Raw genomic sequence first — 115,343 nt, forward strand, 5'->3', positions numbered from 1 at the left:
CATATAAACACATCCTTATCTTATCTATATTTTAATGTGTTCGGTCTTTCGTGTCTACAATATTATACTAGCATCAAGTGCAAGGAAAAAATTCCTCCGTTCCTACGGAATTTTAGATGTAAATCTTTGTACTCAATTGAATTTTTGTATTATGTTTTTGTATATTTTAGATTTATCTGACGTGAGGAAGATAAACCAACCTTCACTCTACTCTTTACTCTACCTTCTACCTGCACCCCAAAGTTTTAGGAACAATAAAAATATGGTATTTTACAAGTGAATTTTTCACAAATGCGTCTTTATTTTTAGTTACTTCGTTTACTTCTTTCAAATTTTTAGCGGCAAAAAATATAGTTCCACCTTTTCTATTATATACTCCTCCACCTATCATATATTTCTGTGAAGGAATACTGCTATTTCTAATTTTAGTTTTTAATCCTTTTTTCTCAACTTCAGAATTTTTATTTTCATCTTTGCATTTGTAACTTAATCTAACAAATATATTGTTTTCATCCATATAAATTCCTCCATATTGCATACAAAATTTACAGAGTTGTAATGTTTTGTTGCATACAAATTTCAAGTTTCAGGTGTTTTATCTTTAGCAAAACAACCACTAATTTACTTGTTTACATATTAAAAGAACAAATGTTCCCTATATTTGTATTATAGTGAACATTTGTTCGATAGTCAATATGTTTTTATATTATTTTTCTTCCTTTATTAGAAAAAAAGCAAAGTGAAAGCATTCCCGGCCCAACATGTGAACCTATTACAGGCCCAACATGATTTATAATTACTTCTTTAACTTTAAGTTCATCTTTAATAATATCTCTTAAGTATTCAGCATCTGTTAGGCAGTCCCCATGGCTTATTCCGACTACCATATTTTCAAAATCATTTCCCCTTTCCTTAAGTTTATCTACTAAGAACCTAATAGCCTTTTTTCTTCCTCTAATATTAACAACATTTATAAGCTCACCATTTTCATCCATAAAAATTATAGGCTTTATACTAAGTAAGGTTCCAACAACAGCTTTAGACATAGAAAGTCTTCCTCCTCTTTTCAGATGAAATAAACTTTCTACCATAAACCAATGATTCATATTATTGCAATTTTCTTTTGCCCAATTTATTATATCCTCTCCAGTTTTACCGTCCTCTAAAGCTCTCCATGCATAGTAGTTTACTAAACCTTCGCCAATACTTGCACATTTAGTATCAAATATTTTTATACTCACATTAGGATATTCATCTAAAATTTGCATTTTTGCTATTTGTGCACTATCAAATGTACCACTTATAGCAGAATCAAATGCCAGATATACAACCTCTTTACCTTTTTCAATGATTTCCTTAAATTTCTCATGAAACCTATATGAATTTATTTGGGATGTAGATGGTTTTTCACCACTCCTCATTGCATTATAAAATTCCTCGTATTTAAGTGTTTTTCCAAAGTCATCTTCATATTCATTGCCTTTAAAATGACACATAAGTCCAATGGTTTCAATATTACTTTTTTCAATAAATTCTAAAGGTAGGTCACAACTTGAATCAATTAAAAGCACTGTCTCCATAAAACATTCTCCCTTAAATTAATAAATAACTTAAATATAATATCATAAATCACATTATAGCATATTAAAATATAATTATAAGTTAAATATTCTTGAATATACATAAAATACTTATATCATTTTCACAAAATTTGATTTATACTATTGTTAGTTATTATGGACAATTTGTTTATACATATAAAGACAAACCACCTTGAAGCTTGAAATTTATTTGTACCAAATACCGTCTTACGTGCATTATGCCGCAAATGAATTTTATTAGCTGAACTGGTTTATCTATAATTGGAGGGTGCTAACTATGGATTCAAAAGACGTAATGAAATATATAGAAAGTGAATATTACATAATAAACACTATAAATTGTGAGGTTTGCGGTGGTGACTACAGAGCAATTGGACAAGGCGTAGCTTTTATAGACAACGAACCTTATGATATATGCGAATGTGAATGTTCAAGCTGCGGGCACAAAAAAACTTTCGAGTTTCCTGCTCCTTTTTTAATTGATACATGTGATAAGTCTAAAAGTAATTCTCTAAATTAACTTTTTATAACAAAATAAAAAACACTATTTAATGTCATTTTTATCAGCTTTTATTTTAAGTTAAATCTAAGGGGGATTGACCCTCTTACCTTCAACGCGCTTCTAATTAAGTTATTCTAATGACACAAATAGCAAGATAATCCTTTTATTCTAACTAAAGCATTAAATCAGAAAATTCCAAATTAACCTTTTCTTCACTGCTGAGTTTAATTATATTTTCTTGATGTTTATTTTGAAACTTTCTTGAATTAAGTACGGGAAGCGTAATGACAAATTCACTTCCTTGTCCAGGCTTACTATGTACGGTTATCCAGCCATTATGAAGGTTAACAATCATCTTAACTATTAAAAGTCCTATTCCGCTTCCTTCTCTTTTTCTAGTAAAGGTCCTATCAAGCTGAACAAATCTTTCAAAGATTATTTTTTGTTTGCTTTCTGGAATTCCTATTCCATTATCCTTAACGGAAATTACTATATTTCTATCATCATCATGCACATTCACTTTAATCTCTCCGTGCTTGTCCGTAAATTTTATTGCATTTGATAATAAATTTAGTATAACCTTTTGAATTCCATCCTTATCAACTAACATTATTTTTTCCTCAATATCTGTATCAAATACTATGTTCTTACCCTTATCATTAATGAATGCAGCAGCAGCCATAGTCACATCTTCTACAATACTTACTATATTTTCTCGTGTAAAATTTAATTTACTTATGCCATCTTCTATTTCATTTACATCCATAAAATTATTTACAATTCTTAAAAGCCTGTAGCTATTTTGCTTAATCATAGAATAATACTTTTTATAAACTCTACATTGCTCTTCTAAATCCTTACATTCATCATAAAGCCCTATAACTTGAAGTGCGCTTAAAATTACGTTTAATGGAGTTCTAAGCTCATGAGATATGGTACCCATAAATTCACTTTTAGATTTGCTATACTTAACTATACTATCTTTTGCATCACTATTACGTGCTATGACCAATATAGCATTCTGATCTTCATATATAAATGGAATTCTAAGTATATTTACATTAAATACCTTATTATCGCATTTTCTTTTTATACTATTGTTGGTTATTATGTTTTCACCTTCATAAACTAATCTTTTAACATTATATTTTTTAGATTGTATATCTTTTGGTGAAATTTCCAAAAATGAATTAAAATCCTTTCCTATTACATCATCGATTTGATTACTTCCTATAAGCTCCATAGCCATTTTATTTAAATATAAAAGTTTATTATCTTGATGTATAAAAACAGCATCAGTTATATTCTCAAATATTTTTATATAATTGTTTTCATTATCATACATCTTCTTTTCTGCAATTTTATTTTTAGTTATATCATTTTTTATGATAATAATAACTTTTTCACCATTCTGAAATGCCATCGGAATTTCTATAACAAATAAAAATACCTGTTTGTTATTGTTAATAACACTTTCTTCATAAAAATAGGACTTGCTGTTTGTCCATGCATTTCTTTTGTATTTACTGCATATACTTTCTTTAATGTACTTATTTTCCACAGATAGCTCTTTATCAGTTTTACCAGCGTAATTATTATTTAAATTATAAAATTTTTCTGCATAACGGTTTGCACAAATCCATCTTCCATTTGCATCTTTTAATATAATTATAGCTGGTATGCTATCTATTAGAGCATCAATTTCTTCTCCCGTAATAAAAAAATCAACCCCAGCTAATAAACTTTTGTTTTGAATTAAGCTTTTTTCATATTTATAAAAAAATTCATCTATAGATACTATACAATCATTTAAAATTTTTTTATCCTCTATATTATTTATTAAGTAAACTCTATATCCATTCTCAAAGCATTTTATAATGTCATATGCTTTTTCCATAAAGTTATCTTTATTATATACTTTTGAAATGCATAATATTACATTCTGAGTCATAACTTGAAAATTTTCATCGCATAAATTAAATATACAATCATTAGCAGCTTTAACACATACTTTTAAAAACATTTTGTCCCTAAAAGTAACGTCAACTCCATATCTAATCATAAATGTAATAATTTCATTACAAATCTCATTTTCTTTACCTTCCAGAAATTCTCTCAATGAGCTTCTCATAAATTTCACTTTCCCTTGTCCTTTTAGTTTAAATCAATAAATATTATCTTACTATTCATAGTAAAATACAATAACAAAAGTGTCTCAATTTTTGACAATATTTTTAATATTTAAATAACATAAAATAACGATTTAGAACTTTACTTGGCTAAGGAGATGCTATTACTATATCAGCTTTGTAATCTATTATTGAAATATGTCGAAAATTTATTTATAGTCAATGCTAAAATTTAATGTTTATCTAATTCTAAAAAGCATTAAATATTGTTATAATAAATATATAATTTTAAAAGTGGTGATAACATGGATTTAAGTATTTTATCTAAGGAAAATAGAAATAACTTTATAAATTCTAATAAATCCTTTATAAAAAAAATAATAACAGAAATGCAAAAGGACAAATCTAAAGAAATTAGCGAAGAAGACCTTAGTATAGGAATATTTGCATTTAATAACGCTTGCAATTCCTATGTTGATTCAATGGGTAATTTTTTTAATTACTCAAAAGTAATAATAAAAAATCATGTTTTAGAATATCTGTGGAAAATTAGTAATACACCACGATTATACTTTTCTAATGATACTCCTGAAGCTTTTACCGAAGTGACTGAAGTTGAGAAAAAAGCCGAAAATAAAATTTATGCTAAAGAGGTTTTAATACTTAATAAAATATTAAAGCCTTACAATTTAACGTATATAAGTATAATAAAAAACTGTTCGTATAATAAAAAAATTAAGGATGATATTTTAAATATAGCTTTTCTATGCAGCCGTGAAGTGTTCATTTTGAATTTAATGGAAGAAGAAAAAGATATACCAATTCAAAAGGTAGCTCTATTAACCAAGTATAAAGTTGAATTTATCGAAAGATGGAAAAATTATATTCTTGCATTAATAATTATCTTTTCAAATAAAGATTTACTATATTTGAAAGCTTATTTAAATATCAATATTGGTGATAAAAAATGAAAGTTACAGGAATAGTTTTAGAAATAAAAAATAAAACTGCCTTTATTTACACTAATGAAGGTGAGTTCAGAGAAGTTAAGATAGATTCTGAAATGCCATCTATAGGGCAAGAATATACTGGAAAATCAAAAGGTATCCATCTAATAAAAGGGCAAATGCACCCATTTAGGAATGCGATTTTTATGTTTATACTTACTATTTTAATAAGCCTAGTTTGTTTTACATATGTATATTTTTCTACTACCTCAACAATAATAGTTGATATTGGTTCATCATTTGAATTAAGTTGTAATAGATGGAGCACAGTTACAGAAGGCTCTTCTATTGACAATAAACTCAGTATCCTTTTAAAAAAAATAAGTTTTAAAAACCGAAATGCAGATGAAGCTTTAGTAAATATTATAAATCAATGTAAGACAAGCCATTATGTAAAAAAAGATAAATCTATACTTCTTTACATTCATGGAGACAATGTGAATTTACCAAAGCTAAAAAAGTTTGCTGATAATAATTCACTCAAACTAATTATAAATTCAAATGGAGGAAACTTAAAATAGCTGATGTATTTTAATAAACGAATAACACTCATCATATTCTTCTAAAAACAAGAAAAACATGGTGAGTGTTATAACTTTCTATTGATGCATATTGCACAGCCAATAAAATCATATCTTATCTTCTAAAATGCTTTCATATCATGAATCACATGGGCTGCCGCCAAACCACCATTTATTTAATAAATGTCTTATAAGCACCTTTTAGCATGTCTATAGGGTGAACTAATTGAGGATAATTAGGGTTAGTTATTCTACTCTTAAAGTCACCTAAATTAAACTGTGGAAATATATATATTCTGTTGACTGCATAAACACCCTTATTAATATTTGCCCATTTCCCACTTGTAGTGAAGGCCATAATATATCCTGACTTTTGGCTTGCTTCAACAGTATCCTTATTAAAATATCCATATGGATATGCAATAAATCTAACTGCTTTATTACATATTCCCTCAAGCTTGTTTTGGGAATCTCTTAATGTTTTAAACTGATCTTTATAAGATAACTTATCTAATTTAGCGTGATTAGTAGTATGACTTTCTATGCTTATTCCATTATCACTCATTGTCTTCAATTCATTTGACTTTAGGTATAATGTCCCTTTATCTAAATAATCTGTTATAATAAACATAACCGCATTAAATTTATATTTTTTTAAAACCGGATATGCGTTTTTATACTGATTTTCATATCCATCATCAAAGGTTATAAGTACAGACTTTTTAAGCACAGGCTTATCCTTAACTATAAAATCATAAAATTCATCTGCTGAAAGAGTATGATATCCATTATCTTTTAAATATTTCATTTCCTCTTCAAACTGCCCTTTTGAAACTTCCATTATATTGCCACTACTGGCATCTGGTATAGAATGATACATCAAAACAGGTATACTTTCATTGTTGTGTATGAAATTTTTCGATGTGCTTGTACCATTATAACTTTTTAATATCAATGCGTCTTTGCTGTATACTATCCTTTTATAGCTTTTATAATAATTTGCTATAAATAATCCACAAATCAACACTATAATAACAATAACTGCTACTAATGCATTTCTCTTAGTTTTTTTGCGCATTTTGTCCTCCATAAATAACTAATTATAAACATTATCCACAACCTTGTGGACAATTCTGTTGATAACTAGTTTTCTAATCTTGCTTTAACAATAAGCCTGTGAGTAGCTACTCTTATAGGTGTACATGTAATTAAAGTCATAGTAGCATCACTTGACGGATTTAACACCTGTACTTGGCTAGGTAATACAACTTCTGTTTTATATACTTTGTATTTAAAGTCTCCTTTTACCGTTTTAACAGTTATTTCATCCCCTATGTTAATCTCATTTAATCTATTAAAATATTCTCCAAAGACATAACTTCTATGTCCAGCTACACAAAAATTTCCTTTTTGTCCAGGAAGTGCAGTATCTTTAAAATGACCAACAGCATACTTTAAAGTTTTTAGGTCTGCCCCTTCTCCTATTACAACTTTTAAGTTTATTTTAGGAATTATAAGTATCCCTACTCCTTCAATATCGTCATTGCTTGTACTATTTTTTAAATTACTGTTGCTCCTATGCTCCCTGTAATTTTTTATTTTATCTTCATATCTTACTAACATATCATGCTGCTTATGTGATACAAAAAACTTAATAGAGATTGCTCCAAGTATTAAAATTATACCTAAAGTTATTAACGCTATACCTACAATTTTAAATTTTTTAACCATAATTTTAAATCACACCTCAAATATATTATATCACCATTTAAATTTTTACTATATACCAAAAAATTATTTTCCTATATTTAAATAATTATATTAACAATTTACAACATATGTGATATACTGTAATTGTAATAAATGAAAACGATATCTTATCTTGAAAGGTTGGTGTTATATATGAAAAGCAATGTAATCTATGTTGATTTTTCTAAAAAATGCAAAGTGCATAAATCCAATTTAATTCTTACTAACCTTGCAAAATTTATAAAAAAGTTATTTAAAATAAATTCAAAATCAAATGTTTATTCTACGACAATATCTTCTAAAAAAAGTAAACGTATACTTTAGACATAAAGTGGCAATCTTAGCACCACTTCATATTTCTTGAAGTGGTTTATCCTTTATAATTTAATTTTTTTATCATAAAAGTATTTATTTTTTTCAAAAATACATTTATAATATAAGAAGTTACATATTTAGAAATTCATTTTACACTCTCCATAAAATAATTACAATATATCAACTAAAATAAAAAACCGGTTTTTTCCGGTTTTTTATTTTAAAAAATCGTATATTAAAGGAGTGCAATAATATGAGAATAGGAACTGGATACGATGTACATAAATTAGTGGAAGGAAGAAAGCTTATACTTGGCGGTGTTGAAATTCCATATAGTAAAGGACTACTTGGTCACTCTGATGCTGATGTTCTAATACATTCCATAATGGATAGTCTACTAGGTGCAGCAGCTTTAGGTGATATAGGAAAACATTTTCCTGATACTTCTGAAGAATATAAAGGAATCTCAAGCATCAAACTTCTTGAAGAAGTAAAAAAAATAATTGAAGAAGAAGGCTACAAAATCGGCAATATAGATTCTACAATTATAGCCCAAAAGCCTAAATTATCTAATTATATAGAACAAATGAGAAAAAACATTGCTAAAGCACTAGGGATAGATGTAAAATATATAAGTATAAAGGCAACTACTGAAGAGGGGCTGGGCTTTACAGGGAAAGAAGAAGGTATTTCAAGTCAAAGTGTGTGCCTAATTTTTTAGTAGAAGTCTATACAAAATATATTTTTTAGTAATATAATGCAAAATTTACTTAATAGTACATATAGGCGGTGATATTTATTGGGAAATGATAATAGCAGCTTAAAAAAGAGAATATTGCTAATTACAACTCTACCATTACTAGTTTTAGTATCTATTGAAGGAACTTTAATTTACCTAAAGTGCTATAGTGTATTAAAATCATCTTTATCTTCTTCAGAGCTTGCACAAAAGTCTTCTTCAATTGGTGTATTTATTTTTGTAGCTATTCTATTAACTTTACTTTTAAATGTAATTTTAACACAGTTATTCTTTAAAGGTCTATCGAATAAAATTGCAACTTTAAGGGAACAGTTGAAAAAAGTTGGGGATGGCGATTTATCTATTAGTGACATTAGTACAAGCTCTAGCGATGAATTGGGAGTTATACATCAAAACTTTAGCAAAATTATAAATAAGGTAGGATATCTAGTAAATAACGTAAAATCTTCTTCTACTACAGTTTTAGAAACTTCCTCTGCCTTAGAAAAATTAGCTTTAGAAGCAGATACCTCTGCAAACGATATTGCTTCAGCAATAGACTCCATAAGTAACTCTTCTGAAATACAGTCCAAAAATTCTGAAGAGTGCGCTAACAGAGCAAATTCTCTCTCTGATAAAATAAATAGAGTACTTACTGGTACTGAAGTTATGAATTCAGAAGCAGAAACCTTTAATGTTCTTATTGATAAGGGACTCCAAACAGTCAATCTCCTTACAAAGAAATCTTCTGACGCTTTAGAATCTACTGCAAAAGTAAATGAAATTGTCCTGAAGGTTCATGACAATTCTCAAAACATTGGCAATATAACTAAAACAGTTTCCCAAATAGCGGAACAAACTAATCTTTTAGCGCTAAACGCAGCCATAGAAGCAGCCCGCGCTGGTGAAGCTGGAAGAGGTTTTTCTGTTGTTGCTGACGAGGTTCGAAAATTAGCCGAACAAGTTACTGAATCAATAGTTGAAATTGAAACCCTTATAAATGAAATTCAACTTCATTCTAATGAAGCCGTTGAAGCTATGTCTGATGCTTCTGAAATCGTTAAATCTGAAAATGCAGCATCAACTGATACCAAGAAAATATTTAGCGATATTTCAGACGTAGTATTTGAAATGAGTGCGGTTGTTGATGAGATAAAAAATGCTAATCAAGAAATGGATATTGAAAAAAATAATCTTGTTGATTTGATTACTCAGATCTCATCTCAAAGTCAAGAAACTTCAGCTTCAGTACAAGAAGTCGCAGCTAATGCAGATGAACAAATAAAATCTATGGGTAATGTAGCTAATTACTCAAAAACTTTAAAAGAGCTTTCAGAAAAACTCGAAAACGAAATTCTAGCATTTAAACCGCAAAATTTAAAAAATGAGCTATAACATAAAACGAAGAAATCATATGATTTCTTCGTTTTTATTTATCTAATTAAACTAAAATAATCCTCTAAAGTTTCTTGTTAGCAAAGCTGCTCAATTCTTCAGATAAACTCATAACTTCTTCAACACTCGCATTAGTTTCTTGTATAGCGGCTGATTGCTGCTGCGTAGTGTTAAGTGTATCATCAGCGGCTTGTAATGTAGTATTTACAGAATTTTGTATGTTTTTAGTAAGAGTACTTATCTTATTTGCAGTCTCCTTAGAATTTTGTGAGAGCTTACGTATTTCTGTAGCAACAACACCAAAACCTTTTCCAGCTTCCCCTGCACGTGCTGCTTCTATAGCTGCATTTAGTCCAAGCATCTTAGTTTGATCTGCAATGCTCTTTATATATCCTAAAACATTGTTTATTTCATCTGAAATATCTTTTATATTTAAAATTTCCTTATTTAGATGTTCTTGATTATGAGTAACTTCTACTGACGATGCAGCTATTTCCTCCATAGCCGCAGATATCTGTGCAAAATTATCTGACAATACACCAGTCATATGCTTTATTTTCAGCTGCTCATACCCAATTTGGCATAAAGTATTAGCTACAGTAAATAATATGCTTGCTGATGCTCTAACTCTAGATTCAGCTTCTATATGAATATCATTAGCCGCTTTTTTATATGCATCCTCGTTTACACCAAGTTCATTGGCAGTTTTTATAACCTTATTCTCATCGGGCTTAGAAAAAGTAACTTGTCCTCCAAGAATTGTTGCAATATGCTTTCCCGCAATTGTTATAGGTGCCGCGAAATCAACTAGCCCAGCATGACATGTGTATATATATGGCTTTCCAGTTCTAGTTGCTTCCATACCACCTTTTAAATGCGATTCAGCACAACGCCTTCTACCCTCATCACTTGATTGAGTAAGAGCAGCACAAAAATTTGTGTATCTAGTCGGTTTAGTTATTGGCTTTCCATCCATATCAACAGTTATGCTTGCTATTTCCATACTTTCACCAAAATCATCTTGAAATTTTTGCAAGAAATCTAAATCGATTAAATCTTGGAGTTTTACATTATCAATCTCAAATGAACCATCTGACATTACATCATCTCCTATGTATAATATAAAAATTCTAAATTATAATTGCCCGTAAGCAAATAAATTTACACTATTTTTAATTCTTTTTATAATAATATAATATCATAGTTTAAAATAATTGTCTATTTATAGAATTACTTTTATATTCAAGTAAATTATGACGTAATCTATAATTTAACCATTTATCCTTAAATATGATTTTTTATCACTTAAAAATACTATATATAATCTAAATGTCGAATTGTTTTTATTGACTTTATATACTTAAATTGTTAAAATTAACTTGTAAGTTAAGTCGAATTATGTTGATAAGGAGTTATATTCAATACAATAAGATTGAAGATTGCGCCTACAATATTTACATTATAAAATCACAATTCCTTATTAAAATAATAACCCTACTCCCCTTATACCACATGTTTCCCCATGTGGTATTTCTTCATTTTACTTTTTTCATTTTTCTCATAGCCTTTAATTTCATGTTACTGCATTTTTTGTAGCTCAAATTATTAAATTTAGAATATTCCATAAGAGTAACACCCTTATAAAATACTGAAACTATTAGTTTTCTTTCTTCATCACTCAATATCTTTAATCTTGCTTCTATGAGTTCCTTAACTATATAATCTTCTTCTAGTGAATTCTCACTACTAAATATTCCGGAGTTTTCTCCACTAACTTCTAAATAATTATTTAAGCTACTTTCCATCCAGCACTTTGCAACCTTTCTTATTTCCATATTCAATTCATTTTTTATTGTTATAATAGCATATGGAAAAAAGTGTTTGCCACTGTCTAACTTAAAACATTTTATAGATTTCAGTAAAGCAATATTAGCAACACTTATAATATCTTCTAAAGCATAATTTTTAAGATAAATACTATGCGAACATTTAATTATAAACGGCTTTAGTTTTTCAATAATAAGCCATACAGCATCGCCATCACCATTTTTAGCCTCTTTGCACAGCTTATCGAATTCAATTATATTTTCCTTCAAGAGATAACCTTATCTCCTGCAGCTTGAGTATATATTTAAATCTTTAGATATATATTTTAATATCTTGCTTTCAGTTCTTCTTAGTCTCTTCACACATGTGTAATAATTTATTTTATTTCTTCTAGAATAATCAGCAATTGAAAGCTCTTTAAAATAACAAGCTTTTACTATATCCTTTTCATTATCGTTTAATTTATCTATAATCTTCATAATTATTTTCTTTATTTCTGACATTTCAATACTTTTTATATATTCTTCCTCAAAATCCTTCTCCTTATCTAACAAAAATATATTGTCTGTATATGAATCTATACTTAAGTTTTTATTGTAATTAATATTCTTTCTCATAATTTCATTAAACATATTTCTAATTATAGCTTTAATATACCCATTTAAATTTTTAATTTTATCTGCACGGCATTTTTTTGCAAGCTTTAGTATTTTCAATATAAAAATTTGCCTAAAATCCTCATAATCATATATACCTATAACAAAATTACTATATCTTTTGAAATATAAGTCACATTCAATAAAAACGTTATTTGCATTTGCTTCATCCTCGCAAAAATCTTTCTTAATAAAATCTCTAAGTAAATTATTATCCATAATCTTACCCCCTAAAAATAAATTACATAATTATAGACTGTAAAATTTAAATTTGTGGACATAATTAAGAAATTTTATATTTTTTCCACATCATTTTATAGCTATTCTGCAAATAAGTACATTCACCTTTAAAATATATAATAATTTACATTCTTATTGTACAAATTAAATACAGCTATATATAAATTAAGAGGTGATTTAATTTGACACAAGATTTAAAAAAAATAGTAACGAAGCAGAATACACTCAACATTATGTATACAATTTTAGGGTGCTTTATAACTGCTATAGGTATAAACACGTTTTTAGTTAACGCTCATTTATTAAGTGGTGGTGTATCTGGAATAGCCCTTATACTCCAATATACCCTAAGGTTTCCTGCTGGTATTTCTCTTTTAGTTATTAATATACCTCTTCTTTTACTCAGCTATAAAATAATGGGTAAAAGATTTACAGCAATGACCATGATTGGTACAATAGCCTTTTCTATAGCCATTGATATTACAGCTCCGTTCCAAAGCTTATTAAAGCTTAAGGATAACATACTTTTATGTGTATATGGAGGCGTTTTAAACGGCTTTGGCACTGGATTGGTCCTTAGTAACTACGGTTCTACCGGTGGTCTTGACATATTATCTGCAATCATCAAAAAAAAGCATGAAAACTTTCAATTTGCCACAACTTCCTTTGTCATAAATATGATAATAGTTTCTGTAGGTGCTATTTTCTTTGGGATATACAGTGCTTTATACACTCTTTTTTCAATATACATAGGTTCTCTTGTAATAGACAAAGTTTTAAAAGGTTTTAGCAGACAAAAACTAGTCATGATAATAACCAATGAAGAGAAAAAAATAAGCGATAGCATAATGTTTAATCTAAAAAGAGGTGTAACTTTTTTATATGGAGAAGGTGCGTATACTAGTAAAAAGAGGATGGTAATATACTGCGTTGTAAGTTTACGACAGTTACCACTTTTAAAAAATGTAGTAATGCAAACAGATAAAAATTCATTTATATCTGTAATTGATATATCAGAAGTGCAAGGAGAAGGCTTTAAAGGGAATCTATTCTAGCTAAGTAACAATGCTTCGTAGCGTTAAAAAAGTCCTATAAATCTAAGGTTCAAAAATCATAAAATACTAATAAATTTCAATAACTCGCGAAAAAAATGCTCAGACAATTGAAATATCTAAGTATTTTACAATTTTTGAGCCAAGATTTATTAGGACTTTTTTAAATCGTTCCTTCAGCATTGTTACTTAGCCCCCACGGTAGTTCAAGGAAAAAATTCCTCCGTACCTGCGGAATTTTAGGTACGAATCTTTGTAATCAATTAAATTTCCAGCACACAATATTGCACTTAATTTCTATTGATTAACCATGTTTAAAGCAAGTTTTTTCCAATATAATAAAACACCTAGAACTAATACTCAATGCATTAATTCTAGGCTTATAAATTTATTAACGTTGATACCATATATTGTTTTTTCTATTTTCAAGGGGTAAAATAGTTTTAGGGAATAAAATTTTATTTATTGGACAGATCTCCTATTTTCTTTTCTAATTCAAATACCTTTTTATAAAGAGCTATTTCCCTTTTTATAAGATTTTTTTCGGCAAGAGCAGTCATCAGCTGATCTTGAGCATGAATTACAAGGAAATTAGGTGTTTCATTGTCCATCTGGCCTTGAATAAGCATATTCTGGTAATTATGACCTTCATAGAATTCATCATCTGCTTCATCAAGGCATTTTTCTGCCAATTCAAAATCTCCTTCTTCAGCAGCATCTAGTGCATCATAAGCTTTCCCTCTGGCATTTCCTCCATGTAAAACTAAATTAAATATTATATTTTCTAAAGTTGGCTTTTCTTTCTCTTCCATTTTTATGCCTCCTTAACTGTTTTTTATATTATTCTGTTACTCCATTATCTGCTTGTACTTCTGCAGCTGCTTTCTTTTCATTAGTTACAAGTTGTTTTTCATACATTTTAAAGAATGGCCAATAAATTACTGCAGCTATAATTAAATTTACAAGTTGAAGTGCTGCGCCCTGCCAATAACCACCTGTAGCAATTACTCCACCAAAGAAAACTGGAACGGTAAATGGAGGCTGCATAACAATCTTAGGGACAATATTAGCTGCAAAAGCTATATAGTTTACAGTTACTGCTGCTACTGGAGCAAGTACAAATGGTATAAAGAGTATTGGGTTTAGAACTAGCGGTGCACCAAATATAAGAGGTTCATTTATATTAAAGATTGCAGGTATAAGTTCAACCTTTCCGATGCTTTTAAGCTGCTTTGATGAAGAGAACAAAAACATTATTACAAGTGGCCATGTAAGTCCTGATCCTCCTATATGTGTGAACATATGAAAGAATGGTTCTGTTATTATACCATGTAAAGCTTGATGATGATTAAGTGCCGATGTATTTGCTGCAAGCTGTGCTGTCCAGAAAGGATATGCCACAGAGGATACGACATTCATACCATGAATACCAAGTGACCATAAAAGCATCATTAAGATTATTTCAAGTACCGCTGCTGGATAAGTATTTGAAACAGCAACAAGGGGTTTGAATATATCAAGTACAAGTTGTGGCAGCGTTATGTGGAGATTAGCCCATATTACCCACTCAAGTGCCCATGATGCAGTAATCATTACAAAGAAAGGAACAAGTGCTCTAAAGGTTCTTACAACATAAGGTGGAACTCCTGCTGGCATCTTAATTATAAGTCCCTTTTGCGTAAATAATTTCATTACAGTTGTAGTTACTATACCTAAAATTATTGCTATAAATAATCCCTGTGAACCTAAATAATTAAGTACATCACCAAATTTAACTTTATTAACATCTGTTGCTGGAAAACATACAATGAAGAAACAAACGAGCGATAGCATTCCACATAAGGCCTCATCCATATCCCACCTTGAAGCAAGGCTATAAGCGGTTCCAAATGCAACTGCCATTGCCATTATTCCAAAGCTTAAGTTAAACGCAATATTAATTTGATCTTGAATAGGTTTAATTGCATTAGCCCAAGCATTTATTACCCCCCATCCAAGTGCCGTTGGTGGATTTGCAATAATAAGGAATATCGCACCACTTATAATAAGTGGTAATGTGAATACACAAAAAGCGTCACGGATAGATTGAAGATATATATTTTGTGCGGCTTTAGCCAAAATAGGCATTAGCTTCTCATCCATCCAATTCATGAACTTATTTCCTTCCATAAAATTGACCTCCCTAGGTTTTATTTATATTTTTAAAGGGAGCTATTAGGCTCCTCTTTAAATCAATTTTATACGCTCTTATAGCTTTCCTGATTTTTTAGCTAGTTCAACTATTTGATCTAAAACCTTAGCTCCATCAAGCATTGCAAAAGCCTGCATGTTTACTATTTCAACCGGTATGTCATATTTGCTTGCAGCAGCCTCAACTTCCTTTTTAAGATGTCTTACTTGCGGTTCAAGTAGTGCTACAGAATAATTTTCTGCCTTCTTTTTAAATTCTCCAGTTCCACCTGCATCAACAGTTATGTCTAAATTTCTTTTCTTGGCTTCATCAGTAACAGCCTTTGCAAGAGAACTTGACGTTGCACCCCAACTACATAAAATAATAGCTTTCATTTTAAATTTCCTCCTCTATTTTTAATAAATTTTCTTTTTTTATATTTATTTGAACTTTTGTCTAAGTTTTTTTGATAAAGAACTAGCATTTTTCTAAAATAAAACTGTATTGCAAACATTACAGCAAGAAACACATTTCCAAAAATAAATAGTTTTATTCCTGAAGCAACTTTATTGTTAACAATAAGTTTTATTGAAAGTATGAACCATGGAAGGCTAAGTAAAAATAAAAATGCTTTTATAGGTTTATTAGATACATAAAGTAAATTATTATTCTTCATTTCTAATTAATCACCCTCTCAATCTGATAATAAAGCTTTTTCAAAAGTGCTTCTTCAATGATTCTTCTGCAGCTTTGTGTATTTGAGCTTTCATTGATTCTTTGTATAAAATCTGCCTGTTCTATTATTGCTGTAGATAGATCGCCTATCACCTCTAGGCTTTCTTTTCTACTAGAAGGAGCTATCATTAAAAAAGCTGTGGTTACCTTTTCATTTTTATCCATCAAATTCACCATATTTATAGGCTTCTCAAGCTTTCCAACGACAACCGTTGCCGCCTTTATATCTTCACTTACGCAGTGATATATTGCAAATTTTTTTTTAGGAAGTATTATAGTTGACTGCTTCTCTTTACTTTCTAAAAGAGCTTGTATATTTTTATATCTTAATTCATTAATAAGTCCGTTTTCTTTTACACAGTTTAAAAGTTCTTTTATTATTCCGCCTATTCTCCTTGAAGAAATTTGTGTAAAAAATGTATTCTTTACTATACTATTAACTTCCGAACTATATAAGCTTATAGCTTTTAACTTATCCATGTTACCTTGAAAAATGTTTTCATTATCCTCTTCATTTATAGATATTTTAATATTAAGTTCGCTTTCAAGCTTTTTTATATCGTTTTCATTAAATAGAGAATTAATCACAATAACCTTAACATCATTTCTTTTTATTGGAACTGTTGATATAATGACATCAATATTATTGTTTTTTATCATTTCATCAAGCTGCAATACAGAAGAAACCGCTATTATATTAAGCTCCTGAACTTTCTTAAGCTTTACTGCAAGCATTCTTGATATTCCTATACCATTTGAACATACCAAAAGTGCATTAAATTTAATAAGTTTGCTCTTCATTCTTTCAATAGAAGCCGCAAAATGCATGGTTATATACCCAATTTCATCCTCACTTATATCCTTCTTAAGCTCATTTTGCAGTACTTTGAGTACCCTTTCACTTTTATTGAAGATATCACTATACTGCCTCTTTATATCTAAGATAAGTGGATTTCTTATAATATATCCACATTTAAGCCTATATATTGAATATAAAAGGTGCATACTTAAATCCTTTTTCAATATTAAATCTTTTTTAAGATTCATATTAAAAATTTTTGATGCTTCATCTATTATTTTTTCTACAATAGAATTTAGATAATCTCCATTTAAATTTAAACTTTCGCTTCCTCCTCTAAGTCCTTGAAGATGTACAGCAATATATGCTATTTCTTCATCCGGTATTTTAATTCCAATTTGTTCTTCAATACAATTTGCAATATTCTGTGACAAATTATATTCATTAGAATTTTTAAGCTTCTCAAGGGTGATTGCATCAATATCAATTTTCTCATTTTTCTCCAATCTTTTGATTGCTAATGCAAGGTGTACTATAAGTTCAATATAAAGCCTATCTTCAATTTGATAATTCATCGTTATTTTGACTTTTATAAGTGCTTTCTCAATTATTGAAATTGTTTTGTAATCAATAATATTTAAAAGTCTTATGTTTAATTCATCAACTGAATTGTATGCTTCGTTATGATTTTCATTATAATTTTTCTGCATAAAACCTATTAAATCATCCGTATTATAATTTTTATATAATAAATCTATTATTGCATGTCTTATATTTTTCTCATCTGTTTTTACATAAATACCAACTCCCGGTTTTGATATAAAATCAATATTTTTACTTCTAAGCCATTCCTTTATGTCATTTAAATAATTACTTACTGTTGTATTTGATACTCTAAACTTACTAGCAAAGTATTGAATTTTTATTGGGTCTTTTGATTGTAGAAGTTCTACCAGAATTGCATTTTTGATATTCTTAGCTTTCATTATGGATCTACAGCATGGCAAAGCTAATTTTAAATTTATTATATTTTCATAAGTTCCATCTAAAACCAATCCTTTAGTTGTATTTGATACTCTTATGCTAAATTTTTCAATGTACTTATTGATTTTAGATATCTCTCTATACACAGTTCTTTTTGTTATAAAGTAATCTCTAGAAAATTCATCTATGCTGACCTTCTCATTTGCCGTAAGCCTAATCAGTAAATCTATTTGTCTGGAATTTAAATTTATCATTTTTAAATCACCTATCTATAAATTTAGGATTTAAAATGTTCTTAGTTAAATTTTGCTTACCACCCTTCGATATCTATTATATAGTTGAAAAACCAATTTATACAAGTTAAACATAATCACATATTGTCATAATTGCAGTGACATTTTTTTATGAATTATAGATAAAAAACAAACCCTAAGCTTACACCATAAATATTTTATTTATAGCATAAGCTTAGGATTTAAATTTTCCCAGTAATTTCACTATAGATAAACCATTTCAAGTTTCAGAGTAGTTTATCTTTATATATTAATCTTTAAGGTCTATATTCTTCTGATATGCTTAACACCTTACCATTTGATATTGTAACTTGAAAAGGTTTTTTATATTGATATGCTGATAAACTCGAAAAGCTTATTTCGCTTTTAGCTCCAGAATAAATATCAAATTTATAGATTTTAGCACTATCATCAACTGGTAGTATAAAATCATCACTTATACGAATATCGTCACCATCATCATCAATACTTGGATTTCCATTTTCATCATAATATAAATCCTGAACTTCATTTCCCGTAGTTCTTTCATATTGAACAAGTTCTTCAGCAGATAAACGCTTATAACAATATCCTTTAATAAATTTATTACCGCTCCCATCTGTATAAGCACTTGATATTTCCATTTCTATATCTGCATTCTGATTTTTATAATCCTCGGTTTTAAGATAATCACTTTGAATTTTTGTGCACGGATATTGGCTTGTAATTTTCTGATTTACCGGAACAAATTTCTGTTCATTTTCATTATATTTAAATGTTGTGGTAACATTTGCAACTATATCCGCATGAAATGCACCTGAAATAGCGTGGTTAGTTGTAAAAATCCCTACTCCATCTTCATCCGTGCCATCTTTAATGTTTGGACCAAATCCAACATATAGATCATTATCAGATCCATTATTTACTTGCTCCATCCAAGATGAATCCTTTGATAAATCTATTGTATATGAACTATTATCAGAATGAAGCGTTATTTTAGCAATACGCTTTCCCGACATCTCGTAATCAAAAGGACTGCTGCCTAAATCTAATTCTTTAAGTTCATTATTTTTATCTGAAAATATCATTGGAATTCCATCACAAGAATTTCCTCCAGGATAAAGATTTAATCTTATATCCTGTACTCCATCGCCTGTATAATCATTTAAATATATTCCTGTATTACTTTTTTCAGCCCCCTCTTCAATATATTTATAGTTCTTAAATGCACCAGTTTCCGGGTCTAAAAGAATAAGATAAAGCCTATCATAGTAACCTTCATTTTCACATAATCCTGCTAATATTACATCTTCACTTTTAGAATCACCATCTACATCAGCCTTTTTTATATCTAAAATTTCAAATTTTTCATCACTTTCAGGTGATCTTATACTGTCTCCTATTTTATAATTTACATCATCACTTTTTATTGAAAAATGCATTGTAATTTTATTTTTTACATTTTTGCTTTTTGATGAATGAACATTATTTCCTATATTCAAAGTATACTTTCCACCTGGCGTATACCCATTTGAAGGTGGATTAATTTTTATACTTTTATTATTTCCTTTATCAACCATCAACTGTACAGGCACACTGTTTCCGCTATCATCCCTTACAGTAATATCATTTTTTGTAGCAGCATCAAATCCAACCTCATCACTAAAGTTTATTGTCCAAATTTTGTTTGAAGCTACTATTTGATTATCAGTAAAAGTAACTGCCTTTACCTTAGATGTAAGCAAAAGAAAAAAAACTAAAAATACTGCAGGAAAAATTTTATTTTTCATAAGTACATCCCCCTATTTATGTTTTGTATGGTTTATTTTCTAATGCTTATTATATCATGAATAAACTGCATATTAAATATTGTAAAATTGATATCTTACCAAATTATACATCATATTAATTTTTTTATTTAATCTAATAGAAAACTTTGAAAGTTGAATTAAGCATGAACATATAGTCTTATTTACTTTTCCATTACCGGTATCCAAACTTCGCTTCTATAATCCTTTGCCTGCATATCTCCTGGCAAGTACACCTCAAATTCTGGTCCATCTGCATGCTCATATTTTGTTGCTGGAAACCACTCAGAAAAAATTCTTCTTGTAACTTCTTGCAAAGCATCCGGCATCGGTCCAATACTTTCAAAAACTGCAAAAGAAAGTTTAGGTACTTCTATAACACTATAATTATCAATGCCACAAAGCTTGTCACCTTCAACTACTATGCTGTAATCAAAATCTTGCGTCTCCATATTAAAGTTGCTGCAAACTCCCATAACTCCAAGCTTACCTTGATTTCTTTCAAGTATATCATATTTCCCACTTTTACAAACCTCATCCCAAAACTTAGGTATACCCCTAAAATTATCTCCATTTTTGCTATTAAAACGTCTTGTTATTCCTACAACTTTAAAACTTTCTTTAACTTCAATCTTATAATTCATCTTTTCTTCTCCCTTTACTGTTATTTGAAAAGATATTGGTGGGATAGCCTTAAGATTCTTTCTGTTTTTTCTAGCTTCAGACGGAGAAACTCCATGTAGTCTTTTAAATGCCTTTGCAAAAGCTTCTGGTGTTTCGTAACCATATTTATAGGCTATATCTATTATCTTAAGTTCACTAGAGACAACATCTTTAGCTGATAATGACAATCTCCTTTCCCTTATATAGTCTCCAACTGTAAAGCCAGTTAATATTTTAAATATCCTAAGAAAATGAAATTTTGACATATGTGAAGCTTTTGCAACATCCTCCGAAGCTATATCCTTATCCAAATTTTGCTCAACATAATCCAAAGCATTATTCATATCTGCTATCCAGTTCATTTATCTCTTCCTTTCAAAACAAATTATAAGCTATATAAAAAAAAGTATCCTGTCCTGCATTGCTTAAGAATGACAGACTTTATTTGGCAACTACATGAAGGTTTCATAATGCACCTTTAGAGGTTTTACAAGTAATTTTTAAACATTAAGAGCACAGTGAAAGCTCTTAGCTCTTTAATTCTTTATTATCCTTTATCAAATAAACGATTAAGAATCCTATTAAAATAATCAACGTAACTGCAAGTCCACCTTCTGGTCCCACTAATCCACCATTGATAATGTTAATGCCCGTAAGCTTTGTATCATATATCCCCCTAACTAAATTTCCACTGTTAGGAAGCCCCCACACATTTCCCTCAAAATAATCCCACATTGCATGAAAGCCTATGGGAAGCCATATGTTGATTTCTAATGCCATATATGAAAAAAGTATACCAATCAAAACTACATTAACGAAAAAAAGAGGAGTTACATTTGGATTGCCAAAATGAAGTGCAGAAAATATTACAGAAGATATAATTACAGCCATTAAACTGCCATTTTTCTCATAAATGCTTCTTAGGCAGTATCCTCTGCAAAATATTTCTTCTGCAAATCCAACCATAATAAATAACACTATATCAAGCAGCGTTCCTATAGTAATATGCGGCTTAAATATACTTCCTGCAAAAGAAATATTCCCTGAAGCTAAAAGTATAACAAAAACAGCACTTATACTAGCTACTCCAAATAATAATCCAATTATAAAATCCCCAACTGATTTTCTTTCATGAGTAAAACCCATCTTATTAAGCGATTTTCCTTCTACAACCTTCCACATAAAAATTGGAACTGCAATAAACATTATTTCTTGTGTATACTTGCTAAGAGATGGTGGTAATATTATGCTAAATATAATAGTAGGTATAATAATAATTTCAAAACAAATTAAAATTCTAACACCAGTTTTTAATTTTAAATATTTATCTCGTAAAGTTAACTTTTCTCCCATAAGCTTACTCCCCATAACTTTATATTTTCTATTTCATTATTATACTCGGTTTACCTTCTGTCAACTCTTTAAAAGTAGCAATATTAATAAAATAAGCTATGTCTAAAATGAATGGAAAAATCACCATTTATTTAAAACATAGCCTAAAAATCAAAAAGTTAAGATACACATTTCTAAATTGTCCAATGCCTTACATTAAGGCTTACTTCCCCATTTTGCGCGAAAAAAATCACATCATTACTACCCTTACTTGGATAAATTCTAGAAGTAAAAACCTCTTGTCCATCATTTACGAATATTTCAACAGAAGATTTGTCCATAAATACATTTAGTTTTAACTTGCCAGAAGCCTTTACCTTACACTTCCTAACTCCATCCTTATGAAAACCATCTTTACTTCTATCTAAAACAAGTTTTTCTTCCTCACTATCATAATAAAATAAAGTTTCTTCTTTCTTGTCCTTATTACACCTTAATTTTAACCCAAAACTTTGAACATTTTCATAAAAGAATTCACATAGAAGCTCGTAACTATCTCCTTCTATATTTTTAAGCTGTATCTCTTCATTGTTCAAAATTATTCCGTCATATCCCATTTCATCTTTTCTTAACAGACGCATTTCCTCTACTGGCTTTTGAATTATTTTATTTCCTTTTAATTGAAGTTCTCTAATAATAGTCAAACAATGCAGCCAGTGTTTTTCTATAGTTGGACTATTCTCCTCATCAGGAAGTCCCATCCATCCAATAACAAGTGTTCTTCCTTTGCTATCCTTAGTTACCTGAGGTGCATAAAATTCAAAGCCCCTATCAAACTCAGTAAAATCACTATAACTCATTTTACCTGTATTATAGTCTAACTTTCCAGTTAAATACCCACATTGATATATATTATTATAAAAATCCCCTTCAGCTTTAACCCCCTGTGGACAAAATAAAAGTATATCCTTATTTTTTATACTAAATAAGTTTGGACATTCCCACATATATCCCAAAAAACTTAGTTTCCCTAGATTAGCACCTGCAGCCTCTCCAATTTTGTTCCATGAATATAAATCCTTAGAACTATATATTACTGCAGCTCCCCTTTTTTCTTCTGTCTGGGCTCCAATTATTGCATACCAAAAATCATTATGCTGCCATATCTTAGGATCTCTAAAATGTCTTGTGTAGCCCTCTGGCTGATTACTTATAACTGGATTTTTTTTATCCTTTTCAAAGCTTACCCCATCTAATGTTTTTGCAAGGCACTGATACGTTTCTCTATTTCCAGCTATATCTTTTACATTACCTGTGTATACTAAAACAAGTTCATCATTAACATTTACAGCACTTCCAGAATAACAGCCTTGACTATCATACCAATCAATAGGTGCCAAAGCTGGAGGTAGCCTGTCCCAATTTACTAAATCTTTGCTTTTTACATGTCCCCAGCATACTATTTTATTAGGCTCAGGATAAGCCGGGTTATACTGATAAAATAAATGATACTCTCCTTGAAAATCAATAAAACCATTGGGATCATTCATAAAGCCTACTGGACACATTAAGTGATAGTTTTGTCTATAATAATCATTTTCTACTACTTTTTCATACTTATCTTCATATTTTTTTACTAATTTTAAAAATTCTTTGTTATCCATCTATATCTCAACCTTAACTAGGTCTTCACCATTTTTTATTTCACCAGATTTTTCTGTGCTTACAAATTTCATGTCATCAGAATTAGTTACTATGAGCATTGTTATTGGAGATTTTGCTTTTTCTTTTACTAGTTCAAGATTAAATTGAACTAGCTTTTGTCCTTTTCTAACCTCATCTCCATCCTTTACAAACCCTTCAAAGCCTTCTCCATTCATCTTAACTGTATCTATACCTATATGAATTAAAATTTCCATTCCACTTTTTGTCTTTATAGCAATAGCGTGTTTAGTTTCAAACAAATGTACTATTGTTCCAGTCACTGGAGAAACAACTATGCCATCCTCAGGTTCAACTGCAATTCCTTTTCCAAGAAGTTCATCTGCAAAGGTTTGATCTGGAACCTCCTTAAGCTGAATAACTTTACCGCTAATTGGAGCTGCCAGCATTTCAATTTTATTTGAAGCCTCATCAGCTTTAATATCATTTTTTATTATATCTTCCTCGCTATTCTCCTCATTCTTTTGTTTAATTCCAAGAATACTTCCAATGATAAATGCCGAAGCAAAGGCAAGCACAAGCCCTATTAAGTAATTTGCAATATTTCCTTGCCTAACTATAGCTGCACCTGGTATGCCTGTAACTCCAACAGCTGTCATTCCAACCTTCATAAATACTACATAACCTCCGCCAATTGCACCACCTAAAGCTCCAGCTATAAAAGGCTTTACAAATCTAAGGTTAACTCCGAAAATTGCTGGTTCTGTAATTCCAAGTAAGCATGAAAATGATGCTGGTGCTGCGATTGCTTTTACTTTTTTATCTTTTGTTTTAAAGTAAACCGCAAGTGCTGCTCCACCTTGAGCTATATTTGCCATTGACCATATTGGCAAAAGAAAGTTTACTCCTATTGATTTATTTGTAAGAAGACCTGCTTCTATAGCATGAAAACTATGATGAACTCCTGTTATAACTATGAGAGAATAAAGTCCTCCAAATAATATTCCAGAAAGAAAACCCGCACTGTTGTATAAATGCTGAAGTCCAAAGGAAATTCCATCTCCTATAAGTCTTCCAAATGGACCTATTACTATTAGAGCAAAGAAAGCTGTAACCATCAAGGTTATAAATGGTGTTATTAAAATATCTAACACCTCAGGTACAATTTTTCTTACACCTCTTTCTATATACCCCATAACCCATACAGATATAAGTATTGGAAGCACTGTTCCTTGGTAACCAACCATTCCTATGTGAAGCCCAAAAACATTAATTGTCTGTTTTATTCCGGAGCCTAATGTCCACGCATTTTGAAGATTGGGGTGTATCATTATAGCTCCTAATGCCGCAGCAAGAAAAGGATTTGTATTAAATTGCTTTGCAGCACTAAATGCAATTAATACTGGCAAAAATACAAATGCAGCATTTGAAAACATATCTAAGAGTACATATATTCCACTTTTAGAATCTACCCAATGAAAGGTATTGAACATTCCCAAAAGTCCCATGAGAAGACCGCTTGCAACTATTGCAGGTATTATTGGAACAAATATATTAGATAGCATTCTTGCAAATCTCTCAAAGGGGTTCATATTCTTCATAGCAGCTTGTTTTGTATCACTTAAGCTCGCTTCATTAATTTTAGTTCCTTCAACAAGAGCTCTATACATCTTGTTTACTTTGCCTTGGCCTATTATTATCTGAAATTGACCAGAGCTTGTAAATACTCCTTTAACATCATCTAACTTTTCAATTTTCTTTGCTTGCACTTTCTTTTCGTCTTTTATGACAAGCCTAAGTCTTGTAGCACAATGTGTTGCACTTATTATGTTTTCTTCTCCACCCAAAAGAACTAGTATTTCCTTTGCGGCTTTACTATATTCCATAATCCTTCCTCCATCCATTTTCATTAGATTTTGCTTTAAATAACAATTTTAGTTTATAAAAAAAAACCTAAACTGAATTAAACATACTCTTTAAAGTACATTTAAAGATAAACCACCCTGAAACTTGAAATTTATTTGTACCAAAATGTCGTCTTCTGGGCATTATGGTGCACATGAATTTCAATAGTTGAAGCGGTTTATCTATAATTCAATTTAGGTTTTGCCTGCTATATGTTAAACTTTACAGTAACAATCCCAATATTAACTTTCTTTGTGTCTTAAACTTGACAGTATTCTTTGAATGTGAAGGGTTAAATAAACCAATTCTCCATCATTCACATAATAATCATAATTTTTTTCTATATAAGCTTTAATCTTGATTGTGCATTTATATGCTTCTTTATAATTCTTTTTAACAACTTCTAAAAAATGTTCATCATTATCATCATATGTGTCATTTTTAGAAACCACTCTTTGCGCAAAAAACTTAAGATGTGTTAAAAGCCTATCATAGGAAATATCATTTTCATTAAATTCTATTGAATAAAAATATTTTATTATATTTAAAATTCTTTGAACTATTTCTGTTATGCTTATAGTGTTATTCATATTTTCATTTAAAGAAGCATCTATAAAATGCATAGCAATGAAGCCTGCCTCATCATCATTAAACTTTATTCCAAGTTCTCTCTCAATGTATTCTAAAGCCCACAAACCAATGCTATATTCTTTTTTATAAATTCTTTGTATATCCCAAAGCATATTATTTTTAATTTCAATGCCAAGTTTATACCGCTTAATGGCAAAGGCTAGATGATCTGTCAACGCTATATAAATATGTTCATCAAACTTAGTTTCTAGTTTTCTAGCTGCAAAGCTTATTATTGCTTCTGAAACTTTTAAATATTCCATGGGAGTTTCATGAATAAGCGCTTGAAATTTTTCGTTTTCATTTTCATTTTCAATTACAAACACCTTATCTATCTTGCTCTCATTTATGATATCACCAACCTTTTTTTGAAAGGCAATTCCTTTTCCCATAATAACTTTTTCCAGCTTTGTAGTTTCATCTAATGTTGTAACAGCATTATTGTTCAGTATTTTCTTTATAATCATTTTTATCACTCCGTAAGCAAACTTATAAAAATTGTAACATATTATATACGAAGTTAAAAATCTCAAAAAAGTAAAACCCAAATTAAAACAAACTATATCACATATAATTTACTTTAATTTGGGTTTTGCCTGCTTATCAGTTACAATCCCTTATATTAACTTTACTTATTGATGATAACATTTTCACTATCCAATGTCAACAGTTCATTAAAAAATTTATATTTTCCATTTTATTATTATGCTTAAATTTCCATCAATAAGCTCTGCGTAAATTGAATTTCCCATCTGCTCAACTAATTCCTTAGTTATAGTTAGTCCAAGACCTGTATTATTCCCATTTCTCGTTCTATCCGCCATAAAAAATCTATCAAACAAATGCTCACAATCTTCTTTTTTTAAATCCGGTGCTGCATTTTTAAAACTCATTATAACAAAGTCCCCATGATTTTTTAAACTTATTTTAGTTGATTTCTTCGCATGTCTTATTATATTTAAAGTTAAATTTGAAATTACACGCTTTACAGCATTTTCATCTGCAGTTATTTCCGGAAGCTTTTTATCTATCTCAATAGACGGCTCTATTCCTGCCTTTAAAAAATCATTATAAAAGGAAGCTAATATATCACATAAAACTTTAGACAAATCTATGCTTTCAGCCTTAAATTTATATTCATAAGACTCCAGCCTTGATAGATCATAAAAGTTTTCTATCAACCCCTGAAGATTTTTAGCCCTCTTTTTTACTATTTCAATATATTCTTTTTTTTCGCTGTCAGATAAATTATCATCCTCTATTAACTGCATATATCCTATTATTGAAGTAAGTGGGGTTCTAAGATCATGTGATATATTAGCGATAGACTCTTTCATATCTGAATTCATTTTTTTATATTGTACTTTAGTTTCAATTTTTTCATCTAGGCTTTTATTTATTTCTAATACTAAACTTTTAAGATTTTTAGAAGATGATGACATTAATACCTTTAAATTAGTTTCCGTATTATTAATTTCTTTAAGCATGTTTGCTATGTTACCAATTTCTTTGTTTAAAAAAGTATATAGGGCGACAAATAATATGAGCAAAACTACAATTATAATGATTATTAATATTTCCACTAAATCACCCCATCTTATTGCTACTTAACGTCCTTTTTAGAAAACCATACTACACTTAAACTTAAACATACTACAATATATACTAATCCAACAGCAACAGCCCAAAAAACGTCTCCTTTATTAACCCCGTTATAAGTACTAACTAAACTAATGCAGCCAGTTATTAAAAAATAATTAATTTTAGCAATATTCTTATCTATAATACGTGACAGAAGGTTAATAACTATTGGTAAAATTAGAAATATACCAATGTAACTATAAATAAACGAATTATAACTATTCACAAAAATACTAATAAGCAAGCCTACAGCTATAACTGCAACCCAAAGTAAAATTCCCGCACAATATCTAGTTGCAATTATATTAAAATACGTACTAGGGCTAATCCGATTAGAATAATGCCCAATTCCAAAAATTACTGCGCTGCTTATAAAAAATGTAATCAGTGCAAAAAAGTAGGTTATAAAGGCTAATATAATAATTGCTATAAACTTGCCAAAAACAAGTTTGCTTCTTGACATTCCAAAACTAACAACATTTTTCAATGTTCCATTTTTATATTCCTCGGTATAAATCATATCTACTATCATAACAAGTAATACTATGGGAAACAGCAGTAAATAATCAGTTACAGGTACTGCTATAGCATTTATAAGCGTTACATTATCCTTTGTTCCAACAAGTTTTAATAAAATATTTACCCCCAACGCTAATGCCGCAAGTATACCAGTAAAGAAATAAAAATATTTTCTATTAAAGGTTCTGTAAAGCTCTGCTTTTATATAATTAAGCATTTTTATTGCCCCCAATCAAATTAATGAAATAATCCTCTAGATTAAAGCCCATTTGATACATCCAAAATAATTTTATTCCACGCTCAATAAGCATTTCAGATACAATATCAGGTTCATCTATTTTTTCATATAATCTTATTTCATTACCACTTCTAACTTCATACTTTCTACATCCAAATTCATTTTCAATTACAATAGATGCCTTTTCTGTGTCATTAACTTTGATTGATAGACAGTTTTTACATTTCTCCTTTAATTCTTTAGCAGATATTTGCTCTACAAGTTCCCCCTTATTAATAAAACCATAGTTAGTTGCAAGCTGAGATAATTCTCCTAATATATGGCTTGATATAATTATGGTGGTGTTTTTTTCTCTATTTAATTTAAGTAAAATATCCCTTATTTTCTTAATTCCTTCTGGATCAAGGCCATTAATTGGTTCATCCAGTATAAGCAAATCTGGACTTGCCATTATAGCTAAAGCTAATCCCAAACGCTGCTTCATTCCAAGGGAAAAATTCTTAAACTTTTTATTTCCTGTGTCATTTAGTCCAACAAACTCAAGTGCAAAATCAGTTATATTCTTTTCCACAATACCTCTTTGAATCCTGTAATATTCAAGATTTTTCCTTGCAGATAAATAAGGAAAAAAACAAGGTGTTTCAATTATACTGCCACTTCTCATCCTAGCCTTGCCTAAACCTTCTTTAGAAGTTTCATTGAACAATTCAATTTCTCCACTAGTTGGATTTGAAAGTCCACATATCATTCTAAGTAAAGTAGTTTTACCAGCACCATTTTTTCCAACAAGTCCGTAAATTTCTCCTCTTTTTACTTCAATATTCAAATTATTAGCTGCAATTTGATTTCCATATTGTTTGGTCAAACTTTTAGTTCTTAGCACAACCTCAGACATCTAAATCAACTCCTTTTCTTGTATATTAAGCTACTAAATACAAGAAAGTTTTAAAAAAGTATTAAGAAAGTATTAAATCTAATCTCCAATTTTGAAGCCTATTCCCCAAACTGTATGAATGTATTCTGTATCTGGATCAACTTCTGCTATCTTAGATCTAATTTTACTAATGTGGACATTTATAGTATTATCGTCATCCATATAGTTACCGCCCCAAACAGTTTCAAATAAATTTGACTTTGTAAAAACCTTACTCGGATAACTTAAAAGCATTTCAAGTATTGAAAGTTCCTTTGCAGTTAAATAAATCTCTTTTCCTTTTACCTCAACCTTAAGAGTTTCCTTATTTAATATCAGGTTTTTATATTTTAAAATATTTTGGCTTCCATTTGCCTTAGAAAAGATCATGTATCTTCTAAGCTGGGCTTCAACTCTTGCAAGTACTTCGTTGACATCAAAAGGCTTGGACATAAAATCATCTGCTCCAAGCTTTAGCACATCTATTTTAACATCTTGTCCTATCTTTGCTGATATGACTATAATCGGCATAGTTTTAATTTTTCTTACTTTAGCTATAAGTTCTTCACCAGTTACTCCAGGAAGCATCAAATCAAGTAAAATTAGCTGAAAATCATATCTTTCAAGGCACATTTCAGCTTCTGAACCAGAATATGTACATCTTACATTATAGCCTTCTTTAGTAAGAATTTTTTTTAGCAAATTATTTATATCAACATCATCTTCTGCAATTAAAATATTTATATTTCCTTTCATTTATCATTACCTCTTTGACTGTTTTTTAAATCAAATATTTTTTTATCTATTTCATATGCACCTTCTCCTAAATATAAATCTTTACCAATCTTATTTTTTAACTCTAATATATAATCATAATTATCAGTTATATCTACTGTATATTTAAGAAGTTCAAGAGTATAAATTATATATTCATTGTTTCTCATCATTAAATTTTTTTCATAAAAATTGTACATGTCTAATGCTTGTTCCCTTTTTCCTTCTATAAGTTCCAAATACAAAATAATACTATGTATAAAGTCTAGAAGATAAAACTTGTTGCTTTTATTAAATTTGCTGTCATTTATAATATCATTTTTCTTTAGAATAACATACTGCATAGACTTTACAGTATTATCTGGTAGCTTATCTACAATTCCTTTAACATGATATATAATCATGAATGTATTAAAAAATATTTCTTTTCCAATGTCATTTTGAAAATCCCTATAGGCAATACTTTTTACATTTTCTTTGATTGCAGTAATCAAATACTTGTAATCCTTTAACTTTTCAATGCCTTTATAATTTTGTACCGTCAATATCAACTCATATGCTGCTTCCATTTCATTTTCTTTTATAGTTTTAACTTTTTTTCCTCTTCCATAACGCATAGATATTATTCCAAATATTGTAGACATTATAGCTGTGATTATTAAAAACTCTTTAAAATAACCATCACTTATTTGGTTACATGTAAAAATTAAAACTATAAGTATTACGCTAAATATAAAACTCATAGAAATACTTTCAATGTAAGCCATAACAAATTTTTTTCTTACTGCTTGAAATTCTTCTTCTGAATTAATTTGAGGCAAATCAACTCCAGAAATATTGCCACAAAAATTTTGGTGCCATTTCATTTTAAACCTTACTTTTAACCTACCTTTAGCTTTAAAAAATGTGAATGGTCCAAAGTATATTATGTGCGGGCAAATTCCATTAATTGCCCCAAATAATATGTAACTGAATTCTCTAACTATGATGCACACTGCCAATCCCAAAGGAAAGCATAGAAAAAATATAAATTCTGATATGAAATTCTTGTTAAAAAACCTTATTCCTATAAAAAATAAAATCATACTAGCAAAAATCCATTTAATAAATCTTTTCACTTTTTTATCTCCTTTTACTAAATGTATTTATCTTATTATATTACTATATTTTTGTATAGTTTAACATTAATTTTTATTATAAACTATATTTAAAATAAGCCCTTATGCTAAAATATCTTTATATACTAAAATTAAAAAATGGAGGAATTTTCAATGTACAAATACATATTATTCGACTTAGATGGAACACTTACAAATTCCAAAGAAGGAATAACAAAATCTGTCCAATACTCACTAAACAAATTTGGCATATCAGTTCAAAACTTAGATTCTCTTGAAAAATTCATTGGTCCACCACTAAAAGATTCTTTTATGGAATATTACAATTTTGATGACACCAAAGCTGAAGAAGCGGTAAAATACTACAGAGAATATTTTAGTAAAAAAGGATTATTTGAAAATGAAGTTTATCCTAACATAGAATCCATGCTAACAAGATTAAAAGAAGTAGGATTGCATTTGATTGTTGCTACATCAAAACCAACTGTTTTTTCAGAGAAAATATTAGTTCATTTTAATCTAATTAAATTTTTTGATGCTGTAGTTGGAAGTACACTAGACGGGTCAAGAAGCAAAAAAGCTGATGTAATAAAATTTGCTTTAGAGGAAAATAAAATTAAAGCGAGCGAAGCACTGATGATTGGTGATAGAGAACATGATATTTTAGGTGCAAAGGATAACAACTTAGCTTGCATAGGTGTTACTTATGGCTTTGGTTCTTATAATGAACTCCAAAAAGCTGGGGCCAACTATATTGTAAACACTGTAGATGAAATAGCAGAGAAAATCATTTCACTAAACAAGAGAAATGTGTTTGTTATAGGGGATAGTGTTTCTATACATTAAAGACCTTTCCTAAAGAAAATGATAAAAGATAAATTTAATTATAATAGAAAACGCGGTATGGACCAAGCATTAGTAGATTTAGATAATCATATTGGCTCAAACGCTGGTGACAGTAGAGTTGTATTTAGCTTATTTAAAAGAAGAAGTAAGAAAACTACAAGCTGCATTTATTGCCAGATATTTAAACTGCTTTTTGTTACATATTTTTAATAATTATCATCAAAAATTATTACAAATTTGTACAAAATGGAGGTATAATAAAACTTATAGGATAATAATGGGGTATCGTGCTAGTAATTTTTTAGTTCAATGCTCATTAAACAAAAATAAACTATAAGGATGTGAACCTATGGAAAACAGTGCATTAAAAGACCACGTAAGAAAAGTAAATAAAATACTAATAATTTTATCTTGGATTATTCTTCTTGTAGGATCAGTTGAACTTTTTACAAATTCCAAATTTATGATTGCCTCAAGCTTTGAAATCACAATTGAACTTATAGGTATTATAGTTCCTACCATATTATTTTATTTCAAAAAAAATGGATATTTAATAGCTGGTATAATGTGTTTATCTAAATTTGTTGCTATGTACCTAAATTCACTCATGAAAATGGGACCAACTATGGGAGTCATACACCTAATATATTTATTCATAATTATCTGCTATGCTGCTCTTTATCTTAACGAAAAATTTATTGTAATGGGAGGTATAATATATGATATTTGTGCTATTATATTATATCTTGTTACTAATTTTGCCAAGCTTCCTGATTTTGTTTTAACTTTCGGTATACTAAACATTTGTATGATACTTTTGTTCTTTGTAACAAAATGGGGACATGAATTAATTAAAAATTCCTTTAAGAAAGAAGCACATGCAGAAAAAAATTCTGATAATTTAAAAGATATTCTTAAATCCATTAGTGATAATACTTTGAACCTTCATAACGATATTACTGATAGCATGAATAACCTTGACTTTACCAAAAATTCAAGTGAAGAATTAACAGCTACAGTTCAAGAGGTAGCAAACGGTGTTACAAATCAAGCGCAGAGCATTTCACAGATAAATGAAGCTATCAATGCTGCCGATGACAAACTTAACAAAACTGCTGAATTTTCAAATAAAATGTCAAAGGTATCAAAAGAATCAACAAATATTCTTATTGCCGCATCAGATAAACTGGGCAACGTTAGCAGTCAAATGCAAATAATAGATACCACCGTAAAAACTTCCTTAAACACAATCAGTAATCTTGAAGAAAGCATTGAAAGCATTAACAGTTTCCTAGTAAGCATTACTGAAATTGCCAGCCAAACAAATTTACTTGCCCTCAATGCTTCAATCGAAGCTGCTAGAGCTGGTGAACACGGAAAGGGTTTTGCTGTTGTTGCTGATGAAATTAAAAAACTTGCTGAAGATAGTACAAACACTGTGCAGCTAATAAATAAAATTATTGAAGACGTAAAAGTGAAAGTAGATGATGTCATTTCAGCAGCACAAAATGGAAATGATGCAGTTAAAGTTGGAACACAAATGGGCCATGAAGTTAATGATAGCTTTAATAATATAAAAGCTTCCTTTAAAACAATTGACGATTATATTGAAAAAGAACTGGACATGGTTAATAATACAAAATCTATATTTGAAAAGGTACGTACGGAATCAGAAAATATAGCAAGCATATCAGAAGAAAATTCTGCCGCTACAGAGGAAATGTTTGCAACCTTTGAAAATCAAAATGCATCAATTCAAGATTTATATGAACATATAAAAAAGATACAGATTTCAAGCGAAAACCTAACAAAAATAGGGAAATAACAGTGCTTTGTAACATAAAAAAAGTCCTATAAATCTAAGGCTTAAAAATTGTAAAATACTAAGATACTTCAATAACTCGCTATCGCTCAAACAGATTGAAATATCTAAGCATTTTACAATTTTCGAGCCAAGATTTATTAGGATTTTTTTTAATCGTTCCTTCATCACTGTTATTTCCCTTACGCGGTAATGCAAGGAAAAAATTCCTCCGTACCTACGGAATTTTGGGTGAGAATTTTTATAATCCATTATTTATTTTTCGTATTATAAAAATATAAATAAAATTGGTCCAATAAGTTCTAAGCTTTATCTAAGTAAAAGAGAAGGTAAATCTACCTTCTCTTTTACTCTCCACTCTGTTTTTTAGAAACATTTTTAGTAGCAACAACATTAATGCCTGTACCTAGCACATTTTTTATAATAACATCTCCTATCTTAACAGGAGCAGTCATAGTAACTTTATTAATTTCCTCCATGCATTTCATAGTTATTCCTTTTGGGATTGCTTTTTCGGTTTTTACTGGAACTACGGGTATATCGGAACCATTAACCTTAACTGTTGAAGTTATTATTCTAACAGGATTTGTAACCTCGCCAGCTCCATATTCTGCTCCTCTAGGGCAGCTATTTCCACTTACAGTTAAGCTTTTATCATCAACCTTTAAGTGACAACCTCTTGGACAGCATATGCATATTAATTCTCTTTCCATATTACTCACCATCCTCTAATGATATTGTTACATCATTTTTAATCTTGTTAAGGATTACCTTGCTTAAAATTATTTTTTCCATTTCTGATGGTGCTAAATGTTCTCGCTTAAATTTAGCTATAACTTCCTCTCCACTTCTAACTACTAAGACTTTGTTATGATATATATTGTTCACTCTCATAAATATAGTTAATTTATCTTTAACATCATCTACATCAAGCTTTTGGGGAACTGTATAATTTACATTTTTGCCGTTTATTATATTTACATATTTATCTTTTTTTAGTTCATGCTTAATATATCTCGCCGCTGAAGCACCTGTGCGTTTTGATTCTTCTGTTACAAAATCAACTAAGTCATGGACATGCACTACATTACCACAAGCAAATATTCCATCTACAGATGTCTCCATACTTTCAGTAACACTTAAACCATTTGTTCTTTTATCTAATTCTATTCCCGCTTTAGAGGAAAGCTCATTTTCTGGAATTAGTCCAACTGATAATAACAAGGTATCTACAGCAAATTCCATTTCTGTTCCTTTAATTGGCTTTCTATTTTCATCTACTTTAGCTATTATAACTTTTTCAACTCTTTCTTTTCCTATAATATCTACTACCGTATGCGATAAATATAATGGTATATCGTAATCCTTTAGACATTGAACTATATTTCTATTTAGTCCATTTGAATATGGACACAACTCAACAACTGCTTTAACCTTTGCCCCTTCAAGCGTCATTCTTCTTGCCATTATAAGTCCAATATCTCCTGAACCTAAAATAAGAACTTCCTTGCCGGGCATATATCCTTCTACATTGATATACCTTTGAGCTGCACCTGCAGTAAATACACCAGATGGTCTATCTCCAGGTATATTAATGGCACCTCTTGTCCTTTCCCTACAACCCATTGAAAGAATTATAGCCTTAGCCTGAAGCTCCATATACCCTTCCTCTGAATTTACTGCATAAACCTTTTTATCCTTAGTTATTTCTAATACCATAGTATTAAGCTTAACCTCAATATTAGTGTTTTTAACCATTTCTATAAATCTATCTGCATATTCAGGTCCTGTAAGTTCTTCTTTAAAGGTATGAAGTCCAAAACCATTATGAATACACTGATTTAATATTCCACCTAATTCTCTATCTCTTTCTAAAATCAAAATATTTTTTATTCCGCTATTGTATGCCTCATACGCTGCTGCAAGACCCGCTGGTCCTCCACCAACTACTATTAATTCATAATTCATAGCTATCCCTCACCTTCTACTTAGTTTTCCCCACTAAGATATAAGAACCATCCTTTTCTAACTCCACACTTTCTAAAGGTATATTATATTCTCTTGCAATTATTTCTTGAACTCTTGGACCACAAAAGCCACCTTGACATCTTCCCATACCAGGTCTGCATCTCCTTTTGATTCCATCTAAAGAAAGTACTCCAAAGCCTCTCTTTATTGCAGCAACAATTTCTCCTTCTGTTATACTCTCACATCTGCATATTATTCTTCCGTATTTAGGATCTTCCTTTATTAATTTAGCTTTTTCTTCGGCTGATAATTCCATAAAATGAATTTGTTCTCTCTTTGCTTCAAAGTTTTCTTTTTTGTCTAGCGTGCAGCCAGCTTCACCTAATATTTTAACCACATCTAGAGCAATAGCAGGTGCTGAAGATAACCCTGGTGATTTCATTCCTGCTGCATCAACAAATCCTTTAACTTCATCATTTTCTTCAACTATAAAATCTTCCGTACTTGGATTAGCTCTAAGTCCAGCAAAATTTCTTATAGTTTCTCTAAAGTTAATCTTTTTAGTTGAACGCATAGAAGCTTCTCTTACAGCATCTAAGCCCTTAGCCTCTGTTCCTAAATCCTCCTTATCTTCTATATCCCTAGCATCTGGACCAACTAACAAATTTCCATGAACCGTTGGAGTTACCAAAATTCCTTTTCCTAATTTTGATGGGCATTGAAATATTGTATGACTCACTACTTTTCCTTGACTTTTATCCATCACAAAATACTCACCGCTTCTTGGAGTTATTTTAAAACTTTCTCTGCAAATTAAATTATGAATTTTATCTGCATAAACTCCTGCTGCATTTACAATAAACCTAGCTTCAATAATATCTCCATCCCTAGTGCCAATTTTAAATACATCCTTTTTTTCTATAGAAACAACCTCTTTTTTCAGCTTAATTTCTCCACCATTTTGAACTGCATTTTCAGCAAGTGCAATCGTATATTCAAAAGGTCCCACTATGCCACCAGTTGGAGCATAGAGTGCTCCTTTTATTTCTTCACTAAGGTTTGGCTCCATTTTTAAAACCTCTTCCTTAGCTAAAATTTTTAAATTCTTTACTCCTATTTTAGTTCCATTTTCATAAAGCTTCTTTATTGTTTCCATATCTTCTTCATTAAAAGCTAAAACCAATGATCCATTTCTTTTAAACGGTACGCTTAATTCTCTGCATAAGGCTTCAAACATTTCATTGCCTTTTACGTTGTACTTTGCCATTAAGGTTCCTTCTTTAGGATCATAACCAGCATGGACTATAGCTGAATTTGCTTTGCTTGTTCCCATTGAAACATCCTTTTCTTTTTCTAAAACAACTACCTTTAAATTATATTTAGTTAGCTCTCTGAATATAGAGCACCCAATAACACCAGCTCCAATTATTGCAACATCATACATATTGCATCCTCCTTATTGTGATAAATAAAAAAAGCCAAGCTAAAAACAGATGATAAATCACCTTGTTTTTTTATGCTTGACTCTAAATCTCTAAGCAATTGTATTAAATTATACTTTATATTATACACTGTTTAAACATGCTTGTAAAATAAATAAGCAATTTAAAATAAACTTTTCTAAGCATAGCGTTGAAAATTTATCCTTAACTGTAAACTATCATCTATAAACTATTCACATCTACCTGTAAGCTGTCAACTCTCAATCGTCAACTGTTGCACTCCCAACCTTCTGCTCTTTTAACTGCTTTCTTCCAACCTTCATATAACTTTTCTCTTTTTTCCTTTTGTAAATTAGGGATATAGGTTTGACTTACGTGCCACTTTTTAGCAATTTCATCTTTTGATTTCCAAAAGCCTACAGCAAGCCCCGCCAAATACGCTGCACCAAGAGCTGTTGTCTCAGTTATTATAGGTTTTACAACCTCCGCCCCTATAATATCAGCTTGAAATTGCATTAATAAATTATTTCTACTAGCCCCTCCATCAACTTTAATTCTTGTAAGTTTACACCCTGAATCTTCCTCCATAGCATCTATGATATCTCTAGATTGATATGCAATAGATTCAATTGCCGCCCTAATTATATGGTTCCTATTAGTACCTCTTGTAAGCCCCAAAATAGCTCCTCTTGCATACATATCCCAATATGGAGCACCAAGACCGGTAAATGCTGGAACAATGTAAACACCTCCATTATCATCTACCTTTTTAGCAAAATATTCTGTATCTGCAGCATCATTAACTAATTTTAATTCATCTCTAATCCACTTAATAACAGCCCCACCAGCAAATACGGATCCTTCTAATGCATACTCAACTTTTCCATCTAGTCCAATTGCAATAGTAGTTACCAATCCATTTTTACTTTGAATCATTTTTTCTCCCGTATTCATAAGTAAAAAACAGCCTGTTCCATAAGTATTTTTAACACTGCCTTCTTCAAAGCAAGTTTGACCAAACAAAGCGCACTGTTGATCTCCTGCCATACCTGCTATTGGAACTCTTATGCCACCTGTACCTCCAAGATTTGTATATCCATAAACTTCAGAGGAATTTTTAACCTCTGGCAGCATTGCTTTTGGAATATTAAGCTTTTTTAAAATCTTTTCATCCCACTTTAATTCTTTTATATTATAAAGCATAGTTCTAGATGCATTGGTGTAATCGGTTACGTGAGTTTTACCATTTGTAAGCTTCCACACTAGCCAGGTATCAATTGTGCCAAACAGTAATTCACCTTTTTCAGCTCTTTCCCTTGCGCCCTTCACATTGTCTAATATCCATTTTATTTTTGTAGCTGAAAAATATGCATCTAAAAGCAGCCCTGTATTTTCTTTTATATATTCTGCAAACTCTTTATCTTTCTTTAATTCTTCAACTATAGCTGCTGTTCTTCTGCACTGCCATACAATAGCATTATATACAGGCTCTCCAGTATTCTTATCCCAAACAATTGTTGTCTCCCTTTGATTAGTAATACCTATTGCTGCTACATTTTCTTGAGTTATATTTGCTTTTGCCATTACCTCCTGCAAAACACCATACTGACTTGCCCAGATTTCTAAAGGATCATGTTCAACCCACCCTCTATTTGGATAAATTTGAGTGAATTCTTTCTGACTAATCTCCAATATATTCTGTTCCTTGTCAAATATTATTGCTCTTGAACTTGTAGTCCCCTGGTCTAAGGCTATTATATATTTTTCCATATACCGCGCCACCTTCCTTCTCTTACTCTACATATTCCAAATCTCTTTCTTGGTTGTAGATACACATGCTGCCCCTGAACTCAAAGCTTGCATTACCTCTTCTTTAGTTTCAATTAAACCACCAGCAACAAGTGGTTTATTAGAATACCCTGCAATTATTTGAAGTACCTTAGGAATAACCCCTGGCAGCACTTCTACTGCATCACATTCAGAAATTACATGATTTTTTACACTAGCTAATGAAAGAGTATCAAAAACAAAAACCCTTTGAACTCCTAACAAATCATACTTGCTAGCAAGCTTAACAACTTGTGCTTTAGTGCTAATTATTCCCTTAAACTTTGTTTCTTCTTTAATATATCGCATAACAACTTCTCTGTTAGCTGATAATCCTTCAATTAAATCAATGTGGACTATGCCTATTTTATTTTTAGCTGCTATTATATTACTTATTTCCTTAATATTCATTATATCGCCAAACAAAACAAATATAATTTCAATTTGTGAATTTATTGCTAATTCTAATTGCTCCTTATTTTTTACTGCTGCTATAACTGGATTTTGCTCTAATAATTGCTCAGTATTCATAAACATCACTCATTCTTTTTATATATTTTTAGTTACATGGAAATTAAATCTTTAAAATCACAATCAACAAATAATGTATAATTCCCATCAATGTTATTGTATTTTATTTTAGCAGTTTTTTGCTCGATATCATAGTGCCATCCAAATTTACTTGCTTCCCATTCTTTTTCGTCAAGGAACATAGGAAGTTTTTTATCCGCCAGTTTAACTTGCTTTGGAGCCATATCTTTGCAAACTACATTCACAACCATTTCTTTAACTTCTGTTTTATAATTACCTTCTTTATTAAAATTAATTTTTATTCCATTTTTATTATTAATACTTATAGTTGTTTTTAAATATTCACCCTTCTTATAATCATTTGTAACACCATCATCTTCATATAATACAAAACTTGCTTCCTGTGATGGTTCTACTAAAAGTTCAAGCTTTTCAATAGAATCCTTATGAAGATTCATTAGATTTTCACACATAGGAACAATTGCTCCACTTCTAAAGAACATAGGAATTGAAGCTAAAGAAACCTCAAATTCTACTGTTTGTCCCCCTTGATATACTTGTTTTGTGTACCAGTCAAACCAAATAGCTCCTTTTGGTAAATATACCTTTCTTGTTTTTGCACCTTTTTCAAGAACATTGGCAACAAGAATAGAACTTCCAAGCATAAAATCAAAGCTCTCAGAAAGCAGCCTTTTATCCTCTGGAAATTCATACACTAAAGGTCTCATAATAGGATTTCCCTCTACAGAAGCTTCGTATAATAAAGAGTACATGTATGGCACTAATTTATATCTAAAATTTATGGCATCTCGTATGTATTTTGTGCAAGATGCATACATCCAAGGCTCTGTAACAGTATTATCGGTATTACAAGAATGTATTGAAAATCTTGGCTGAAATATTCCATTTTGAACCCATCTTACAAACAATTCTGGTTCAGGTACTTCTCCATAGAATCCACCTATATCGCAGCCCTGGTTTGCTACTCCTGAAAGCCCTAATCCAAGTATTACAGGAATATTAAACTTAAGACTCTTCCAGCTTGTACTGTTGTCGCCTGCCCATGTTTGAGCATAACGCTGTATACCTGCAAAACCGGATCTACTGATTATATATTGTCTAGCATTTGGATAAACTTCTTCTACTGCCTCATTTGCTACTAACGACATTAAATTTGTCATTATAGGTCTAAAACCATTTATCTCATCTCTCATCCCTTCAACACAGCATACAGCATCCTGGTTATTTATATCATATTCATTATTATCATTCCATATTGATGTAATTCCAAGAGAAACTAAAGAAGCTTTTAAATGTTTTTTCCACTCTTCTCTTCCTTTAGGACTCGTAAAATCTACGAAGGAAGCATGACCTCCCCAGTATCTTTCCATTTGAGATTTTTCCCCTGTTTCGTCCTTTATATAAGCATCTGCTTCATCAAATTCCTTGTATAAAGGATGAGAATTTAACATTCCCGGTTTTATATTAGGCACTAAGGAAGCACCCTTTTCTTTCATTTGCTCAACAAAAGCTTTAGGATCACTAAATCTATCATGATTCCAGTTAAACACATATCTCTTATTATCTTTCGATGAAGTGTAACCTGAAGATAAAAAGAAACCATCACAAGGGATTCCTTCCTCTTTGCATCTATCTAAAAACTTTAAAATAGTTTTATCTGAATCTTTATCTAGTTCTGTATAGTACATTGTTGAGCCCATGTAGCCTAGAGAGTATCTTGGAGGCAATTTAGTTTTTCCTGTTAAATCGGTATAATTTTTTACTACAGACTTTATTGTAGGCCCATATATGAAAAATACATCTAACTCACCACCATCAGCACAAAAATAACTGTAATCCTTCCAATAGCCTGTTCTCTCAGAGCCAACATCAAAAATTGAATCATAGGAATTATTATAGAACATGCCAGTTGCTATATTACTTTTACTATTAAACTTAACATAAAAAGGTATATGCTTATATAAAGGATCTGTATACTCTGAATCATAGCCATAGGTGTCAAAATTATGCATTCTCATTCTTCTTTTTCTTTTATTTAAATATCCAGATTTTTCACCAAATCCATAAAAGTAATCTTCATCTTCCATGCAGGAATAATGATATAATCTTCCGAGAGAATCTTTCACATAAGCTTTTTCCCTTAAGTCTGAATGTAGTACATTGCCTTTTTTATCTAAAATCTCTATTCCAAAAGGCTCTTTATAAATTTTTATATTTAATTTTGTTGTAGCCAATGTAATACAATCATCTGAATCTTCATATTTACTACTAAGTGCTTCTATTCTTATTCTTTCTTTAGCTAATAACTCGTCAGTTTTATCCTTCCACGCAGTCATAACTAAAGCATAGGAAGCTTCCTCTTTAAACTCTTTATTAAAAGTACAGCGGATTCTTACTATATCATCAGTTAAAAGTACAATTCTATATATAGCTGCATTAGTAGTTACTTCTAAATAATTATCAATATTTTTGACACTTATAATTTTATTACTTACCTTCATAATGTCATCCTCCTGTCATATTAATCTTACTTATACACTCATATAGATAGACAAGTTGAAAGATATAAATTACTAATACTAAATTTGCCCTGTAAAATTATGGTTCAACTCAAAGTACAACTGACAGAGTACAGAGCACAGTAAAGGTGGATTTACCTTTCGTTTCTCTCAGGTAAATCTTTAATTATAACTAATGATGTTCAGCTTTGCTGAACTAAATAAATAGGCAGTCTAAAAAAATTGGCGTCAGCATTAGTTTTAAGACTTTCTGTAGTGAAACGGAAGAAAGTCATCATTCACTGTACTCTGTCAATTGTACTCTGTACTCTAGGGAAAATCATAGATTCCAAGGATAAACTTGGACACTGTAATTTTAATATTCCAAGTTGTCTATCTGTATAATGTATTTAACAAATTCTATTATTCCATCCTCAACTTCATCTCTAATATCGAGATAGTTAAGTATTTCATGTCGGTATCCTGGATAAATCTTTGTTCTTACCATATGCCCCGTTTCTGCAAGCCAATTTTACACAGCATATACTCCTTCCCCATAATTTCCTACATGATCTGCAATCACCTCTGGATCACTACAAACCCACTCGCTTCTCGAGGTTATAGGATTTTCCTCATAACGTTTTGATGTCCACATCCATCCCATAAGCTTCTCCTCATAATCAGCAGCACTTTCTTCTCCTTTGCCTTCATCTATTAGCTTTTTTAAAGTAGAAATAAGTGGTGCTGCTGTCTTAAATACTCCTGGTGTTCCACATAACATCAATCCGTCAATTCCATCACCATAAGTAGCTGCATAACATCTTACAATCATTGAAAACACTTTTCTTGAAATGCCATTTTTATTTCTCCTCTACATACCAATTAAATCAAACTTTTCACAGGAAACTACAATGTCAAAATCATTTTTTATAGATTTTTTACATTTTAATAAAATTGTCCTATCTGACAAATCGTAATACCATCCCTGTTCAGACTTTTCAAATGAAGTCTTATTAAGGAAACGCGGTATATTTTCACCATCTACTGTAACCCAGTATGCCCCTTTCTCCTTGCTTATAAGCTGAACTTTAAGATTTGATATTTCATTTTCATAACTTCCAGTTGTTTTAAATGAAATTTGTTTACGTGCCTTACCACTCACCTTAATTTCGGTATATTGATATACCCCTTTTTCAAAATCATTGCTTACACCATCATCATCATATAAGTAAAAACTACTATCGCCTTCTGCACCAATCAGAATATTTAAATTTTTCATTTTATCGGTTGTAATATGTTTTACATCTTCACTTGTTACAAAAATCCCACTACCACGAAGGAACATAGGAATACTATTAAGTGTAACTGGGATTTCAATTACCTGTCCACCTTCGTATTCATGCATATTATCATTCATATCATACCATTTGCAGCCTTTTGGCAAATAAAGCTTTCTTGAAACTGCTCCTTTTTCAACTACATTTGCCACTAAAACTGATGATCCAAACATAAATGTACTATATTTATCCTCATAACAATTGATATCATCCTGAAATTCCATAAGCAATGGCCTCATTATTGGCTTACCAGTAATATGTGCCTCATACATTAAAGAATATAAATATGGAAGCATTCTGTAACGCTGAGTATATGCATTGCGTACAAATTCATTATACTCTTCATACATCCAAGGCTGAGTAACAGTATTATCATTATTAGCTGAATTAATGCAAAATCTTGGTTGAAATATACCATTCTGTATCCATCTTAAAAGAAGTTCACCTTCAGGAGCACCTCCTGCAAAGCCTCCTATATCACAGCCATTATTTGCAACTCCAGATAACCCCATACCCATAATTGTGTCTATATTAAATTTTAATGTACGCCAATCAGTTAGATTATCTCCTCCCCAAGTTTGAGCATATCGCTGAACTCCAGCAAATCCAGCACGATTTATAATATATGGACGGCAATTAGGATACATTTCAGAAACAGCCTTTTTTGCAGTATATGCCATCATATTTGAATGCATAATTTTAAGCTCTGCCATAGTTCCTTTTCCACCATCAAAATCGCATATAGCATTACGGTCTTCAACACCATCGTATTCACAATTATCATTCCATACAGTTGTTACTCCCTTGCTTAATATAGTTTTCTTAAGTAAAGTTTTCCATATTTCTCTTCCTGATGGTTTAGTAAAATCTATAAATCTTCCTATGCCACCCCACCAGCGACCCAAATAATCTTTATTACCATCTGGATCTTTAATAAATGCAGCTGCCTTTTCAAACTCATCCTTATAAGGATGGTTAGGCAAAATACCAGGCTTCAAATTTGGAATTACATTAATACCTTTTTCATTCATATTTTTTACGAATCCATCAGGATCAGGGAATCTTTTTTTATTCCAGTTAAATGTATATCTTAAATTATCCTTTTCTCCCGATGAATAACCAGAGGCTACTTTAAAATTATCTATATACATTTTTTCTTCAAAATACTTTTCAATGACTTCATATATTTCCTTATCACAATCTTTTTCAAGTTCAGCATAATACATTGTAGAAGCAGTATATCCAAGACTCTGTTTAGGCGGCATAGCCTGTCTTCCTGTAAGCTTTGTGTAATTATCTAGAACCTCACTAACTGTTGGTCCATTAATGAAGAATAAGTCAATATCTCCTCCATCAGCCTCATAATAACTATAACGTGCCCAATATCCACTAATTTCATTTCCCATATCAAAAGTTGAATCGTAGGAATTATGATAGAATAAGCCTAAAGCATGTTTATTATTATTGTTTAATTTTATATAAAACGGAATATGCTTATACATAGGATCACCAAACTCTGGATCATGTCCGATCGCATCCTTAGGAGACATACGCATTCTTCTACCTAATTTATCTAAAGTTCCAGTTTTCTCGCCAAATCCATAAAAGTGATCATTTTGTGGATCTATTTGATTGTAATGAAAAATTCTGCCTATGTGATCACGCTCAAAGGCTCTTTCATGAATATCATTATATAATTTTTCTCCATTTAATTTGTAGATAGAAAAGTATAACGGTGATTTAGTCATAACGAGTTTTAATGTTTTTGTGCAAAATGTAATTTCTGTTTCTGTTTCTTCAAACGGAATATCTAATGCATTTATTCTCTTACGTTCTTCATGAAATAAATGATCTAAACGATCCTCCCACGCTGTCATAACTAATGTATAAGATTCTTCTTCCCACCTTTTATCAAAAGATACTCTCACACGTATAATATCATCCGTCATAAAAATAATTTTTATATCTGCTGAATCACCTTTAACATAATAGCCATTTTCAATCTTTTTCATTGACAAAAACTTTTTTAATAACATAAAACTCCACCCTTTCAATCTTATAGATAAACCATTTCAACTTCATACTATATTAACTTCTAAGTTTTTTATTTAAAATTATCTTATGACTCAATTTCCTGCCATATATCTTCATATTTATAACCAGTTAATTCTTCAATAACTTTACTTGTATCAGTATCAACATCTTTTTTAGAACCTCCGGCTTTAAGACGCTCTAATTCATTCTTAATAACACTGTGAGTCTTTTTATTCAATTTAAAGGTCAATGCAAATAATAAAGCAAGTAAAATGAGTATGCCAGTTCCAAATACAAGAATGTATGTAATGGCATTTTGTACTTCAATTGACTGTGTTGCTTTACCTTTTATATATCCACTTGAATTCAATATAATTCCTACAAAGAATGTAGCAACTGCAACTGTTGATTTACGAACAAATGTCATGACCGCAGCATAAATTCCTGCTCTATGTTGTCTTGTAATGATTTCATCTAAATCAGGTATCAGGGGAAATACATTCCACGGAGCAAAAGTTAATATTGAAAGACCAATATTATAAACAAATCCTATTGCAAACAATAAAACAGTTATGTTACTAGGTTTAATTGAAAACAACATGTAAAACCCTGCTAGTGAAATTAATACAATAGTAAATGAAACAGTATATAACCATCTAGGGCCAAATTTAATCATTAAAAATCCTGAAATAAATATTATCAGTGGTCCAATAAGACTTAAAGACAAAACATTTGCTGCAGTTGTTGCACTGACGGATAATACATAAACACAGAAATATGCAAATACTGCATTAAATGTATCCTTGGCAGTAAATGAAAGTAAATAAATAGCTAAATGTTTACGAAAAGTCTTTAACTTTAATGTAGAAATATAAATTTTTAATTGATTTAATATAAAATTCCCCTTTTCTTTTTTACTTCTTTCATTGATTTCATTAATCATTTCCTCTGTAACAGGACGTTCCCAGGTTGATTTATACGATATGAATATACAAACAGCATAAATACATGAAAAAACTATTCCATTAATTAAAAATGATGAAGCATTATTTTGTCCCATATATTTAAAAAGCTGACCTGGAATAAAAGTAGCTAAGAAACTACCTATAGAGGATATAATCAATCTTGTAGAAGATAATTTTGTACGCTTATCATAATCATTAGTCATCTCTGTTGGCAGTGTCTCCCAAGGAATTAATACCATTGCAGCAATTATTTCAAAAAGCAAATAAGAAGTTAAATAGTACCAATAGTTCATTTTTGCTATCCATATTAACGAAAATTCTAAAATTAGAGGTATACCTATTAATAAGAAAAAATGCCTGCGTCCAAAAAGTTTTCCTAGTTTTGTTTTATAAAAATTATCTGTTAATCCTCCCATTATTAAACTAGTAACAGCATCTACTATCCTCGCTATAGCAATAATCGAAGCTGCTTGTACTGCATTGAGCCCAGCAAATGTAGTATAGAAAAACAATAACCAAGCACCTATAATGGTAAAAGCTCCTCCACCCATCATGTCAACTACGCCAAAACCTATTGACCTAAGTACTGTAATTTTTCTTGGTTTATATACATTAGAAATTTTTTCTTTTTCCATAATTTCCACCTTCCCTATAATCATTAAACTCTTTATTTTCTTAAAATTAGGTAACAAAAAATTCTTAGACTGGGTTAAACCTTTACATCTATCTTAAAAAATATGAAATACATTTAGTAATTACGTTTTTTTCATACTACGCCTCCTTTTTACTTGCTAACCTTATACTGTTTTAAGGATTATAAACAAACTTTTTTCTTCCTTAATCGTAACTACCATACTTGTATGGTAACTAAGATTAAAAAAAATAATATATTTCTCGCTTCAAATCTAAAGTAGTTTTGCAAATAATTTTTTCCAAAATTATAGCCACATAAAACTACACTTATACAATATCTTGTTAATATGTACAAGTCTAAAATTTTTTACAAAATATATATTTTGTAAAAAACGTAGTTTTATGTGGCTGTATCTCTCATTCTCTTAGCCTAAATATTAAATTTTCTAATTTGTAATCGTATTCTTAGTATTACATATTTATTTCATGATGTCAAGTTACAATATGGTTATAATTTTCCAAAAATGAAAAGCTTTTATTAAAGTCATGTTGGATGCACCTATTTCCAATTACTCCATGCATCCGGATTATATCCAACTGTTGCTTCTCTGCCGTTTCTAACTATTGGTGTAACATATACTTCAGGATTATTTAATAGTATTTCTTCTTTAACTGAATCAGCTCTTATTTTATCAAGATTTAAAGCTTTATATTTTTTTGCCTTAGTATTTATTAAATTATTTAAGCCAATAGCAGCTTTAACACTAGCTAGTTCACCTTTACTTAATGCTTTTTCTTTTAAATCTATAAATTGATACTTTATTTTTCTTTCCTTAAAATATCTTTCTGCTTTTTTTGTATCAAAACATTTTTTAGTTCCGAAAATTTGAATGTTCAAAAAATCACCCTCTACAGTTATATTATATATATAAATACCGCTTACAGTAAACTCAAAAATTTGGTAAATATATATATAATTAATGTTATAATTATTACATATATAGTTAAACTACAAACTATTTATGCACCATAATGCCGAGAAGACAGCATTTTGGTACAAATAAATTTCAAGTTTCAGAGTAGTTTATCTTTATAATTATAATTTAAAATAAAAACATTTCAAAATATAATTATTTTTAGGAGTTAAAAATGCTAATTATTAATTTTATATTGACTTCAATATTATGCTATTTCATTTCTGGTATAGTGCATGAACTAGGACATATTATTGTAGGTCTAATTAATGGATGGAAGTTTTATTTATTAATCGTTGGGCCTTTAGGAATAACAAGAAATGAACATAATAGCATAAAATTTTACTTTGAAAAGCATGCTGCTATGTGGGGTGGTGTTAGCTGTACTTTACCTAAAGAAGCTAATGAAAATAATATAAAGATATGGTCAAAGGTTTTATTAGGTGGCCCCTTAGCTTCAATAATTATGGGGATTATTTTTCTGCCTTTAAGTATCATTACAAAGAATATAGTGTTTCTACTATTAGGGGCAATGCCATTAGGAATGGGAATCATTTGTATTCTCCCACTTCCTTTAAAAACAGGTATCCTATATACTGATGGTGGAAGATGGAGCAGACTGCATAAAGGTGGACAAGAAGCAGCTGAGGAAATAGCTTTATTTAAATTAACTGAAAATCAAATTATATGCAGGGATTTTTCAAAAATTGATTTAAATAGCATTGAATCACTTTTAAAGTCAAACGATATTGTAATTAATTATTATGGATATTATTATAAATTCCAATATTACAAAGCAACCTCTAATAAAGAAAAGATGGAGTTAGTTATTGCAAAAATGGAAAATATAAAAGATAAAGTACCAGCTCTTATTGTTAAAGATTGTAATATAGATAAGACGTGATTTTCATTAAAAATCATTTAAAGAAAGTCAAAATGGCTTTCTTTAAAATTTATTTTTTATATAATTTGATGCATTTTTATATTGAGATGAATCTGAATGTTTTGAATTATATATTTCAACAACTTTATCATGTAACCCTTACTCCTTCGTTTTCTTTATTGGTTCTATAACTTCTGCATCTACTTCATTGTCTGACGCATCAGCTATAAGCCAGCTATCTTTTTGCTCTTCATTCTTAGCTCCATCATTTGTTTCCATACTTAGTTTATTACATATAATTACTAGCTTTCTTCCTAACAATGCAAAAATGGTTAGAATTATTACTATGATTAATATTATACCTAAAACTATACTTATAATATGAATTTTCCTCATTATATCCCTCCCCTATCCATACAATTAAAAGTAAAAAAATAAAACTACGAATTACAAAATCATAGTTTTATTTATATATTAAAGATATTATACTATATTTTAATTTATTTTACAATTAAATCCATACAATATATTCTTATCCAATTTATTACTAAAAATCAATGAAAATATACATATTGAATTTGGGCATAAGTCCATGTGATTGATGAACAAAATCTTATGCACTTTATAAAATTCCGTAGGTAAAGAAGAATTTTTCCTTGCACTACCGTGGGAGCGAATCATTGTTATTTCACATTATTTTTAGATTATAATATTAACTTTTTCGTCACTCTCAACATTCTTAACAATTTCCCCACTTGTTATCATATCCGTAACCTTATCAAGCTCTTTGTACATTACCTTATCTTCTTTAATATAATCAACTTTTTCTCTTATAGTTTTATATGCAATTGAAGTACCTTCTCCTAATTTTGCTCCTTCTCTAAAATCAACTGCCTGACAAGCTGCCATAAGCTCTGTTGCTAACACTCTCTTGGCATTTTCAAGTATTTGTCTTGCCTTTCTTGCTGCAATAGTTCCCATGCTAACATGATCCTCTTGATTTGCTGAAGATGGTATAGAATCTACGCTTGCTGGATGTGCTAGGACTTTATTTTCTGATACTAAAGAAGCAGCTGCATATTGAGTTATCATAAAACCAGAGTTAAGTCCTCCCTGCTCTGTTAAAAATGCCGGAAGTCCATTACTAAGCTGTCCATTAACAAGTCTTTCAAGTCTTCTTTCAGATATATTAGCTATTTCAGAAAGAGCAATTCCAAGAAAATCAAAGCTTAATGCCATTGGCTGACCGTGGAAATTTCCTCCCGAAATCACATCACCATTCTCAAGAACTATTGGATTATCAGTAACAGAATTTATCTCTATTTCAACTCTTTCTTTTACGTAATTGATTGCATCTTTACTTGCTCCATGAACTTGAGGTATACATCTTAAAGCATAAGCATCCTGTACTCTAAGTTCCCCCTGTCTTGTAGTCAAATTGCTTCCATTTACTAAACTCAAAATGTTTTTTGAAGTATTAATTTGTCCTTGATGAGGTCTAAGCATATCAAGTCTATTATCAAAAGCATCTGTAATTCCTGTTAACGCTTCAAGACTTAAAGCTGCTGCAATATCACTTACCTTTAAAAGTTCAATAGCATCATAAACTGTAAGTGCTCCAACTCCTGTCATTACTTGTGTTCCATTGATTAAAGCAAGTCCCTCTTTTGCAACAAGCTCTACTAGTGAAATCCCTGCTAATTCCATTGCTTTTTTTCCAGGCATAACCTCACCTTTATATTCAGCTTCGCCCTCTCCAATCATAGGAAGTACCATGTGTGCAAGCGGTGCTAAATCTCCAGATGCTCCGAGAGAACCTTTTTCTGGTATTATAGGGTGAACTCCCTTATTAAGCATTTCAATTAAAGTCTCAAGTGTGCTAAGCCTTATTCCAGAAAATCCTTTTGAGAGTGCATTAGCCCTCAAAAGCATGATTGCCCTTACACTTTCTGTAGGAAGGTTATTTCCTGTACCGCAAGCATGTGAAATTATAAGATTTCTTTGAAGGGTTTTACAATCTTCCTTAGAAATACTTACATTTGCAAACTTTCCAAAACCAGTTGTAATTCCATATATAGTTTTTTCATTTTCTACTATATCATCAACAATTGCTCTTGATTTTTCAACCTTCTTTTTAGCTTCATTAGCAAGTTCTACCTTGTAGTTATCTCTAGCAATAAGGGCTAAAGCTTTTAGCGTTAAACTGTTTCCATCAATTAAAATAGTATTCATATTATAAATTCCTCCATTTTTTCATATATTAAAACACAAAAAGAGAGCAAGACTCACCACAATGAATCTTGCCCCCTAAAAAAACTATATAAAATGCACTGCTGCACTTTAAACTCTGAGCACTAAATCACTTAAATAAAATATTAAATTGTAGTTAAACGGGATATATACCAAGTCCTATAACTTCATGTTCATATCCTTTAACAGGTGCACCCATGTTTCCATACAAAACAACCGCTATCCAGCTTCCGTCCTTCACATCTCCAGGAAGTCTTGATCCCTTAACAATCGTAAATACAAGTCCAGCTGTTCTAAGTACATTTCCAAGACCTATCTGACCACGACAAACACCTTCATATGCCTCTAAAACAGCATGATAAAGTGAATGTTCTTCTCTATAAATATTTTTTATGAACTTTTCTCTTTTTGCAGCTGTTTCTATGGATGCAAAAATCTTGGAAGAATCCATTGCTCCAACGAATCCTTTAAAAACTTTATATCCTTGAGCTTCTGCCTTATTTCTAATCAACTCTTCATCACTATCAGAAGACATGGATAATAACATTGCAACTTTTCCAATGCTTAAAGATTCAAACAATGTATTCACTTCCCTTATCATTTAAATATTATTAATTTAATACTTAATAACACTATTTTATTATAAATTATTAAATGATCTATTGCAACTAAAAAACTTATTTTTTCTTTTTTACCCTAAAAGTAAACTTTTAATTACAAATATGACAAAGGAAGCTGCAAAAGAAAGCACTAAGAATAAGGAAATTTTAATAACCATAATTTTAGTAAGTATCGTCTTAATATTGTTTTTTAGCTACATTAATTGCTCTTACGTACAAAACAATTGAAATATCTAAGTATTTTACAATTTTTGATCCAAGATTTATTAGGACTTTTTTAAATCGTTCCTTCAGCATTGTTACTTCGCTCCCACGGTAGTACAATGGAAAAATTCCTCCGTACCTACGGAATTTTAGGCGTGAATCTTTATAGTACATTATTTGAACAGTTTATCATTGTTTTTATCTTGAAATCTCGTTATTATGGTATTCTTCATAGGAAATCGGATTATAGGATGTACATAATATTCCGTTCAAGAAGGATAACAATCATATACGAGGTTTGGGATGTAGTCCCATTATCCTTCTTTAACTTGTATTAGTCATCTATCTATTAGTCCAAACCTCGTATATATGTATATTTCTTGCATTTAGACCTAAGCGAAGTAATGCTAATTTTAATATTCATGTTGTCTATCTAAGTATTATTACTTGTTCCGGAAAATTCATAAGTGCATCAAGCTTGTCTAACTTTTCTACACACGCTTCAGAACCAATTCTCAAAATATATTTTTGTTCTTTAGTAGACATAGGCCAGCTTAGCTTGCGATTTATAATAAAGTCTACATATGTATTGCGTAAAATATCTCCTGACTTTTTCATTTCCTCTTGTGATAAAACTTTAGTAAGCATTTCTGGTATACTATCTTCCCATAATGCTATCATATCAAATCCATGAAGAGCAGGTGGCAATTCATAGCTATACTGCCATACTGAAAGTCCCCTCTCTATTAAAATATCAGCTAATTTATAGGTATGAGTTCTATACATATAGTCAGAGATAATATCGCATTTCTTTTGAATTCTATCATTCTCAGTGATATCCCTAGAAATTTTACTAAATTCTTTTTCTGCATATACTGAATTATCACCAAAGAGCTGTTTTGCTATTTTACTGAATTCTTCATCCTTAGCAAAGTAGCTATACCATCCTGATTCATTCTTATTGCAGCCAATAACCACGCTGCCCTTCCAACCATCTTCACTTTTAATGTCCTGCCGCCATGTACTTGAAATTACAATATTATCAGCCACAGGCCCAAAATAACAAGTAGATGCGCCGCTTTCACAAAACTCTTCATTTGCCTTCATTAAAACGTCATTATCTATAGTAAGAATGTCTTCAACATTATTAAGCTTTAAAACTTTAACGAAACGCTTTGTTATTTCACGTGCAGTATTTATATCTCTTATACTTTGAATTCCACCACTTGATAATATTGCACTATGAAATAAATCTTTGGATTCTTTTGCTACCATGAGTGCACCAATAGATTTAGCACCAGCAGATTCACCAATTACTGTGATTCTATTGGAATCACCACCAAAAGCAGCTGCATTATTATAAATCCACTTTAATGCTGCTATTTGATCTAATGTTCCATTATTACCTGAAGTTTTATATTTATCTCCAAGTTCTTCTCCTAAATAAAGATATCCCCATACTCCTACACGATAATTAAAACCTACATAAACAAAAGGCTCTCCTTTTAATAACCCAACCCCAGTTTTTACTTTTTTATCTGCTCCACCATTTTGAAACGCTCCACCGTATATATCAAGTATAATAGGAAGTTTTCCTTTAATACTTGGTGTAAATATATTTATGCTTAAGCAGTCATCTGACATATTAAATTCTTCTTTTGCCTCTTTAGAACTTTGCCAGCATCTTGCACCAGGTTTAAAAGCCTTAAGAGTTTCCTCCCACTTTACTTCATGAGGTGCACAAAATCTCTTTGCTTTTGCAAATGGAATTCCAAGAAAAATTTGATATCCATCTGAGACAAACCCCTGAACCTTACCGCCTGTTGTTTTTACAATATCTGTAGCTATCATACAACGATACCACCTTTCAAAACGTTTGGGCAAATTTATTTAATAAATATATTTTAATTAACCTTCAGCCATATATCCAATATATATATTAATATATAATCTATACCCTGTAAGTTATAGATAATTTTTTAAAATACTCCACCGCAAAATTTCTAAAAAGAAGTGAGGCTTTGCTTAAATAACGCTTTTCATCCCATGATATGAATATTGTCCTCTTACATTTCGGTTCCTTTATATGGAGAAAAGCCATAGAAGATCCAACAGAACTTCCCCATGACACTTGTGGTATAAAAGCAACCCCCTGCCCAGCTTTTATAAGTCCTCTTACAGTAGATGGATCATCGCTTTCAAAAATAATATTAGGACTAAAACCTGCCTTTTTGCAAAATTCATCTGTTATTTCTCTCAAGCCTTTTCCCGGTTTAAGACTTATAAAATTCTCATTTGAAACCTCTTTTAAACTTATACTTTTCTTCTTTGCCAAAGGATGATTTAACGGAACAGCAAGATATATTTCCTCTGTCAATAATGCCACGTTATTATTCTTCTCTTTATGTTCGCATGAGGAGGATATGCATAAATCAAAATCAGAATTATTTGCATCCCTTGAAAAATGTTGAAAAAGTTGAAACCTAATATGGGGATGCAATTTGCAGAATTCGCTTAAAAGCTCTGGGATTATAGTTGATGCAGCAAGAAATACAAGCCTTATATCTCCCAGTTCCTTACCTTGTAAATCTTTAATTTCCCTTCTGCCATCCTCAAGTGCAACAAGCGCAATATTAACCTTTTCAAGAAAAGCTTTACCATACTCATTAAGGTGTATATATTTTCCCCTTCTATCAAATAAGTCTACACCCAGTTCCTTTTCAAGGTGAGAAATAGTCTTGCTAAGCGCAGGTTGGGCTATATAAAGTTCATTTGCCGCTTTTGTCACGTTTTCAAACTTAGCCACTGTTTTAAAATACTTAAGCTGCAGTAAATCCAAAACATCACCCCCATTACAGTTGATAGTTGACAATGGACAGTGGATAGTTAAAGGTTGACAGTTATCCATTGTGAATTGCTTATCTATCTATTCCAATAAGTATATAGATACTATAAATAATTATATATTAGACAGCATAAATAGTTCAATAATATAATTGATTATAGATAGTATAAAGGAGGAAATCTCAATTATGAATGATTCATGGACCAAACACCGTGATGAAAAAAAGCTTAAAATAAGCAAATTAAGTCACCTTGTTGATGATAAAATAATACCCACAGATAGAATTGTAGAAGCACTTGAGACACTTATATCACCATATGATAAAGTTGTTCTTGAAGGTGATAATCAAAAACAAGCTTCCTTTCTTTCAAAAGCTCTTGATAGGGTTGATCCCGATAAAATAAATAATTTAAATATGATAATATCAAGTATTTCAATGCCAGAGCATCTTAATATTTTTGACAAAGGCATTGCTAGAAAGCTTGACTTTTCCTATGCAGGTTCTCAAAGCTTAAGAACAGCACAAATGATAGAAGATAACAGAATGGTTGTTGGCTCTATAAATACTTACCTTGAACTATATGCAAGACTTTTTGTTGATTTAATACCTAACGTTGTACTAGTTGCTGCCGACAAAGCGGACAAGGATGGCAACTTATATACTGGTGCAAATACAGAGGAAACCCCTACTATTGTTGAAGCAGCAGCTTTTCATGATGGCATAGTAATTGTACAAGTAAATGAAATTGTAGATACACTTCCAAGAGTAGATATACCAGGTTCTTGGGTAGATTTTGTAGTTAAAGCTGACAAGCCTTATCAAATAGAACCACTATTTACAAGAGATCCAAGAAACATTAAAGAAATTCATATACTCATGGCTATGATGGTCATAAAAGGAATTTATGCCCGTCACAATGTAACCTCTTTGAACCACGGCATAGGTTTTAACACTGCTGCTATAGAACTCCTTCTTCCAACTTACGGGGAAAGTCTCGGACTCAAGGGTAAAATTTGCAGGAACTGGGCACTAAATCCGCACCCTACTCTTATTCCAGCAATAGAAAGCGGCTGGGTAGAAAGTGTTCACTGCTTTGGTGGAGAGCTTGGAATGGAAAAATACATTGCTGCAAGACCAGATGTATTTTTTACAGGTCCAGATGGAAGTCTAAGATCAAACCGTGCTTACTGTCAGGTTGCAGGTCAATATGCAGTAGATTTATTTATAGGTTCTACTCTTCAAATGGACCCTCTTGCAAATTCATCTACAGTAACTTCTGGAAGACTTGCAGGCTTCGGTGGTGCACCTAATATGGGAAGTGATCCTCATGGAAGAAGACATTCCTCAAAAGCATGGCTCGATATGGCATCAGGTGACAGTGATATAATAAGAGGAAAAAAACTTGTGGTTCAAATGGTAGAAACCTTTAAATCCGGAAATGATCCTGTATTTGTTGAATCTCTAGATGCCATAAATGTAGGTAAAAATGCTAACCTAGCTTCAACTCCAGTCATGATATACGGTGATGATGTTACACACGTTGTTACAGAAGAAGGAATAGCTTATTTATACAAAGCTCAAAATATTGATGAACGCCGTGATGCTTTAGCCGCAATTGCAGGAGTTACACCTATTGGTCTTAGCATAAGCAAAGATAAGGTGAAAAAATTAAGAAATAAAGGTGTTGTTTCATTACCTTGTGACCTTGGAATAAAACATACGGAAGCTAAACGCTCGCTGCTTGCTGCAAAAAATATTGAGGATCTTGTAAGCTGGTCTGATGGATTATATGAACCACCAGCTAAATTTAAGAACTGGTAAAATGATTAATTATAATGAAATTAAATTTCTTGCAAAACATGCAGTGAAGGCACTTGCAGATGAAGCTGCACTTACACCAAAACCAGGTTTAGTGGATAAAAACAACTGTGGTGCTCACAAAGATTTAAATTTAGCTTTAATGCTCCGTTCTGCAAATGCTCTATACAATACATTTTTAGAAATGGCCGAAGCATCTTTTTCTAAACTTCCCTCAAATAAACTTTGGCAAGAGCTATCTCAAATAGGCTTAAAGGGTGAAAAAACAATGTTTAACGAAACAGGAGGAATTAACACTCATAAAGGAGCAATATGGGCACTAGGGCTTTTAGTTTGTGGTGCTGCAATGAACGGTGAATACGATGATACGCGAAAAATAGTCGCTCTGGCATCAAAAATAGCCTCTTATAACCGTACATCAGAAATATCAAACGGCTTTTATGCCTTAAAAAACTATGGAGTAGCAGGTGCAAGAGGTGAAGCTCAAGCAGCCTTTCCTCATGTTATAGATGTTGCTCTTCCCACTTTATATAATTCTAGAAAAAAAGGCTTCTCAGAAGACAGCTCTAGAATAGACGCTCTTATAGCCCTAATTGCTACAGTTGATGACACATGTATTCTTCACAGAGGTGGAATGGGAGCGCTAATGGAAGCTCAAAATGGTGCTAAAGAAATAATTCGCAGTGGTGGAGCAACCACAGAAGAAGGTTTTAATTCTCTCATTAAACTTGATAAAATGTTAATTAAGATCAACGTTTCTCCCGGTGGAAGTGCAGATCTTCTTGCAGCAGCTTTATTCTTAGACAGTATAAAAAATAGGAGGTAACAAATTGGAAACTTTGACTTTTAAATATAAAGCAACAAAAAAAATTTCTAATCGTGCTCATGTCGGCGTTGTTGGCTCTGGAGATTTAGAAATACTTATGGAACCATCAAAGGATGACTTTGCCGCAGTTGTGATTAGAACACGTTTCGATGGATATAAAAATATTTGGAAAAGCATTTTAGATAAATTTTTCTCTACAAACGATGTAGCAGCATCCTTTGAAATAAATGATTTTGGAGCAACTCCGGGTATGGTATCCATGAGACTACTTCAAGCTCTGGAGGTGAGTGAAAATGAATAAGTTAAAAGACAGCTTTATAGAATTAAATTCAAGAGAGCGTGCAAAAGCAGTGCTTGATAAAGGAACCTTTAAAGAACTCATAGGTCCTTTTGAAAAATTTGAATCTCCGCATCTTCCACTTCAAAACATAGTACCTCAAAGTGATGATGGCATAGTTATTGCGCAAGGTCTTATAAATGGTAAAAAGGCAGTTGTAATATCTATGGAAGGTGCTTTTCAAGGAGGTGGTATTGGTGAAGTTTCTGGTGCCAAATTTGCTGGAGCACTTGAACTTGCCCTTTGTGACAACAAAAATGGAATAAAAACTTACCCAGTTGTAATATTTGATACTGGCGGCGTAAGGCTTCAAGAAGCAAATTACGGACTACTTGCAATATCCGAAATTCAAGCAGCTGTTGTAGAACTGCGAAAGTTTGTACCTGTAGTTGGAGTTATTCCAGGAAAAATAGGCTGCTTTGGTGGAATGTCTATGACGGCTGGATTGTTCACTACCCTCATAATCACTCCTGAAGGAAGACTAACCTTAAATGGTCCAGAGGTTATAGAACAGGAAGCCGGCATAGCAGAGTTTAATTCTAAAGATAAAAGACTTATATGGAATACAATAGGTGGAATTCAGCGTCATGCTGCTGGTTTTACAGATATTCTTGCAGAAGATGATGTAACTTCTATAGTAGACGCTATTAAAACTTCCTTAAATAAAAAAGAAAATACTGTACCTAGAAGTGAACAAATAGATATTTATCTTTCACGTCTAAGCAGCATAGATCCATCAAAGGCTATTACTCCACTTGAAATGCGTGAGCTTTGGAAAAAAGAAAACTTTGATAACAAGATAAATATAAAACAAAAGCCTTACATCGAAAAGGTAATGAGCAGAGGCAGAACATGGTTTGAGGCTTTGACTAATTCAGATGGCACAAGAGAAGGATATGCCCCTTCTGTGTTATGTGCTGACAAAATTATTGGCGATGAAACTGCAAGATTTATTGCCGTTGCTCCTAATCCAAACGCCCGCTTTCCTCGTGCAAGACACGGTGAGGTTGGACTTGAAGAAGGCTTTACCATAGCCAAATATATACGCGAAGCTATAAAAGAAGATGAAACTAAAGTTACCAAGCGTCCTATAATCGCAATTGTTGATGTTCCAAGTCAAGCTTATGGCTATAAGGAAGAACTTCTTGGAATATTTGAATCCTGTGCAGCTTCTGTAGATGCCTATGTCTCTGCAAGGTTAAACGGGCACCCAGTAGTATCTCTTATAGTTGGCCCTGCAATCTCTGGTGCTTTTTTAGCCCACGGTTATCAAGCAAATACACTCATAGCCTTGGATGATCCTAAAGTTTTAATTCATGCTATGTCAAAGGAATCTGCCGCAAGAGTTACAAAGAGAAGTGTTCATGAACTTGAAGAAGCAGCCAAAAAAGTACCTTCAATTGCATATGATATACGCTCTTATTCAACTTTAGGCTCACTTTACAATTTAGTAGAAGGAATAAATGCAGATAATCCTTCCGTAAATGATATTACTAAAATAAAGTCTATTTTGATAGCTGCTATTAAAGCTGCAAAAGAAAATCCTTACGATTTAAGTGATAGACTAAAAACTAAACAAGCAGCTGTTGGCAGAGCTTTTTCAATAAAAGTACGTGAAAGGTTAAAAGAAGAATGGAACTAAACCCACATGACTTGATAAAGATAAAAAACTACGAAAATCTTAATATTCATTTTTCAAATTACTCTTGGGCATTAGAAGCACTAAAAAATTCACCCTTTGTTGTGGTTCGCCGTGCACCAATTTTAGATAAGCTTATACCCATTGGCATACGTGGAAACTTGAGATCTCAAAGATTAGCTGCTTTTTTACCTTTTTCAGATATAGATTGTATCTTTTCTCCTACATATATTGTAGAAAAAAAGTTGTGGCTTCAAAATTTTCATATAAAAAATACTAATATATATTCAGCTATAGAAGCCCTTTATAAAATATTTGAGGAATACAACTTAAAATGGGGAATATGCGGCAGTGCTGGTTTTGAGCTCATAACTAAAATACCCACAGTTACAGAAAACAGTGATTTAGATATTATGATAAAAATAGAAACAGCAGATAAACTTTTTTCTGCTGCTTCTGCCAAAGAATTGTGCAAAAAGTTATTTGACATAAAAGTTAAAATCGATATCCAAATTGAAACCCCAAAAGGTGCTGTAGCTTTAACTGAATATGCTTCGGAAACCAATCCAATTTTAATTAGAACAATAAACGGTCCAAAGCTTATATATAGAGAAAAGTTAGGAGTGATTTTATGAACACAGCTTTTTTATTTTCTGGTCAAGGCTCACAAGAAGTAGGCATGCTTCATAATTTACCTCATGACAAAATAATTTCAGATACCCTTAGTGAAGCCTCTGAAATTTTAAAGGAAGATGTTTTAACCTTTGACACCAAGGAAAAGCTTTCATCTACACGCTTTGTTCAGCTTGCTTTACTCATATATGGAACCGCTTTTTCTCGTTTTTTAAAAAATAATGGTGTTTTTCCCGATATAACTGCTGGTCATTCTATAGGAAGTTTTACTGCTGCGCTTTTATCAAATGCACTCAATTTTTCAGATGCTTTAAAGCTTGTAGCGTTAAGAGGAAAGCTTATGGAAAGTGCCTATGAAACAGGCTATGGGATGGGAGTTATACTAGGTCTAAGCGAAATACGCGTTGCCACCATTATTAAAGAACTTTCCAATGAAGAAGTATATATTGCCAACATAAATACTCATAATCAAATTGCGATAACTGGCAGCATTTCAGGAATCAAAGCTGCCTTTGAAATGGCAAAAGTTATAGGCTGTGAAAGTACAAAAATTCTAAAAGTAAGTGTTCCTTCTCACTGCAAACTTTTAAATAATGTTTCAAATGAACTTTTTAAAGAACTTAATAATATAAATATAAATCGCCCATCTACACCTTATGTTGGAAACTACACTTCAAGAGTAATTTTAAACAAATCACAAATATTAGAAGAACTTTACAAAGGCGTGTGCAATCCAGTTTTATGGTATGATTCCTGTACTCTAATGTACGAGCTTGGTACCAGATTATTTATAGAAATAGGCCCAAATCAAGTTCTTACTAATATAAATAACAAACTATTCCCAGAATGCCGTTCCATATCTATGTCTAATACTAGCATTGAATCTACTTTAATTCTTTACAAAAGCTAATTAATTGGACAATATGCATAATTAATTATCTATTTTTTTAGGTTGTTGTTAATTTAATTCGCCAAAATTATATGATACAATTTATAGAACATATACTTATTCATGGAACATATATTTATATTATAAAATATTGGGGAGTGATCATTATGAACTTTTTAGTATTAGATGTTGGTGGTCAAGCTATAAAATACGCTATTATGAATGAAAAGGCGGAATTCATAGAAAAGAATGAAACTCCAACGCCTTTAGATACATTAGAACATTTTATAGAAACTATAGGAACAATTTTCGATAAGTATAAAAGTACAATTTCTGGAATGGCTATCAGTATGCCAGGAAGAATAGACAGTAATACAGGCTATTTATATACTGGAGGTGCTTTAGAGTACAATGCAGAAAAGGATATTGGAGCTATGTTAAGTAAACGTTGTCCTGTGCCAATTTCAATAGAAAATGATGGAAAATGTGCTGCACTTGCAGAAGCTTGGGCTGGAAATCTTAAAGACTATGATGATGGTATTGTAGTAGTTCTTGGTACTGGCATCGGCGGTGGAATAATTAAAGATAAAAAGCTTCTCAAAGGAAAGCATTTTATTGCTGGTGAATTTAGCTTTATTTTTACTAATAATCCTCCTTTATACGGAAGATCTACCCAAACTTTTGCAGACGACTGTGGAACATGTGGACTAATTATCCCCTTTGCAAAAGCCAAAAATTTACCATTAAACAAAGTCGATGGTCGTAAGTTTTTTGAATACGCTAACAGCGGCGATGAAGATGCATTACGGATATTAGATGAATATTGTCATAAACTAGCTATACAATTATATAACCTTCAGCATATTTATGACCCTGAAAAATTTGCCATTGGCGGTGGAATAAGTAGACAAGATATATTATTTGAATACATTGAAAAGAATATTGAAAAATGCTCTAAAGAAATAAACTACATGATAAAACCAGAAATAGTTCGCTGTAAGTTCTTTAACGATTCAAATTTAATTGGAGCACTGTACAACTACCTTACAACAAAATAATTTATATGGGAGCCGCTCAACTACAACTTAGTGCTATAGCTCCCATATTTTTTGTTTCAAAAAATGTAAATATAATCTTGTACTCACCTCATAATCTTCTAAAAAAAAATTGTACAATCAAGGTAATTTTATGTTATTTCTATAGACAATTTTATTTTTCTACTGTAATATATATACATATAAGTAATTTATATTCATTACTTAATAAATTAAAAAAGAAGGGATTATATGATTAAAAAGAAGTTTTCACTAAGAAAAAGTTTACTTACAACATTGTTTATTTTAGCAGCATTTGTTGGGTCATTTTTTCCTCCTCTGTGCAACCGTTTTCAAGATACTTCTATAAAAGCTGAAGTAAATTATAACTTACCTAGCAGAACTGAGAATGGTGTTATAGCTCAAGCTTTTACCTGGAGATTTAAGGACATTCAAAGTCATCTGCAAGAATTTGCAAATGCCGGATATAAAGCTATTTTGGTATCTCCAGTTCAAAGAACAAAAAACAATAGTAACGACTGGACAACCCTATATCAACCATGCAATTTTCACATTGGAAATGCTCAACTTGGAAGTTATGATGATTTTAAATCCTTATGTTCAGAAGCAAACAACTATGGAATTAAAATTATAGTTGATGCTTTACTTAACCATGTAGCAACTAGTTCGCCTGGACAATGGGATGATGCAATAGATGATAGTCTAAAGCACCGTGAACTCTATCATAATCAAGGAACCTGCACTGATACCACGGATAGATATCAGGCAACCCAAAAAGATATTGGCGGACTTCTTGATTTAGCAACTCAAAGGACTGATGTTCAGGACATGGCAATACAATTTTTAAATGAATGTATTGATGCCGGTGCTGGAGGCTTTCGTTTTGATTCAGCTAAACATATTGAAACTAATCGTGGACAAGATGCCAATCAAAGCTGGGCAAGCAATTACTGGGATACGGTTCTTGGTTCACTGCACAACAAAAACAATCTCTATATGTATGGTGAAGTTCTTCCAGACAACGGAGACAACAATGAAGTTTATAGATCATATTTTGATATTACAGCCGAAAGCTATGGCTGGAATGTAAGAAATGCAGTGCGAAATAAAAATTTAAATGGACTTTTAACCATTCCACATGGTAATACTACCCTATTACCAAGTCAGGCTCTATGCTATGTTGAAAGCCATGATAATTACGAACATGGTCAAAGTTCAGACTTTTCAGATTGGGAAATAAAGATGGGCTTTTCAATAATAGACGCAAGAGCAGAGGTTACCCCTCAATTTTTTATAAGACCTTTTAACAATCTGTGGAAAGATAATGATATAATTGCCGTAAATAAATTTCATAATGCCATGGTTGGACAGAATGAATATTTAAGATGGCCAAGAAATGAAACTATGATGATAGAACGTGGCAGCGAAGGTATGGTAATTGTAAACGTTGGTGGAGATACCTATATTGATTCTGAAACTAATTTAAAAGATGGTACTTATACTAACAAAGCAAGTGCAAATTGCACTCTTACCGTTTCGAATGGCAGAATAAAAGGCAATATTCCCGGGGGACAAGTTATCGTTCTTTATAATTATTCTAATCCCGCACAATAAATAATAATGCAGTTATAGTTAATCCCTAGGTAATAATTTTGTGACAGGCTACTAACTATAACCGTCCCTTTGGTGCTTCAATCAACTTAAATACAGCATTTACAGATGGCAGTACTTAGGATAATAATATAAAAATTTGAATTCTAGCGTTAGTAACTAACTTTAATAAGTTACTTAAATAACTTGGTTCTTTCTTCTCCTACTGGAAGAACCAAGTCTCTTGTTGAGAGGACTTTATTTGTAGTTAAGTTTATGGTAATAATTATTAACCTTCGAAGCATCCTTGCTGTTAATTATAACAAAGCCATTCTTTAACATTATATATAAATATGGTCCCTTGTTCGTTTCAAGAAAAATATATCCATCACCATATCCCGATACATTAAATCTGCCTCTGTTTATATCCCTTGTATCCATTCCAGATATTTTGCTAAAATTAGGAATTGTATTCTTAATATATACTTTTTTTATATCATCTAAATTAAAACTTGCTTTTTCTAGACCAGCTTTTATTTTAACATCTTTCCCGCTTACACTAAACTCTGTCTTTGCATTAAGTTCTATGCCAAAAATAACTCCTATTGGCACAGCTGTTATTCCAATAATTATAAGTACTGCTATTAAAGTCATCTTACTTCGTCTTTTTTCTATTTTAGCTGCCTTTTCATTTTCCACTAGAATATATTTTGATCGTCCATTTATAGATTTGAAAGAAATTAAAATTATAAAAATCACAGAAATACCTAAAGCTGCAAGGAAAATCACATTATATTGAAAAATTAAATTTAGTATACCAACGACTATAAGTAATCCACCAGTATACATATAGTTCTTACCTTCAAACTTAGCAAGTCCATCTCTATCGTATTGCTTTCTGCTATCATAACTTTTAATTATTTCTATTTTCTTTGTTTTATATAAAAATGCCCCCATTCCAAATACTATAGCTCCACACAGGAATAACGTCACATAAAGCATCAAAATAATCATCTCCTATTTTGTTATAGTGGTATTATAACATATAGTCCTATATAAATAAACCTTATTTTTTCTACATTTTTTATAATCCCCAATATAAAAAATATTGCAAAGCATTATTACTTCGCAATATTTTTATAGTAGCTGTTAACCTTTGAAACATCTTTACTGTTTATTATAACAAAGCCATCCTTTAACATTACATATAAATATGGTCCCTTGTTCGTTTCAATAAATATATATCCTTCACCATATCCATCTACTCTAAATCTACCTTTGTTTATATTTCCTGCATTTACTCCAGATACTTTTTTAAACTTAGGAATTGTATTTTTAACGTACACGTTTTTTATGTCCTCTAATTTAAACATTGTTGATTCCATTCCCGATTTTACCCTTACTTCATTTTTATTTATACTAAACTCCGTTTTTGCAGTAATATTAAGCCCAGTATAAATCGCTGTTGGCACAATGCTTATTGCCATAACTATAAGTATTACTATCATAATTATCTTATTGCGTTTTTCTTCTTCTTTCTTTGAATTTTCATCTTCCCATAAAATATATTTTGAACTTCCACTTACAGACCTTACTACAAAAAATATTATTAAAATAATAAAAGCACCTAATGATAAAATAAAAAAAATTCCGTACTTAAAAATTAAACTTAAGAAACCTAAGGTTACGCATGAACCTCCCATATACATAAGGTTCTTTCCATCAAATTTAGCAAGATCTTCTCTATCATATTTTTTCGTACTATCATATCCTGAAAGTATTTCTATCTTCTTTGTTTTATATAAAAATGCTCCCATTCCAAATATTAAAGCTCCACATAGGAATAGTATTATAAAAAGCATTAAAATCCTCTCCCCCAACTATGTTATATCAGTATTATAACATACGGTCACATGATAGATAATCTTTATTTTTCCATATTATATATACCTTTTCATAATCTACAATCCTACTTATACAATAAAAAAGATACTGAAATTATAACTAAAGTTTTTAAAGAAACCCAAAAATAATTCTTCTAGAAACAGTGAAGGTTGATTGTGAATTGTGAACTGCTTCATCTTCTCATTTCTACAAAGATTCCCTCCAAAATTCCGTAGGCATGGAGGAATTTTTTCCTTGCACTACCGTGGAGGTGAAATAATAATGCTGAAGGAACGATTTAAAAAAATCCTAATAAATCTTGGTAAGAAAATCATAAAATACTTAGATATTTCAATCTGTTTGAGCATTTTTTCAGCGAGTTATTGAAATATCTTAGGATTTTATGATTTTCTTACCTTAGATTTATAGGATTTTTTTAACGCCACGAAGCATTGTTATTTCAACTTTTCTAAAATATGATTAACATTTCTCCTACCATTTCTTATTGCCAAATTAATTAAAAGGCATGCTATAAAACAAATCACAGTAAATATAACACCAAAAACACCAAAAGCAAATTTCATTCCAGAGTGTGACAAACCATAATAAGCTATTACAACACCTATACTAGATAGCCCCATAGCGTTTCTAGACCACTTAGCTAAATTTTTCAAAAGCTTACTTTGCCCCTCTGCTTCATAAACCATTTGTTTTTTTTCTTCACTTTTCATACTTATTACCCACAAATTAATAAGATAATCCTGGATTAAAGAACCCTACGAGTACTCCAAGAAAAGCTATTATCAAAAATATCAACATTACTATTGTTGGCGATATTTTCTTCTTTGACATAAGCCACCATGCAAAGATTACAGCTCCTGCTGAAAGAATTTTAGGGAAAACACCATCTAAAGTTTTTTGTAAATCTATAATTACTCCACCATGAGAATTGTACATTTTCAAAGATGTATTAATATTTACCCAAGTAGCAGCAACTGCACCAATTACTATAGTTCCGACCATGATTACAGATTCACGGACAGCAGTAGCTTTTTCTCCAACAACCATCTCAACAGCCTTACCACCTAGCTCATATCCCTTATAATAAGCCCATCTCATTCCCAAAACTGCTAGAGCATTCCAAACTACAATATAAAATATTGCTCCTAGAGGAGAACCACCTGTTGAAAGTCCTAAGCCTATACCTAAAAGTATTGGTATTAAAGTACCTACTATTAATGAATCTCCAATACCTGCTAAAGGTCCCATAAGTCCAGCACGAATACCATTTATCATTTCACCATCAATATTTTCATGATTAGCTCTTGCTTCTTCGAGACCAGCTGTCATACCAACAACTAATGTTCCAATCTGAGGCTCTGTATTAAAAAATGCTTTATAAGTTTCCATAGCGTCTTTTTGTTCTTCTTTTGTTTCGTATAAATCTTTAACAATTGGAAGCATTGCACAAAGATAGCCAAAAGTTTGCATATGTTCTTGAGAAAAACATGTTAAATTTCCATAAAACCAATTTCTAAAAGATTTGCTTAAAGCTTTTTTAGATACTTTTTTCTTTTCCATATTATATGTCCTCCTCATCATCATCGTTACCCGTCACCTTAGCTGCAGCCGGCTTTTGTAATTGAAGCATTCTAATTTTATAATTAAATATTGCAAAGAAAATACCTATTATTGCTGCTCCAATTAAGTTAACTTTCATAACTGCTGCCAAAGTGAAACCTAAAAAGAAGGTTACAAAATCACTTGGTTTTAATACAACCTGCTTTAACAATATTGCAATTCCTACTGCTGGAAGTAAGCTTCCTACTGTGAATAAAGTTTTCATTGGTATACCATTCATTGGCAATGCTACCTTCATAACTTTAACCATGCTAGAACCCATTATTGTAATAGCAAATGTTGGGATAAAACTACAAATAATGTGGGAAATCCATGGTAACCCCATATCAACTAAATAAAGCTTTTCAAAATCACCCTTATCTACTGCTTTCCATCCTATATGCTGCCATATCAAGTTTATAGTTGCTGTTCCATAAAATAAAACAGTTCCTAAAGTTCCAACGGCTGCACCTAATGCAGTTGCCATTTGAGTTGCTTGCGTTGAACTTGGATTTAATCCCATTCCTTTAATTGCTACTACAGCTAAAGGAATACCAATATAACTAATTGCACGTACATCCGCAGATACAGTTCCACCTGGAGTAACTAGCGCAATATAAACAACTTGAATTGCAGCACCAACTATAATACCAGTTTGTACATCCCCTAAAATAATTCCAACTATTAAACCTGCTACTAAAGGTCTTCCTAAAGTATAGTTACCAAAAGTAGTACCACCCATACCAGGCATACTTGACAGACATGCGAATAATCCAAATAATGCCGCCTGAATCCAATTTATCTCCATAGTTATTTTCCCCCTTATTAACTTTTATTAAAAACTATTTAAATCCAAATTGGCCTCTAAACTTTTTCCAATTGCCTATTGCTTCTTCTTTAAGAAGTGCAAATTCTACATCATATCCGGCTTGCATAATACGCTCAAAAGCTTCTGCTTCCTCTTGATCTATAGATTGATTATTTCCTAATTTCACTGTTCCAGGCCTATCGTTGCAGGGTCCTACAATAACTTTTTTAATACCAGGATCAAATTTATCATCCACCAAAATCTTAGACATAAGAATAGGCTCTTTGGTAATTAAAAAATATCTAGTATCGCTTTGTATAACTTTATCGCATTTTAATTTCCAATGTTCATATGTCCACACAAATGTCTTTTTTCCACTAGCACTTTTGTAAGCAGCCTTAAGTACAGGATTATTAGCAGCAGCATCATTAACCGCTATTATTCCATCACATGGATATTCTAAAGCCCATCTTGTACATGTTTGTCCGTGTATCATCCTATCATCTATTCTTAAAAATGAAACTGACATTTTTATCCCTCCTAAATATCATCTTCTTGTTCTGTATCAGTTAATTTAAATTCTTTTATTGATTCATTTGCTGTTTGAAGCAATGTTTCTTTTAACTCTTCCATTCCCATAGAATCCTTCATTAAAATTCCTGTTAAAACAGTAGGTAAATTCATTCCACCAAGTACAAAGGCTTTCGATAACATTCCTTTACCTGCTAATATATTTACAGCTGTAGTCAAAGGAGAGCCTCCAATAATATCTCCAAAAAGAATGATTTCATCTTCGGCCGTAACTTTTTCAATAACTGCCTTAAACTTTTCTCCAAATTTATCAGTACTCATTCCATCTTCTAAGCCTTGAAATAATACGTCTTTCCTGCCCTTCCCTGCAAGCATAGTCAATGCATTATAAAGTCCTGCTGCAAACTGTCCATGGCTTACTAATATTACATATCTCATTTTTCCACTCCTAACCTCAATATATATAGATAAACCGTTTCAACTACCAAAATCACTTTGCATCATAATAACTAGAAGATAGCATTTTGGTACAAATAAATTTTAAGTTTCACAATGGTATATCTTTAATCAGCGCTGATTAACGTTTACATTTATAATTTTAATAATATTTTAATTTATAAGCACCTATAATTTGTCATCAATATATCATTACAAATGTAATATTTTATGTGACAAATGTAATTGTTTACAAAAATACATACTTCAAATGAGTTTTACGTCATCATTGAACATAAATTAAATATGTTGCTGTTTTCCCTTCGCTTTCCACAGTTATTATCGCTGTACCAGATGCTACTCCAGTTACTTTCCCACTTGCATCCACTGTTGCTACCATTGGATTGTTACTAGAATATACAATGTCTAAATTACTCGTATCTACATTGGACCCATTATTGCCATCTGTGGCCGTTATAGCCAAATTAATGCTTTGCTTTACAGCTAAATAAGTTCCCAAATTAATCTTTAAGTTATCTAAATCCTGAAAAGATGCATCTTGAAAATCCGCTGATCCATCTAATACATCAAGTCCTACATTTCCTCCAGTATAAGAAGCTATATTTATATCAAATATCTTTGTACTATCTAAATAAGTCTTAACGTTTCTTCCACTTATTACTACTTTCAGTTTGTATGATTTATCACTACTTAATGTTTCCTTAACTTCAGGCACCAAATCTTTGCCATCCTTTTTATTAAATAAACGAGCTACTCCTTTGCTTGGATCAATATTAAACTCATAAGCATTTGCTAAATGTTTGCTAGCTCCAAATACTAGGCCTGCTTCTCCCGCTTTAGTTTTGCTATCAGACGTTACATTACTTACTTTAGCTTCATAAATTAAGTTTTTAGCTTTTTGGGCAGCAATGTATAATCCATTAGAAACATCAGAAGTACTTGAACCTTGCATCCCATATGGTCCAATTTCTCCCCAAGTTCCTATAGTTCTATATTTTTTAATATTACTATTAAAATGAGGTACATTTATGTCATCAAGATTTATATGACCCCAACTACCTTGACTTTGATCGGCAATTTCTAAATATACAACTTTTCCTACATATTTTGAAGCATCCCAAATCACTGGTTTTAATGTTTCACTATTTTCACCTGTTGCTGAAAATAATTTAGTACCAGTACTGCCATCTACTAGAGCCAAGTATTCTGATGTAGGATGGTTTCCTCCGCCAATTAAGAAACTAATCTTTCCATCGCCGCTAAGTTTAAAGTAATTAGATTTCAATATACCCGAAGCTGCATCACCATTTTTTCCAAAAGTCGTAAGAAAACTCTTACCATCTTGATTGTATGTTCCACCCCACCAGCTAGTAGCATTTGATGTAGTAAACGTATTCGTGTAACCTTCCGTTTGTTTCCAAAAATCAGGGATAATTCCCGACTCAAAATCACTTGTTGGAAGAGTATTGTGTACATCTTTAGGCTTATATGGCAAAGTATTATTTATATAAGGAGTAAATTTAGCTGATTTTAAAGGAGTTACTACTAGTGAATTCAATTTAGTGCTTCCACCAGTGCTATATAGTTTTATTCCATTACTTGAATTATCTGAAAAAATTTGATCTGTAATTGTAACTGAAGCATTATCACCATTGCCACCGAAGACTTCTACAGAGTCTTTATCCACCAATATTTGAAGCTTAATATTACCTTTTGCATCTGGTTTTAGTGGTGCTTCCTGTTTATTTGGCATATAATCTAGAAAATCAAAACTACTAGAGTTATAGCGATTTAAAAATAATGCTGACGTTGCTTTATCATAACCAACAGTTGTATACTGATCTCCTCCTACCTTTACATTTATCCCAAATTCACTGGAAGTAGTTGATTTAATATTAAAGGTTGATGTAATTTCATATGTGCTTTCTGACCCTAAAGAGACGGTATTTCCTTTGCTTATAGTTGTATTTGTTAAAGCTTTTGTGGCGGTTTTTTGAATACGTGAAAGTTCTTTTATAGGTTGCTGAGTAATTTTATATCCATCATTTGTAGCTACTAATTTTTCTTCTCTCGGAATAGAATCGGCACTTCGCCATGTAGTTGTAGGTGTTTGATCTGCATATGCCCAGTTGCTCATCCATCCTAATAAAATACGCCTTCCATCCGGAACATATTTACCATATTTTGCAGTTGTTGCATTAGTTTGTGGTGTAGTATCATTCCAAGTAACTCCCGCATAAAAATCTGGTCCATAATCAACCCAATTTACTGGATATGAAGGCAATTGATTTGTAGGTGGTTTATATGGAACTGTATTATATACATGAAAATCATCTACATCAATATGACCAAAGCCACCAGTAGCATTATCTACTACCTTTATTCTAAGCTTTTTACCAAGGTATGATGATGCATCCCAATTTACCCTTCTAACGGTAGCTGTGCTTAAACCTGATGTATTAAATTGAGTTAATTCCTTACCAGTAGTAGCATCTTCCAAGGTAACATACGCTAATTTGGGAAGATCTCCACCTGCAACTAAGAAATTGATACTTCCATTTCCACCTAAAGTAAATACAGTAGATTCCAATGTACCTGTGCCAGGATCGCCAACACCTCCTGTTGCAGGGTCCGTGTAACCAGAACAGTGATATCTACCAGATCCTCCCCCCCATGTTGCATTATCTACTACATTCTTATTTGACCATTCATTTCCTGTTGCTGTCCATCCTGTTAAATCACCTGTTTCAAAATCAGGATTGGTAATATCCTCACCTGGAGGTGCCACAGCAGCTGTTCCCGTAATTGTTGAAGCAACTTCAGAAGAATAATCACTCTCTAGCCTAGTTCCTTCTTGTCCATTCCTTGTTATTGATAACCATACTTTCCCATTACTACAACCTAAATCTTTAGCTAAGTTTACAGTAGCTGTAGACTGACTAGCTGCTACTGTAGCTGTTCCTAACATATTTCCACCAGTTTGTGCATCATAAACTTTAATAGTGTCTCCTGGAAGTAAATAATATCCTTTAACAATATCACTAGCTCCAACGTAATTTGATACTGCAAATTTAGGATCAGCTATAAATTTACTGCCATCAAAATCTCCAACAATATACATCATTCCCGATCCTCCAGCTGGCGGTGAATCGGGGCTTACAGATGACCCCAAATTTATTGACAGCACCCACTTCTTTGTATTTTGACCACTAACAGTCATTTGATATAGGTCTGGACATTCCCAAACCCCTGCATGAGATGCTTGACCTTCTGCTCCAAATTCCCCCGTTTTTGTCCAATTTTTTAAGTCATTAGAAGAATAAAATTGTATTTCATTACCAGCAGCAAGAACCATAACCCATTTGTTATGTTCATTATCCCAGGATACTTTTGGATCTCTAAAATTAGGCGTATTTTCTGGCTGGGCTATTATTGCCTTACCACCATTATATTTTGTCCAAGTCTTTCCGTCGTCTGTACTATACGCCATACTCTGATATTGTTGACCAGTTGTCGCTGAATTAGTTGTATAAAATGCAACCAATCCAGTATGATCTGATGTTTTATCGAATAATCCACTGCTGTTATTCCAGTCTACTGCTACGCTGCCTGAAAAAATATCTCCATTGGCATCAGGTGCAAGCGCAATTGGCTCCTGTTTCCAATTTATCATATCTTTACTTTCAGCATGTCCCCAGTGCATGGGTCCCCAAACTGTATCATATGGATTATATTGATAGAATAAATGGTATACTCCATGGTAGTAAACCATTCCATTTGGATCATTCATCCAGCCAATATCTGGTGTAAAATGATACTTTGGACGGTATGTCTCACTTCTATATGCTGAGGTACTTGATGTTGATGTGCTTGCTTTTACAAAATTACTACTTGTAACAATAACAATACTGCTAAGCACTAATGCGGCTATCTTATTTAATCTCATATTTATATCCCCCCTAAATATAGTTAATAAATAGCTTATATAATTGATTTTTAAATTCAATTATACTCATTAGTATTGATAAACGTTTACATTCCTAATTCTAATAATATTTTGATTTATAGGCACCTATAATTTGTCACCAATACACCATTACAAATGTAATATTTTGCATGACATTTGTAATATTTTTTATAATATTACATTAATATCCATCAACTTAATCGATAGTTTGCTCAGCCCTGTAAAGACATATTAATGGCTGAGCTAAAAGCCCTCGAACGGTCTGCCACCAGCATGTGTATATTATTTGCTTCCTATATTTCGGTGTGAACATTATATGATACTTGCAATTCCAAGTTGTATGCGATAAACTATTTGTGTCTTTCATTGGACAATCCTCCTATGTTTTTAATATTTGCGGTTGGCTAGACCTGCATCTACTTTAGCATAGGAGTTTTTTTCTGCTCAACGGCATAAGCCTTTTTTCTTGGGACTGTCGCACTAAAAATTGTTAAATCATGATTTATAAATATTGCGAAGTAACAATATCTTGAGATGTTAAATTAAAACTATAACTCTAATTTAAATCATATCTTCAATATTGTTACTTCGCTAACCCGGAAATACAAGGTAACTTTTTCTCCATTTCTCTACGAAAAACCCTCTGTAAACATGGTTAATCAATAGAATTTAATAATCATATTATAATATTACAAAAATTTAACTGGTTACAAAGATTCAAGCCTAAAATTCCGTAGGAACGGAGGAATTTTTTCCTTGCACCACTGTTGGAGCAAATTAACAATGCTGAAGGAACAGTTTAAAAAAATCCTAATAAATCTTGGTAAAAAAATCACAAAATGCTTAGATATTTCAATTTGTTTGAGCCACAGCGAGTTATTGAAATATCTTAGTATTTTGTGATTTTTTTACCTTAGATTTATAGGATTTTTTTAATGTGACGAAGCATTGTTAATTTGCTAACATATTATTTATTTCTCTTTTCAAGATTAAAAGAAGAGTATCTAAATTTTCTTTTTCATCTATTACTTTATTAATCTCATTGTCTGCTTTAACCATAACAGCGTTATATTTTTTAAACTTAGGAGTAACCGCTGCACTTTTCATAATATCATCAAGAATTTTCATGTTCAAAGAACTTTCTGAAGGCATGCTTTTATTTATTTCTTCAATATTCTTTGGAGATTCTATTACACCTTTTATTGGCGAAATTCCCTGCGAATATTTAAAAACATCCTTTTGTGTTTCCTCATCATAGGTTAATAACTTTAAAAATTCCCAAGAAAGCTTTTCATGCTTTGTACGGCTACTTATTCCCATAAGCAAAGTACTAAGCTGTGAGACACTTTTTCCATTTGGACCAGATGGCAACTTAATGCAATCCCATTCAAAATTAGAGTATTTTCTTATACTCCAAGGATAAGGTTTATACGTTCTATATTCTGAAAATGATAGTGGACGAAATGCTACTTTTCCATTATCAAATACTTGCGAGGTCACCTGATAACTATTATTCAAGGAATTTAATTTTTTAACAAAATTTACAGCCTGCTCCACCCTTGCATCTCCAAAATATGATTCCGTTCCAGCATCATTAAATAATTTTATTCCATTAGAATATACTGCATCCTTCCAGGTGTAATTATAAAATCCAAATTGGTCAATAACTCCATCTTTATCTGTATCCTTAGTAACTTTTTTACAAATATTATAAAAATCATCCCATGTCCAATTATTATCAGGAACAGAAATACCTTCTTTATCTAAAAGTGTTTTATTTACCATCATTAACGTCGGCACACTCTCATAAGGAAGTGCAAACTGGCTTTCATGATACATACCAGATTCATAAGCTGCTTTATAGTATTTATTTCTATTAAAAGCTTTGTCTTTTTTGATTAATTTATCTAGATTTTTTAATGTTCCTGTTGAAGAAAATACATTAAAATCATCTGGCAAGACCATAAATATATCCGGTTCTTTTCCTAAAAGAATTTTTTGTGAAAGCCATTCTGAAAAATCTTCTTTCAGTATTCCACTTGGATACTCTATTTTTACACCTGGATGGATCTTTTCAAACTTTCGTATAGCATCATTTAAAATTTTATACGTATTTTCACTAGGAGAACTCCAGCTTCCAGAAAATATTCCAACAGTCAATACTACATTTTTTCTTGCCTTTATAAGCTTTATATAAGTAAAAAAGCTTCCTGCTATAATTATAATTAAAATAGCTGCTGCTATAGATTTCTTATGTCTTTTTAAATTCATTTTTTGTCACCATTTTTCTTGTAACTCCAGTTTGAACTGCCCAAATAGCCAGCTGAGTTCTATCCCTAAAATTAAGCTTATTTAATATATTGCTTAAATAATTCCTGACAGTTCCCTCAGATAGCATAAGTTTTTTTGCAATTTCTTTATTTGACAATCCAAAACCAATGCACTTTATTATATCCCATTCTGTATCACATATATCATCTACATTCTTATTAGCACTAGCCTGAACAGAAACGTCTCCTTGAGCCATTTGAGAAAACAGTTTAAAAACCTTAGCTGTTATATCTGGATTTATCATTGCCCCGCCATTTACAACAGTGTGAATTCCCTTTACAAGTTCATCCATAGAAACACCCTTAAGCAAATATCCACTAGCTCCATATTTTAAAGCATTAAATATATATTCATCATCATCAAAAGTAGTAAGCACTATAATTTTAATGTTTGGATAAGACTCTTTTATAATTTTTGTACATTGAACTCCGTCCATTTCTGGCATACGTACATCCATTAATATTACATCAGGTTTATACTTACGGACTGATTCAACTACTTCGTTTCCATTACATGCAGTTCCCACAATTTCAATATCTTTATTTGCACTTAAAACAATTTTCAAGCTTTGCCTAATTAGCTCCTGATCATCAGCAATTAATACTTTAATCACTTTCATCGCCCCATCTAATTGGAATATTTACAGTTATTAAAAAGCCATCGCTGCTATTATATTCTGCCGTCCCATTTAATAACTTAACTCTTTCTTCTATATGTCTTAATCCAAAGCCTTTTTTTACATCAGCACATCCCTTGCCGTTATCTCTTATTGTTATATTTAACTGTTTATCCCTCCTTATCATATTTATATAAATTTCTGTAGCTTGTCCATGACGTATGGCATTTGTTACTCCTTCTTGTACAATTCTATAAATAGTGTCTTCTTCATCATGTCCAAATTTTAATAATTTTATATTTGCATTAAAAAAAACTTTTGTTTTTGTTACTTTACTTATCTGAGAAATCATATTATTTAATGCCTCTTCTAAACCAGAACTTTCAAGTGCATCCGGTCGAAGCTTTTTTACGGAACGTCTCACGTCCTTAATAGCTTGTCTTGCTACATCTGCAATTATATTTAACTGTTTTTTAGTTGCTTCTGTAGACATATCTATTGTCGTTAAACACGCATCAATCCCCACTGATATTCCTGTAAGTGCATGTCCTAGTGTATCGTGGATTTCTCTAGCCAAACGGTTACGTTCCCTAGTTTCAGCCATTGACTCTATCTTTACAGCATAATCTTTTAATTGTACATTCATAACCTCTAATTTTTCATTAGCTAAGTTTAGTTTTCTATTTAATGAAGTTATCTTTTCATTTTCTCTCATTTGAGCTTGAATAGATACAATCATATATAATATGAATATTATGATATTTATAGTACTGAGTATGCTTTTTATCTCCATTAAATAACTTCTCATATTAGCATTATAGTAAAACAAAAAATCTTGAAAAGAAACCATCTTTATTTTAAGTGATATAAAATCATAAACACTAAGTATATATATAATTATCATAAGAACCAAAAATATAACTTTATTACTTTTATCCTTAGTGTTTGTTACCAAATCAGCAATAATAAATAGCATAATTCCGTTATAGCTCATATTTAGTGCCGTCATTATTGCAACGCTTAAAAAAATTTCGCATAATAACAAAGCAGATATTTGAAACTTTTTCAATGAATCTATATATTTATTTTTTAACATAATTAATAATATTAATATTATATAAGCTCCTATAGACACAATAGTTATATTCTCCGGTTTCCAGGGTATAACTGTGATTTGGTCGAAAAAATCTCTTGCCATAAATGCCGAACTAATTTTATATAAAGTTGTAGTCATGATTTGTGAAATAAAAACTATAATAGCGAAATTTATAAAAATCATAAATAAATTAATATAATTTAAATTTCTGTTCGATTCCATAATCCATTACTTCCATCCACTCATTTCATATTGTAGAACGTTTTCTTTTGATATTAAAGTTATCGGAACAATTACATCTTTTTTTAACCTTTTGCCTTTTAAAATATCATAGGCTTTCTCAGCAGCTATATGTCCAATTTTACTAGGAAATTGAGCAGAAGTGGCAGTCATAAATCCATCATGGATCATGGTCTTAGCTTCAGGCGAGCCATCCACTCCAAATACCATAACTTTGCCGAGTAATCCATTTTCTTTAAGTGCTGCTAAAGCACCAAGCGCACTTTGATCATTTAATGCCATAATTGCATCTACATCTGGATGCTTCTTAATCAAGTTATTCACTAAAGGCATAGCTTTATCTAGTTGTCCTTCACTATCCCCTTCAGCAACTATTTTATATTGTTTATTACTGCTAATCGTATCTGCAAATCCTTTGATTCTATCAATACCAGATTTTGCTTTTGAATGTCCAATTAGCATAATGTTGGCTTTGAACTTCATTTTCATAAGATACCTTGCACATTGAACTCCAGCCCCATAATTATCAGACATTACGGTACATGAAACTAGCTCATTATCATAAACAGGTGTATCAACAACAATAACAGGTATTCCTGCATTTTTAGCCGCCACTAATGCTGGCTTTATTTGTTTCCAATCCACAGGATTTATAAAAATAGCTTTAACCTTCAGCTTAATAAACTCATAAATCTGCTGCGTTTGCTTATCCTTATCTAAATCTGCATCCCTTGTTACTAATATATCTCCATTGCTCTCTACAACTGAACGTATCTCATCATTAATTATTTCATAGAACCTATTATTAGTTGTCATATAGGTAGCTCCAAACTTTTTCCTATTTTCTATTTGCTTTGCAGAGTCATCTCTACCATTTTTTTCAAGTACCTTTAAGTTAATTAAAATAAAACCAACAGTAGCAATTAACAATATGAATATTACTATTTTTTGATAGTGTTTATTCATCATTATATCCCGCTCTTTCCCCATTATAAACTAACAACTTATTGTAAGTCTTACATTTAATTATGCCAAATTGCTATAAACTTGGCAAGCTTCAAGTCATAAATTTATTGTAATATACATAAATTTTATAACAAAATGGGTACTATTCCTAATTTACTTATCTAATCCTTAAAATATCAAACTATCCAATTTGTTTTCCACACCCCAAAGAAAGATACTCAAACTTATACACATTAAATTCAAGCCAGTGCTTAATTTTGTGAATTGCCCTATCACTAAGCTGATTAATGAAATTAGTATTGCAATTTCATATTCTAGTATCTTTATCAATATTTGATTTTTATTAGTTATTGTGGTATATTTACCTAGAATTTTAATATAATTCAAGTGCTAATTAAAATCATGCATTAAATTAATAAAAGGAGATTATGTTAAATGGAAAAACCCACATCAATAAAAATCGTTAAAGCTTTACTAATACTAGAGCTAATAGCATGCATTATTCTTACATTGCTATTTATTTATGGATCCTTTAAATCAAATTTAGATGCTTATAAAGTTGGTCAAGCTTCTGCACAAATTATAATTTCCCTTTTGCTCTCAATCTTAAGCTTGGTATTTCTTAAGCCACTTAGATATAAACGACTAGAAGTAGTTTTAATACTTCAAGTTTTAATATGCTTTAGCTGCAAAAATATTCCTGGACTTATATACAGCTTAATTCCAGCAATAATAGTTGATTTTGTACCAGATGCAAAAAGTTATTTAAAAAATCAAGTTAAAGCATAATCTTCCAGATGATATTTAGCCATCTGATTTTTATTATGAATTTTAATCAACATTGAGTTATAATTTGTGATTTTAAATTTCAGGTGGTTTATCTTTATTAATAAGAGGAGGAAACTTATAAATGAAAATTAAAAAAGATGAACAAACAGCAATTAACCTATTTGATACTTTTAAAAAATTGATTTTAGAAAAGAGTTTACAAGGAAATGGATATTCTCAAATTATAGATGTTTTAAATCGTGCAATTGAACGTGTTGCAAAAGGAAGTCAAGCACCACAACTTGAGGCACGATCAGTATTTCAAAACACTAGCACAATATGTTTTGTAAACAAAGTAAAATTAAATGCAGAAGAAGCTGATGCTCTCCAAAAAATAAATCATTTCTCACATTCAAAAGGAATTTGGGGAGAAATAAATACTTTGAACACCTCAAATATGTGGCCTAGTAATTAATTTTGAACAAAGGTGGACTAAATCAATGCACAATTCACCTTTGCTTATAAATTATAACTTAATAATTTTTTAGTACGACGGCTTTCTTAATCTTATACCTCTGTTATATGTAATCCTTTATTTTCTTCCATTATTTCTATAGAACATATCTGATTTATATTTATATGCACTGGCATGTCCCATCCAATTGGTAAAACTTTCATAAAACCATTATCCATACTACTTTGAATTATCTGTTCTGGTGTACTTTCAACAACATAATGCTTTTTATTACTCATGTATATTATACTATTCATAACTCCTCCCCCTATTCATATTATATTTTTCTGTCACTATATATTATTCAGTACTTATTTTAATTAAGTTGTAAGCAAAGCAAGAACTTGGGGGAGGAGGTAATTGCTCATTACAAAATTTTCTAGGTTCCTGTTCATCCACAAAGAAAATGTATTTTTTCCAGAGCTTAAAAAGAGAAATATTACAGGTTCAACTAAAAGCATGTTATATATATGCATTATCTAAAATTATTTCACATTCTCTACTATTTCTTTGCTTCCCTCATAAGTCTTGGAAACATAATATTATTTTCAAGATGAATGTGCCTAAAAGTATCATCCTCCAGAGCTTCAAGCAGTCTATAGGTTCCTATATAGCTGTTACAAACATCTTCTGGAATTTCATAATTATTTGTAATTGCCCTTAATTCCTTTAATATAGCGCCTGCTCCCTCATGTTCTTCCTCTAATTCTGCAATTTTTTCATTTGCATTTCTTAGAACGTCCTCATCTCCTGTTTTTTCATATTCAATTATAAGTGGAAATACAATTTCTTCTTCCTTTATGAGATGCTGCTCCAGCTCCATCTTTAAACTGTGAAAAAGCTTGTGTACTTTAGCTAGTTCTGAGTGATTTGCACCGTGTACTCTTAATATTTTTGTTGTGAGCTCACTAAGACGCGGTAGTGTTTCGTTCAAATAAGCATGATGAGTATTTATAACGTGCTCTATTAACTTTGAATATGGCTCTTTATTCCAATCCACATCCTTTATTTCTTGAGTTATATACTTACTATACTCCTCATTTATTTTAGCTATTACTTCTTCTCCGCTTAGTTTTTGTTCTGCAACAGCTTCTTTAAGCAGTCTATCTCCTCCACAACAAAAATCTATTTTATATTGTTTAAATATTTCCATAGCTTTTGGGAACCTAGCAACAATCTCTCCGATTTTTTGGTCTAAACTAAATGTATTATTCATAATTTTCATCCTCCATTCACTTTATCTATACTTTACCCCAAAAGCATTCATTAATTCTGTGATTGAAATCAAATTCTAAATTAATTAAGGCTGCCTCAATTTTGACGGCAGCCTTTAAAATCATTCTATCATTTGCTGAAAATACACTTTGTCCTTTATTATAAGCTTCTTATTGCCTATTAATTCAATTACACCCTCATCCTGAAGAGAAGTGAGTTTTCTACTTATAGTTTCTCTGGTGACTCCTATATAGTTTGCCATTTCTTCTCTGTTTAATGGGAGATTAATAATTATTCCACTCTCATCTTCTACACCAAAATCTCCTGAAAAGCTTAAAAGCATAGAAGCAATTCTAGTTTCTATATCTTTTGTACTTAAATTTTGTATAAGGTTCTCAAGATTCATCAGCCTATCATGAAGAACTTCAAGAATTTTTAAAGTTATTTCTGGATTCCTAGTAATTATTTCATCAAAATCATCTTTTGCAATAGTGCATATCAAAGTATCCTCAAGTGCCTCTGCATTAAACTGAAAGTTTCCCTTTTTTAAAAGACTCATATCACCAATAAAATCGCCTTCCGATAATATGTATAATATCTGCTCCCGACCTTCTCTGTTATACTTATAAATTTTTATTTTTCCCTGATTTACTATATAAAGCTTATCTTCAACATCGCCTTCAAAGAATATAACCTGCCCTTTTCTGTATTTCCTTGTAATAATTATGTCCGATATTTTTTTAAAAGCTTCTGGCTGTAATGCTGAAAATATGTATACTTTTGATACACAGTATTTCCCCGTACACTTAATACAATTCTTGTCGCAATGCATACCTTTCTCATCTCCCAGTATAATCTATATATAGTGTACCCTAAATTAATACAGCATAATAATGAAGTCTTATTTATTAATTATGCTCATCTCTAGTTTTCTTTAAAATATAAATAAAAAAAAAGAAGGTGTCATTCCTTCTTATCATCTTTCTCCTCGATTTTATTATCATCATTGTTTTCTTTTTCATCTTTATTAAGTAAATAGCTGAAATCAGTCAACTCTTTTCTTTTACCTTTACTGTTTTTACGTCCCAAATAAATCACCCTTTCTTAAAATTTATTTTGGTATAAAAATAAGATATCTAAATTAATAGATATCTAAAAATTTAATGGTAGTCATATTTATATTTTACATGCCCTACAACCGCATACATAAATTACATTCATAGTTTCACCTTTACTACATTAATTTTTCACATGATTATTTAATCAACTAGTTTTATTGCTACCTAAGCATAACACTGTATTGTCTTACTGTCAATTATTTAACTTCGCCCAAAATTCCATTTATGTGTTTTAGTTTAAAATCTATCTTTCGCCTAACAATTCTAAGGCTTCATTAGCCCTTGTCAAAATATTATTCTAAATGTCATGTGCATTTTTTAGATCTTCTTTACTATACCATTTAAGTAAATTTGATTCCCCTGCTCCTTCATTGTGTGAAAAGAATTTGCAGTTGCATAATAAACAAATTCTATATAATAATGCTGTGGATTTATTTTACCTAACATTGTGTACATAGGATTTATTAATATCAATACAAATTTATGGTTCTAATTCCTTCAAGAAGAACCGTAATGCCATCACTGTTTTAGATATTTTATATTTGCTTTCCAGCGGTACTAATTTAGGATTTTCTATCAAATCAGTAACTTCTTTTTCACTAACCCAAGACATCAATGCGATCGTTTCTGCCGAAATATTATGATATTCTAACAAAACCTGCAAAAATGCTCCAATTTTAAAATCGGCATCATCTTTCCCACTAAATTCAAGCATAGCAATTAAATTAGACACCTTAGAAAAATCCTTAGAATTTTCAAACAGCTTTTTTTCATCTTTGCTTAAAATAACTTCCTTTTTCACCTCCAATAATTTTGAAAGTACATCTACATTAAACTTATATTTTTCAATCAATAATTGTAATGAGTCCATAACATCCTTCAATGTTACTGCTTCTATATCTTTCATATTGATCACCTCACTAAATTTGAATACTGAACATATAAACACCTTTTATTTAGCCGATAAAAGGAATAAGCAGAGCTCTATTACCCAGTATTATAGTGCAAAAAATAACTAAACGCTGAATTAGCCGTTCAGCGTTTAATTATTTATATTTTTGAAAATACATTCTAGTCTTAGCCACTGGGATTAGCCATTCCCGAGCGGTGATAATCCATTCCTATCGTTTGTTGTTATATATATATATTATACTAATAAAAAAACTTTATACAAGTATTTTTTAATATTATTTATTAATTCTTATATCATTTCTTCAAATTTGATCTTCTCTTTACTTTTTTATCCAAATTCATTTACTATTTTATTTACTCTTATATGTTTCAAGCTGTCCACAAAGCATTGTATAAAAACCAAGTTTTTCATAATAACCTCTTAATTCTTCTTCTCCATAAATCACAGAAATCATGTAAATTCCTTTTTCTTTTATATAGCATATTGCTTTATTCATAAGTTCTATTCCAAGCAACTGATTGGCGTAAATCTGCTAAAGACGAAGCTGATACTTTTTCATTTATTCGATAATCCACTTTTATTACCTCATTAAATTTATATACCACATAGTTGTTATAAAACAGAAGAATACATTTCAATAGAAACAATTATAGTTGCATTTACATACCACTTAGTCTTTATAAAACAACTTATCAAGACGCACAAAAGCAATATTTAGAGTCATTTACATACCATATAGTTCTTATAAAACATAGTTAACTGTATATATTCTATTTGCATAGACTATATTTACATACCACATAGTTCTTATAAAACTCGCTGGAAATGTCTTAGTGAAACACCTAGTTTTTATTTACATACCACATAGTTCTTATAAAACCATTTGCTTTCTTTCTGCGATACATAAGTGCTACATAATTTACATACCACATAGTTCTTATAAAACTTTAATATTTTAACTTTCATATAATCACTCCATAAAATTTACATACCACATAGTTCTTATAAAACTTGATGCGAACATGGTTGTTTGAAGTTAGTAAAGTGAATTTACATACCACATAGTTCTTATAAAACCGCTAAAGCTGTTAGAATTGATTTTGATGGTGTTGTATTTACATACCACATAGTTCTTATAAAACAAGAGATTGCGCACAAGCTAGTCGAAAAAGGCTATGATTTACATACCACATAGTTCTTATAAAACTTTCTTTCCTACAAGCCCCCAGCTCATTATTACTCTTATTTACATACCACATAGTTCTTATAAAACGGTACTTAATGTTTGATGCTGCTCTTAGAGTTTTAGATTTACATACCACATAGTTCTTATAAAACGATGACTAATATAAAAGTAGATGATAGTGATGAATATATTTACATACCACATAGTTCTTATAAAACTTTGACACATCAGAACTTGTAAATGTTAAATCAGCATAATTTACATACCACATAGTTCTTATAAAACCAATACACTCCTTAAACCGTTCGCCCTTTGTCGAATATTTACATACCACATAGTTCTTATAAAACTTCAAGTCGGTCAAAAATATAGACTTGATTTACTAAAATTTACATACCACATAGTTCTTATAAAACTGGACAATGGAGAGTTACAAAAGATCAAGATGAAACATTTACATACCACATAGTTCTTATAAAACCTGTAGTGTCTTGGTTACTATCATCTGGCTTATCAGAATTTACATACCACATAGTTCTTATAAAACTATGCTTAAGCTAGAGCAAAGATATGAAGGTTAAATAATTTACATACCACATAGTTCTTATAAAACATACAGCTAATAAAGTAAAAGCATTCCAAAGACAATAATTTACATACCACATAGTTCTTATAAAACATGAGCGACGATTTAGCTTTAAATATACCCATAAATGATTTACATACCACATAGTTCTTATAAAACCTTTTGCAATGACAAAGAAAATTGAAAGTTTTAAGCATTTACATACCACATAGTTCTTATAAAACTTTATTTATGCCCTACTCATCATAGAGACCATAAAAAATTTACATACCACATAGTTCTTATAAAACGTTAAATACTTTTGACCATTCGTATCAATATGATCGTAATTTACATACCACATAGTTCTTATAAAACTTGGTCACAGTTAATATTATACTGTACAAGCATGTGAATTTACATACCACATAGTTCTTATAAAACCAAAGTTGCTAAGCTTTTCCTCATGTTGCTCAATAACTATTTACATACCACATAGTTCTTATAAAACATTCTCTAAGTCAAAAATGCTTAATTGCTTTTCATAATTTACATACCACATAGTTCTTATAAAACTGTAGTTTCTCCACTTTCACTATTAACTTCTGATTCATTTACATACCACATAGTTCTTATAAAACCTAAATACTTTTGACCATTCGTATCAATATGATCGTAATTTACATACCACATAGTTCTTATAAAACAAACCTCCTCTTACACCTTTTGTTAACTTATATCCTAATTTACATACCACATAGTTCTTATAAAACAAATTTACCTGTTACCAGATCACATATTAAAAGTACATTTACATACCACATAGTTCTTATAAAACTTGTCGCCAGTTCGAATTATACAATAGCGCAGCTTCATTTACATACCACATAGTTCTTATAAAACCAACTCTTATAACTGTTATTGATACAAGGAATAATAATTTACATACCACATAGTTCTTATAAAACCATTTATTTGTAAAACATTTAAAAGCGCTTGATTATCATTTACATACCACATAGTTCTTATAAAACAAGTGCGTTGCCTGCCCTTCTAAGTATTCTACTTACAATTTACATACCACATAGTTCTTATAAAACGTGCCCTTTTAACTCGCTTATATCACAATCTTCTAAATTTACATACCACATAGTTCTTATAAAACTTTCTACAGTATATTGCCACATACCATTATTTTTTAGATTTACATACCACATAGTTCTTATAAAACATACTTCTTTTTCAATTATTTGCTTTGTTTCCTCCTATTTACATACCACATAGTTCTTATAAAACGCCATTTTGCCAAAATTGTGGAGTGGAATATCAACAATTTACATACCACATAGTTCTTATAAAACCATATTTTAGCCTCCATATTATTAATATACCATAAAATTTACATACCACATAGTTCTTATAAAACTTGGTGGAGCACTTAAAGTTTTAGGTGGTTTTGGTAGATTTACATACCACATAGTTCTTATAAAACTAATTGCTGCTGATGCTGCAGGAGCGAAGTTCTTTAATTTACATACCACATAGTTCTTATAAAACTGATTTACCTTTACTTTTAGATTCTTTCTCTGTTTTATTTACATACCACATAGTTCTTATAAAACGAAGTAGATCTTTACAAAAGAAAATAAAATTATTAGCATTTACATACCACATAGTTCTTATAAAACTTACCTCCTAACTAAAAACCATTTTTGGATTATGCTATTTACATACCACATAGTTCTTATAAAACCCATATGCTCCCATAATCGTCTTGTGACCTTATCGTCATTTACATACCACATAGTTCTTATAAAACCTGCAAGCAACTACTATTCGAAATGATGGTACATATAGATTTACATACCACATAGTTCTTATAAAACCCTCAAAATCCTTTGTGCTTAGTACCTTTATATCCTATTTACATACCACATAGTTCTTATAAAACGCATGGAACATAATTTCTAATGTTTTACCACCAATTATTTACATACCACATAGTTCTTATAAAACATTTTGCAGGTGGATTATATGGACATACTCCAGAAAATTTACATACCACATAGTTCTTATAAAACGAGTAATACATCCAAATAAGTATTGTCCCATTTTTGATTTACATACCACATAGTTCTTATAAAACGTCCACATATGCTTTACGTTCCTCATACTGCTCTGGATTTACATACCACATAGTTCTTATAAAACCAGATGAACAAGGTAATGTCTGTTATGGAGAAGAAAGATTTACATACCACATAGTTCTTATAAAACTTGCCATTAAATCACCTTCTCTAAATAAATCTCATTAATTTACATACCACATAGTTCTTATAAAACGTAAAACTACTCCAGCTTATAAGGATAATTCTATAAGATTTACATACCACATAGTTCTTATAAAACGAAACGCTCTATGACATAATTATGAAAGCATATACGCATTTACATACCACATAGTTCTTATAAAACTAGGCATGCAAAAGAATATTATTTCGTCTGGATCAAAATTTACATACCACATAGTTCTTATAAAACCTTGACAGGCTTGTACTCTTCCTAAGTGGTCAACTACATTTACATACCACATAGTTCTTATAAAACCTCTTATTTAGTGTAATATGTGTAAACTAAAAATGCATTTACATACCACATAGTTCTTATAAAACCCAAAATTTCAAAAACTCTAAAGCCCCATTTTTCCTCACTTTTATGACTCCATAAAGTTCCAAAATCAAATGTAATTGCAGTGAACCTCCGGTAGTGCATGTTAATATTATAACAATGTGGTTCTATCGCTTTAATATCAAGGTCTTAGATACATTTTACCAAAAATGAGGTTCACTGCAAATTATTTTTGGTAAAACTAGATAAACATCTCGTCATAGTTCTTTTCAACGCCTATTATATCTTTCGTTATATTTTTAGGATTTTGTACCCTATACACATAAATTGAATCTTCTGCCCGTATAGTATTTTTATCTATTTCGGATAGACATTTGTGTAGCTTCGCCTCAGTTATGTCACCCTCAAAAACAGAATTTTGTGTCCATATTAAATACTTTTTCACGATTTTTCTAACTCTATTCACTCTCTTCTCGCCAACATCATAAGTTAATATAACAAACACACTACCACCACGCTTTCAAGGGCTTATATACTTCGTCACCAATAAAATGTTTTATAAGTTTATAGCACTCAAGTTTTATAAAATTTCTGTAAGACACACTCCTATTTAAACTTCTATGCCTTATGGTTGTTGAAAGTTTATTTTCATATTCCCTTATAAACTTCTTTCTACCATTGTCATTTAAAAAGCATACATTCTCCTGAATATCAAAATCATCTAAAGTTATCATTTTATTATTAATAAGATAGAATATCAAAGGATCTATAATAAGTGGTTTAAATACTTCTGCTACATCAAGACACAAGGAAAATCGTTTTGTTGAAGGTTCATGCAAAAAACTTATGGTAGGGTCTAACTGAGTTTTATATATCTCCCCCAAAACAGTTGTGTACATCATACTATTTCCAAAAGAAATTAAAGCATTTACTGGATCTGTAGGCGGTCTTTTTTCTCTCTTATCAAAGGTAAATCCATTTTTCAAAATAAAATTATAAGCAGAATAATAAGCGCTTCTCATTCTTCCTTCAGCCCCCATTAATTCTTTTATATCCTCAGCCTGCATTACATTTATTCTCTCTGCTTCAACCTTTTTTATGACCTCTTCTGTATCTGGCTTATATTTTCTTAGATTCTTTAATATATGATGAGCAGCACTATCAATAAAACATTTAGCTATATACACTCTTTTTTGCTTTTTATTATAAAAATCTGCCTGGCGGGTAAGTAGGTATCCAGATACATTTTTCTTTCTAGGATAATAACTACCAGAGTAGAAGCCATAGTAATTATAAAAATTAACTATAACACCATACTTGCTTATAAAATTAAAAAACTTAGTATTAGTCGTTATTTCACCAAAAAGATGCAGTCTCTCTACTGATTCTATTGGAATATCCTTTTTTAATTTTGCACCATCACTAAAACGAATAGTATTTTCTTTTCTATTTATTTGAATATCATTAAATACATAATAGTCTCTGCCCATGCCTACTCATCCTCCTTTACAAAACAAAATTGATAATACGAGCACTTTTTACAGTATGGAAATTTTACAATTTTAGGAGGCTTATTTTTATTTAAAATATTATTTATATCTACAAGCGTTTTTTCTATCTCTGCTTCTGATTTTTCATCAAGTTCAACAACTTCATTTCTTTTCTCTTTTACATAATTTAAGACACCTTTTTTCTCAAGTCCCAGCTGCTTTAAGTAATATAAGTAGTAAAGAAGCTGCATTTTATCTACGCTTTCCATCTTACTTGTTATTTTTATCTCCCTAACAAAGTCCTTGTCCATTATATCTAGTCTTATGAGGTCATCTATCAAAACTTCTCTTGTTTGAAGCCTTGAATAGGAATCTTCATGCACCGTTTTTCCTTCCATAACTCTGTCACTGTTATTTTCCATACTTATGCCTTTACTAAATAGCCAAAGTTTCCTTTTGCAAACAAAGTAATAGTTAAACTTTATTCCTTGAACTTTAAAATCCTCTAAATTAAATTCCATGATTATCACCCTATAAAATTCGTAATATCAGAATCAAATAAAATTCCACTTTTTTCATCATAATTACATTCAATAATAAAAATTCTATCGCTAAAGGAACTTTGAAAAATTTTATTAGAACACTTATATTTTGGAACATCTACTGTAAGCTTATTTATTTTCCTAAATAACTCATTTCTGTGTTTTCTATCTTCTTCTAAAACCGCATTTTTGTATTTCATGTACTCATCTATTAATGACATGTTTTTATCAAAAATAGTTCTAGGCATAACAGTAACCGAATCTATCTCTCTTAATATTCCTTGTGCTTCACTGCTAGTAAGTGCATACTCCTCATTATCATCTAATATCTTTAACGAATGTTTAAATACTTTATAAAATTTAGTATCTTTAAGTTTTTCCTTTGTATATAACTTATCAACTAAATCAATCTTATCACTTTCTTTCAGAATACAATTATCGTAATCTTCTAAACATTTTAGTCCCATTTCAAATATATCTTTATCATATATAGTTCCTATTCCACTAACATTTTTTGTATAAATATATACATTGGGTTCATCTAAATCAAATTTTCTTTTTCTATAACATCTTCCAAGCCTTTGAAACAAACTGTCTAAAGTAGATAATTCAGTGAACAAATAATCAAAATCAACATCAAGTGATGCTTCAACTATTTGAGTTGTTATCCATAATCCATGAGTTACTTCCTTACTATCAGCAAAATCCTTTATTTCTCTTTCGAGTTTAGCTCTATCTTTTTTTATAAATGCTGAGTGTAGTAAATTAAAATTATCCAAATTATAATCTTTCAATAAATCATATAATTCTAATGCCCTCTTTACAGTATTTACAATTACCAGTACTTTTTTATTTTTAGCCCTTTCAACTATTTGGAAAATGTCATCTTTAATTTCTTTATTTTTAATCGAAATTTTATGCCTTTCTTTATCCATAACAAATCTAGGTATTTGTCCACTATTTTTTACATTAAACTTAACTCCACGTTCTATTAAACAATCCGTATATATTTTGGGAAGTGTAGCTGTCATTATTAGAAACCTTCCACCTATTTTGTATATCATTTCTATTCCCTTTATTATTGCCGCTGCTATCTCTGGAGTGTACGATTGAATTTCATCTATAACAACTTTAGAGTACGAAAGGGTTGCATAAATTTTTTCATAGCCTTTATATTTAAACGGAAATTTAAATAATTGGTCAATTGTAGTAAAGCTTAATTTTTTTGCGAAAAGCCTTGCAGATTCATTCAATTCTTCTGAATTTTCAAATCCATTTTCCTCAAGATAATCAAGACTTGTGGAATGTAATAATCCTGCCGATTTATATCCAATTTCATCATCACTACTAATTCTTGAGAATAAAGCATTAAGTGTAACTCTAAGTGGTAACGTAAAAAATCCCTTATCATTATCAAGCCACAAGAGTGCGGATTCTGTTTTGCCCATACCAGTTGAAGCTATTAAAATAATATTATCATTTTTATTTTCCTCGCAAAATTCCTGTACCTGTCTTAATTTACTAAAATGATCAATTATATATTCCTTTGCTGATTTTCCAACATTGCTATCTCTGTCTAGTTCTATTGCCCTATGTGCAGAAGCGGAATGATCTATCCTATGTAGTAGTCCTTTTACCATAATATAGTCATAATACTCTTCTTCACCTTCAGTAATTCTGTTTTTAAATTTCATAGCGTTAAACACCTTACTTGCTGGCTTATCTGGTATTTCAATTTTCATTTCATCTCTTATTTTGTCAATAATATTTACCAAATCAAGTTCAGATGCTTCTCTAATTTCGCACATGTCAGGTTTTTTATCCCTCTCATGGTGATACGCTATTGCTTGTATCAGTATTTTTTTAAAACTTTTATTTTTTAAAATATCATATTTTCCATACGGAATAAGTGTTGGCGATAAATAATTATGCGGTATATCAGTGCTATCCCTTTCCGGAATTTCTTTTTCGCCTATAGCTCTTCTTATTTTATTTTGGAATTGAGTATAAGCTTTTCCAACATCATGATAGAGGACAGCTATATTTAATAGCTGCCAAAAATCATTTTTATCCATGTTTACTTTTTGTTCTATAATTTCTCCATATGCTTTGCTAAGATCATCATATTTTTCAACAAGTTCATCTGTATGCTCTTTTATGCTTTCTACGGGATTAGATTTTGCATATAACATTAAATCATCTCCAAAATATAATACTTTTAATCACTAAAAAACATCACTTCTTTAGGATTGTTTTCTTCTACCCACACTAAACCAGATTCTATTTGTTGGTCATTGTTTGCATACAAAACATCTGTCTTATGCCAATTTCTCATATCATTAACTTTGTCATACCAATTATTTATTCTATAATTTATTCCATCAATATCATCACTTATTTGATTTTTAGGAATATATATAGGATTTTTTATTATTATTGCATCATTATCCTCGTCGTCTACATCAATTTGTTTTGCTGTTATAAACTCTATATTATCTATTCTTGCTAAATCTTCTCTTCTGCCTACACTAACAGCTTCACCTAAATTATAAAAGCCATCATATATTCTATGAAGCAACTCTTCCTCGGCTGACACATGTATAATTAAATTTATATTAAATAGCTGATGTACATTCATGGGCATAGTTGTTATAGTATCACTTTTATAAAAATATATGGTTTGAAAATTATTAAATTTATTTTCAAAATTTCCTTGAACAGAAACACCCATAGAATGATACTTATCAGCATCAATAACTCTATGAAAAAGTCCTTTTATTGTTGAATAAGGAGGCAATGGATATGTTTCTGCTGCCTTAAAAGAAAATGGTTTCTTATAGCAAGCTGATTCCTGAAAAATATTAAGTTTAAGAACCTTTTTACAATTCTCCACTTAAATCACATCCCATAATAAGCTTTAACTTCATTTCTTAAATTGTCAAAAAACTTTTCAACTGAATAATTGCTATCTCCAAACACACTTTTTAATTCAGTTTCATTATCAAATACATCGCATACTAACCCAATAGTAGTTGTTTTATCTATAGATTTATCAAATATTTTTGTTTCAAGCGTTTGCTTTAAAATACCAGAATCAATACATGGCTTATTATTTTTATAATCAAGTTTTATTCTTCCTAAAAAGAATGGATTAGGAATATCATATATGCCTCCAATCACAAAAAGCGGTGCAAGATTTTCTTGTCTTCCCCTTATATTTCTATTTAAAACTTTAAGGATACTTAGAAGCTGTTCTACCCTTTTAGCTTTATCTTCATTGTCTAAATTTATGTCACCGTCTTTTCCTACTTTATCTAGATCAACTGTAATTGTATAAGTATAAAAGCTAAAATGCTGTTCTACATTTGCAAGATTAGGATGCTCTCCTATTCTATCTGCTAATCCTTTATTATTTAGGAAATCCATGTCACTTCTATATGGCTCTAAGGAAATTGCATGACTAAGTCTAGCAACTGCACTTCTTACATTTGAGCCCCCTTTTTCATCATCACCTTTTTTTGCTGTTTTCATATATCCGAATAAATCCATTTCTTCTGAATCTTTTATTGTACAATCATCTCTAAACTGTACTGTTCCCTTACTCTTGTCCACAACTTGAGTATTCCAATTGTAAAACATACTTCCAAGTCTTACAATATCGTATCTTAAGCATTGTCTTGAGGCAAACGTATATAAATTTCCATTTCCTCTTGTTAATTTTTTAAGCTCAGATATATTTGCAATTCCCTCTCCAAAATTTAAACTTTGTGCTTGAAAAACTACAGTTAAAGTTAATCCTTTATTCATTTTTATTTGCCCCCTCTTGTTTTTTAGGTGTTTCATTGGATATAAGTCCTGCTATAAATGTCTGTGCAACTGATTCAAATTCTGAATCCTCATCCGAAAAAATTTCAGAGAAAATTTGTGGAACTTGTTTTTGCCCTGCTGCCATATACGTTCTAAGTACAGCATCCATAAAATCATTCTTATTTCCGGTTCTAACTGAATTTAGCATTTTATAAGCTATACCTGATATTTTGTTTTCTCCACTATGTTCAGTAAAATACTTATTTATGTCTTGTCCACTTTTATATATAAAAAATAATGTTTTGCTTTTCATATCATCTTTCCCCTCCCTATACATATTTAAATAATATCTAGTTTTGCAAGCTATATAGCAATCTAAAGCGTTGTATCCACTTTTAATGTCCTGCCTTAACTTTTTATCAATGGCAAATTTAATATCAATATTTTTTAAAATCAAATCAACAAGCTCTGATTTAAACTTTTCATTCTTTATATTATTAAGTTCTTTACCCTGTTTACCCGCAAAGAATTTCGCCAAAAATCTCGGAATATTAAAATAATTCAATTTACAGTTTTTACCGTTGACATCAAATTCAACAAAAAGTATATTTTGAAGTTCCCATTCGCTCTTAACTCCAATTTCCTCAACTATATCTAATATAATTTGATTGTATGGTGATTCTTTATCTTTTCTGTTATAAAAATTTTCATTTTCTTTATACAATTTAGATATATCCGTATCATAATTAAGAAATCCAAAATAAGTCTTATCCTTATAGTCGCCTTCTATATAACCCTTAAACAAATCTGTAGCACCTGCTGGTGTACAAAATAATATTAATTTACATACATTACATATTGGAAACTTACTATTAAAATTCCAAAACAAATTATTTGCATTGCTATTACTAATACCAAGTGGCACAAATATTTTTTCCTCAAAATCATCACCTAAGGATTTAAATTCACCACATAAAGAACAGTTATATAATTTAGGAGAATTTAATTCTTCATTAATTGAATTTATATCCTTTGACTTTTCAATTTTTTTATTTATTTTATTGTAAATTCTGTCAACATTTTTATCCCTACATTTTTTATCTAAGCTTAAATATTCATCAATGCATTTTTTAGCTTCATCAAAAGATTTATTTGAATAAGCATCCATAAGCTTACCCATTTCATATATTGGTAGTATATAATCTTTCTCTGCTATCTTTCTTTGCTCATCTAGCCTTTTAGCTGCTGCTGTCTTTTGTAAAAAACTAGCCTGACCAAAGTATTGATCCGATAGAATACTTCTAACTTTATTAAGCGTAAGTTTTTCTGAGACTTCTTCTCTTTCCAAAACTTCTTTAAATCTCTCATATTGCTCATTTAAAATTTCAAATTGCTCCTCATTTTTTACTTTTGAAATCTCATCTGCTATATTTTTTAAATCTGCTTCATTTTCAGTTCCTTTAAATTTATTTGCTACATCTGTTACTGTCTTTTTTAAATACTTTATGCCATCTTTGTACTCATTCCTTTTCTTAATATAAGCTTTTTGGCTTTGATACCTATTCAACCTATCCTTTGGTACATCATATCTAGCCATAAAATAGTCAAAATAATACTTTCCAAATTCTTTTAAAATACTGCTATCAAATTCTATATAATTATATCTCATATCTATTTCATTTATCATATCGGAATTTTCAAGTATCCTTATAAAACCGATGATGCCCATGTTATAAAACCAGTCATTCAGGTAAGCTTTAATTTTCACCCTATACCACCTCTATCATTCCAAATCCTTGATTCCTTCTAAATCCAATTCCCAGTTTATAAATATCCTGCAAATCAGATACATCACCACATAGTTTAAATATTCCAGAATAAGCTTCTACATAGTATAACTTCTTACCAGAAATCTTTGTAAAGTCTTCTATTTCTTCCTTAACTACTTTTTCTTTCATCAAAACAGGTGTAAATTCAATATTTCTTTTTAAGCCATATCCCCTATAATTTTTAAGAATCGTATTTTGAATATAATTAAACTCTTTAGAATATTCATCACTTGTAGGTAAGACTACTTGTCCACTTTTATTTTTCATATAAATTGGTGATAACGTTTTAAAACACAGTTCTTCTGCTGAAATATTTTTCTCAGGTTGAATGGATATTCTCAGTTCATCCATATTATAGATTGTCTTATACGGAAATGATTTTTTCTTTAGTATGCCATTATAGAGTTTTAGCATAAACTCCGCATCTGGAGAAGATATATTAAACTCTACAGTTCCATTAATTTTTATTTCATCTTTATTCATTTGATAATCTCTCAGATAAACGGAGAAAACAAAATTTTTGGATTTTTTATTTTTTTTGTCTTTAAAGTAGTATAATTTATTTAGATAAGCTTCATCTTCTTTTTTTAGAGCTTCTTTTATCATACTAACAAACATCATATGATAAGCTATTGGAATTTTTTCTGTTTTAAAAGTACATTTCATCCTCATTCTTTTCACCTTCTTTCTGTAAACTCTCCTTATGGATTACATTATATCAAATATTTAGGAACTATGAATGTCACAATAAAAAGTTTTTATTACTTTTTTCAATAAAGAAATACTAATTGCAGTATAATAACATGCAACCAGCAATTGTAGTAATTTAACTACCTTTGCTAAGTCCTTATATTTTATTCGTTAATATATATTTATTTTGGTGCAAATAGAAAAACACTAGTTGCGTTATAGTTATTTGCAACTAGTATTCCTATCAATTAATATAAACCTTAAAATAAATGTTACTTAATATTATTAAGAATTTACATACTACATAATTATTATAAAAAATCATATTTCTTAAATTTCTTTCTAATTTAATTTTCTTTTTATTTCTTCAATTCTTTCTTCATCCAAGCCAGATGCTTTAGCTATAAAATCAGTATCCATTCCCATTGATAATAAGTTCTTTACAATTAAAATTTCTTTTTGCTGCTCTCCTCTTTCAATTCCTTGTTTTATTCCTTGTTTTATTCCTTCTTCTTTAGCACTACTTATCATGTTCGCTCTTTCATGAAGTGCCTTTTCCCTGGCCCTATATAATTCTATTGTCTTTGGATCACTGCTTAAATATTCCAACGTTTTTTCCGCCTTTTTTATTTCTTTGTCCATATCTATCAACTCCTTTAAAGTTTCTTCAGATATGTCATCCCTCAAAAATATTAGCCACCCTTGCAGTTTATCTTTCTTTAAATTTTTGTTTCTTAATTCATTAAATTTAGGTATTTCAATAAAATGTATATCAAGTTGCATTCCATCTTTTGTTTTTGCTCTTACATCTAGAATTCCTGTTTTATCTCCAAGCATTTTTCTCGTCAACTCTTATTTCTAATTTATTGCTAGCCTAACTCTCTTTTAAACGATTTTTCATTTTATATGACTCAAGCTGCTCACAAAGTATTGTATAAAAACAAAGTCTTAAAATTTCTTAATTGTTGTTACATTTTACTCCAACCAACTGAGTTACATAAATCCACCAAAGACGAAATTGATATTTTTCATTTACTCTACAATACATTTTTTATAATTTTACTAAGTTTTGTACCATATAGTTATTATAAAACATGAATGACTTGCAAGGACATATCTTGATTGAACATAACTTACTACCACATAGTTCTTATAAAACTTTCATATTCTTTACACAACTTCTTATTCTCATCAGTATTTACATACCACATAGTTCTTATAAAACATAAAGATAATATTAAGTCTTGTGTATCCTTAGAAAATTTACATACCACATAGTTCTTATAAAACTTATAATACTAGTTTTTGAAATTAGAAACTATTATAATTTACATACCACATAGTTCTTATAAAACGAGATAACAGCTTTATGTAATGAAAAAGGCTATTGCATTTACATACCACATAGTTCTTACAAAACTATCTTGCGAAACATACTCCCTCTAAAGTATCATCTATTTACATACCACATAGTTCTTATAAAACTAACCATTTTTTCGTTCTTTTTTAATTGCCTTTGTAATTTACATACCGCATAGTTCTTATAAAACCTTTTTTAATTGTTTTCTTAACAGCTATTTCTTTATTATTTACATACCACATAGTTCTTATAAAACATATGAATCAGTTGTTGCTGAATTAAGTAAACTTTATTTACATACCACATAGTTCTTATAAAACACAACTACAAATCGCTATGGATTACTACGCTCTTTAATTTACATACCACATAGTTCTTATAAAACGTGAAAGAATAAGAAATCTTTTAGATATTCAAATTAATTTACATACCACATAGTTCTTATAAAACAAGCAAGGTTATTTTACAGAGATTAAAAGATTATAAATTTACATACCACATAGTTCTTATAAAACTAATACGAATGAATTTGCTGGAATTCACAATATTGAATTTACATACCACATAGTTCTTATAAAATATGTCCGCTTTATGTCCTTTTATTTGACATGATATAATTTACATACCACATAGTTCTTATAAAACCAAGTATGCAACTAAATTGCTTGAAAAAGAACATAAACATTTACATACCACATAGTTCTTATAAAACAATCATTTTTCTAACATTTAAGTTTCCATTAGGCATATTTACATACCACATAGTTCTTATAAAACGATTTTACACTAGAAATAGTTGCTTGCTCATTCATATTTACATACCACATAGTTCTTATAAAACATATAGGAGGGTATATATGAAAGAATGTATTAATTGATTTACATACCACATAGTTCTTATAAAACTTAATTTACCTATGTTGGATAAATTTACACCTTCATTTACATACCACATAGTTCTTATAAAACCTTCTTTTATGCATTTTACAATGGATGAAGTTTTCCAATTTACATACCACATAGTTCTTATAAAACAAAGCTTTAATAGTTTTATTTGGTAATTCTGTTAATCATTTACATACCACATAGTTCTTATAAAACAACGTGGTTGAATACATATGGAGCAAGCCAGATAAAATTTACATACCACATAGTTCTTATAAAACGTCTTTCCTTGCTATCTCCCCAATAGCCGCAATAAATTTACATACCACATAGTTCTTATAAAACTTGATAAAAAGTCTAAAAGAATTGCACATTTCATATATTTACATACCACATAGTTCTTATAAAACTTACTACCCAAAATCTAGGATCCGCTTGACTAACTGTATTTACATACCACATAGTTCTTATAAAACCTATATGCTGATTAAAGAAATTTGAATTAGCTTTAATATTTACATACCACATAGTTCTTATAAAACAAGGATATTTCTAAAGATAAAAGATATTAAAGCACAAATTTACATACCACATAGTTCTTATAAAACGTATCAGTAGGTTTTATTTTTTCAACAACATCTTCATTTACATACCACATAGTTCTTATAAAACGTTACTACAGATTTAACAGCAGTAGGTATTGAGTTTGATTTACATACCACATAGTTCTTATAAAACCTACAGCTTCTTTTTTTATAAATTTTTTAGCTTCTTTATTTACATACCACATAGTTCTTATAAAACCCCATAATCTATCTTAATCCATTCTTTTAACTCGTCATTTACATACCACATAGTTCTTATAAAACTTGCACATTATTTCCCAAAAATCTTTATTCTTATAGTCATTTACATACCACATAGTTCTTATAAAACCAAACAAGGTTGTAGTAATAAGAATAGATGCAACAGAATTTACATACCACATAGTTCTTATAAAACCAATCAGCAATAAAAAACTTTGGATTAAGTGAATTACATTTACATACCACATAGTTCTTATAAAACTTGGACTTGGGTTGTAGCAGCAGCAGTAGCATTAATATTTACATACCACATAGTTCTTATAAAACACTTAGATAATAAACTTGTTTTAGAATCTATTTAGGATTTACATACCACATAGTTCTTATAAAACATGTATTACAAGAAGCATTGTATGAAACTATAAGTTCATTTACATACCACATAGTTCTTATAAAACCTATATAGGAGGAATGGGAAATGAATAAAAAATTAATTTACATACCACATAGTTCTTATAAAACAGACACTCTGTTTTCCTCCCCTCATAAATTCCATGAAATTTACATACCACATAGTTCTTATAAAACTTTATGTATAAAATTATTGATTCGTTTGATGATCCGGATTTACATACCACATAGTTCTTATAAAACTAAATATATAGTTGAACCTTATAGAGTTCGATTAAAATTTACATACCACATAGTTCTTATAAAACAAGGACAAGGAATAAAATTCTTTGCAAAATGTGAAGAATTTACATACCACATAGTTCTTATAAAACTTATATGGCTCTATAATCGGTTTTAATGTAGTTTACATTTACATACCACATAGTTCTTATAAAACATCTAAAATTTATATCTTTTAATTGTATATCTAAACAATTTACATACCACATAGTTCTTATAAAACTGGTTTGGCATGATTCTTGCTAAGTAATTAGCGATATTTACATACCACATAGTTCTTATAAAACTTAAGACATATGGAAGATTTAGAGTATTTAATTCAACATTTACATACCACATAGTTCTTATAAAACCTATTTATATTGTTTGTGATATAATATAAATAAAAGAATTTACATACCACATAGTTCTTATAAAACTTTCCATGTTCCCAATAATACATATGAGCAAATTCGATTTACATACCACATAGTTCTTATAAAACAGAAAAGGAGCAAACAGCAATTCAAGTACAGGACATATTTACATACCACATAGTTCTTATAAAACTAAGTTCGCAATGCAACAACAGTGAATATATTGTGAATTTACATACCACATAGTTCTTATAAAACAAGACTTGGAATTATATATATTATCAGACCTTCATATATTTACATACCACATAGTTCTTATAAAACCTTTATGGAATATTCAATTTGAAGATGGTTATACAATATTTACATACCACATAGTTCTTATAAAACAAATTGAAAAACGTTTAAAAGAATGGGCAATGAAAGAATTTACATACCACATAGTTCTTATAAAACTGTCAAGTAGATATAAAACTTTTGGAGGTTATTAAAAATTTACATACCACATAGTTCTTATAAAACCATAACTTCACCTTTATTTAAATTAATCCATATGAAATTTACATACCACATAGTTCTTATAAAACTTGTCCGGTTCGGTTCCTAAATCATCTATAATTAATATTTACATACCACATAGTTCTTATAAAACAAATCATAAAGCCAACAACCCTTCGTGGGCTGTCGCATTTACATACCACATAGTTCTTATAAAACGAATTGCATTGTATTAATATCAAATTCACAAGAATCATTTACATACCACATAGTTCTTATAAAACCAAAATTCCAAAAACTCTAAATCCCCATTTTTCCTCACTTTTATGGCTCCATAAAGTTATAAAATCACATTCATTTGCAGTGAACCTCCAGTAGTGCATGTTAATATTATAACAAAGTCACTTTATGGCTTCAATATCAAGCTCTTAACGCTATTTCTCAAAAAATGAGGTTCACTGCAAAATTTAATGCTTATGCAATAGTTAAACATAGTATTCAACCCGTCTACCACTATATTTTGTGTACTAATAAAACATTAAGCTTAAAGTGTATACTTACACCTTTACTGTACCCTATCAATTATACTCTAAGTCAACTTCTAGTTTATCAGAATGAATATGGTATTGAAAATTCAATCTTTTAATTTATTTATAATATTCCTTTATGCTTTCAGCTTCATCCTTAATCTTTAATTTAAGTTCCTCTGGCGCCAAAACTTTAACCTTGCTTCCCATACTAAGTATCCAACTTATAATTTCAGTTTTGCCTTCCATAGTTGCCTCAAATATTATGGATTTATCATTCTTCCAGGTTATTTTTTGATTGTTAACCCACATTTTTTCACTTACTATGTATGACATAGGATAAAAAATGTGAAGCTTCAATTCATATATCCCATCTCTATATATGCCAAAATTGTTTTTCATATATTCCTTAAGGGAAAAATTCTTTGGGAAAATAAACTTTTCAGAAAGCACCTCGTATTCAAGCATTCTTGATATTTTAAAATCCCTAATACTATTTCTTTTTTCACAATATGCAGCGACATAAATAGCATTTCTATAATTTATAAGTGCATATGGGTGAATAATTCTATTACTTTCGCCTGAACTTAAAGCAAAATATCTTATTCTTATTTTAGATTTAGTTATAATAGCTTTGTGCACATCCAATAATTTTTTCTTATCTTGCTCTATTGATACATCTGATTTTATAAAATACTCAACATCATTTATTTGCTTGTCCTTTATTTTTTTAGCTACCATTATTTTATCTGTAAGTGAATTTATTTCATCTAAATATATAAAATTAGATTGCCTAAGTTCACTATTAGCAATACTTAGTGCAGAATATTCATCTTCATCTATATCAAGGTTTAATAAATGATCATATCCTTCTAGTGAATATCCTCCGTTACTTCCCGTTGTCGATTTAATGTATACATGAGCTAATTCTAAATCTTTTTTGTATTTTCTAACCATTCTCTCGTCAACTTCAAGTTCTCTTGAAATATCAGAAATTTTCATCTTGCCATTACTTCTTAAGAGTATTATCATCTTTAATAAATTTGAAAATTTACTCATTGTCATCACTCTTTATTTTTTTATAAAAATGAACAACCGCTTCATTTTAGTCTATAATTTATTTATTAATCTTCCACTAACTTTTTTAAATCCATCTCTCCTGCAATTTTCTTTCCACCTGCTGCATTTGGATGAAGATGATCGCCGCAGTCGTACTCTTCTTTCATCTTAGTTTCATCGCTGTCATCCTTTACGTAGTCTGAAAAATCAAAGTATCCATCAGCAAAATTATTTGTCCTTATCCACTCATTCACTTCCTGCCTTTTCTGCTCCATCTCTTCCGTAAAACGGTCCATAAAGCCATTAAATGGAAGTATTGTACAAAGAAAAATTTTTGCATCATGCTTATGTGAAATTTTCACATATTTTTTTAATCCCTCTATCATTTCAGCTCCAGTTACCTTCTCACTTATATCAGCATCATAACCGGGATGGATGAGATCATTAACACCTTCTAGTACTATTACAACCTCTGCTTTATTTGATTCAAAAACATCTTTTTCAAATCTAGAAATTCCAGCTTCTCCAAAGAGCCCCAGGCATCCACCACAACGTGAAGCATCATGAAGTATTCTATTGCCTGAAATCCCCCTGTTTATAATTGCAACTTTTCCAGGGTATTTTTCATATAAAAGCCTTCCAAGTTCACTGTCCCAATGTGAATGATTTGTAATAGAATCCCCAAAAGCAACTATTCTTCTCACTTTATTCTTAGTAAAGATTTCGATTCGTGCCAATGCATAAAAAGCTTCTCTCATATCCTCGTCCGTATATTCTATACATTCCGTTTTACAGGTATTTCCCTCTTTTATTATGGTTTTAGTTAAAATTCTAGATTGCATGCTGCCTATACAATCAACCTTAACTTTATCCTTAACATACATGGAAATTACTATATCTTGTCCAACTGGAACCTTGAGCTCTACTGGATCACTATACAGTATTTTTCCAGGCAGTAATTCAATTGTTTTTGAAGCTTCAAAGGTTACTGGAACACAATTTTTATTATCTACGTTTTTTCCATCCTTTGATAGCGCTATAAAGGCTTCTTCTATTTTTAAAGTTTGTCTGCCACATTCATTTGATAATAGCAGTCTTACTTTTTCACCTTCAATATTATTCTTAATAATCATGTGTTGAGTTTCGTTTTCAACCTCCATTGGGTCACATTCAAGATCAACCATCCTATAGCTCCAGCTTGCAATCCATTCTCCATTATCCATTTTTCCTATTCCTCCAGTATATAAATACTTAATATCTTCATGATTACACATTGAAGTTTAAAAATCAATTATCATAAAAAAATTTTGCATGAATAATTATTTTTTTCTTTGAAGTTTTGAGTTAATTTCATTTATTTTTAATTTCCAATAAATTTTATAAGAACACCACATAACAACATAAAGCGTTATAAAAATCAATGCATATACTAACTTTGGGACTACCCCTTCTGGCATCCAATCTCCTAAAACGGATGCTATAGAAAACGCAGTTACAATTGTTATAAAATGAAGAATAGTTTTCTTTAAAAAACTCCATCCTTCTACATTAAATATAACTGATGATGATGCCAACAAAAATCCAAGTACAGCTGAAATTAAAAAATCATTCACAATTGGCTTTACTGCTACACTACCGTTTATATCAATTTCAAAAGCCATTATGCAAAATACTACCGCTGATATAGAAACTCCCACGCTAATTCCCATAGTTCCCCTTTTTAATACTTCCTTAAAATAATTCATATCTACTTACCTCCAATACTCAAATACTGCTTTATCTTTGTTACATATTTTCTAGACACATATTCCTGTTTCCCATTAATAAAATTAACGCACATAGTTCCATTGAAGAACATCTCCAAATTCTTAATCTTGTCTACATTAGCAATAACCGATTTTGATATTCTTATAAAAGATGTGTTTTCAAATTCTTCTTCAAGTTCATATAACTTTTCTTTGACCTCATATGAAGTATCTCTAGTTTGAGCTATTATCTTTTTGTTTTCACTGTAAAAAAAGAATATGTTATCAGGATCAAGAATATACATTTTTTCATCCTTACTACCTATGATATGCCTTTTTGCCACATGCTTTAAAAATTTCAAAACAGCCTCTATTTCTTCTGTCATTTCTGGTGACTCTATAATAAGCTTACTCTCATTAAATTCAGAATCTATTTTTAAATCAACCTTCAATGCTTATCCCCCTCTCAATAATTAAATTATATATCGCAAATAATTTCAAAACCATAAAAGCAGAATAAGTGGTAGTATTTTTTATACTAAGATGCTTTAAAAATAGAGTAATATGATAAAATATAATTATATTAAGAATTTACATAACACATGGAGGTTTCTATGAAAAATTTCAATAGTGAATTATATTTAAAATTGCAAAGAATACTAAATGGTTCAGACTACAACAATACGTACAAAATATTATCTAAAAATCTTATTGAAAACTTGGAAAATTTCAAGCATATGACTATTGAAAAGTTTGCAGCTATTTCTTTCACCTCCATTTCCACAGTTTCAAGATTTGTTAGACTGCTTGGCTTCAAAAATTTTATCGAGTTAAAAGAATACTCTCAATCTTATAAACTGTACAGATTTATGAATATGAACGACAATATTGAGCATATGAAATTTGATATGTTACACGACAATGATATTCTAAATAATTATATAGACGATATTTGCACCTCACTTCAAGGTTTAAAAAACAATGTTGATTTTAAAAAAATAGATAAAATAAATGAACTGATTTATAATGCTAATTCCATATCCTTATATGCATTTTTGCTTCCAGGCTCTCTTGCCAAGTTCTATCAATTATCCATGCTTTCTTTAGGTAAATGTTCCAAATACTATGACCTTACTAATGCCAATTTAAGTACTGATGACTATGAAAATGAACTGTCACTATTTTTCTCAGTAGACGGTAACTTTATAGAATCCTCCAGAGACATTATTATAAAATTAAAAGCAAATAACAAAAAGTTAGTTTTAATTACTCAAAATCCTAGGGTAAGATTGTGTAATATGTTTGATGAGATTTTATTTATGGGAAATAACGATTCATCCAAAGGTGGACGTTACAAGCTCATGATTTTTATAGAACTGCTTTTAAATAGATACTATTTAACCTACTACAAGGATGAGCTATCTAATTTTAATTAACTTATGCACTTCAAAATTCATTAATATTTTCAAAATATGAAAAAATCCATTGCAGGATGAAGGGCTCCTCTTTTTCATTATCTGTTATTATCAAATTATGAATTATCTTTAAGTGGAAGCAGAGCTAGTTTCACTATAATACCCTGTGCTTCCAACTAAAAAGGAGGAATAACACTTATGAAAAAGTTAAAAATTGTTACAATTGGTGGTGGCAGCAGCTACACTCCAGAACTAATGGAGGGTTTTATAAAACGTTATAAGGAGCTTCCTCTAACAGAAATATGGTTAGTTGACATCGAAGAGGGAAGAGAGAAATTAGAAATCGTAGGTGCTATGGCAAAGCGTATGTGGAAAGCCTCTGGTTACCCTTGTGAGGTTCATTTAACTTTAGATCGTCGTGAAGCTTTAAAGGATGCAGATTTCGTAACAACTCAATTTAGAGTTGGACTTCTTGATGCGCGTATTAAGGATGAAAGAATTCCTCTAAGTCATGGAATAATTGGTCAAGAAACAAATGGTGCTGGAGGTATGTTTAAAGCTTTTAGAACTGTTCCTGTTATACTTGATATTATTAATGATATGAAAGAATTATGTCCAAATGCTTGGCTTATAAATTTCACTAATCCATCAGGCATGATTACTGAAGCTGCCATTAAATATGGAGGATGGAGCAAAACAGTTGGATTATGTAATGTACCTATACGTTATATAATGATGGCAAGTGAAGCCTTAGATATCCCAATAGAGGATTTAAATTTTAAGTTTGCAGGTTTAAACCATTTTCACTGGCACCGCGTATGGGATAAAAATGGCATTGAAAGAACCTCTGAGGTTATAGAAGCTGTTTATAATCCATCCAGTACTAAGAAATTGAAAGGTATGGAAAACATAAAGGACATTCCAATGCTTTATGAACAAATAAAAGATCTTGGAATTTTACCATGCTCCTATCATCGCTACTACTACATTACAGATGACATGTTAAAGAATGAGCTTAAAGAATTTGAGAAGGGTGAAACAAGAGCAGAAAATGTTAAACGCATAGAAGCTGAATTATTTGAATTATATAAAGATCCTAATTTAAACTACAAACCAGAACAACTAACAAAACGTGGTGGAACTTACTATTCTGATGCTGCCTGCGAAATTATAAATTCTATATACAATAACAAGCAGACTCAAATGGTCGTAAGCACTCAAAATAATGGAACTATTTCGGACTTGCCATACGATTCAATTGTTGAAGTGTCTGCAGTTATCACTTCAAATGGTCCTGTACCATTAAACTGGGGCAAGTTTGATTCCGCACCAAGAGCTTTACTTCAGCTCATGAAGGGTATGGAAGAAACGGTTATAAAAGCCGCTGTTACTGGTGATTACAACAAAGCACTCCATGCATTTATAGTTAACCCATTAGTACCCAGCGGCCAAATTGCTAAACAATTATTAGACGAAATGCTAATTGCCCACAAGAAACATCTACCTCAGTTTGCAGATAAAATTGCAGAACTCGAGAAAGAGCTTACACAATAAGGTAATAGCACTTTTTAAATTGCTTCTTCAGCGCTATTACCTTACTTTAGTTATGAAAAGATTACTTCATTGCAAAGATTCATACCTAAAATTCCGTAGATACGGAGGAATTTTTTCCTCGAATTACCATGAGGGCGAAGGAACAATACTGAAGGAACGATTTAAAAAAGTCCTAATAAATCTTGGCTCAAAAATTGTAAAATACTTAGATATTTCAATTGTCTGAGCATTTTTTCAGCGAGTTATTGAAATATCTTAGTATTTTATGATTTTTGAACCTTAGATTTATAGGACTTTTTTAACGCGACAAAGCATTATTCCTTCGCATTTTTCTTACTGTCCTGAAATCATACTTTCAATTTGATTTCCAAAATCACGACTATCTACTGGCATCCACATGAAACCTTTTAAAACAAATGTAAAAGTTTTTTCTTTTGTTTCAGTTCCTGGTTTTGCAGCATTTAAATCTTTTTGAAGATGATTTACAAATGACTTTACAAATTCACTTTTTGCTTGGCCCTCGTCTGTTAAGCCCATTGCTTTAATATCTGAAACTGCCTCTGAACCTGCTGTTTTAGAAACACCTGCAATATCAATGTAATTTGCTTTAACACTAACTACAGCGGTATTTCCAGGAGCATTTCCGCTCTGAGAGAGCTTGGTTGATGTTGCTGTAATACTTTTTATTGCATTTTGATATGCAGAATAAATTTTATTACAATCATCATCACTTATAGTCATTCCTTGTTCCGTAAAAGTACTTCTAAAGGAATTCTTAAATGCTTCTTGTCTCATTTTTTCTATTTTATCGCTATAATCCTTACCAGTTAATTCTGCAAATTCTTTAGCAGATCCTGTTCTATCACCTTTTATATAAAAATTAAATAGCATTGTGGCTGATTTATCAGGATCAATTTTTAACTTATTTAACTCTGTTTCAAGATCACCTAAAGATAAATCTGAAATTTTCTTAAAATATCCATGTGCATCCTCTGGAATCCAGATATTATCCTTTATTATAAAGTTAAAAGTTGCTTCTTTGGTCTTCGTAGATGGTTTAGCATCTTTTAGGCCCTTTACTATATTATCCATATAATCGTCAACCAATTCGCTTTCACCTTTGCCGCTATTCTCCAAATCCAACATTTTATTTACACCAGCAAAAACAATTGACTTCAAATCTATATATGTTACTTTAACATTTACCTTAGCTGTTTTACCATTTTCAGAAATTTTATTTGTTGTTATGGTTATTTTCTTCATTGCATTAACATAAGCTTTATAAAATTCATCAACTTTTTCATCATCTATAGTCATGCCAGATGATTTCTCAAAGCTTTCTTTAAAACCTTTTTTAAATTCATTTTTTTGTTTTTCCATTGATAAATATATATCACTCTTTGTGTCACCTAGCTTGCTTATTTCTGAACTATTATTCTTTATAGCAAAATCAGCTAAAATCTTTGCGGATTCATCTGCCGCAACTTTAGGTTTACACCCAATTAACATTGCAGGAATCAAAAGCATGATTACCACAATTCCTATACGTTTCTTCATTCCTATATACCTCCTATTGTGTAAAACCAAGACTATTACACTAATAGTTAAAAATATTGCAACAGTCTTAATTCTTTATTGATTAGAAACCATATCTTCTATTTGTTCCACATAATCAGAACTATCTTCTGGAAGCCAGTTATTATCTTTTAAAACAAATTTAAAAGTTTTTTCTTTGGTTGCAGTTCCTGGCTTAGCAGCATTTAAATCTTTTTCAAGCTCGTCTATATAAGCCTTTTCAAGTTCTTGTTTTTCCTTAAGAGTGTTTTCAATCCCCATTGATTTAATCTTCGCAAGTGCATCATTTTGTTCACTGGCTGATAAATCCGTATGGTTTGTGTTATTTGTAAGTCCCATTGATTTAACCTTGGCTGCTGCATCCTTCTGTGCGTTTTCTTCAATGGCTGGTAAATCTATATAGTTTGTCTTAACACTAACAGTTGATGTTTTTGAATCTGAAGATACTACTTTTGATGTTAATGTAATATGTTTTAATGAATTTTTATATGCTACGTATATTCTATTACACTCATCAACATCAACCATTATATTTCCCTTTGAAAACGAATAATTTAAAAGTTGCCCATTAAATCGACTTTTTTCTGATTTTTTCAATTTACTTATTGTACTTTGATTTAATGCTATTTTAGATATATCACTTTTATCACCTTTTACAAAAAAGTTAAATAATATTTTTGCTGACTCATCAGCTTTTATTTTTGGACCACCACATCCAATTAATACTGCTGGAATTAATAGTAATACTACTAACATTCCAATGCTCTTTTTTATACTTTTCATACTTTCTCCCCTTAGTAAATTAGATAAACTTAACAAAATTCATAATACGCAAATTAAAAAGAGGATGTTCCACTAAAAATTATTCAACCGTAATCTTCATAAATTACAAATTAAATAATTATCAATGTTTCCCTCTTTTATTGTAAGAAGTTATTCTAAATTATTGTCCAGAAACCATAGTTCCAACATCTTTTCCATATTCAAAACTGTCCTCTGGAAGCCAATTGTTACCCTTTAAAACAAATTTAAAAGATTTTTCCTTAGTTGCAGTTGTTGGCTTGGCAGCATTTAAATCTTTTTCAAGTTCATCTATATAAGCTTTTGCAAATTCTTGTCTTACCTTAATTACATCTGTAAGCTACATAGCTTGTACTTTCGCAAGTGCATCACTTTGTGCCTTTTGAGCAATAGAAGGTAATTCTATATATGTTGTCTTAATACTAACTGTTGCTGTTTTTGATTCATCAGATGACTTTGTTGTTACTGTAACCTTCTTTAAAGCATTTTGATATGCTGCATATATTCTATCACATTGACTATCGTTTATTATCAAATTTTGTTTTACAAATCCATCTTTAAAAATCTTTGTAAATTCATCTTTTTCTGCTTTTGCTGCTTTATTTATATCACTTTGATCCGATATTATTTTTGATACATCACTTTTATCACCTTTTATGAAAAAGTTAAATAGTATCTTTGCTGATTCATCAGCTTTCACCTTAGGTCCACCACAACCGATTAACATTGCTGGAATTAATAGTAATATAACTATCATTCCAAGACTTTTTTTTAATATTTCTCATATATTCTCCCCCTCCATTAAATATACATTTTGGTATATTTAACTTTTTTATAAATATCATACCTAAAAATCTTAACATTAAATTCATAAACCGTCAATATTTATTTAATACTTTTTTTAATTCAATTAAAATTTAAGTAATATTTGTGATTTTATCATATGAAAACAAGTACATTTTGCATATTTTTTCCCATATTGAAAAATATATTGAATATCTCCAAATAATATGATACAAAAATAAAAAAAATGTCCTTTACTTATGTCAATAAAACATTAGGCACAGTAAAAGGTACATTTACTAAAATTTCAAGTATCAAACAACTTATATTGGAATTTAGAGCAAAATACGATAAGGGTTTCAATTCACATTACTAATTAAAACCCTTAACTTCTTAAACATCAATTTCAATACTTGAGGCAGTTTATCTATAGATTGTTGATATCTAACTCATTAAATGCGTTTATAATTCTATCAGCTTTAGATATATCTTGGTTCCCAGAGTTTAAATTTCTATAGGCTATACACTTCATACCTGCTCTTTTAGCTGCCAAAACCCCATTATGTGAATCCTCTATAACAGCACATTCTTGTGGTAAAACACCAAGCTTTTCTGCTGCATATAAAAATATATCTGGCTCTGGTTTACTTCTTTTAACAAAGTCCCCTGTAACTATCTCATCAAAATAATCTCTTATTTTAAAGCTGTTTATTATAAACTCTATAACTCTTATAGGAGAAGAGGATGCTAATGCTACTTTATAATTATTTTCGTGCAAAGCTTTCAAAAGCTCTGGTATATATTCTATTGGCTTTATTGTCATATCTGGAGACGATAAGAATTCGAAAAAACCATTCCTCTCCATTTCAATTAACTCTTCCACTTTATTATTGAGATTATATTTCTTTTTTATAGTATCCCACATATACTGCGATGTTGTTCCTATAAATTTGCTATACTCCTCATTACTCATAATTACTCCAAGTTTTTTAAAAAGCTCCATAGCAAACTCTAAATGTATTGGTTCACTATCTATTATTACACCATCCATATCAAATATTACTGCTTTTATCATTCGCTCATCACCTTTCTTATATTTATATAGTGAAACACTACTGCGAAACTTAAACTATTTATATTTGAAAATACCAATTTTCAAAGAATTATGGTGCATAAATAGTTTGTAGTTTAACTAGTTTCACTATAGGTAAACGTTTCAACTATTGAAATTCATGTGCACTATAATGCCCATAAGACAGCATTTGGGTGCAAATAAACTTCAATTTTCAGAGTGTTTTACCTTTAGATAGACAACTTGATAATTTAAATCTTTCACGTTATTCATCTATAAGTGCTTTTTAATTATACACCAAACAAAAAATATCTGCATCAAAATGCCACAGTATTAGCACTTTGGTACAGATATTTTTTTGAGGTTTGTAATGGTTACATAACTATTATTTTAATATATTGCTATCTTGCCAATCTTTTTATAAAGTCTTCAACCTTCGTTATTTTGAATATTTCAGTTTTTGGAAGAACTCTTCCAGTTGACTGTGTTGTCATATTAACTTTAATATTTACAGGTTGAATATCTCCATTTGTTTTAAGATCTTCATAAAACTTATCATATTTTTCTTGTTCGGTTCCTTCATAACCGCATGCACTAAAGTTTACTCCGAAATTTGTGGAGGACTTATAATCTATATTAAAATCTTCTGGCTTTCCTGTAATACTTAATTTAAATATTTTCTTAGCCATCTTATCCCTCTTTTCGTTGTTTTTAGTTGTTATTCAAATAGAAATTTCATTTTACATTACTCTTCATTTTCAGTGAGGACTGATTTGCGGTTCTCAAATCACATAAACTTGCATGGGGCTTGGGCGTCAGCCCATTATCCTTCTAGAACTATATTAATATCTTCTCAAAATAACGCCCAAACCCCCAGCTTTAAAGAGACTATTATTTATAAAATTTGCCCTTATTGTAATGAGGACTGATTTGTGGTTCTCAAATCACATAAACTTGCATGAGGCTTGGGCGTCAGCCCATTATCCTTCTAGAACTATATTAATATCTTCTCAAAATAACGCCCAAACCCCCAGCTTTAAAGAGACTATTATTTATAAATTTGCCCTTATTGTAATGAGGACTGATTTAGGGTTCTCAAATCACATGGGCTAACGCCCAAACCCCCAGTTGTTTACATATCAATGCCGTTGTCTGTTGTCTCTATTGATTGTTGTTCTTCCTTAACGTATATTCTATCTTGTGCTTTAAAGAATGGTAAATAAATCACTGTTGCAATTAACAATATTACTATTTGTAGCAATGCGCCTCGCCAACCAGCAACTAAAAATCCTGATATGATAGGAGGCGTTGTCCAAGGAGCTTGAACATTGGTAAATGGAGGAACTAAACCAGTATATATAGAAACATAAGTAAGTACACCAGCAATTACAGGCACTAATATAAATGGTACAAACATAAATGGATTTAACACTATTGGAAGACCAAATAATATTGGTTCATTTATATTGAATAAGCCTGGAACTAATGCAAGTTTTCCAAGTGTCTTGAATCTTTGAGATTTTCCAAACAAGACCATTGCTAGAACAAGACCTATTGTGATTCCTGAACCAGTCATTGTAATAAAGTTGTCTTGGAACTGTTGAGCTACTATATGTGCATTTTTGCCTGCACCAGAAGTTATTAATTTAACTCCTTTATCTATAAGAGCTTGGTTTGATTGACAATTTGCCTGATATATAGCACTCATAACGCCTCCAATAAGAGTTGCACCATGAACACCAAACCACCAGAAGAAACATATAATAAATGGTATCGCAATTGCACCACCAAATGAATCTGTTATACCCTGCATTGGAATTTGAAGTACTTTGTATACCCATTCAGATGCAGTTGCTGCTGTAGCTAAGTGGAATAAGATAAATAGAACAAAAGATCCACATATAAGTACTGTTGCTGGAATAAGTGCAGAAAAGGCATTAGCAACACCCTGTGGTACACTTTCAGGCATGTGTATTACAATATCCCTCTTAATAAATATAGAATATACATATCCAACAATTAATCCTACAAACATAGCCATTATAAGACCTTTACTAGACATCCAATCTAAAGGAAGAACACCACTGTCTACAGTAAAATGAGTTGCTTCTTTAAGTTTAAGAGAACCAACTGCAACACCCTTATCAAGAGCTAAATATTGTGGTGAAAGAATTATAAAACATACAATTCCAAGTATTCCAGACGAAACCGGATCACAGCCTTCATTTTTTGCATACTGCGAAGCTATTCCAAATACAAATACTAAAGCAAGTATTTTAAATGTTGCTCCATTAACTTGATTAAACGGAAGTCCCCAATTTGCTCCAAATGTACTTGTCATAAACTTATCCCAAGCATGATTAGGTAGTGGTAGATTTTGTATTAAAAGAAATATAGAACCAATAACTGTAAGTGGCATTGCAAGGATAACTCCATCCTTTATTGCCATAATGATTTTTGAGTTGGCAAATTTCATTACGCCAGGTATAAGTTTTTCTTGAATGGTATCAACTTTACTACTCATTTTTTTAATTCCCCCTTAATTGATTTTTTAGAACCTTACATAACCTGAGTATAGTTATGTTTATATATATAGATAAACCGCTTTAACTATTGAAATTCATGTGCACCAAAATGCCCAGAATACGCATTTTGGTACAAATAAATTTCAAGTTTCAAGGTGGCTTATCTTTAATTAAGGAATACTCCATCTATTTTAAATTATAAATAATTACATATAAAAAACATGAAGTTTCCCTTATAAGCAAGTGTTAAATATTTTCTCCTCTTTCTTCTATTACTTTTTTATACCAATAGAAGGAAAGTTTCTTTTTTCTTTCTAAATTATTTTTATGGTCTACATATATAAAACCATATTGCTTTTTATATCCATTAAGCCAGCTTAAAAGATCTATTACAGACCATGCATAGTAGCCTTTAAGGTTTATCCCCTCAGAAATAGCCTTTTTTACTGCCTTTAAATGAGTTTCAATAAATTTTATTCTAGGTACATCCATTACTTCATCTTCAATTATAGGATCAGCATCTCCCAAACCGTTTTCAGTAATGTATAATTTAATGTCACCATATTCTGATTTTAAAAGTCTTAAGCCTTCTACGAGTGCATCTGGCGCAATCTCCCAGCCCCATTTCGTATATACTTTATCCTTCATGGAAACTGTTCTGTACGCACCATCAAAAGAAGCATTACCTGGTGCCCCGTCACAATGAGCTTTGGCATGTTCCTCTGCATCCACAGTATTTTTAATTACTCTTTGAGGTTGGTAATAATTAAGACCTATAAAATCATTTTTAGGCGCAGCTTCCCGTAATATGTTTAACTCTTCTTCAGTCCAAGCTGGTGTCCAGTTGTTTTCCTTTAACTGATCAAGCACATATTTAGGATAGGTTCCCTTTAAAATAGGATCGTAATACCATGCAATCTCATATTGATTTGCGTGATAGGCTGCAGCCACATTTTCTTTATTATCGTCTACACTAAAGGCTGGTGAAAATACATGAGTAATTCCTATTTCTCCAAATTGTCTAAGTTTTTTGTATTCAAGCACTGATTTTGCATGTGCAGTAAAAACATTATGTGTTGCCTCAAAATATTTCTTTACATCATTTATTATGCCTGGTGGATGTGATCCTGTTAAATATCCTTTCTGGCAAAAAACTATTGTTTCATTAAAAGTAATCCAATGCTTTACCCTGTCTCCAAAAGCTTCAAAGCAAGTTTTTGCATATTTAACAAAAGCATCTACCGTGTGTTTATTTGTCCATCCACCTTTTTCTTCTAAAACATTTGGCATGTCCCAGTGGTATAATGTAACAAAAGGAACTATACCATATTTCAAACACTCATTAATTAAGTTGTTATAAAATTCAATTCCTTTTTTATTAACTTCACCATCACCATCCGGTATTATTCTTGCCCATGAAACTGAAAATCTGTAAGAATCAAGTCCCATTTCTGCCATAAGCTTTATGTCCTCTTTGTATCTGTGATAATGATCTACAGCCACATCTCCATTTGTTCCTTCAAAA

The 115,343-nt window shown here is 30.6% G+C and carries 101 protein-coding genes, 1 pseudogene and 2 CRISPR repeat arrays (1 of these 104 running past the window's edge); of the genes and pseudogenes, 22 read left to right on the plus strand and 80 right to left on the minus strand.

Features of this window, described 5'->3' with window-relative positions; genetic code table 11:
• Window positions 1-226: 226 nt before the first annotated feature.
• Together ACJDT4_RS16220 and ACJDT4_RS16225 are read right to left on the minus strand one after the other, a co-directional pair.
• Window positions 227-517: a hypothetical protein gene (locus ACJDT4_RS16220; protein ID WP_406788627.1), complete on the minus strand. Its 291-nt coding sequence runs from the start codon at window positions 515-517 to the stop codon at window positions 227-229.
• Window positions 518-701: 184 nt separating this feature from the next.
• Window positions 702-1,580: a DegV family protein gene (locus ACJDT4_RS16225; RefSeq protein ID WP_406788628.1), complete on the minus strand. Its 879-nt coding sequence runs from the start codon at window positions 1,578-1,580 to the stop codon at window positions 702-704.
• Window positions 1,581-1,878: 298 nt separating this feature from the next.
• Between ACJDT4_RS16225 and ACJDT4_RS16230 the strand changes: the two genes are divergently transcribed.
• The gene (locus ACJDT4_RS16230; protein WP_406788629.1) at window positions 1,879-2,121 is read left to right on the plus strand and encodes a metal-binding protein; all 243 of its coding nucleotides are present in this window, start codon (window positions 1,879-1,881) and stop codon (window positions 2,119-2,121) included.
• 154 nt (window positions 2,122-2,275) lie between these two features.
• On the opposite strand, the gene ACJDT4_RS16235 is transcribed toward ACJDT4_RS16230, so the two are convergent.
• The gene (locus tag ACJDT4_RS16235; RefSeq protein ID WP_406788630.1) at window positions 2,276-4,234 is read right to left on the minus strand and encodes a sensor histidine kinase; all 1,959 of its coding nucleotides are present in this window, start codon (window positions 4,232-4,234) and stop codon (window positions 2,276-2,278) included.
• Between the two features lie 303 nt (window positions 4,235-4,537).
• On the opposite strand from ACJDT4_RS16235, the gene ACJDT4_RS16240 reads away from it, so the two are divergent.
• Entirely contained in the window at window positions 4,538-5,203 is a 666-nt protein-coding gene (locus tag ACJDT4_RS16240) for a hypothetical protein (protein WP_406788631.1), read from the plus strand.
• The gene (locus ACJDT4_RS16245) at window positions 5,200-5,760 is read left to right on the plus strand and encodes an anti-sigma factor domain-containing protein (RefSeq protein ID WP_406788632.1); all 561 of its coding nucleotides are present in this window, start codon (window positions 5,200-5,202) and stop codon (window positions 5,758-5,760) included. Before ACJDT4_RS16240 ends, ACJDT4_RS16245 begins: the two co-directional genes overlap by 4 nt.
• A 172-nt stretch (window positions 5,761-5,932) precedes the next feature.
• Here the strand turns inward: ACJDT4_RS16245 and ACJDT4_RS16250 are convergent, their stop codons facing one another.
• A complete protein-coding gene (locus ACJDT4_RS16250; RefSeq protein ID WP_406788633.1) occupies window positions 5,933-6,838 on the minus strand; it encodes a polysaccharide deacetylase family protein in 906 nt (301 codons plus the stop codon).
• 65 nt (window positions 6,839-6,903) lie between these two features.
• The gene (locus ACJDT4_RS16255) at window positions 6,904-7,491 is read right to left on the minus strand and encodes a class D sortase (RefSeq protein ID WP_406788634.1); all 588 of its coding nucleotides are present in this window, start codon (window positions 7,489-7,491) and stop codon (window positions 6,904-6,906) included.
• Window positions 7,492-8,077: 586 nt separating this feature from the next.
• Between ACJDT4_RS16255 and ispF the strand changes: the two genes are divergently transcribed.
• Window positions 8,078-8,545 carry a 2-C-methyl-D-erythritol 2,4-cyclodiphosphate synthase gene (gene ispF / locus ACJDT4_RS16260; RefSeq protein WP_406788635.1) on the plus strand — a complete coding sequence of 156 codons (468 nt, stop codon included), beginning with the start codon at window positions 8,078-8,080 and terminating at the stop codon, window positions 8,543-8,545.
• A gap of 78 nt (window positions 8,546-8,623) precedes the next feature.
• Window positions 8,624-9,958: a methyl-accepting chemotaxis protein gene (locus ACJDT4_RS16265; RefSeq protein ID WP_406788637.1), complete on the plus strand. Its 1,335-nt coding sequence runs from the start codon at window positions 8,624-8,626 to the stop codon at window positions 9,956-9,958.
• 64 nt (window positions 9,959-10,022) lie between these two features.
• Here ACJDT4_RS16265 and ACJDT4_RS16270 read toward each other — a convergent pair whose 3' ends face one another.
• The 3 genes from ACJDT4_RS16270 to ACJDT4_RS16280 all read right to left on the minus strand — a co-directional run bounded on the left by ACJDT4_RS16270 (window position 10,023) and on the right by ACJDT4_RS16280 (window position 12,660).
• On the minus strand, window positions 10,023-11,057 hold the full coding sequence (locus ACJDT4_RS16270) for a PocR ligand-binding domain-containing protein (protein WP_406788638.1): 1,035 nt from the start codon (window positions 11,055-11,057) through the stop codon (window positions 10,023-10,025).
• Between the two features lie 436 nt (window positions 11,058-11,493).
• Window positions 11,494-12,054 (minus strand): sigma-70 family RNA polymerase sigma factor, encoded by a 561-nt coding sequence (locus tag ACJDT4_RS16275; RefSeq protein WP_406788639.1) that lies wholly within the window; start codon window positions 12,052-12,054, stop codon window positions 11,494-11,496.
• A gap of 9 nt (window positions 12,055-12,063) precedes the next feature.
• Entirely contained in the window at window positions 12,064-12,660 is a 597-nt protein-coding gene (locus tag ACJDT4_RS16280; protein ID WP_406788640.1) for a sigma-70 family RNA polymerase sigma factor, read from the minus strand.
• A 254-nt stretch (window positions 12,661-12,914) separates the two neighbouring features.
• Here ACJDT4_RS16280 and ACJDT4_RS16285 point away from each other — a divergent pair, with 254 nt between their 5' ends.
• Window positions 12,915-13,736: a YitT family protein gene (locus ACJDT4_RS16285; RefSeq protein ID WP_406788767.1), complete on the plus strand. Its 822-nt coding sequence runs from the start codon at window positions 12,915-12,917 to the stop codon at window positions 13,734-13,736.
• Between the two features lie 455 nt (window positions 13,737-14,191).
• On the opposite strand, the gene ACJDT4_RS16290 is transcribed toward ACJDT4_RS16285, so the two are convergent.
• From ACJDT4_RS16290 to ACJDT4_RS16365, 16 genes are all read right to left on the minus strand, one after another.
• A complete protein-coding gene (locus tag ACJDT4_RS16290; protein WP_406788641.1) occupies window positions 14,192-14,545 on the minus strand; it encodes a PTS sugar transporter subunit IIA in 354 nt (117 codons plus the stop codon).
• Window positions 14,546-14,573: 28 nt separating this feature from the next.
• The gene (locus tag ACJDT4_RS16295; RefSeq protein ID WP_406788643.1) at window positions 14,574-15,902 is read right to left on the minus strand and encodes a PTS sugar transporter subunit IIC; all 1,329 of its coding nucleotides are present in this window, start codon (window positions 15,900-15,902) and stop codon (window positions 14,574-14,576) included.
• Between the two features lie 78 nt (window positions 15,903-15,980).
• Window positions 15,981-16,298: a PTS sugar transporter subunit IIB gene (locus ACJDT4_RS16300; protein WP_406788644.1), complete on the minus strand. Its 318-nt coding sequence runs from the start codon at window positions 16,296-16,298 to the stop codon at window positions 15,981-15,983.
• Complete coding sequence (locus ACJDT4_RS16305; RefSeq protein ID WP_406788645.1) at window positions 16,295-16,579, minus strand: hypothetical protein; 285 nt, start codon at window positions 16,577-16,579, stop codon at window positions 16,295-16,297. The genes ACJDT4_RS16300 and ACJDT4_RS16305 overlap by 4 nt, the downstream gene beginning before the upstream one ends.
• Window positions 16,580-16,581: 2 nt before the next feature.
• On the minus strand, window positions 16,582-18,675 hold the full coding sequence (locus ACJDT4_RS16310) for a BglG family transcription antiterminator (protein ID WP_406788646.1): 2,094 nt from the start codon (window positions 18,673-18,675) through the stop codon (window positions 16,582-16,584).
• A 296-nt stretch (window positions 18,676-18,971) separates the two neighbouring features.
• Window positions 18,972-20,483 carry an Ig-like domain-containing protein gene (locus ACJDT4_RS16315; RefSeq protein ID WP_406788647.1) on the minus strand — a complete coding sequence of 504 codons (1,512 nt, stop codon included), beginning with the start codon at window positions 20,481-20,483 and terminating at the stop codon, window positions 18,972-18,974.
• A gap of 182 nt (window positions 20,484-20,665) precedes the next feature.
• Window positions 20,666-21,526 (minus strand): AraC family transcriptional regulator, encoded by an 861-nt coding sequence (locus ACJDT4_RS16320; protein ID WP_406788648.1) that lies wholly within the window; start codon window positions 21,524-21,526, stop codon window positions 20,666-20,668.
• A 166-nt stretch (window positions 21,527-21,692) separates the two neighbouring features.
• Complete coding sequence (locus ACJDT4_RS16325) at window positions 21,693-22,517, minus strand: CPBP family intramembrane glutamic endopeptidase (RefSeq protein WP_406788649.1); 825 nt, start codon at window positions 22,515-22,517, stop codon at window positions 21,693-21,695.
• Between the two features lie 173 nt (window positions 22,518-22,690).
• A complete protein-coding gene (locus ACJDT4_RS16330; RefSeq protein WP_406788650.1) occupies window positions 22,691-24,160 on the minus strand; it encodes a glycoside hydrolase family 32 protein in 1,470 nt (489 codons plus the stop codon).
• On the minus strand, window positions 24,161-26,044 hold the full coding sequence (locus ACJDT4_RS16335; protein WP_406788651.1) for a sucrose-specific PTS transporter subunit IIBC: 1,884 nt from the start codon (window positions 26,042-26,044) through the stop codon (window positions 24,161-24,163).
• A 261-nt stretch (window positions 26,045-26,305) separates the two neighbouring features.
• Window positions 26,306-27,160, minus strand: coding sequence for a BglG family transcription antiterminator LicT (gene licT / locus ACJDT4_RS16340; protein ID WP_406788652.1), 855 nt, complete (start codon window positions 27,158-27,160; stop codon window positions 26,306-26,308).
• A 216-nt stretch (window positions 27,161-27,376) separates the two neighbouring features.
• Window positions 27,377-28,276 carry a sensor histidine kinase gene (locus ACJDT4_RS16345; protein WP_406788653.1) on the minus strand — a complete coding sequence of 300 codons (900 nt, stop codon included), beginning with the start codon at window positions 28,274-28,276 and terminating at the stop codon, window positions 27,377-27,379.
• A gap of 20 nt (window positions 28,277-28,296) precedes the next feature.
• Window positions 28,297-29,070, minus strand: a complete 774-nt coding sequence (locus ACJDT4_RS16350) for an ABC transporter permease subunit (protein ID WP_406788654.1) — start codon at window positions 29,068-29,070, stop codon at window positions 28,297-28,299.
• Window positions 29,063-29,986 (minus strand): ABC transporter ATP-binding protein, encoded by a 924-nt coding sequence (locus ACJDT4_RS16355; protein WP_406788655.1) that lies wholly within the window; start codon window positions 29,984-29,986, stop codon window positions 29,063-29,065. Before ACJDT4_RS16355 ends, ACJDT4_RS16350 begins: the two co-directional genes overlap by 8 nt.
• Window positions 29,987-30,064: 78 nt before the next feature.
• A complete protein-coding gene (locus ACJDT4_RS16360; RefSeq protein WP_406788656.1) occupies window positions 30,065-30,760 on the minus strand; it encodes a response regulator transcription factor in 696 nt (231 codons plus the stop codon).
• Complete coding sequence (locus tag ACJDT4_RS16365) at window positions 30,757-31,896, minus strand: hypothetical protein (protein WP_406788657.1); 1,140 nt, start codon at window positions 31,894-31,896, stop codon at window positions 30,757-30,759. The genes ACJDT4_RS16360 and ACJDT4_RS16365 overlap by 4 nt, the downstream gene beginning before the upstream one ends.
• 153 nt (window positions 31,897-32,049) lie before the next feature.
• On the opposite strand from ACJDT4_RS16365, the gene ACJDT4_RS16370 reads away from it, so the two are divergent.
• From ACJDT4_RS16370 to ACJDT4_RS16380, 3 genes are all read left to right on the plus strand, one after another.
• The gene (locus tag ACJDT4_RS16370) at window positions 32,050-32,742 is read left to right on the plus strand and encodes an HAD family hydrolase (RefSeq protein ID WP_406788658.1); all 693 of its coding nucleotides are present in this window, start codon (window positions 32,050-32,052) and stop codon (window positions 32,740-32,742) included.
• 57 nt (window positions 32,743-32,799) lie between these two features.
• A complete protein-coding gene (locus ACJDT4_RS16375) occupies window positions 32,800-32,952 on the plus strand; it encodes a hypothetical protein (RefSeq protein WP_406788659.1) in 153 nt (50 codons plus the stop codon).
• Window positions 32,953-33,091: 139 nt separating this feature from the next.
• Window positions 33,092-34,567 (plus strand): methyl-accepting chemotaxis protein, encoded by a 1,476-nt coding sequence (locus ACJDT4_RS16380; protein WP_406788660.1) that lies wholly within the window; start codon window positions 33,092-33,094, stop codon window positions 34,565-34,567.
• Window positions 34,568-34,911: 344 nt separating this feature from the next.
• On the opposite strand, the gene ACJDT4_RS16385 is transcribed toward ACJDT4_RS16380, so the two are convergent.
• From ACJDT4_RS16385 to ACJDT4_RS16435, 11 genes are all read right to left on the minus strand, one after another.
• On the minus strand, window positions 34,912-35,277 hold the full coding sequence (locus ACJDT4_RS16385; protein WP_406788661.1) for a DUF1667 domain-containing protein: 366 nt from the start codon (window positions 35,275-35,277) through the stop codon (window positions 34,912-34,914).
• A gap of 1 nt (window position 35,278) precedes the next feature.
• Window positions 35,279-36,532, minus strand: coding sequence for an NAD(P)/FAD-dependent oxidoreductase (locus tag ACJDT4_RS16390; protein ID WP_406788662.1), 1,254 nt, complete (start codon window positions 36,530-36,532; stop codon window positions 35,279-35,281).
• Window positions 36,533-36,548: 16 nt separating this feature from the next.
• Window positions 36,549-37,976, minus strand: coding sequence for an NAD(P)/FAD-dependent oxidoreductase (locus ACJDT4_RS16395; RefSeq protein WP_406788663.1), 1,428 nt, complete (start codon window positions 37,974-37,976; stop codon window positions 36,549-36,551).
• A gap of 265 nt (window positions 37,977-38,241) precedes the next feature.
• On the minus strand, window positions 38,242-39,744 hold the full coding sequence (glpK, locus tag ACJDT4_RS16400) for a glycerol kinase GlpK (protein WP_406788664.1): 1,503 nt from the start codon (window positions 39,742-39,744) through the stop codon (window positions 38,242-38,244).
• 27 nt (window positions 39,745-39,771) lie between these two features.
• Complete coding sequence (locus ACJDT4_RS16405) at window positions 39,772-40,332, minus strand: glycerol-3-phosphate responsive antiterminator (RefSeq protein ID WP_406788665.1); 561 nt, start codon at window positions 40,330-40,332, stop codon at window positions 39,772-39,774.
• A 32-nt stretch (window positions 40,333-40,364) separates the two neighbouring features.
• Window positions 40,365-42,854: a glycoside hydrolase family 31 protein gene (locus tag ACJDT4_RS16410; protein WP_406788666.1), complete on the minus strand. Its 2,490-nt coding sequence runs from the start codon at window positions 42,852-42,854 to the stop codon at window positions 40,365-40,367.
• Between the two features lie 373 nt (window positions 42,855-43,227).
• Window positions 43,228-43,359: a hypothetical protein gene (locus tag ACJDT4_RS16415; RefSeq protein ID WP_406788667.1), complete on the minus strand. Its 132-nt coding sequence runs from the start codon at window positions 43,357-43,359 to the stop codon at window positions 43,228-43,230.
• Between the two features lie 24 nt (window positions 43,360-43,383).
• Complete coding sequence (locus tag ACJDT4_RS16420) at window positions 43,384-43,683, minus strand: hypothetical protein (protein ID WP_406788668.1); 300 nt, start codon at window positions 43,681-43,683, stop codon at window positions 43,384-43,386.
• Window positions 43,684-43,722: 39 nt separating this feature from the next.
• Complete coding sequence (locus ACJDT4_RS16425; RefSeq protein WP_406788670.1) at window positions 43,723-46,224, minus strand: glycoside hydrolase family 31 protein; 2,502 nt, start codon at window positions 46,222-46,224, stop codon at window positions 43,723-43,725.
• Window positions 46,225-46,307: 83 nt separating this feature from the next.
• Window positions 46,308-47,822: an MFS transporter gene (locus ACJDT4_RS16430; RefSeq protein WP_406788671.1), complete on the minus strand. Its 1,515-nt coding sequence runs from the start codon at window positions 47,820-47,822 to the stop codon at window positions 46,308-46,310.
• A gap of 557 nt (window positions 47,823-48,379) precedes the next feature.
• Complete coding sequence (locus tag ACJDT4_RS16435; protein WP_406788672.1) at window positions 48,380-48,718, minus strand: arsenate reductase family protein; 339 nt, start codon at window positions 48,716-48,718, stop codon at window positions 48,380-48,382.
• Window positions 48,719-48,969: 251 nt separating this feature from the next.
• Between ACJDT4_RS16435 and ACJDT4_RS16440 the strand changes: the two genes are divergently transcribed.
• Window positions 48,970-49,698, plus strand: a complete 729-nt coding sequence (locus ACJDT4_RS16440; protein ID WP_406788673.1) for a site-2 protease family protein — start codon at window positions 48,970-48,972, stop codon at window positions 49,696-49,698.
• Between the two features lie 138 nt (window positions 49,699-49,836).
• Here ACJDT4_RS16440 and ACJDT4_RS16445 read toward each other — a convergent pair whose 3' ends face one another.
• From ACJDT4_RS16445 to ACJDT4_RS16470, 6 genes are all read right to left on the minus strand, one after another.
• The gene (locus tag ACJDT4_RS16445; RefSeq protein ID WP_406788674.1) at window positions 49,837-50,073 is read right to left on the minus strand and encodes a hypothetical protein; all 237 of its coding nucleotides are present in this window, start codon (window positions 50,071-50,073) and stop codon (window positions 49,837-49,839) included.
• Window positions 50,074-50,376: 303 nt separating this feature from the next.
• Window positions 50,377-51,909: a histidine ammonia-lyase gene (hutH, locus tag ACJDT4_RS16450; RefSeq protein ID WP_406788675.1), complete on the minus strand. Its 1,533-nt coding sequence runs from the start codon at window positions 51,907-51,909 to the stop codon at window positions 50,377-50,379.
• Between the two features lie 154 nt (window positions 51,910-52,063).
• The gene (locus ACJDT4_RS16455; protein ID WP_406788676.1) at window positions 52,064-52,507 is read right to left on the minus strand and encodes a HutP family protein; all 444 of its coding nucleotides are present in this window, start codon (window positions 52,505-52,507) and stop codon (window positions 52,064-52,066) included.
• A 217-nt stretch (window positions 52,508-52,724) separates the two neighbouring features.
• Window positions 52,725-52,871: a hypothetical protein gene (locus tag ACJDT4_RS16460; RefSeq protein ID WP_406788677.1), complete on the minus strand. Its 147-nt coding sequence runs from the start codon at window positions 52,869-52,871 to the stop codon at window positions 52,725-52,727.
• Between the two features lie 309 nt (window positions 52,872-53,180).
• Window positions 53,181-54,602: a carboxylesterase family protein gene (locus ACJDT4_RS16465; RefSeq protein ID WP_406788678.1), complete on the minus strand. Its 1,422-nt coding sequence runs from the start codon at window positions 54,600-54,602 to the stop codon at window positions 53,181-53,183.
• A 100-nt stretch (window positions 54,603-54,702) separates the two neighbouring features.
• Complete coding sequence (locus ACJDT4_RS16470; protein ID WP_406788679.1) at window positions 54,703-55,590, minus strand: LysR family transcriptional regulator; 888 nt, start codon at window positions 55,588-55,590, stop codon at window positions 54,703-54,705.
• A gap of 193 nt (window positions 55,591-55,783) precedes the next feature.
• Here ACJDT4_RS16470 and mdcA point away from each other — a divergent pair, with 193 nt between their 5' ends.
• The 8 genes from mdcA to ACJDT4_RS16510 all read left to right on the plus strand — a co-directional run bounded on the left by mdcA (window position 55,784) and on the right by ACJDT4_RS16510 (window position 64,408).
• Window positions 55,784-57,418, plus strand: a complete 1,635-nt coding sequence (gene mdcA, locus ACJDT4_RS16475; protein ID WP_406788680.1) for a malonate decarboxylase subunit alpha — start codon at window positions 55,784-55,786, stop codon at window positions 57,416-57,418.
• Window positions 57,387-58,241 (plus strand): triphosphoribosyl-dephospho-CoA synthase, encoded by an 855-nt coding sequence (locus tag ACJDT4_RS16480; protein ID WP_406788681.1) that lies wholly within the window; start codon window positions 57,387-57,389, stop codon window positions 58,239-58,241. The genes mdcA and ACJDT4_RS16480 overlap by 32 nt, the downstream gene beginning before the upstream one ends.
• A 4-nt stretch (window positions 58,242-58,245) precedes the next feature.
• Complete coding sequence (locus tag ACJDT4_RS16485; RefSeq protein ID WP_406788682.1) at window positions 58,246-58,542, plus strand: malonate decarboxylase subunit delta; 297 nt, start codon at window positions 58,246-58,248, stop codon at window positions 58,540-58,542.
• Window positions 58,535-60,220, plus strand: coding sequence for a biotin-independent malonate decarboxylase subunit beta (gene mdcD, locus ACJDT4_RS16490; RefSeq protein ID WP_406788683.1), 1,686 nt, complete (start codon window positions 58,535-58,537; stop codon window positions 60,218-60,220). The genes ACJDT4_RS16485 and mdcD overlap by 8 nt, the downstream gene beginning before the upstream one ends.
• Window positions 60,211-60,852, plus strand: a complete 642-nt coding sequence (locus ACJDT4_RS16495; RefSeq protein ID WP_406788684.1) for a malonate decarboxylase holo-ACP synthase — start codon at window positions 60,211-60,213, stop codon at window positions 60,850-60,852. Before mdcD ends, ACJDT4_RS16495 begins: the two co-directional genes overlap by 10 nt.
• Window positions 60,849-61,760, plus strand: a complete 912-nt coding sequence (locus ACJDT4_RS16500) for an ACP S-malonyltransferase (protein ID WP_406788685.1) — start codon at window positions 60,849-60,851, stop codon at window positions 61,758-61,760. Before ACJDT4_RS16495 ends, ACJDT4_RS16500 begins: the two co-directional genes overlap by 4 nt.
• A 146-nt stretch (window positions 61,761-61,906) precedes the next feature.
• Complete coding sequence (locus ACJDT4_RS16505; protein ID WP_406788686.1) at window positions 61,907-62,797, plus strand: ROK family protein; 891 nt, start codon at window positions 61,907-61,909, stop codon at window positions 62,795-62,797.
• Window positions 62,798-63,025: 228 nt separating this feature from the next.
• On the plus strand, window positions 63,026-64,408 hold the full coding sequence (locus ACJDT4_RS16510; protein ID WP_406788687.1) for an alpha-amylase family glycosyl hydrolase: 1,383 nt from the start codon (window positions 63,026-63,028) through the stop codon (window positions 64,406-64,408).
• Window positions 64,409-64,642: 234 nt separating this feature from the next.
• Here the strand turns inward: ACJDT4_RS16510 and ACJDT4_RS16515 are convergent, their stop codons facing one another.
• From ACJDT4_RS16515 to ACJDT4_RS16575, 13 genes and pseudogenes are all read right to left on the minus strand, one after another.
• Window positions 64,643-65,386 (minus strand): DUF3784 domain-containing protein, encoded by a 744-nt coding sequence (locus ACJDT4_RS16515; RefSeq protein ID WP_406788768.1) that lies wholly within the window; start codon window positions 65,384-65,386, stop codon window positions 64,643-64,645.
• 119 nt (window positions 65,387-65,505) lie between these two features.
• Window positions 65,506-66,246 (minus strand): DUF3784 domain-containing protein, encoded by a 741-nt coding sequence (locus ACJDT4_RS16520; RefSeq protein WP_406788688.1) that lies wholly within the window; start codon window positions 66,244-66,246, stop codon window positions 65,506-65,508.
• Window positions 66,247-66,723: 477 nt separating this feature from the next.
• Window positions 66,724-66,999: a hypothetical protein gene (locus ACJDT4_RS16525; protein ID WP_406788689.1), complete on the minus strand. Its 276-nt coding sequence runs from the start codon at window positions 66,997-66,999 to the stop codon at window positions 66,724-66,726.
• Window positions 67,000-67,015: 16 nt separating this feature from the next.
• On the minus strand, window positions 67,016-67,849 hold the full coding sequence (locus ACJDT4_RS16530) for a PTS system mannose/fructose/sorbose family transporter subunit IID (RefSeq protein ID WP_406788690.1): 834 nt from the start codon (window positions 67,847-67,849) through the stop codon (window positions 67,016-67,018).
• Between the two features lies 1 nt (window position 67,850).
• On the minus strand, window positions 67,851-68,696 hold the full coding sequence (locus tag ACJDT4_RS16535) for a PTS mannose/fructose/sorbose/N-acetylgalactosamine transporter subunit IIC (RefSeq protein WP_406788691.1): 846 nt from the start codon (window positions 68,694-68,696) through the stop codon (window positions 67,851-67,853).
• A 34-nt stretch (window positions 68,697-68,730) separates the two neighbouring features.
• Window positions 68,731-69,225: a PTS sugar transporter subunit IIB gene (locus ACJDT4_RS16540; protein WP_406788692.1), complete on the minus strand. Its 495-nt coding sequence runs from the start codon at window positions 69,223-69,225 to the stop codon at window positions 68,731-68,733.
• Window positions 69,226-69,236: 11 nt separating this feature from the next.
• On the minus strand, window positions 69,237-69,665 hold the full coding sequence (locus ACJDT4_RS16545) for a PTS sugar transporter subunit IIA (protein WP_406788693.1): 429 nt from the start codon (window positions 69,663-69,665) through the stop codon (window positions 69,237-69,239).
• A 283-nt stretch (window positions 69,666-69,948) separates the two neighbouring features.
• Entirely contained in the window at window positions 69,949-73,629 is a 3,681-nt protein-coding gene (locus ACJDT4_RS16550) for a GH32 C-terminal domain-containing protein (RefSeq protein WP_406788694.1), read from the minus strand.
• A 298-nt stretch (window positions 73,630-73,927) separates the two neighbouring features.
• Window positions 73,928-74,017 (minus strand): annotated as a pseudogene (locus ACJDT4_RS16555) (IS200/IS605 family transposase); the annotation flags it as partial.
• Between the two features lie 584 nt (window positions 74,018-74,601).
• The gene (locus ACJDT4_RS16560; RefSeq protein ID WP_406788695.1) at window positions 74,602-75,921 is read right to left on the minus strand and encodes an ABC transporter substrate-binding protein; all 1,320 of its coding nucleotides are present in this window, start codon (window positions 75,919-75,921) and stop codon (window positions 74,602-74,604) included.
• Window positions 75,902-76,594, minus strand: coding sequence for a response regulator transcription factor (locus tag ACJDT4_RS16565; RefSeq protein ID WP_406788696.1), 693 nt, complete (start codon window positions 76,592-76,594; stop codon window positions 75,902-75,904). The genes ACJDT4_RS16560 and ACJDT4_RS16565 overlap by 20 nt, the downstream gene beginning before the upstream one ends.
• The gene (locus tag ACJDT4_RS16570) at window positions 76,587-77,915 is read right to left on the minus strand and encodes a sensor histidine kinase (RefSeq protein WP_406788697.1); all 1,329 of its coding nucleotides are present in this window, start codon (window positions 77,913-77,915) and stop codon (window positions 76,587-76,589) included. Before ACJDT4_RS16570 ends, ACJDT4_RS16565 begins: the two co-directional genes overlap by 8 nt.
• 6 nt (window positions 77,916-77,921) lie before the next feature.
• Window positions 77,922-78,902, minus strand: coding sequence for a sugar ABC transporter substrate-binding protein (locus ACJDT4_RS16575; RefSeq protein WP_406788698.1), 981 nt, complete (start codon window positions 78,900-78,902; stop codon window positions 77,922-77,924).
• A gap of 432 nt (window positions 78,903-79,334) precedes the next feature.
• Between ACJDT4_RS16575 and ACJDT4_RS16580 the strand changes: the two genes are divergently transcribed.
• Window positions 79,335-79,688, plus strand: coding sequence for a hypothetical protein (locus tag ACJDT4_RS16580; RefSeq protein WP_406788699.1), 354 nt, complete (start codon window positions 79,335-79,337; stop codon window positions 79,686-79,688).
• A 121-nt stretch (window positions 79,689-79,809) separates the two neighbouring features.
• Window positions 79,810-80,142: a bacteriocin immunity protein gene (locus tag ACJDT4_RS16585; RefSeq protein WP_406788700.1), complete on the plus strand. Its 333-nt coding sequence runs from the start codon at window positions 79,810-79,812 to the stop codon at window positions 80,140-80,142.
• Window positions 80,143-80,234: 92 nt separating this feature from the next.
• Here the strand turns inward: ACJDT4_RS16585 and ACJDT4_RS16590 are convergent, their stop codons facing one another.
• From ACJDT4_RS16590 to ACJDT4_RS16680, 19 genes are all read right to left on the minus strand, one after another.
• Entirely contained in the window at window positions 80,235-80,438 is a 204-nt protein-coding gene (locus ACJDT4_RS16590; protein WP_406788701.1) for a hypothetical protein, read from the minus strand.
• Between the two features lie 245 nt (window positions 80,439-80,683).
• Window positions 80,684-81,397 carry an iron-sulfur cluster repair di-iron protein gene (gene ric, locus ACJDT4_RS16595; protein ID WP_406788702.1) on the minus strand — a complete coding sequence of 238 codons (714 nt, stop codon included), beginning with the start codon at window positions 81,395-81,397 and terminating at the stop codon, window positions 80,684-80,686.
• A gap of 120 nt (window positions 81,398-81,517) precedes the next feature.
• Complete coding sequence (locus ACJDT4_RS16600; RefSeq protein WP_406788703.1) at window positions 81,518-82,228, minus strand: Crp/Fnr family transcriptional regulator; 711 nt, start codon at window positions 82,226-82,228, stop codon at window positions 81,518-81,520.
• A 131-nt stretch (window positions 82,229-82,359) separates the two neighbouring features.
• Entirely contained in the window at window positions 82,360-82,485 is a 126-nt protein-coding gene (locus ACJDT4_RS16605) for a hypothetical protein (RefSeq protein ID WP_406788704.1), read from the minus strand.
• Between the two features lie 510 nt (window positions 82,486-82,995).
• Window positions 82,996-83,421, minus strand: a complete 426-nt coding sequence (locus ACJDT4_RS16610; RefSeq protein WP_406788705.1) for an HTH domain-containing protein — start codon at window positions 83,419-83,421, stop codon at window positions 82,996-82,998.
• A gap of 355 nt (window positions 83,422-83,776) precedes the next feature.
• Entirely contained in the window at window positions 83,777-83,923 is a 147-nt protein-coding gene (locus ACJDT4_RS16615) for a hypothetical protein (protein WP_406788706.1), read from the minus strand.
• A 96-nt stretch (window positions 83,924-84,019) separates the two neighbouring features.
• Window positions 84,020-87,850: a CRISPR direct-repeat array (repeat unit 29 nt; unit sequence ATTTACATACCACATAGTTCTTATAAAAC).
• A 197-nt stretch (window positions 87,851-88,047) separates the two neighbouring features.
• Window positions 88,048-88,311 carry a CRISPR-associated endonuclease Cas2 gene (gene cas2 / locus ACJDT4_RS16620; protein WP_406788707.1) on the minus strand — a complete coding sequence of 88 codons (264 nt, stop codon included), beginning with the start codon at window positions 88,309-88,311 and terminating at the stop codon, window positions 88,048-88,050.
• A 1-nt stretch (window position 88,312) separates the two neighbouring features.
• Window positions 88,313-89,296, minus strand: a complete 984-nt coding sequence (gene cas1b / locus ACJDT4_RS16625) for a type I-B CRISPR-associated endonuclease Cas1b (protein ID WP_406788708.1) — start codon at window positions 89,294-89,296, stop codon at window positions 88,313-88,315.
• Between the two features lie 2 nt (window positions 89,297-89,298).
• Window positions 89,299-89,817, minus strand: coding sequence for a CRISPR-associated protein Cas4 (cas4, locus tag ACJDT4_RS16630; protein ID WP_406788709.1), 519 nt, complete (start codon window positions 89,815-89,817; stop codon window positions 89,299-89,301).
• Window positions 89,818-89,822: 5 nt separating this feature from the next.
• A complete protein-coding gene (cas3, locus tag ACJDT4_RS16635; RefSeq protein ID WP_406788710.1) occupies window positions 89,823-92,030 on the minus strand; it encodes a CRISPR-associated helicase Cas3' in 2,208 nt (735 codons plus the stop codon).
• A gap of 26 nt (window positions 92,031-92,056) precedes the next feature.
• Entirely contained in the window at window positions 92,057-92,731 is a 675-nt protein-coding gene (gene cas5b, locus ACJDT4_RS16640) for a type I-B CRISPR-associated protein Cas5b (protein ID WP_406788711.1), read from the minus strand.
• Window positions 92,732-92,736: 5 nt separating this feature from the next.
• Window positions 92,737-93,645, minus strand: a complete 909-nt coding sequence (cas7i, locus tag ACJDT4_RS16645; protein ID WP_406788712.1) for a type I-B CRISPR-associated protein Cas7/Cst2/DevR — start codon at window positions 93,643-93,645, stop codon at window positions 92,737-92,739.
• Window positions 93,638-95,413, minus strand: a complete 1,776-nt coding sequence (cas8a1, locus tag ACJDT4_RS16650) for a type I-B CRISPR-associated protein Cas8b1/Cst1 (protein WP_406788713.1) — start codon at window positions 95,411-95,413, stop codon at window positions 93,638-93,640. Before cas8a1 ends, cas7i begins: the two co-directional genes overlap by 8 nt.
• Window position 95,414: 1 nt before the next feature.
• Window positions 95,415-96,146, minus strand: coding sequence for a CRISPR-associated endoribonuclease Cas6 (cas6, locus tag ACJDT4_RS16655; RefSeq protein WP_406788714.1), 732 nt, complete (start codon window positions 96,144-96,146; stop codon window positions 95,415-95,417).
• A gap of 360 nt (window positions 96,147-96,506) precedes the next feature.
• Entirely contained in the window at window positions 96,507-97,001 is a 495-nt protein-coding gene (locus ACJDT4_RS16660; protein WP_406788715.1) for an Rpn family recombination-promoting nuclease/putative transposase, read from the minus strand.
• A gap of 293 nt (window positions 97,002-97,294) precedes the next feature.
• Window positions 97,295-101,046: a CRISPR direct-repeat array (repeat unit 29 nt; unit sequence ATTTACATACCACATAGTTCTTATAAAAC).
• Window positions 101,047-101,409: 363 nt separating this feature from the next.
• A complete protein-coding gene (locus tag ACJDT4_RS16665) occupies window positions 101,410-102,348 on the minus strand; it encodes a helix-turn-helix transcriptional regulator (RefSeq protein WP_406788716.1) in 939 nt (312 codons plus the stop codon).
• A gap of 65 nt (window positions 102,349-102,413) precedes the next feature.
• Entirely contained in the window at window positions 102,414-103,571 is a 1,158-nt protein-coding gene (locus ACJDT4_RS16670) for a GDSL-type esterase/lipase family protein (RefSeq protein ID WP_406788717.1), read from the minus strand.
• Window positions 103,572-103,667: 96 nt separating this feature from the next.
• Window positions 103,668-104,093 (minus strand): DUF3021 domain-containing protein, encoded by a 426-nt coding sequence (locus ACJDT4_RS16675; RefSeq protein WP_406788718.1) that lies wholly within the window; start codon window positions 104,091-104,093, stop codon window positions 103,668-103,670.
• 2 nt (window positions 104,094-104,095) lie between these two features.
• On the minus strand, window positions 104,096-104,545 hold the full coding sequence (locus tag ACJDT4_RS16680) for a LytTR family DNA-binding domain-containing protein (RefSeq protein WP_406788719.1): 450 nt from the start codon (window positions 104,543-104,545) through the stop codon (window positions 104,096-104,098).
• A gap of 162 nt (window positions 104,546-104,707) precedes the next feature.
• On the opposite strand from ACJDT4_RS16680, the gene ACJDT4_RS16685 reads away from it, so the two are divergent.
• Window positions 104,708-105,529, plus strand: coding sequence for a MurR/RpiR family transcriptional regulator (locus ACJDT4_RS16685; protein ID WP_406788720.1), 822 nt, complete (start codon window positions 104,708-104,710; stop codon window positions 105,527-105,529).
• A gap of 177 nt (window positions 105,530-105,706) precedes the next feature.
• Window positions 105,707-107,062: a 6-phospho-beta-glucosidase gene (locus tag ACJDT4_RS16690; protein WP_406788721.1), complete on the plus strand. Its 1,356-nt coding sequence runs from the start codon at window positions 105,707-105,709 to the stop codon at window positions 107,060-107,062.
• 333 nt (window positions 107,063-107,395) lie between these two features.
• Here the strand turns inward: ACJDT4_RS16690 and ACJDT4_RS16695 are convergent, their stop codons facing one another.
• The 7 genes from ACJDT4_RS16695 to ACJDT4_RS16725 all read right to left on the minus strand — a co-directional run.
• A complete protein-coding gene (locus ACJDT4_RS16695; RefSeq protein ID WP_406788722.1) occupies window positions 107,396-108,619 on the minus strand; it encodes a DUF5105 domain-containing protein in 1,224 nt (407 codons plus the stop codon).
• A 75-nt stretch (window positions 108,620-108,694) separates the two neighbouring features.
• Window positions 108,695-109,420 carry a hypothetical protein gene (locus tag ACJDT4_RS16700; protein ID WP_406788723.1) on the minus strand — a complete coding sequence of 242 codons (726 nt, stop codon included), beginning with the start codon at window positions 109,418-109,420 and terminating at the stop codon, window positions 108,695-108,697.
• A 358-nt stretch (window positions 109,421-109,778) separates the two neighbouring features.
• Complete coding sequence (locus ACJDT4_RS16705; RefSeq protein ID WP_406788724.1) at window positions 109,779-110,138, minus strand: hypothetical protein; 360 nt, start codon at window positions 110,136-110,138, stop codon at window positions 109,779-109,781.
• Window positions 110,139-110,648: 510 nt separating this feature from the next.
• Window positions 110,649-111,296: an HAD family hydrolase gene (locus ACJDT4_RS16710; RefSeq protein WP_406788725.1), complete on the minus strand. Its 648-nt coding sequence runs from the start codon at window positions 111,294-111,296 to the stop codon at window positions 110,649-110,651.
• Window positions 111,297-111,694: 398 nt separating this feature from the next.
• Window positions 111,695-111,982, minus strand: coding sequence for a hypothetical protein (locus ACJDT4_RS16715; RefSeq protein WP_406788726.1), 288 nt, complete (start codon window positions 111,980-111,982; stop codon window positions 111,695-111,697).
• Window positions 111,983-112,425: 443 nt separating this feature from the next.
• Window positions 112,426-113,817 carry a PTS sugar transporter subunit IIC gene (locus tag ACJDT4_RS16720; RefSeq protein ID WP_406788727.1) on the minus strand — a complete coding sequence of 464 codons (1,392 nt, stop codon included), beginning with the start codon at window positions 113,815-113,817 and terminating at the stop codon, window positions 112,426-112,428.
• Between the two features lie 247 nt (window positions 113,818-114,064).
• On the minus strand, window positions 114,065-115,343 hold the 3' portion of the coding sequence (locus ACJDT4_RS16725; protein ID WP_406788728.1) for a glycoside hydrolase family 1 protein. The gene runs 125 nt beyond the window's last position; the window shows 1,279 of its 1,404 coding nt (coding positions 126-1,404); the start codon falls outside the window, past its right edge; it ends in the stop codon at window positions 114,065-114,067.

This window comes from Clostridium neuense, assembly GCF_045310695.1.
Taxonomy (GTDB): Bacteria; Bacillota; Clostridia; order Clostridiales; family Clostridiaceae; genus Clostridium_S; species Clostridium_S neuense.

What these genes read in the sequence shown, in the direction of transcription:
- ACJDT4_RS16220 (WP_406788627.1), bottom strand. Translation starts at nt 517, where the DNA reads ATGGATGAAAACAATATATTTGTTAGATTAAGTTACAAATGCAAAGAT.
- ACJDT4_RS16225 (WP_406788628.1), bottom strand. Translation starts at nt 1,580, where the DNA reads ATGGAGACAGTGCTTTTAATTGATTCAAGTTGTGACCTACCTTTAGAA.
- ACJDT4_RS16230 (WP_406788629.1), top strand. Translation starts at nt 1,879, where the DNA reads ATGGATTCAAAAGACGTAATGAAATATATAGAAAGTGAATATTACATA.
- ACJDT4_RS16235 (WP_406788630.1), bottom strand. Translation starts at nt 4,234, where the DNA reads ATGAGAAGCTCATTGAGAGAATTTCTGGAAGGTAAAGAAAATGAGATT.
- ACJDT4_RS16240 (WP_406788631.1), top strand. Translation starts at nt 4,538, where the DNA reads ATGGATTTAAGTATTTTATCTAAGGAAAATAGAAATAACTTTATAAAT.
- ACJDT4_RS16245 (WP_406788632.1), top strand. Translation starts at nt 5,200, where the DNA reads ATGAAAGTTACAGGAATAGTTTTAGAAATAAAAAATAAAACTGCCTTT.
- ACJDT4_RS16250 (WP_406788633.1), bottom strand. Translation starts at nt 6,838, where the DNA reads ATGCGCAAAAAAACTAAGAGAAATGCATTAGTAGCAGTTATTGTTATT.
- ACJDT4_RS16255 (WP_406788634.1), bottom strand. Translation starts at nt 7,491, where the DNA reads ATGGTTAAAAAATTTAAAATTGTAGGTATAGCGTTAATAACTTTAGGT.
- ispF (WP_406788635.1), top strand. Translation starts at nt 8,078, where the DNA reads ATGAGAATAGGAACTGGATACGATGTACATAAATTAGTGGAAGGAAGA.
- ACJDT4_RS16270 (WP_406788638.1), bottom strand. Translation starts at nt 11,057, where the DNA reads ATGTCAGATGGTTCATTTGAGATTGATAATGTAAAACTCCAAGATTTA.
- ACJDT4_RS16280 (WP_406788640.1), bottom strand. Translation starts at nt 12,660, where the DNA reads ATGGATAATAATTTACTTAGAGATTTTATTAAGAAAGATTTTTGCGAG.
- ACJDT4_RS16285 (WP_406788767.1), top strand. Translation starts at nt 12,915, where the DNA reads ATGTATACAATTTTAGGGTGCTTTATAACTGCTATAGGTATAAACACG.
- ACJDT4_RS16290 (WP_406788641.1), bottom strand. Translation starts at nt 14,545, where the DNA reads ATGGAAGAGAAAGAAAAGCCAACTTTAGAAAATATAATATTTAATTTA.
- ACJDT4_RS16295 (WP_406788643.1), bottom strand. Translation starts at nt 15,902, where the DNA reads ATGGAAGGAAATAAGTTCATGAATTGGATGGATGAGAAGCTAATGCCT.
- ACJDT4_RS16300 (WP_406788644.1), bottom strand. Translation starts at nt 16,298, where the DNA reads ATGAAAGCTATTATTTTATGTAGTTGGGGTGCAACGTCAAGTTCTCTT.
- ACJDT4_RS16305 (WP_406788645.1), bottom strand. Translation starts at nt 16,579, where the DNA reads ATGAAGAATAATAATTTACTTTATGTATCTAATAAACCTATAAAAGCA.
- ACJDT4_RS16310 (WP_406788646.1), bottom strand. Translation starts at nt 18,675, where the DNA reads ATGATAAATTTAAATTCCAGACAAATAGATTTACTGATTAGGCTTACG.
- ACJDT4_RS16315 (WP_406788647.1), bottom strand. Translation starts at nt 20,483, where the DNA reads ATGAAAAATAAAATTTTTCCTGCAGTATTTTTAGTTTTTTTTCTTTTG.
- ACJDT4_RS16320 (WP_406788648.1), bottom strand. Translation starts at nt 21,526, where the DNA reads ATGAACTGGATAGCAGATATGAATAATGCTTTGGATTATGTTGAGCAA.
- ACJDT4_RS16325 (WP_406788649.1), bottom strand. Translation starts at nt 22,517, where the DNA reads ATGGGAGAAAAGTTAACTTTACGAGATAAATATTTAAAATTAAAAACT.
- ACJDT4_RS16330 (WP_406788650.1), bottom strand. Translation starts at nt 24,160, where the DNA reads ATGGATAACAAAGAATTTTTAAAATTAGTAAAAAAATATGAAGATAAG.
- ACJDT4_RS16335 (WP_406788651.1), bottom strand. Translation starts at nt 26,044, where the DNA reads ATGGAATATAGTAAAGCCGCAAAGGAAATACTAGTTCTTTTGGGTGGA.
- licT (WP_406788652.1), bottom strand. Translation starts at nt 27,160, where the DNA reads ATGATTATAAAGAAAATACTGAACAATAATGCTGTTACAACATTAGAT.
- ACJDT4_RS16350 (WP_406788654.1), bottom strand. Translation starts at nt 29,070, where the DNA reads ATGCTTAATTATATAAAAGCAGAGCTTTACAGAACCTTTAATAGAAAA.
- ACJDT4_RS16355 (WP_406788655.1), bottom strand. Translation starts at nt 29,986, where the DNA reads ATGTCTGAGGTTGTGCTAAGAACTAAAAGTTTGACCAAACAATATGGA.
- ACJDT4_RS16360 (WP_406788656.1), bottom strand. Translation starts at nt 30,760, where the DNA reads ATGAAAGGAAATATAAATATTTTAATTGCAGAAGATGATGTTGATATA.
- ACJDT4_RS16370 (WP_406788658.1), top strand. Translation starts at nt 32,050, where the DNA reads ATGTACAAATACATATTATTCGACTTAGATGGAACACTTACAAATTCC.
- ACJDT4_RS16375 (WP_406788659.1), top strand. Translation starts at nt 32,800, where the DNA reads ATGGACCAAGCATTAGTAGATTTAGATAATCATATTGGCTCAAACGCT.
- ACJDT4_RS16380 (WP_406788660.1), top strand. Translation starts at nt 33,092, where the DNA reads ATGGAAAACAGTGCATTAAAAGACCACGTAAGAAAAGTAAATAAAATA.
- ACJDT4_RS16385 (WP_406788661.1), bottom strand. Translation starts at nt 35,277, where the DNA reads ATGGAAAGAGAATTAATATGCATATGCTGTCCAAGAGGTTGTCACTTA.
- ACJDT4_RS16390 (WP_406788662.1), bottom strand. Translation starts at nt 36,532, where the DNA reads ATGAATTATGAATTAATAGTAGTTGGTGGAGGACCAGCGGGTCTTGCA.
- ACJDT4_RS16395 (WP_406788663.1), bottom strand. Translation starts at nt 37,976, where the DNA reads ATGTATGATGTTGCAATAATTGGAGCTGGTGTTATTGGGTGCTCTATA.
- glpK (WP_406788664.1), bottom strand. Translation starts at nt 39,744, where the DNA reads ATGGAAAAATATATAATAGCCTTAGACCAGGGGACTACAAGTTCAAGA.
- ACJDT4_RS16405 (WP_406788665.1), bottom strand. Translation starts at nt 40,332, where the DNA reads ATGAATACTGAGCAATTATTAGAGCAAAATCCAGTTATAGCAGCAGTA.
- ACJDT4_RS16410 (WP_406788666.1), bottom strand. Translation starts at nt 42,854, where the DNA reads ATGAAGGTAAGTAATAAAATTATAAGTGTCAAAAATATTGATAATTAT.
- ACJDT4_RS16415 (WP_406788667.1), bottom strand. Translation starts at nt 43,359, where the DNA reads ATGGTAAGAACAAAGATTTATCCAGGATACCGACATGAAATACTTAAC.
- ACJDT4_RS16420 (WP_406788668.1), bottom strand. Translation starts at nt 43,683, where the DNA reads ATGATTGTAAGATGTTATGCAGCTACTTATGGTGATGGAATTGACGGA.
- ACJDT4_RS16425 (WP_406788670.1), bottom strand. Translation starts at nt 46,224, where the DNA reads ATGTTATTAAAAAAGTTTTTGTCAATGAAAAAGATTGAAAATGGCTAT.
- ACJDT4_RS16430 (WP_406788671.1), bottom strand. Translation starts at nt 47,822, where the DNA reads ATGGAAAAAGAAAAAATTTCTAATGTATATAAACCAAGAAAAATTACA.
- ACJDT4_RS16440 (WP_406788673.1), top strand. Translation starts at nt 48,970, where the DNA reads ATGCTAATTATTAATTTTATATTGACTTCAATATTATGCTATTTCATT.
- ACJDT4_RS16445 (WP_406788674.1), bottom strand. Translation starts at nt 50,073, where the DNA reads ATGAGGAAAATTCATATTATAAGTATAGTTTTAGGTATAATATTAATC.
- hutH (WP_406788675.1), bottom strand. Translation starts at nt 51,909, where the DNA reads ATGAATACTATTTTAATTGATGGAAACAGTTTAACGCTAAAAGCTTTA.
- ACJDT4_RS16465 (WP_406788678.1), bottom strand. Translation starts at nt 54,602, where the DNA reads ATGATAGCTACAGATATTGTAAAAACAACAGGCGGTAAGGTTCAGGGG.
- mdcA (WP_406788680.1), top strand. Translation starts at nt 55,784, where the DNA reads ATGAATGATTCATGGACCAAACACCGTGATGAAAAAAAGCTTAAAATA.
- ACJDT4_RS16480 (WP_406788681.1), top strand. Translation starts at nt 57,387, where the DNA reads ATGAACCACCAGCTAAATTTAAGAACTGGTAAAATGATTAATTATAAT.
- mdcD (WP_406788683.1), top strand. Translation starts at nt 58,535, where the DNA reads ATGAATAAGTTAAAAGACAGCTTTATAGAATTAAATTCAAGAGAGCGT.
- ACJDT4_RS16495 (WP_406788684.1), top strand. Translation starts at nt 60,211, where the DNA reads ATGGAACTAAACCCACATGACTTGATAAAGATAAAAAACTACGAAAAT.
- ACJDT4_RS16500 (WP_406788685.1), top strand. Translation starts at nt 60,849, where the DNA reads ATGAACACAGCTTTTTTATTTTCTGGTCAAGGCTCACAAGAAGTAGGC.
- ACJDT4_RS16505 (WP_406788686.1), top strand. Translation starts at nt 61,907, where the DNA reads ATGAACTTTTTAGTATTAGATGTTGGTGGTCAAGCTATAAAATACGCT.
- ACJDT4_RS16510 (WP_406788687.1), top strand. Translation starts at nt 63,026, where the DNA reads ATGATTAAAAAGAAGTTTTCACTAAGAAAAAGTTTACTTACAACATTG.
- ACJDT4_RS16515 (WP_406788768.1), bottom strand. Translation starts at nt 65,386, where the DNA reads ATGCTTTATGTGACGTTATTCCTGTGTGGAGCTATAGTATTTGGAATG.
- ACJDT4_RS16520 (WP_406788688.1), bottom strand. Translation starts at nt 66,246, where the DNA reads ATGCTTTTTATAATACTATTCCTATGTGGAGCTTTAATATTTGGAATG.
- ACJDT4_RS16525 (WP_406788689.1), bottom strand. Translation starts at nt 66,999, where the DNA reads ATGAAAAGTGAAGAAAAAAAACAAATGGTTTATGAAGCAGAGGGGCAA.
- ACJDT4_RS16530 (WP_406788690.1), bottom strand. Translation starts at nt 67,849, where the DNA reads ATGGAAAAGAAAAAAGTATCTAAAAAAGCTTTAAGCAAATCTTTTAGA.
- ACJDT4_RS16535 (WP_406788691.1), bottom strand. Translation starts at nt 68,696, where the DNA reads ATGGAGATAAATTGGATTCAGGCGGCATTATTTGGATTATTCGCATGT.
- ACJDT4_RS16540 (WP_406788692.1), bottom strand. Translation starts at nt 69,225, where the DNA reads ATGTCAGTTTCATTTTTAAGAATAGATGATAGGATGATACACGGACAA.
- ACJDT4_RS16545 (WP_406788693.1), bottom strand. Translation starts at nt 69,665, where the DNA reads ATGAGATATGTAATATTAGTAAGCCATGGACAGTTTGCAGCAGGACTT.
- ACJDT4_RS16550 (WP_406788694.1), bottom strand. Translation starts at nt 73,629, where the DNA reads ATGAGATTAAATAAGATAGCCGCATTAGTGCTTAGCAGTATTGTTATT.
- ACJDT4_RS16560 (WP_406788695.1), bottom strand. Translation starts at nt 75,921, where the DNA reads ATGAATTTAAAAAGACATAAGAAATCTATAGCAGCAGCTATTTTAATT.
- ACJDT4_RS16570 (WP_406788697.1), bottom strand. Translation starts at nt 77,915, where the DNA reads ATGGAATCGAACAGAAATTTAAATTATATTAATTTATTTATGATTTTT.
- ACJDT4_RS16575 (WP_406788698.1), bottom strand. Translation starts at nt 78,902, where the DNA reads ATGATGAATAAACACTATCAAAAAATAGTAATATTCATATTGTTAATT.
- ACJDT4_RS16580 (WP_406788699.1), top strand. Translation starts at nt 79,335, where the DNA reads ATGGAAAAACCCACATCAATAAAAATCGTTAAAGCTTTACTAATACTA.
- ACJDT4_RS16585 (WP_406788700.1), top strand. Translation starts at nt 79,810, where the DNA reads ATGAAAATTAAAAAAGATGAACAAACAGCAATTAACCTATTTGATACT.
- ACJDT4_RS16590 (WP_406788701.1), bottom strand. Translation starts at nt 80,438, where the DNA reads ATGAATAGTATAATATACATGAGTAATAAAAAGCATTATGTTGTTGAA.
- ric (WP_406788702.1), bottom strand. Translation starts at nt 81,397, where the DNA reads ATGAATAATACATTTAGTTTAGACCAAAAAATCGGAGAGATTGTTGCT.
- ACJDT4_RS16600 (WP_406788703.1), bottom strand. Translation starts at nt 82,228, where the DNA reads ATGCATTGCGACAAGAATTGTATTAAGTGTACGGGGAAATACTGTGTA.
- ACJDT4_RS16610 (WP_406788705.1), bottom strand. Translation starts at nt 83,421, where the DNA reads ATGAAAGATATAGAAGCAGTAACATTGAAGGATGTTATGGACTCATTA.
- ACJDT4_RS16615 (WP_406788706.1), bottom strand. Translation starts at nt 83,923, where the DNA reads ATGAATAAAGCAATATGCTATATAAAAGAAAAAGGAATTTACATGATT.
- cas1b (WP_406788708.1), bottom strand. Translation starts at nt 89,296, where the DNA reads ATGGGCAGAGACTATTATGTATTTAATGATATTCAAATAAATAGAAAA.
- cas4 (WP_406788709.1), bottom strand. Translation starts at nt 89,817, where the DNA reads ATGGAATTTAATTTAGAGGATTTTAAAGTTCAAGGAATAAAGTTTAAC.
- cas3 (WP_406788710.1), bottom strand. Translation starts at nt 92,030, where the DNA reads ATGTTATATGCAAAATCTAATCCCGTAGAAAGCATAAAAGAGCATACA.
- cas7i (WP_406788712.1), bottom strand. Translation starts at nt 93,645, where the DNA reads ATGAATAAAGGATTAACTTTAACTGTAGTTTTTCAAGCACAAAGTTTA.
- cas6 (WP_406788714.1), bottom strand. Translation starts at nt 96,146, where the DNA reads ATGAGGATGAAATGTACTTTTAAAACAGAAAAAATTCCAATAGCTTAT.
- ACJDT4_RS16660 (WP_406788715.1), bottom strand. Translation starts at nt 97,001, where the DNA reads ATGCTTGGAGATAAAACAGGAATTCTAGATGTAAGAGCAAAAACAAAA.
- ACJDT4_RS16665 (WP_406788716.1), bottom strand. Translation starts at nt 102,348, where the DNA reads ATGAGTAAATTTTCAAATTTATTAAAGATGATAATACTCTTAAGAAGT.
- ACJDT4_RS16670 (WP_406788717.1), bottom strand. Translation starts at nt 103,571, where the DNA reads ATGGATAATGGAGAATGGATTGCAAGCTGGAGCTATAGGATGGTTGAT.
- ACJDT4_RS16675 (WP_406788718.1), bottom strand. Translation starts at nt 104,093, where the DNA reads ATGAATTATTTTAAGGAAGTATTAAAAAGGGGAACTATGGGAATTAGC.
- ACJDT4_RS16685 (WP_406788720.1), top strand. Translation starts at nt 104,708, where the DNA reads ATGAAAAATTTCAATAGTGAATTATATTTAAAATTGCAAAGAATACTA.
- ACJDT4_RS16690 (WP_406788721.1), top strand. Translation starts at nt 105,707, where the DNA reads ATGAAAAAGTTAAAAATTGTTACAATTGGTGGTGGCAGCAGCTACACT.
- ACJDT4_RS16695 (WP_406788722.1), bottom strand. Translation starts at nt 108,619, where the DNA reads ATGAAGAAACGTATAGGAATTGTGGTAATCATGCTTTTGATTCCTGCA.
- ACJDT4_RS16700 (WP_406788723.1), bottom strand. Translation starts at nt 109,420, where the DNA reads ATGAAAAGTATAAAAAAGAGCATTGGAATGTTAGTAGTATTACTATTA.
- ACJDT4_RS16710 (WP_406788725.1), bottom strand. Translation starts at nt 111,296, where the DNA reads ATGATAAAAGCAGTAATATTTGATATGGATGGTGTAATAATAGATAGT.
- ACJDT4_RS16715 (WP_406788726.1), bottom strand. Translation starts at nt 111,982, where the DNA reads ATGGCTAAGAAAATATTTAAATTAAGTATTACAGGAAAGCCAGAAGAT.
- ACJDT4_RS16720 (WP_406788727.1), bottom strand. Translation starts at nt 113,817, where the DNA reads ATGAGTAGTAAAGTTGATACCATTCAAGAAAAACTTATACCTGGCGTA.